Genomic DNA, 115,343 nt, shown 5'->3' on the forward strand with positions numbered 1-115,343 from the left:
CGCTGGAACAACTCCCACAACTCGTCCGGCACCAGCCGCTCAACGATCCCCACCATGACTCACAGAATACCTAGTCGCCCAAATGAGATGACTTCTAAGCAGGCAGGCGCCCCTAGCAGGGGTGCCTGCTCAGCCCAGCAGTCTGGTCTGCGGTCGGCAGACCTCGCACGTTTCGATGTCCGGCTGCGCGAGTGCGACCATCGCGTCTTCCTGGGAGATGAGCCCGATTTGGTCCGGGTAGGTGGCGCACCCTCCACGGTGCAGCAGCGCCACCGATGACGAGCGCTGCGGCTGGATCTTCCACGACATCTCCGCCCGCGCCCTCTCCCGCCGCTCCCGCTCTTGTGCTTCCTGGATCTCGATTTCGCGGATGTGGCGTTCGGTCTGTCCGACCTGCCAGCGCAGGAATCGCCGATCACACCCGCGCCCGCGATGACCGCGGCCAGGGCGAGCAGGCCCCATAAACGGGTCGAGCTGGAACTGCGCGGATCCCTATCGATGAACAGGGTCCCGGTCATCCGCCTGACGTCGGCGGCGTCCACCCGTGCCATGTCCCGTCCTCCTTCGTCGTCGGGTGTGCGCTTTCCGGTCCGGTCCCCACGGTCCGGTCACCACGTCTCGGATTCTGTCGCGGTCTCCGTCGGGTCCTTCACCCGGCCGGAGCCGCCCGCCGCCCGCAACCGCATCGCGAACAGCGGCAGCACGAGCACGGAGATCATCGCGGCGCCCACCAGGGCGGCGGCGGCGTCCGACCCGATGAGCTTCTGGTCGACCCCGATGGTGGTGATCGCCACGACGAGAGGCAGACATGTGGAGGCGAAAAGGGCCAGGGCGGTACGGTCGGCCCGCACGAAGTCGCGCGGTGCGAACAGGTACCCCGGCCCGCCGCGCACCACCAGGAAGAGCAGCAGGAAGACGGGCACCAGCCGCAGCGCTCCGAGGTCGTGCAGGAGGGCGTGCAGGTCGAACTCGATGCCGGTGACCACGTAGAACAGCGGCACGAGGAAGCCGAAGTCCAGGGACTCCACCCTTCCGAGGACTTCGTCGCTACTCCCGGGCGCCGCGCGCTTGAGGACGAGGCGGGTGAGCACCCCGGCGGCGAAGGCGCCGAGCAGCACGTCGAGGCCGAACACCTCGGCCAGCCCCAGCATGCAGGCCAGCAGCAGCATCACGAAGCGGACCGCGAACTGGCCGCTGCTGTGCAGGGTCCGCTCGGTGAGCTGCGCGAACCAGGGCGGCCTCGGGCGCATCGCCCAGAAGACCGCCGCGGCCGTGATCAGCCCGAACGCGATCAGCAGTGCGGCCGACTCGGCCGGCCGGCGTCCGCTGAGCAGCAACGCCACGGCGACCACCGGGCCGAACTCGCCGACCGCGCCGAACGCCGACATCACCGTGCCGAAGCGACCCTGCAGTTGACCACTATCCTTGAGCATCGGCAGGACGGTCCCCAGCGCCGTACTGGTCAACGCGGTCCCGATGACGAAGGCCTCGAACACGTCGCCGCCGCTGATCAGGAAGGCGAACCCGATGCCGACGGCGAGGGAGACAGGCCAGGCCCATAGGGAACGGCGCAGGGTGTCGCCGCGGACCGCCGCGAACTCGATCTCGTACCCGGCCAAGAAGATGAGCATCGACAGCCCCAGGTCGGCGAGCGTGTCGACGACCTCGTCGGGATGCGCCCAGCCGAGGACGTCCGGACCGATGAGGATGCCAAGGATGATCTCGAAGATGACCAGGGGGACGCGGAGACGGCGGCCGGTGGCGTGCACGAGGAGGGGCGCCAGGACGGCAGCTGCCATGATCAGGACGAGGGTCCCCGCATGGGTCATGAGCGGACGCCATCGCGCATCCGCGAGGCGGCGGCAACCTCGGCGCGCCCGGTGCCGCCGTCACAGGGCTTGGGGTGACGAAGACCTCGCGCGTCCGCACCCGGGAGCCGCGTCGGCGCCGCCCCGTCGCGGCCGGTGACCAGCCTTCGTACGGAATTCGCCCGCGTATTCTCCGGCATCGGCATCTCCCCTCGCGGCGGCCCGGCCGTGGCGCGAGGACGCACACGGCCACCCGCCACCTTTCCCTCGGCCGGGTGGTGGAGCCACCGGGCCTAGCCCGTCGGAGGCATGGGTGCCCGGACCCGTGCCGGCCCGCGCGGGCGCGGTGCGAGCGGGTGAGATCCTCTCGAATACTGAGCGCTTTTGCAGCAACCCCATCGCCGCCCTCATGCGTCGTGGCCCTCGGCGCGCACAGCCGCGTTCTCCGTGTTGGCGGCCGAGCAATCCGCAACGACCGGGGCGCCGGCCAGCCGGTCATCAGCGTGGACACCAAGAAGAAGGAACTCGTCGGCGACTTCAAGAACAGCGGCCGCCAGTGGCGTCCCGTCGGCGAGCCTGTCCCGGTCAGCGTCCACGATTTCGCCGACCCGCAGCTGGGCAAAGCCGTCCCCTACGGGATCTACGATCTGACCGCGAACACCGACTGGGTCAACGTCGGCACCGATCACGACACCGCCGCGTTCGCCGTGGAATCGATCCGCCGCTGGTGGCACGGCCAGGGCCAGGCTGCCTACCCGCGGGCGACACGCCTGCTGATCACGGCCGACGCCGGCGGATCCAACGGCTACCGCACCCGGGCCTGGAAGCTCGAACTCGCCCGGCTCGCAGCTGAAACCGGGCTGACGATCGCCGTGTGTCACCTACCGCCAGGCACATCGAAGTGGAACAAGATCGAGCACCGGCTCTTCTCGCACATCACCATGAACTGGAGCGGCCGACCGCTGACCAGCCACGAAGTCATCGTGCAGTCGATCGCCGCGATCACCACCCGCACCGGACTACGTGTGAGAGCCGAACTCGACACCAACACCTACCGGACCGGAGTCCGCATCAAAGACGCGGAGATGGCCGCCCTGCCGCTGACCCGGCACGCATTCCACGGCGACTGGAACTATGCCCTGCACCCCCACCCATCACCCGTAATTTTGGCGGCCCGGGCCCCGCAGACGCCGGATCCGGAGTGGGACCAGGCCCTGCTCTCCGATCCAGCACTGACCGGGATGACCCGCCAGCACCTGAACGACCTCACCGAAACCCTGGCCGTCGACGGGGATATCCGGCGCGGTCGGCCGCCTCGGCTGGGCTTCGCCGACCAGGTCCTGGCCACCGTGCTCCACCTGCGGGCCGCCCTGGCCGCGGAACCCCTCGCCGTCCTGTTCGGCACCAGCCGCACCGCTATGCACCGCACCCTCCTGAAGAACCGGCGACTGCTCGCGGCACACGGCATCACCATCCCACCGGCGACAGCCCCACCCACGACCCTCGCCGCCCTTCAGGACCGGGTCCAGACACTGACCCCTGAGGACAACAAGATCAAAACAACGTGTTAATGATCTGCAATCCCTTAGTTCAGAGAAGGCGCTTTCCAGCTGGATTCCGCGTGGCACCACGGTTGGGAAACGGTCGCCGCTCTCATCGCGACCACCAAGGCGACCACCCAGTGACCAGCCGCTCCCCTACCCGCCTGGCCCGCGTTCCCTCCGGGACCGGCATGGCCGCGCCCTCCAGCAGGTGCACGACGACTTCACCCCCGAGGGCACCGAACCCACCCCCGCCACCTACTTCACTCCCCCGGCCCCAGCCTGCCGCCGACGGGCTGCCTGATCAATCAGCCGACGCCGGTACAACCGACCCGCATCAACCAGTAGAAGGAACTCCCCATGCCACACCAGTCGTTACACACCCCTGAGCAGCAGCTCGTCGCCGCGAAGCGAGGCCTTGGCCTGCCGGTCGTGGTCGCGATCTGCGGCTCCACCCGCTTCATGGAGCAGATGGTCGAAGCTGACCTGGAGGAGACCGCCGCCAAACGGATCGTGGTCAAGCCGGGCTGCGACCTGAAGAAGCCGCACCTGCTGTGGGCGGACCCTGACCGGGCCGAGCGCCTCAAGGAGGACCTGGACGAGCTGCACCGGGCGAAGATCCGCCTGGCTGATGAGGTCCTGGTCGTCGGTGACTACATCGGGGATTCCACCCGTTCCGAGATCCGCTACGCCCGGGCCCTCGGACTGTGGGTCCGGTTCACCCACCCGGAGGTCGACCCGGATCCCGTGACCTTGCCCGAGTCCACATACGAACTGCGCACCGTCGGCTCCACCGCCACGATCCCCCTGCCGTCGGTCGTGCCGGCACCCGGTCTGCACGTCTACGAACTGCCGGAACACCTGCGCGAGGAAGGGGACGGCGTCGCGAACCCGTGGCGGCTGGGACACCACTCCGGCCTCGCCCTCGCCGCCTTCCCGTGCAAGGAAGACGCGCTGCGCGGCACCCGTGAGATCGCCGACCTGACCGACTGGACGCGCAGCGCCGAAGACATCAGGACCGATCCGTCCTTCGACGTGGAGGATTACGCCGACTCCCTGACGGGGCGCACCAACGCCCTGCTCGTGTCGGCGTCGATGGACCGGAGGGAGCCGGCATGACCATCCCGCTGACGGGCACGACGCCGCCTCTCCCGTCGGACTCGCCCGCGCCCGGGTGGGACGAGGCCGGCTTCCGGTGCGGCCGGTGCGGGGCCGATCGCACTGTCGCCAACGAGGACGACTACCTCAAGGTGGTCGGTGCGCACCGTGACGCCCACGCAGTGTGGGACCGTCTCAACTCCATCGAGCGCGACGGGATCGCTTCGATCCTGCGCACCGTCCTCTCCGCGCCGGATCTTGCTGCGGAGCTCCTGGCCCTCGCGGACGGAATCCGATGAGCTACCGCGAGCACACCAGCAAGGAAGGCTGGAGCGACTGGGCGCTCGCCCACCTGGCCGTCGACATCCGCAGCGGGGCCCGCTACGGCGGCATCCTGGAAGCGGAGGTGGAACCGCGGATGCGGGAGGAGTTCACCGCCGAGGAGGTACGCCGGATCGACGCGTACCTGGCCGCAAGCCTGCCTGACACCGACCGCCTGGCCGCGATCGAGAACTGCGCGGCGGACGACGACACGAGGTGGCTGGTCGAGCAGCTCACGATCGCCTGGGACCGGCTGGAGACACTGAGGGACCGGATCGACGACGGCGGCAGCCTGATGAGCAACAGTCATGTCGCCAGCGCCATCGGCTACGTCCGTCGGACCCGCGAAGCCACCGATGCCGGACCGACGTGCCTCTGACGCCGTAGGCAAGGGCAGCCCCAGCCGGCTCGGCCGGGGTTGCCCGCTCCCACAGAGAGACAGGAAGGTCGACCCGATGAGTTTCCCGCACCTCCCGGCCGGCGCCTTGTGTGTCCTGGTCGGGCCGCCTGGCTGCGGCAAGTCCGCTCTCGCCGCTCGTTGGCCGGACAGCTGATGTGTGTCTGGACCGATTCCGTGAGCTCGCCACGGACTCCTTCTCTGTCAAGTTCAGCGTGTTGAGCCGAACTGGGGCAGAGGGGTCAGTTGCCTCCGCCCTGAGCCTGCGCGAAAAGCCGCAGCCGCCAAGGGCGCGATACTCCAGTGCGCTTGGCGGCTCCATTGGCCGTATGACCGGTGGTCAGCGGTTGTCGTCGAGTTCTTGGTGCATCTGGGGCTGATCGTCCTGGTCGTGGGTGAGTGCGTACTGCTCGATCTCGTTGAACGCCTTGGAGGCGACTCCCAGGAGGTCCTTGTAGGGGTTGACGCCGACGGTCCGCTGGGCGGCTCCGCCGAAGAGGCCGCCGGCCGTATTGCTGACGAGGCCGTGGCCCGCGGCGAGCGGCTCGCCCGCGAGGTCGAGAGGGCTCTTGGGCAAGCCGGCCATGTCGGCGTACTTGTCGGTGAGCGCGACGCGGGTCAGCGCGATGTATGCGTCACTGGCGCCGGGCTTGAGGAGGTCGCGGTAGAACTTGATGGCCTGAGCGGTCATGAAGACACCGTCGTCGGTCTTCTTCCACTCCGTCTCCCGCTCCTGGTTCCACAGCCGCTCGGCCTCATCCGCGTCCTTGGGCAACTGCCACTTCTCCGGCGTGCCGAGGTAGTGGTTGACGTAGTGCCAGGCGCACATGAAGCCACGGGCGTCGTCGGCGGAGACATCGATGCCGAGGTTCCTCATGCCCTGGAGGATCTGGGTGCTGAAGACGCAGGCGGCGCCGGTGGTGTACTTCTGGGAGACCGGCTCGCCCCACTTGTCGTAGTCCCACTGGCCGCTCTGCTTGTGCAGTTGCCTGACCGAGGCGTGCACGAGGCGCACTTTTGTCACGGTGGCGGCCAGGGTCCCGTCGCGCATGGCGTTCTTGTTGCCCATGTCGATGAACAGGCGGGAGGACTGCGACAGCCTTCGGCCTGGTCCCTCGACACCTCCGAGGCGGCCGGTGGAGCGCAGGGTGAATGCCCCGGTGGGTGCGAGGTAGGTGCCGATGAGGCCGACGGTGCCCTGCAGCATCGAGGCGGTGCCGTGGTGGTGGCCGAAGAAGCCCTCGGCGGCCTTGACGTCTGCCTCGCTCCAGTCCGGCGGCGGGGTGGCTGCCTCCCGCAGGAACTGGGCCAGCCGATCGGGAAGCCGCGACATATCCGTGTCGGGCTTGAGCGTTCCGATCGTCCGGAACAGGGCGTTGATCCCGTCGACCTCCCTGTTCTTGAGGAGGTCGGTCACCAGCGCGTCAGCCGCAGGATCTCCGACCTTGCTCGCGGCTTCCAACTCAGTCGCAACCGTTGCCGATGTCAACGCCATAGCAATACTCCTCGGTATTCATCCAATTGACCATGCAATGGGTGACCTGCGCACAGACACGCTCCTCCCAGGGGGCGCCCCGTCGTGCTGCGCGAGAAGACCCTGGATTGCCGCTCTCGCAGAGGGAGGCCCATCGTGCGGGCTGCTCGATGGGCACGAATGCGAAGGAGGCGTGCGGCAAGATCACATCACTTCGATCTTGCCGCAATCGTCGCCTCGATTTGGTCACCCAATAGGAGTAAGGGGGCGTGCGCCCCGCGTGAATCAGAGAGTGCGCAGAAACTGTCGTTTCGGTCGGTGGCGTGTTGCGCTGCCCGTGTTTCCAGGCCGCAGCCGGGCGACCACCGGCTCTGGGGTCGACGAAGCCCCTTCAGCGGGTGGCATCCATATGTCTTCTTCCAGGCCGCGGTAGCACGGCCCGTACCAGCACTCCGTCCGCCGTGGAGAGCTCTGAGCCGGACAGCGGTACCGGTCCACCCCGGATAGCTGGCTCTCCTCGATCGGGTGGTCATCTCCCGAAAAAACGGTTTGGCACAAATCTGGCCCGTCAAGATCGCGCGTATGACTATCCGTCGCTGGGCCGCTGCCGCGGCCGCCATCATTTCCGTCGCAGTCCTGACAGGGTCCGCTCAAGCCGCACCCACCGCCGCCCCCGTCCCCTCCGGGCCTGTTGTCATCACCAATGACGCCCACACCAATTACCTGGTCCCTGACGACACGGTCGGCAACGCTGGCACCTTCCTGCAGGTCTACTACCGGCACGACCATCCCTTCCCGCGCACATTCCAGTTCGAGCAGGTGAACGGGCGTCCCGGAATCTTCCACTGGAAGAGCGCCCGAACCGGGAACTGCGCCGACGCCAGGGCCGGAGAGCCGGGGGGCTCGGTGTACCTGGCCGCGTGCACGACGAACAAGTCCCAATGGTGGATCCTCAGGTCCACCGACGAGAGCCCTGCACGGTGGGTTCTGTCGCCCTACCTGAACGAGGACGTTGTCGTCACCGGCCTGTTCGGGGACGACAACTACGCACCGCTGCGTGAACTGCCCAACCCCAACTCCCCGACTACTTCGCAGATGTGGCACTTCACCCGGCAGTGATTGCGTTGTCCTTCGATGCTGCTTCCCGCGCAGGGCTCCGCCCCGCCCTACGGCAGGGCCCTGCGCGGGAAGCCGTTGGCGGAGCGGCACGGTGATCAGCTGCCGGATGTGGGCCGCCGACGGCCCGTGGTAATGGGTCCTGACCTCGAAGCCTCGTGACGGTCCACCGACAGAGTCGGTGGACCGTCACGAGCTGTGGGCCGAGGCTGCACAGGCGGAGGGCCCGATTGCCGCCCTGAAGTGGCAAGCCCCTGCGTCAGCCGAGGCGGTCCCCCTTCGCCACGTAGCTGAGTCGCAGAAGCGACGAGGCCGCTGTTGCGGCATGCCCGTCGCACGGCCCGGAAGTTCGGGCAGAGCCGGCCTGGTCGCAGACACGCAGGTCGGTGCCGTACTGGTCGACGAGGTCGGCGGTGGGAACGGGGGTGAGGGGTTCGGACATCGGGGGTTCTCCTTCGCTGAGGGCTGCTGCGCTCGCTCTCTATCCGGCCGTCAGGGGGATGTGGGTGCGAGCGCAGCAGCCTGTTCGGGGGTGAGGGGACGGGGGGTGTGTCCCCTCAGGAGCAGGTGGAGTTTGGCGGTCTCTTCCAGTTCCTCTATGGCATCGGCTGCCTGTTCCAGGGTTGCGCCGGCGATGACGGGGCCGTGGTTGGCGAGGAGGACGGCGTGGTGGGTGCGGGCCGTCTGCTCGGCGAGGGGTTCCAGGGCGTTGTCGCCGGGGGCGTGGTAAGGCAGCAGTGGCAGAGTGCCGACGCGCATGGCGTAGTAGGCGGTGAGCGGGGGGAGGGCGTCAGCCGGGTTCACGTCGTCCAGGCAGGAGACTGCGGCGGCGTGGGTGGAGTGCAGGTGCACGACCGCGTGGGCGCCTGGCCGGGCCCGGTAGAAGGCAGCGTGCAGGAACGCCTCCTTGGTGGGCCGGGGGCCGTCGAGGTGGCGGCCGCTCAGGTCGGTGCGGGACAGCTGGGCTTCCTCGACGGTACCGAGACTGGACCCGGTGGAGGTGAGAAGGAGGCTGCCATCAGAAAGGCGGACGGAGAGATTGCCGGTCGATCCGTGAGTCAGACCCCGCATGAACAGGGAGCGGGCGGTGCGCACGATCAGCGCGCGAGCTGCTGACTCGTCAGCGTGCGTGGCGGTCACCTGGCCACCTCTGCCGGAGCGGCGAGGGTGCGGGTGAACAGGTCGGGGGCTCCGAAGTTGCCGGACTTGAGCATGAGGGCGAGGTCGCCGGTCTTGGTGGCCGCATATGTCCAGGGCACGCCGGGGTCGGCTTCCTGGCCGACGAGGACGGCGCGGACGCCGAGGGCGGTGGTGACGGCGCCGGAAGTCTCCCCGCCTGCGACGAGCAGGCGGCGTACGCCGCGCTCGACGAGGTGGGAAGCGAGGGTTCCCAGGAGTTCCTCGACCTGTGCGGCAGCCTCGGCGACCCCTAGCTGGGCCTGTACTGCCGCGAGTTCCTCGGGTGAGGCGGAGGCGTAGATGAGGACGGGCAGGCCGGCGTCCTGTCCGTCGTACCAGACCAGGGCTTCGCCGATGACATCACGTCCGGAGGCGGCGGCGAGTACGTCGAGATGGAGGGAGGGCAGACCGGAGGCGTAGAACTGGGCGATCTGTTCCAGGGTGCGGGCCGAGCAGCTGCCGGCCAGGACTGCGGCCCGGCCCTCGCGCGGCAGCGGTTCGGGGGCGGCCGGTCCGGTGGCCGGGTAGGCGTGTCCGAACCCTTCGGCCAGGCCCGCGGCCCCGGCGACGACCGGCAGTTCGAGCGCGGCGGCCCCGAGGACGGCGAGGTCGTCGTCGGTCAGAGCGTCGGCGACGATGTGCCGGACGCCGGACTGCTGGTGGGTGACGACGGCCTCCCGGACGGCCTCGACTCCACGGCGCACGGTCGCCCAGTCGATCAGGGCCACTTTGTGGCGGGTCTGCGCGGACAGCAGACGCACCAGAGCGGAGTCCGTCATGGGGTTGAGGGGGTGGTGGCGCAGGGGCGAGTCCGACAGCAGTTGGTCGTGGACGAACAGGTGCCCTTGGTAGACGGTGCGTCCGTTGGGCGGGGAGGCCGGGCAGTGCAGGGTGGTGGCGGTGCCCGCGGCGTCCATGAGGGCGTCGGTGACCGGGCCGATGTTGCCGTGCGGGGTGGAGTCGAAGGTCGAGCAGTATTTGAAGTAGATCTGTGCCGCACCCTTTGCCCACAGCCACCGCTGGGCTGTCAGGGAGTCGGCCACTGCCTCGTCGGCGGGCGTGGACCGGGATTTCAGGGCGATGACGGCGGCGTCGCAGTCCGCGGGAAGCACGGTGGCGTCGTCGGGGGTGCCGAAGACCAGGGCGGTGCGCAGGCCGGCACGCCGGAAGGCGGCGGCGACGTCAGTGCCGCCGGTGAAGTCGTCGGCTATGCAGCCGATGCGCAGGGTCATGGTCGGGGGTCTCTCCTCGGGCGTGCGGGCGGCAGAGGGTGGGGGTCCAGGGCGGGCGACCCTGACCGAGCGAAGTCGGGAGCTCAGGGGAGGCCCGCCCAGGAGCGCGGTGGTCAGCTCTGGCCGACGCCCATGCTGATCGCCTTGATGACGGCGGCGGTGAACTCGGTGGTGGAGGCGGAGCCGCCGAGGTCGCGGGTGGAGGTGCCGGCGGCGATCGCCTCGGCCACACCCTTCTCGATGGTCCTGGCGACGGTGGCCAGCTTCTCGTCGCCGTGCTTGGCGGCGAGCCACTCGAACAGCATCGCGCCGGAGAGGATCATGGCGACAGGGTTGGCGATGTTCTCCCCGGCGATGTCGGGGGCGGAGCCGTGGGACGCCTGGGCCATCGCGGCGGTGGCGGAGGAGTTGATGGACGGCGCGGTGCCCAGCGAGCCGGAGATCTCGCCGGCCAGGTCGGAGAGGATGTCGCCGAACATGTTCTCGGTGACGATGACGTCGAAGTCCTGCGCGCGGCGCACCAGGTGGACGGTCATGGCGTCGATGTGGAAGTCGTCCACCGCGACATCGGGGTACTCCTGGGCGACTTCCTGGCACACCGTGCGGAACAGGCCGGTGGTGAGCTTGAGGACGTTCGCCTTGTGCACGATCGTCAGCTTCTTGCGGCGCGAGCGGGCCAGGTCAAAAGCGACGCGCGCGACCCGCTCGGTGGCCTGCCGGGTGATGATGCCCAGCATGATCGCGGTGTCCGGGGTGGGCATGAACTCGCCGGTGCCGGCGTAGGTGTTGCGGTCGGCGTAGAAGCCTTCGGTGTTCTCGCGGACGATGACGAGGTCGGCATTGTCGCAGATGGCCTTCGCGCCGGGGAAGGACTTGGCGGGGCGGATGTTGGCGAAGAGCTGGAAGTGCTTGCGCAGAGTGCCCGAGGGGTTGAGGGCGGACTTGTGCGGCTCGGGGTAGCTGACGGAGTCGTGCGGGCCGAGGTACCAGCCGTCAAGTCCGGCCAGGGCGTCCTTGGTCTCCTCGGGGACGGGGGTGGCGTGGGACTCGATGGCAGTGGAGCCGAGCGGCAGGGTCACCCAGTCGACCGAGACGCCGGCGGCCTGGGCGGCGGCGGTGGCGATCTCCACGGAGGAGGGGACGATCTCGGGGCCGATGCCGTCGCCCTCAAGGACGCCGAGGCGGTAGGTCTTTGTGCTCATGGTGTGGGTTCCTCTCAGAACGGGCTGGTCGTGGACATGGGGGAGAGCGGGGAGTCGGGTCGTGCGAGTACGGCCGCGGCGTCGGTGAGCGCGGTCCAGGAGCGGGCGGCGGCTTTCGGGCTGTCCCCGTCCTGGGTGTGCTCCAGCGTGAGCCAGCCGGTGAAACCACCCGCGTGCAACGCCTGCAGGAGGGAAGGGAGCCGTGGATCACCGAGGGCCAGGGGGCCTCGTGTGGCGGGTGCCGCGAGCTGTAGACAACCGGTGACGCGGGCGTGCTGTGCGACGGCCTGCGTCACGTCGATGCCTTCGGCATCGAGGTGGTGGGTGTCCAACACCAGCCCTGCCGGAGTGCCGAGCAAGTCGATCACGGCGAGGGCCTGCGCAGGGGTGTGCCACAGCGAGGTACTGACACGCGACTGCGGCTCCAGCAGCAGCCGGCTGCCACGTGCGGACGCCTCCTCGGCCAGATGCTCCACGGCGCGTCCGGCCCAGATCCGCTGAAGGTCTTCCAGCCCGGGCAGGAAGGTGCCGCGTGTCTGGCCCAGCGTGACCGGCACGCCGAGCTCTCCGGCGAGGCGGGCGGCGCCCAGCAGACGGAACAGGGCGTGACGGCGTACGTCCGGCGAAGGGTCGGTCAGCGTCAGCCGGTCCTGGGCCGCGACCGGTCCGGTGCCGATGCCGAGGACCTTCAGGCCGGCAGCTTCGACGGTGCGCGCCAGGGCCTCGGCCGCGTGTGCACCCGTGTCACGGACCTGTACCTCCACGCCGTCGTAGCCGAGTTCACCGAGGTGGCCGACCGCTTCGGTCAGGGGCGCTTCGTAACCAAGGGGCATGGGCGTGGCGCAGTCGTCGCCGGTGACGGTGTATGCGAGTGGCCAGGGCAGGCGCGCTGTCACGGTGCGACCGTCCCGGCAGCAGCCGTCTGTTCTTGGCCGAGGACGAGCAAGTCGCGCAGTTCACGGGCTGCGGCTCCGGCGCCGTCCAGCACGGGCACACCCAACAGATCGGCCAGCGCCTCGCGGGCCGGCGTGAGTGAGTACTGCGCCAGCAGCACCACCTCGGCGTCGGCGCCTCCGGCGGTGCGCAGGGCGTCCGCAAGGTGACGGGCTGTGGCCTCGGCGTCGGCCGCGACGGCCGCCTCCTCACTCAGAGCTGTCACGATGTCCACCGGACGGTCCCGGCGCGCCGCCGGTATGAGGGCTTCGAGCTGGGCCACGGCGGCCGGCACTGCGGGCGGGGTGGAGGCGGCGACGGCGATGCGCCGGTACGGGCCGGCCAGTGCCGTCTCGAACATCGCCTCATCCGACTTCAGGACAGGCACGTCCCACAGCCCGCGGGCGGTGTCCACGACCTCGCCGTAGGAGGAACAGGTCAGCAGCAGGCCCTGGGCGCCCCCTTCCATGACGTGTGCGATGAGGCGGAGCATCCGCCGGCGTAGCGCGTCGGTGAGCCCACCGGCCGCGCGGGCGTCGTCCAGCAGGCGGTCGTCCAGCACGTTCCAGACCGTGGCCTGCGGGAATTCCTGCGCGAACGCGTGCCCGGCTATGCGGGTCGCGGCGGGCACGGCGTGGATCATGGCGACCAGAGGCCGGGAGGGATGGGGTTCGATCACCGGGGTTCTTACCTCTTCCGGAAGGCGGGGACCGGCAGGGGTGCCGACCGCGGGCCCGCTCCGCTCGGCGTGGGAACGCCTGTGGCAGCAGCAGGGAGAGAGCCCGGGATGGGAGAACAGCAACCTCTTGTCGAGATGCCGCGCCGCCACTGTAAACCGGTCAACCGGTTGTTTTCGTGCGGGGCCCGCGAGTCGCCGGCGGCTGTCCGGCGACTCGCGGGGCGGGCTACACCTCGCGCTGGTCGAGGGCTTCCATCAGGCGACGGGAAGCCCCGTCCATATGCCGGGCCATCGCGGTACGCGCGGCCTCGACGTCACCCTTTGCGACCGCCTCGAAGATCGGGACATGGTCGCCGTAGGCCACTTCGCGGGGCCGGACAGTGCCCGTGCGCTCCACCCAGCCCCGCTGGATCATCGCGCGCATGCTCTTGAGCATGTCCCGCAGCACCGTGTTGCCGGCCAGTTCACCCAGGGCGGCGTGGAAGGCGGTGTCCGCCTCGGGGAACTCCTCGTCCGGGCATTCGCGCATCGCTGCCAGCCGGGCCCGCAACAACTCGACGCCCGTCTCGTCGCGAGCCTGCGCGGCGAGACCGGCGACGGCCACCTCCAACTCCGCACGCGCCTGCACCATGTCCCGGGAGCCCTGCTCGCCCAGGACGAGGCCCAGCTCGAACAGGCGATAGAGCACGTCCGAATCGGTGCCGCGGAAGTACGTCCCGCTGGACTGCCGGATCTCCAGCAGGCCGAGGAAGCCGAGCGACTTGATCGCCTCACGTACCGTCGGCCGGTTCACCCCGAGCATCTCGGTCAGCCGCCGCTCCGAGGGGATGCGGTCGCCGGGCTCCACCTGGCCGGACATCAGGTAGTCGATCAGTCGGCGGGAGACCTCGGCAGCCAGCGGCTCGCGCGGCTCGACCGTGATTCTGGCGAGTTCGGCCATCGAATTCCTCACTTCGGTATTGACGTGATGGCTGGATTCTAGTTACCTACCGGCAATCCGGTAAACCGGTCGTCCGGATGTGCCGCGAGCCGCTCGCTTCCCCGCATCATCCATCCGCCACCGGGCACCCCAGCCATGCCCGGTGCACCGTACCCAGCCCCCTGCCGGGCCGATGCCCCATGACCGGGCGCCCCGAAAAGGCCGTACAGGAGCCGCACGTACCATGACCGACCCGACGCACGAGCCGAGCACGGCATCGCGCGTGCTTGCCAGTCCCCTCCCGACCTGACACGCACTGACCCGCGCGCCGTCCAGCGCCGCCGACCGACCGGCGGCCACTCAGCCCTGCACCTAGGAGCAACGATGCTCGCCGTCCTCGGCTTCGCCACACTGGGCAGCTTCATGCTGCTCGTGATGCGGAAGTACCTCTCCGCGTTCACCGCCATCATGCTCACGCCGATAGCCGCCGCACTGGTCGCCGGCGAGGGCGCCAAGCTGGGCGACATGATCATGAGCGGTCTGGAGACCGTCGCGCCCACCGCTGTTCTGCTGCTCTTCGCGGTCCTCTACTTCGGCCTCATGATGGAGGCCAGACTTTTCGACCCGATCAGCCGGCTGATCATCAAAGCCTCCAAGGGCGACCCCGTGCGCATCTGCGTGGGCACCGCCGTCCTCTCCCTCTGCGTCGCTCTCGACGGTGACGGCACCACCAGCTACATGATCGTGTGCTCCGCGTTCCTGCCGATCTACCGCCGTCTCGGCATGAACCCCCTGGTCATCGCCACCGTCTCCGCCATGGCGCTCGGCACCATCTCCGGCACCACCCCCTGGGGCGGCGCGGCCACACGCGGGATCAGCGTCCTCCACCTCGACGCCACCGAGTACTTCGTCCACATGCTCGCCCCCATGGCCCTGACCTCCCTGGCCATCATCGCCGTCGCCTACTGGCTAGGCCGACGCGAACGCCGCAACATCGACCAGGAAGCCCTCGCCGCCTACAAGCTGGAGATCGACTCCGGCGAGGCGCTCAGCACCGCCCGCGCCGACTGGCGCATGTGGTTCAACGCAGGTCTCACCGTCGTGCTGATGGTCCTGCTGATCCTCGAGGTCGCCGAACTCGTCGTGCTGTTCATGGTGGCCTTCGTCATCGCTCTCATCGTCAACATCCGCGTCATCAGCGACCAGCAAGACCTCATCAAACGCCAGTCGGCCAACGCCGTACCCGTCGTGATGCTCGTACTCGGCGCAGGCGTCTTCACCGGAGTGATGACCGACGCCGGAATGATCAAAGCCATGGCCGATGCGGCACTGGCCATCGTCCCCGACTCCATGGGCAACATCATCCCGCTGTTCACCGCGGTCCTGGCACTCCCGCTCGGCTTCTTCATGTCGAACGACGCCTACTGGTTCGGAGTCGTCCCCGTCCTGGCGGAATCCGCCGCCCACTACGGCATCGACGCCAACGAGATCGCCCGCGCCGGCGCCATCGGACAGATCCTCCACATGATGGGCCCCACCAGCGCCCCGCTCTGGGTCCTCTTGGGCCTGGTCAAGGCCGACCTCGGCGAATTCCAGAAGCACGCCCTGCGCTGGGGCATCCTCGTCTCCCTCGCCTACATCCTTTTCGCCCTCCTTACCGGAGCCATCAGCATCTGACCAGCCAGTCAGCACATGGGTTCGCCCCGGCCGCGTACGCCGGGGCGCATCCGTGATCGAGATGGTGCCCGGGGAGGTCGCCGCGGAGACCACGAGGGCCGCGGCGATTCCCACGGTCGGCATCGAGGCCGAGGAGGACGGCGACGCGCAGGTGCTGGTCTCGCAGGACCCTGATCGAGCCCGTGTCCGCCGACAGGCCGCGCGCGAAGAAGACAGCGGATGGCACTGAGGCCACCGGTGTCGGAGACTTCCGGCCCAAGCGGGCCCGCATCACCCGACGCTCATGAGGGCTACCGCCCCGTTCGAGGCCGACCCGCATGCGGTGATCTGCGAGCTCGTCGCTGCGGTCGAGCCGGAACAGTCGCCCGAGACCGTTCAGCAGGCGATCCAGCGTGCCGGGGCCTCGAAGTCAGCAGCTGTGCGTCTGGCCCAGGCGCTGGAAGGCGGCCTGCTGATCTCGGGCCGGGCCGGGCCGAAGGCCCGGCCTCGGTGGAGCGGTTCATCCGCATCCTGCAGGAGTTCGGGGCCGTCAACGTCGTCCGGCCACCCTGCTCGCGTTGCGCAAACTGCGCCCGCTGACGAACACCAACGGAGCCGGCCTGCGGTTGTGCGCCTCATGTGGCAGCAGCAACAAGACGAAAGGCTGGGCCTGCGCGGTCTGCGGCAACAACGCCATTCCGCGCTACGGGCTCGATCGCACGGGCCGCGAGGCATGCCGCTCGTGTTTCAAGGCCGAATGCACCGGAGACCCGGCCAGTGACCTGCTGCAGTTCCTGGCCGGTCGCCCGCTGAGAGTGAGCGAGGACACTCTACGGGCGGTCATTGCCGAGGTGACAGAAGGCAAGCTCACCGTCACGCGGCGCCTGCACTGGGACGTGCAGAACGACCCCGCCCTGCTCACCGGCCAGACCAACCACTGCTCACCGCGGACTGTGCTCCTGGCCGACCGGCTCCACCACGCCGGAGCCACGGGTGTCTCCGCTCCGAAGTGTCCGCACTGCCAGCGCACCGTCCTGCTCGGACACTCGATCAAAACGGCTCCGAGTCTGTGGCAACTGCTACAACCGCTCCCTCGCCGAACCCTGCAAGTGGTGCAGTCGCTCCCGCACCCCCCGCAGGCAGAGACGCCAGTGGGGCCCCGTTCTGCAACACCTGCCGCGATAAGGAGGCGACTTGCCATGAGACGTGCATCGTCTGCGGCAAATTCCTGGCTGTCTCCGCCCGCACTGGTCAGGGGCCGCTCTGCTCGGCCTGCCGAATGCCGCCCACGATGACGTGTACCTCATGCGGCAACGTCCGTCCCTGCTTCCACAGCACCACCAACTCCCCCCGCTGCCGGGCCTGCCTGACCACGCCAGAACCATGCACGGACTGCGGCCGGACGAAGCGGGTCGTTGCCAGGGTCGCCCGCGGCCCGTTCTGCGAAAACTGCTGGGAAGTGGCACCCGAGGCCCGAAAGCCGTGCGAGGACTGTGGCAAGGTCGAGCGGCTATTTCATTTCGGTCGGTGCCGTCGCTGCGCCGGTGAGCGGCATCTACGCAGGCTCCTGACGCCGCTGGACGGCAGGCCGCGTCCAGAGCTCGATCAGATCGCAGCCGCTTTGCTCGACCACAATCCCCGCAGGGCACTGCTCTACATGCGCGAGTCGAAAGAGGCCGCCAGCCTCCTGAACGACCTGGCGGAGTCGAGCTGATCGCCAGGGTGCCGTCCGAGGCACGCGCGGAAATCGAAGACCTCGCTCGCCGGGAGGGTGCTTCCGTGCGGGTGAACTGGAGCGGTGATCCTGAGATCGCGGCGTGGGGGGTATCCATGGGCACCACGCTGGAGTACGGGCTCTCCTCTGAGGGGCACCTGGAGCGAAAGGACAGGATGATCACCACGGCCCTGTTCGTCGGTGCCGAGCTGGCCGAAGCACCCTACGAAGCGGGGCCCGTCATGCACTGGTGCGATGTCCGGGAACGGGAGAAGAACAGTGGGTCCTGGCCGGTGAAGGCCTCGGTACCCGTAGTAGCCGTTGGTCGACCGGTCGGTATTCGGCCTGGTGACTGCTGCAGTTCCCGGCGGACAGGCAAGGCAGACCGGCCGGTCCTCGGTCCCTGGGTATCGGTGGACCTTTCGCCTCGCCTGCGGCGCACGCCCGTGGTGCGATGAAACAGGGGGTCGGGAAGGAGAGAGCCATGATCCCACCGGCAGGGGAGCGCAAGAGTGGCACGGGCCCTGTGTCGGTCCGCCCGCTGGGTGAGGCGGACCTGGATCGGGCCGACGAGATCTTCAGGGTCGCCTTCGGGACGTTCCTCGGGGCTCCAGAGCCGAAGACGTTCTTCGGGACCGCCGACTACGTCCGCACTCGCTGGGCGGCCGATCCACAGGCGGCCTTCACAGCGACGGTCGAGGGCGAAGTCGTTGCATCGAACTTCGCCGTCAACTGGGGCAGCGTCGGTTACTTCGGCCCGCTGACCGTACATCCGGACCTGTGGGACCAGGGCGTCGGCAGGCGCCTCATGGAGCCGGTCATGGACTGCTTCGACACCTGGGAGAACCGCCACCTGGGCCTGTTCACCTTCTCGCACAGTCCCAAGCACCTTGAGCTCTACCGCCGTTACGGTTTCTGGCCCCGATTCCTCACAGCCATCATGAAGAAGCAGGTCGGAGGCAGTGCCGCAGTCCCCGGCCGAGTGCTGTACGGCCGGCTGCCCGCCGCCGAGCAGCCCCACGCCCTGAGCCTCGGTCGCACACTGACGGGGGCCGTGTACGAGGGCCTGAGCCTGGAACGCGAGATCGTGGCCACGCACGCGCAGGGACTCGGTGACACCATCCTGCTCCAGGGGGCCGGCTCCGAGCTCGATGGCCTGGCCGTCTGCCACTGCGGAGCCGGGTCGGAGGCCGGAGAGGACGTGTGCTTCGTCAAATTCGGCGCCGTGCGCCCTGGCCCGGAGGCGGCTGACCGGTTCGAACGACTGCTCACCGCGTGTGAGCGGCTCGCCGCTGAACGCGGCCTGGGGCAACTGGACGCCGGAATGAACCTCGCCCGCCAGGATGCCTACCGGCGAATGGTCGACCGCGGTTTCCGCACCTGGTTGCAGGGCGTGGCCATGCACAGGCCCAACGAACCCGGCTACAGCCACCCAGCCGCCTACGTGATCGATGACTGGCGCTGAGACCCCGCCACACTCGGCCCGCTAGGTTCTGTCGTCAAATGTCACGCCCACATCAGGAGTGATGCGAGGGTGACGGCTGCTTCGTAGGACTGGGCGGTTTTGTCGTAGCGGGTGGCGATGCCGCGCCACTGTTTCAAGCGGCTGAAGCAGCGTTCCACGACGTTGCGGTGCTTGTAGACCTCACGGTCGAAGGCGGCCACCGTGGCTGCCTCGCCGGGCCCGGTGGCCGACCTGGTCGGTCCGCTCGGGAATCGTGTGCGGTAAGCCCCGACGGCGGAGCCAGGCGCGGATCGCCTTCGAGCTGCAGCCCTTGTCGCCCAGGACGTGATCGGGCCGGGTGCGGGGCCGCCCTGCCGGTCCGATCCGGGCACCCGGACCGCTTCCATCACGGCAGGGAGCCGGGTGCAGTCGTTGGTGTTGCCGTCCGTGACGACGAAGGCGAGCGGACGGCCCGGGCCGTCGCAGGCCAGGTGAATCTTGCTGGTCAGACCGCCTCTGGACCGGCCGATGGCCGGGTCGCGGAGCCCTCTTTTCGAGCCCTCGCCGCATGCTGATGGGCCCGGACGACCGTGGCATCGACGGACACCAGCCACTCGATGTCGCCCGCCGCGTCCGCCTTCGCCTGCGCGGCCCGCAGCATCCGGTCGAACGTGCCGTCCGCGGCCCACCTGCGAAAGCGCGTATGCCGCGTGACCCACGGACCGTAACGCTCGGGCACATCCCGCCAGGCCGTCCCGGTCCGGAACTTCCACACGATCCCGTTCAGGACCCGGCGGTCGTCCAGCCGCTTCCGCCCCCGTAACGACTCGGGCAGCAACGGCCGGACGAACTCCTGCTCGGCATCGGACAGTTCATGGCGACGTATCACGACACCATGATCCACCAGCGATGATCATTTGAAGACACTGCCTACCGGCTTCCGGCCTGGACTGAGCTGTCCCCAGCCCGGCCTATGTGCGGTCGCCTTGGCCGATTCGGCCAGGGCGGCCGCGCATGCGCGGGCGGCCACAGCATCGGCAACGAGGCCGGCCGCCCCGTTCCCTTCACCCGAGACTCGAGATCAGGAAAACCTCCGCATGCCCCCGTCTGCCCATCACCACCGAGCGCCTGGCCCTCTTCGGCACCCTGCTGGCGACCTTCGGAGAGCTGCATCCTGCCTGCGACCACTGGGTTCAGGGCAGTAAGACGGCCTCGCGAAAGCGGCTGTACGGCGAGGACCTGGTCCACGCCGACGGCTCCCCGGACACGCCGGACTCCACCCGCCCGACGATGACCACCAGCACACTCGGCAGGCGCGCGGTGGCCTGCCACTGCCTTTCTGTTGGGGTGGTGACCTAGGAGCTCCCTCGGTAGGCATCTGTGCTGGTCAAAGTCTCAAGGACCGGTGCAACGGTGATCGACAGATGTCGTGCATGGCATACGAGATCATGGGCGCGGACCGATCGGGGAAGACAAAGGAGGTAGAGGAATCATGGTGGCGTTCCACGCATCCGCGCTGGACGGAGTGGCCCGAAATCCGGCGCTGCCGACGCCGCTGCTGCTGCGCCTGCTCGCCTTCGGGGCAGACGGCGACCGTCCGCCCCGTGACGTTCTTCACCGGGCCGGACTCCCCCAGTCGGCCGTCGCGCTGATCCTGGCCCACCCGAACTCGGGGGCCCGGATCGATTTCGCTATGAGTGCCAGGGCGGAGCCTGCACAGCGGGCTCGGCTCGCGGACGATCCTTCTCCCAAGGTGCGGACAGCTCTCGCATATGGACCCGAGGTGTACGATCCGCGCGCAAAGGTCGCGCCGCTCCCGGATGCCGTGTGCGCCCGCCTGCTCGACGACCCCGATCATTCCGTGCGCGCGGCCCTGCTGGAGTCGCCCCATCTAGCGCCATCGTTCGTGGCATCGATAGCCACTCATCACCGTGCGGCAGCGCGCTGGGAATCGGTGCGTGCATGGGAGGCCCTATCGGCGGATGAGCGGTCGGCACTGCTGGCCGACCCCGACCCCAAGGTGCGGCGGGCCGCCGAGCTGCAGGAGTGCCGGCGGGATGCCCGCGTGACCGCCGAACTCCTCCGCGACCCGAAGTCCGCCGCCGAGGCGCTGCGCCGCGGACTCCTTGACCGTGCCGGCGCCGAGCGGTGCGTCGCCGAGCGGACGCACCTGACCTCCCTCGCCGAGAACCCGTCGCTGCCCGCCGACCTCGTAGAGCGGCTCGCCGTGGACCCCGAGGAGGCCGTACGACTCGCCGTCTCCCTTCGGCCCGAGCTGGACGAGACGCGGCGCATGGCCATCGACTTCACGACCGGGGACCTCGACAGGGGCGACGGCGTGCGGTGGGTACGGGACGGGCTCGCCGACCCCGAGGTAATGCGCCGGGCCGCGACCTCCGCTCACCCGCTGCTCCAGCGCGCCGCCGCCCGAAGCCCCCATCTGCCGCCTGACCTGCTGCGCCTGCTTGCACGCGTCGAGGACCCGGTGGTGGAGAACCTCCTGGGCATTCACCACCCCGACACTCCGGAGGAGGTCCTGATGCGGGTGTTTGCGCGGCTGGGTGGGACGTTCTCCGCCTGGATGGCGGAGACGCACCCTCGGTTCCCCCGCGAGGGCCTAGCCACCCGCTACGCGAACCACCCCGACGGGAGCTACCGCCGACTGGCCGTGCGGGATCCGGCCGCCACGCCGGAGCTGATCGAACGGCTCAGCCACGACCCCGTTCTCTGGACGCGTCAGGCGGCGGCTCGCGACCCGCGCCTCCCCTTCCACCGGCTCCGCGAGGCCCTCCTCGTCCCCGAATTGGCATCCAGCGCGGGTGCCAACCCGGCGCTCCCCGAGGACGAGATGGCCGCCGTCCTGGACCGGGCTGGCGTTCCCACCTGACCGCCGGGCGGAACCGACTTGCTCGCACCCCAAAGTGAAGGCTGCGATCCACCGACCAGCGGTTGGTATCTGGGTTCGCATGTCAACGGAGGCGGTGAGGGGTGCTGTTGAGTTGGGTCATCAACTCGCGGTTCGTGGCTCGGGATGCCTGGAGGTCTTCTTCGCGTTCGGAGAGCTGGTCGCGGAGCTCGGCGACTTGTTGTTCAAGGTGGTCGATCTTCCGCTGGAGAGTGTCGGTGTCGGTGGGAGCGCCGAGGCCAGTGGCGCGCCAGGCGTCTTGGCCAAGGGCTTCGGACAGGCATTGTTCGAGGCGGGCCACATGGCCCGCAAGGCGGGTGTTGCGTTCGGTGAGGTTGGCCAGATCGCTCAGCAGGGAGTTCCGGCTGACCTGCCGTCCGTTGGTGTTGTACGCCGGAACGCACGCCGCGACCGACCGCGGGGCCCTACTGCTGTGGCCGGCGAAGAAGACCAAGAAGACCGGGTACATCGACCACTGCCAGGCGGTCCGCCTCGACGAAGGTACGGTCACCAAGGAGCTCACGGGCCCGGCAGCGCGTGGATGGAGCTGGACGTTCTCTGCACCAACGGCGCGAGTCGACTGCGCTCGTTCTTATGTGGTGAGCGTGGTCGGGGGGCGCTGGACCTCCAGGACAACTGCCGTGCCTGCCACGGATTGGTCCTCATGCATGGTGATCATCTGGCCGGGCTGAAGGTGCTGCCACTGCGAAGGGTCCAGGGGCGCGAGTCGTACCGAAGCTTGTCCCCCGGGCTCCAGGGAGGGCATGAACTCCACCCAGAGCCGGGCAATGTTGAGAGCCGGCTTGCCGGTCGTGGTCCGGTTGCCGATGTTCCACATCGGTCGCAGGACGCCGGCGCCGGAGATGGGCGTCTTTCGTCGCGCTTCGGTGGCCGGGCGGAGGACGAGGTCGGCTCGGAGAATCCCGTGGCGGGTCTCGAAGCCGCGCCAGTGGCACCAGGCCGCGCTCCTCTCCAGTCTCATCTGTTCGGCGGATATGGCCAGGGTTTCCCAGAAGCTGAGCGGAAGCGGGTGGACGTCACCGAGTTCTTCCAGCAGGTCGAGGGCCACTTCCCACTCGTCGTGAACGAGATACTCCCAGACATCGCTCACCGTGATGTCGTTCTCAGTGGCGATCTTCTCAGGAACCAGCAGGGAAGCGGCTTCCAGCAGCTTGGGGACGTCCATGCGTTGATTCTGGACCACGGTGTCCTGCCCGCGGCAGGAGGCACCCGATGACGTCCATCGAGCAGGTCGCCACTCTCGCGACGTTCGGATCGGAGTGGGCTGTGCTCGCGGTCGGCCACAACCTCGCTGATCACGTGTTCGGTCAGAGCGACCACCAGGCTGCGAGCAAAGGGGCGCCGTCGGCGGCCGAGGTCGCCGACGGCGCAAGCCCGCGGCGGGACTGGAGGGCCTGCCTGGGACATGTCGCCCAGTACCACCTGGTCATGGCCGTGATGCTGGGCCTCGCCTGGGCCGTTCTCCCGATCCACATGTCCTGGGCCGGCCTGGAGGCCGGGCTCATCGTCTCAGCAGTAACGCACGCGCTCTTCGATCGCCGGTGGCCGGTGCGCTGGCTGTTGCAGCACACCGGTTCCCCGGACTTCGCGGAGCTGCGGGCCGCCGGGATGAACGGCATGTATGTGACCGATCAGGCCCTGCACCAGACCGCTCTGCTGGTGTCCGCGTTGCTGATCACAGTGTTGTGAGAGAGGGTCGGGGATGAGGAAGTCCCAGGTCAACGGTCCCGACTCGCTGGAAGCGGCTGGTCTGCTCGCGTTCTTCGGAGGAAGTTGAGCGTCAATTCGATTCCTTCGATTTCGCCCTGCCAGTCCTCGGCGACGGCCCGCCTGCGGCGGGCCAAGAGGTCCTCCTCGATCTCGTCGCGGCGGGGCAGCATCTTGGGGTTGGGGGCTGAGGAACATCCGTGTCAGATCGTGCGCTAGTACTGCAACGGCGTTTGGCGTGACTGGTGGCCAGGTTGGTCGTTGGGCTGGTTATGGGTGGGGTACTTGGTGATGTGAGGGTGTGGGCGGCGGGTCTGGGTGAGGTGCATGAGCGGTTCGTGCACCGGTTTGCCCGGTCGGAGCCGCGGGAGTCGGCGCTGGCGTATATGCGAGGGCTCATAGCGCCGTTGGAGCGGAAGAACGGCTGGACGCTCGCGGAGGAGGCTGGGCATGGCAGCCCTGACCGGATGCACCGGCTGCTGAACCGATGTGACTGGGACGCCGATGAGGTCCTGGACGACGTGCGTGACTACGTGGTCGAGCAACTGGGTGACCCCGGTGCGGTGCTGATCGTGGACGACACGGGCTTCCTGAAGAAGGGGGTCCGCTCGGCCGGGGTCCAGCGCCAATACTCGGGAACGGCGGGGCGGACAGAGAACTGCCAGGTGGGCGTCTTCCTCGCCTATGCCGGCGAACGTGGCCGCACGTGGATCGACCGGCGTCTGTATCTGCCCACATCATGGACCGATGACCGGCAACGCTGCCGGGCCGCGGGCATCGAGGACGCGGTCGCCTTCGAGACGAAGGTGGCCATCGCCAAGACGATGGTCCGCCGGGTGATCACGGAGAAGATCCCGTTCCGGTGGGTGACGGCGGACGCCGCCTACGGTTTCAGCAAGGGCTGGCGGACCGAACTCGAGCGGGCTGACGTCTTCCACGTCATGGCCACCACCCGGCACGACACGGTCGTGACCCGCTGGGCCATGGATCATCCCGTCCATGACCTGTTTCCCGGGCTGCCGAGGCAGGGGTGGAAGCGTCGTTCCTGCGGCAACGGAGCCCACGGGCCACGCGTCTACGACTGGGCCAGGGTCGAGGTCCGGCCCTGGCACCGTAAGGACCGCCGGCATTGGGTCATCGCTCGCCGCAGCGTGAGCCGACCCGATCAGGTCTCGTACTACATCGCCTACTGCCCAGCCGACACAACTCTCGACGAGCTGATCCATGTCGCGGGCAGTCGGTGGGCGGTCGAGGAATGCTTCCAGACCGCGAAGCAGGAGTGCGGCCTGGACGACTACCAGGTCCGCCGCTATCCCGGCTGGCACCGCCACATCACCCTGGCCATGGCCGCCCACGCCTGCCTCACCGTCCTGCGGGCCCGCGCGCTCGACACGGAGAAAGCAGAAACGGATCCTCCCAGCTCATCGCCCTGACCCTCCCCGAAATCCGGCGACTGACCACCCGCTTGGCCCGGCCCCGCGCGAACCTCATCGACCATGTCCTGCACTGGTCACACTGGCGCCGCCGACGACAGTTCCAAGCCCGGATCAGCCACTACAAACGACGCGGCCACACACCACCAGAAACTGCCCACACATCAGAACAAAGACCGTTGCAGTACTAGGCACTGTTTCTCGGATCATGTTCTGAGCCAGATGGCTAGGGCTGCGAGCGTGACGGTACCGAGGTAGATGTAGGCGCGTTTCTCGTAGCGGGTGGCGACGGCCCGGAAGCCTTTGAGCCGGTTGATGGTGCGTTCGACGGTGTTGCGTTTCTTGTAGCGCTCGCTGTCGAAGCCGGTGGGTCGACCGCCTCGGGAACCCCGGTTCTTGCGGTGTCTTTGTTGGTCGATCCGAGAAACAGTGCCTAAGCCTTCATCAGCCCTGATCAGCGGCTGACGGAGCGTCGACGGCGGGGCCGGTCGAAGTCGTCCCACAGATAACACCCCCATATCTGCGGTAGCTTGTTCCGTCACCTGCGGTGACGTTCTCCGGCCGCTGCGTGCAGCGGCCCTGTTATCTGCGGCAAGGGGGAAGCGGTGCCCACCGTCGTACAGCTGCCGGCCGGGTAGGCGTTGCCCGTCCGGGCGGCAGCGGACGTGTTTCTCGACTCGCTCGGCAATCCGAACACGGTCCGCAACTACGGGATCGGGGTGAGCAAGACCGCTGAACGGCTCGGCGAGGCCCGGCCACTGCCGTCGGTCGCGGACGACGAGATCGGCGAGGCCCTGGAACTGCTCTGGGGCACCGCGGCGGTCAACACCTGGAACTCCCGTGGAGCGGGGGTGCTGTCCTGGCTCGGCTGGTGCCGTGAACGCGGCTACGAGGTGCCGATGGTTCCAGCCTGGGCGAAGCGGCTGGCGGTGCCGGACTCCGAGACCCCGGCCCGCTCGAAGGTGGCGGTCGACCGGCTGATCGCGCGGCGCGAGGTGCACCTGCGGGAGAAGACGCTGTGCGGATGCTCTACGAGACCGCCGGGCGGTCCGAGGAGATCCTGGGCGTCAACATCGAGGAACTGGACCTCGCCGGGCGCCGTTGCCTGGTCAAGGCCAAGGGCGCCCGGACCAAGGCCCGCCGCCGGGGCCAGTCGCGCAAAGACTATGTGCTGGAGCCCGTGTACTGGGACGCCGGCACCGCCCGGCTCCTGCCCCGGCTACTCAAGGGCCGCACCCGCGGACCGGTGTTCGTCACCCACCGCCGTCCGGGGCCGGGCAAGGTCGTCCGCCCCCGCGACGTCTGCCCGGACACCGGGCTGGTCAGGCTGTCGTACGGGTAGGCCCGAGTACTGCTCGACGAGCACACTGCCTTCCGCGGTCCCGGTACGGGCTGGGACCTGCACGAATACAGCCGTTCCTCTCTGACACCTCGGCGAGCAGGGCTCGACGCTCCTGATGCTCATGGCGAAGTCCCGGCACAAGAAGCCGGAGAACGTCCGCCGCTACTTCAAGCCGTCCCCAGAGGCGATCGCCGAGCTCACGAGCCTGCTCGCTCCCGGCGATAACAGCCGATGAGCCTCGTTCCTTGATCGTTCTCAGCGTTAACTGTGCCGGCCCCATCTTCCTCGCGGGGCCGGTCCCTTGACACCGCGGCGGCTTTTTGGCCTTTTCGGCCCTCGGTCATAGTCGGCGCCATGGACTATGACGTAGTGGTGGCCGGAGGCGGCCCGGTCGGACTGATGCTGGCCTGCGAGCTCCGGCTCGGGGGCGTGCGGGTGGCCGTCCTGGAGCGCCTCACCGATGTGAACCCGACGATCAAGGGCGGGGCGATCACCACGCCCAGCGCCGAGGCGCTCTACCGCCGAGGCATGCTGCCCGCGCTGGCCGAGGTTCAGCGGCAGGCGATGGACCGCTTCCAGGCATTCATGCGCGAGCGGAAAGGCGGAGTCGGAGGCATTGCCGCGGGCCAAGGGCTCGGAATCGTCGGGCACTTCGCCGGAATCATGCTGCGCGCCGACCTGGTCGACCGTACGGAGCCGGGCCTCGGCGACGCCGGACCCGCCGCCGAAATCGCTTTCGTGGCGCAGCAGGACATCGAGCGGCTGCTCGGCGGGCGGGCGGACGCGCTCGGCGTCGACGTGCGTCGGGGAGTGGAGCTGACCGGCTTCGACGCGGACGACGGAGCCGTCACCGTGCGGACGAGCGACGGGGCGATACGCGCCGGCTGGCTCGTGGGCTGCGACGGAGGCCGCAGCACGGTCCGCAAGCTCGCGGGGTTCGATTTTCCCGGTACGGACCCGGAGATCACCTGTCACCAGGCGGTCGTGGAGATGACCGGCGCCGAGGACCTGACGGTCGGCTGGGCCGCCACGGACACCGGGGTGTACGCCCACGGGCCGATGCCGGGCCGCATCGTCACCGTGGAGTTCGACGGCCCGCCGGCTGACCGGGACGCGCCGGTCACCGCCGAGGACCTCCAGGCGCGGCTGCGCCGCGTATCCGGCGTGGACGTCACAATCACCGGGGTGCGGACCGCGACCCGCTTCACCGACCACGCCCGCCAGGTCACCGAGTACCGCAAGGGCCGGGTGCTGCTGGCGGGCGACGCGGCGCACGTGCACTCCGCGTTCGGCAGCCAGGGGCTGAGCCTGGGTATCGGGGACGCGATGAACCTCGGCTGGAAGCTCGCCGCGGCGATCGCCGGCCGGGCGCCGGAAACGCTGCTGGACACGTACACCTCCGAGCGCCACCCGGTCGGCGCGTGGGTCCTGGACTGGACCCGGTCCCAGGTCGCGGCCATGCGCCCGGACCCGCAGTCCCGGGCCCTGCGCGAGATCGTCAGCGACCTGGCGGAGACGGTAACGGGCACCACGTACCTCGCCGCGCGGCTCAACGGTGCCGGGGTGCGGTACGAGCTGCCGGGCGAACACCCGCTGACCGGCCGCAGCACCCCGGACCTCGAACTCACCGACGGCGGCCGCCTCGCTGACCACCTCCACGGCGGCCGGGCGCTCCTGCTCGACCTCACCGACGACCCGGAATTCCGGGCCCTCGCTGCGGGGTATGCCGACCGCGTCGACATCCTGACGGTCGGCTGTCCGTCCCGCCCGGAACTAGCGGCGGTCCTCGTCCGTCCGGACGGCTTCACGGCCTGGGCAGCCGACGCGGGGGCACATGCGCTGACGCCGACGGCCGGGCTGGCGGAGGCGCTGGAGGAGTGGTTCGGAGTGCCAGAGGGTGCGGTGACGCCGGGCTGATCCGTCGCTCTGCTGCCTGACTCGAACCACCCACGGCCGCCGCACCAGCCCGGTGTGGCGGCCGCCCGCACCCCAGTCCCGGCCCAGCGGCAGCCCGGAGCTCTCACTGGCGGCCTACCGCACCCGCCGCCACGCCCTCCGTCGGTGTTACGACTCCCGGCGCCCTACGAGCCGGTGACCAGTGCAAACGTCACCGCCCGGACGGCCGCGCCAAGCCTCCTCCGGTGCGTGAAGAGAGCAAGGTCACGGGTCACCGCCATGACCGCACATCAAGCAGCTGAGTGGGTGCGAAGCGGTATCCGCCACCGAACCGCTGTCCTCAGCATCGCGATGGCCCTCGGAAGCCATAACTTTGGTCAGTCACGCCGGAAAGGGCTGGCTCGCGTTGTTGTCGAGTTTGCCCTTTCCGGGGTGGTTGTGGGGAGAAGGTGTCACGCGAAGACGTCGGCGTAGCCGTGACCGGCGATCGGTTGTCCTTCGAGGGTGCCGGTCACGGTGCTTGGTCCGGCATAGAGGCCGTCGTGGGAGTCCGGCAGTCCGCGATGGGTAATGGTCAGGGATGCGTCGAGGCTGGGGGCGGTCAGCTGCCAGTGGCCGCTTGCCTGCTCGGTACGGTGAGCGCGGGTGAGGGTGTGTGCCGTCCGCTTTGAGTGCGGTGAGCCAGGAGGTGCCGTCTCCGATGGTGTCCCAGATGCTCGAGTACCGGCCCGCTCCGAGTCGAGGCCGAGCCAGGTGGTGCGCGAGGGCTCGCTGCGGGGGGGGTGCCCCATTGGCGGTCGAACCAGGTGCGCCCGCCGATCTGGTGAGTGGTTCCGTCGACGGTGATGCTGCCCGAGGTGGTCAGTCCGGGCAGTGCGTACTGTCCGTTCATGCCGCCGAACAGGGGGAAGAGGCCGGATCCGCTGTTGTAGAGGACGGGTTCCTCGCGCTGGAGGGTGAGCTGGACCGAGGCGGTGTCCGTGGCGCCGGAGATCTGGAGGTCGTCAAGGTCCCCGCTGATCGTCAGGATGGAGGTCCGCGCGTCGAGGGGTGCGCCGGGCAGGGTCACCGCGTCGAGACTTTCGGTGATCTGCTTCGTACTGCTGTGCCCCTCGGGTTCCTGGAGCAGGGAGACCGTGCTGTGGCAGGTGCCCTGCATCCCCATCGTGTGGATCTTCACCCAGTAAACGGTTTCGTCGGTGTGGAGCTTGGTGGTGAACCACCAGGAGTCCACGGTAGCGGTCGGGTCCGCGGCGAGTTTGTCGGCAGCGTCGATCAGTGTGGGGTGGGACCAGGTCATTACATCTCCTGTCGTTGGTGCACTGGTGCTGTCGTCCGTGGTAAGGCGCCGGGGTCTGCGGGCTTCGGCAGGGGCGCCTGCGAACTCAGGGGGCTGCGATGTCGAGGGACTTGCTCTTGAACTGGCCGGCGATGACGGTCTTCATGACGCGCTTGCCGACCGGGTTGCCGGTCAGCTTCTGGATGAGGCTGCGAACGGTGATGTCCCGGCGGGTCTGCGGGACGAACATCGGCAGTCCCTCCTTGCGGCCGAGGTGTTGCTGGGTGGCGATGAAGGGCCGCAGCCTCTGGTCGTACTCGCGCAGGGCCCGAGGGATGTTGTCGGGGTTGCGCTGCAGGGTGGTTCCGAGGAAGTCGGCGCCGGCCAGGGAACTGGAAGCGCCCATGCCGGAGTAGGGGGTCAGGCACCAGGCGGAGTCGCCGAGGAGGACGACGCGGTCGGTGTGCCAGGTCGGCATCACCACCTGGTGGGTGGAGTCGAAGAGGACGTCGTCGAAGCGCACACCCGAGCTGCCGCGACACGGCGTCGCCTGACCAGCGCCTCCGGCCGCCTCATGGCCGCGCTGGGCCGGGTGAGGTCACGCCGTGGCGATAGGCCCGGGCGGCAGGTGCACGGTCATGATCAGGTGACAGGTCCCGGCCCCGCCGCGGTAGGTACGGGGGCATCGCCAAAGCGTGCTCGGTGGCGTCGACAACCAGGACCATCCAGCCAGTGGTGACGCTGACGGTCTCGACGACACCCGCCTGGTGGGGATGGGGGCGGGGTCCGACGTCGACAGCATGAGGCGGCACAGCTCCGCTCGAGCCCCTCCGAAGCCGTACGGGCGCTTCGACAGCGCCCCTCAGATGAGTGACAAATGGTGCCCGGCTGGCCGTACTCGGTGGTGGCCGCGCTGGAGACCGAACGCACGTCCTGGACGGTGGTGCTGGACGCGGTCCGCCTGGAGCCCGGCGCCGACGTTGCCGCAGTCACCACGGTCCAGATCTGCGAGGTCGTCGAACGGCTCGTCGCCGCCGGCCAGTGGAAGCCGAGCGACCCTGAGGTCCTGGTCGTGAATACGACGCCCCACGCATCGCCCACCTGCTGTCCGGACTGCCCGTCGAGATCCTCGGCCGGCTCCGTTCCGATCGGGTGATGCGTCGGCCGACACCGCTGCGGGTGGCCCGAGCGGGATCCGGTCCCGCGGCCCGGCGTCGAGGCCAAAGCTGAGCAACGCGCTGTTCGCAGTGCTTAAGGAGGAGCTGGCCAAGGGCCCGATCGCGCACGGCTGGCCCGACCAGCGATGGACGCTGTCCAGGATCAAGACTCCGATAGGCCGCAGGTTCCACAAGTCGATGGCTCCGTCGGGAATCTCTCAGATGCTACGCGGACACGGCTGGAGCCATCAGGTTCCGGCCCGTCGTGCGGTCGAGCGTGACGAGGCGGCGGTGGCCGGCTGAGCGAAGGAGGTGTGGCCGGGGGTGGGAAAACGCGGCGGCGCTCGGGGCCTGGATCGTCTGCGAGGACGAAGCCGGCTCCTCGATGACGCACCGGCCGCACGCACGTGGAGTCGACGCGGGACCACGCCGGTCATCCGGGTCCGCGGACGCTCCCAGCGCCGCCCTGTGCTGCTACAAAGCCGGGAAACACTCCCGCCTGATCTACCGGCCCAAACGACACACGGACCACAAGGCCGGGGGCGCAAGATCCTCGCCTGGACCGAGTACCGCGACCTCCTCATCGCTGCGGCAACTCGGCGCACCTATCGTCTGGGTCTGGAACAACCTGAACGTCCACAAAGACCGCCCGCATGTGGGCCTTCATCGACGCTCTGGGCCTGGACAGTCTCCTGGCGGGGGTGAACAAGCTCCAGCGGGTGTGCGCGCCGAAGCTGTTCTGGGACGTGTCGGAGAAGCTGGTGGCGGGCGCGGGCGTCGAAGGAGCACCCCTCGGACCTGCGAGCGGTGGCCAGGTGAACTCGCTCTTTCGGAAGCGGGTCAGTTCCCGCAGGGCGGGGTGACGGCAACGGCCCGAAGGAAGTTCTGGGTGAAGGTCTCCAGGGTCTCGCCGGTGTCCGGCATGTCGGCACCGGCGACCGGGCCGATGGCGGGCCGCATCAGGAAATGGAAGACAACCGGGCTGGTCAACTGCTGGATGAGCAGGATCGGAGGCAGATCGCGGATGCGTCCGGCAGCGGTCTCCTCGGACAGCCATGTCCCGATCCCGGTGATCAGACGTGGATAGTTGCGCCGGAACATCGCCTGGACGCTGTCGTCACCCGGACGGGCCAGCGCCTGGGCGAACAGGGCGGGCATGACACGGGGTTCGCGGCTGAGCGCCTCGGCCAGGAGCCGGTGGATGCGGCGGACGGTGGCGTCGAACTCCTCACGCGGGCCGGCCAGGACGTCCTCCACAGCCAGGACCGGGCTGTAACGCTCGAAGACGGTGTCCAGCAGCTCGTCGCGTGAGCCGAAGACGGCGTACAGGCTGTGCACCGAACACCGGGCCGAGCCCGCCACCAGCTCGAACGTCACCGCGTCCAGACCGCGTTCACTGATGAGGGCGGCCGCGGCTTCGACCGCACGCTCTCGTACGGGCTTGCGGCCGCCAGGGTCCACGCCCGCCCCTCGCACGGCCTCGTCCAGCGTGCGGCGGGTGCCTCCCAGGCGGCGCATCAGCGTGCTGCGGGAGACACCGGCCTCCTGGGCGATGGCGAGGACCGGGACGTCGGCCACGGGAGCGCCCCGGATCTCGGCCGCCCGCAGTGCGGCGTCCACGATCTCCTGGGGGACCGGATGGGACCGGGGTTGAACTTCACCGTTTGACATACGGATAAAGGTACCCTGTACTCGTTACTCGGTCCACTTGGCGGGGTTCTCCGCACGGCCGCTGCCCTCGCGCCCACCTCACTGCCTGCGACTCCGGACCGTCCCGCAGGTCTGGTCCCACGGTTCCCGCCCACCCCTCCGACAGAAACAGGCACTTCATGTCCAGCCCTCGCGCCTCCGGCGCAGAAGCCGCGACCGCACCAGGCGGCACGGCACGGAAACTGATCGTCGTCATCCTCGGCCTCGCCGCCCTGGTCACCCTGATGCTGTGCGCCTTCGCACTCCCCAGCGTCAACGGCGGCCCCCACCAGGACCCCGTCGGTGTCAGCGGCCCCGCTCAGGCCACCGCGGCCGCCGAGAAGAAGCTCGACGGCGACGCATGGACCGTCACCGTGTACGACTCGCCGGACGCCCTGGAAAAAGCGATCCACGACCGCGACATCATGGGCGGCATAGCCCTCAGCGCCGAGGGCGTCGACGTCTACACCGCAACCGCCGCCGGCCCCTCCACCGCCGGCGCCCTCACCGCGCTGGGCAACACGCTGGCCGAACAGCAGCAGGCCCAGGCCACCGTCCACGACGTGGTGCCCTTCCCCGAGGACGACCCCCGAGGGGCAGGCTTCACCTCCGCCGCCCTGCCGATGATCTTCGGCGGAATGATCCCCGCCATCGCCCTCACCCGCCTCTTCCCCGGCCATTCCGGACTGCGCACCCGCCTTGTCGGCGTCCTCGCCTTCTCGCTCGTCGCGGGCGCCGCCGTGGCCACCTTCCTCCAGTTCGGCACCGGCTCCCTGGACGGCAACTACTGGCTCACCTCCCTCGGCCTCTCCCTGGGCATGGCCGCCCTGTCCACCACCTTCATCGGCCTCGAAGCCCTCCTCGGCTTCGGCGGCCTCGGCGCCGGCTCCGCCGCCATGATGCTCCTGGGCAACCCCCTGTCCGGCCTCGCCACCGGCCCCCACTGGCTGCCCGCCGGCTGGGCCGCTCTCGGCCAGATCCTCCCGCCGGGCGCCTCCGGCAGCCTGATGCGCGCCAACGCCTTCTTCGACGGCACCGGCGCCCTGGTGCCCGCCCTGACCCTCACGGCCTGGGTCGCCCTTGGTCTCGCCCTCGCACTGATCGCCGACCGTCGCGGCAGGAGCCCGCGGCCGGCCGCCGCCCAGCCCGAGATGTCCGCGGCCTGAACCGGCCTCGACAGCGCCTCGGCGTTGCCCCGGGATTTCCCGGGGCAACGCCGAGCAAGCTCACACGCCGCCCTTCGTCCGGCCTGCCCGGACCCTCGGCCAGGAACTCGCCTCCCAGCTCGACGCGCTCGCGGAACACGGCATCCCCCAGGACAAGATCTTCAGCGAGAAGATCGGCACTCGCGTCCGGGTCCGGCTCCGGTTCGAGGGCTGAGCACGCCAGTACACGCTGACGCACCCTACGAGGCTCGGCGGGGGCGGCGGACGGCACCGAGATGTTGAAACGAGCGGCCGCCGATCCTTCGACACGTGTTTCGCGACCGCTATCCCGCGACCCGTAGCGCTCGTGTGCGACAGCCGCCGTCATCCTGCAACGCCAGCCCACCTCGCGCCGAGACCTCACCACAGCCCTCGTCTCCCCCATCGCCCGACGATGCCCTGGCGCACCAGCAAGTCCTCGCGTGTCGCTGTCCTTCACGGACCCGCCACGGACGCACCCCGTCGCCCGCGACCGCCTCTCGGTCATCGAGAGACACCTGCGCCTGCCAGTTCCGGGAAAGGGCCGAGGGCGGCCACCGGCCATCACGCCATCCTCGCGAAAACGGCGACACCACGCCCGCCGATTCTTCGGCTCCGCCGATCAATAGCACCTGCATTTCTCGTTGATGAGCCCTCAGCAACGCACGAGGATGGTGTGACCGCCACCGCCTGTCGCGACAGCGCCGGCCGCGTGACCGAGTACCCGAGGCTGCGGGCCACGTCACCTGAGACATCCGCGCGCGGCGAGAGGTGCGGCCATGCCGCACGTCGTCATGCCCTCGAGAGGAAATCATGTCCACCGCAGCTAATGCCCTGGCCAAGGCCAACTGGGTCGCACCTGGGGGGACCCGTCGCTCGCCACACGCCCGAGACCTTGAAGCCGATCCGCAACCAGACTCTGCGCCACCGGGTCGAGGCCAGCATCGATGGCGAGGCGGTGCGCATCTTCATCTCCGACGAGTACGGCACCCGACCGCTCTCCATCGGAAGTGCGTCGGTGGCGACGTCGACCGCCGACGAGGTCGAGAGCACGCCGGTGCCACTTCTGTTCGGCGGTCAGGCGGGCATCAACATCGCGATCGGTGCCACAGCGCTCAGCAACGAGGTCGACCTGCCGGTCAGCCCCGGACAGTTCCTGCTCGTCAAGGTGTACCTGCCGGGAGAGTGCCAGCCGAAGGTCGCCCTCTGCTGTCCTCCGGGCTGCCGACGGATCACCCGCTGTACTACCCCGAGTGGTGGCGGGCCGACCTGTCGTCCGAGGGCGACTTCACCGACGCCGTCGGCCTGCCGGACGCAACGCGATCCCACCACATGCCCTTTCTGTCGCGCGTCGACGTGCTCGCTCACGAACACGTCACGACGGTCGCAGTGCACGGCACGTCCTTCACCGACGGCCTGGACTTCCGTGGAGTGCCGGCTCCTGGCTACTACAGCGAGCAGAAGGAAGCCATGCGGGTCGAGCTGAACGACTGGATCCGCGACTCTGGCGACCTGCCCATGCGCGACCCCGAGGACCCCGGTCAGTTCACCGACGAATACCGGCACAGCAGCAAGTAGCAAGTACGGCCCCAACCAGGCCGGGCACCGGGCGATCGCCGCAGCGATCGATCCGGCGATCTTCGAGGAGGAAACCACCTCATGACCACCGATGCATCCATGCGCCGCTCGCCCGATGCACATTCGACGCCCGCGGCAGACGCTCTCAGTGGCCTGTCGGCGGAGGAGTTCAAGCTCGCCTTCCGCAACCACGCGGCCGGCGTCTCGGTGATCACGGCCGAGGGAGCAGTCGGGCCGGTGGGTCTGACGGCCACCTCCGTGTTCTCGGTCAGCGCCAACCCCCCACTCCTGGTCTTCTCCATCTCCTCGATCTCGTCCTCGGCGCCGACCATCCTGGCGGCTGACACTCTCGTGGTGCACCTGCTCGGCGAGGGTCAGCTCGACATCGCCCAGCTCTGCGCCACAAGCGGCATCGACCGTTTCGCGGACACCAGCCGGTGGAGTCGCCTGATGACTGGCGAGCCCTTCTTCCCGTCGGCGCACGCCTGGGTGCGCGGGAAGGTCATCAACCGCATGGAGGCCGGCGACTCGACGGTGATCGCCGTCCACGTGGTGCAGGCCAAGGTGCCGACCACGCCTGAGGCGCCGCTCGTCTACCACAACCGCACCTGGCACTCGCTGGGTCCGCACTCGCAGCTGCTCTGACAGGGACGACCCCCGCACGACCATCATTCACACCATCGAAGGAGAACCTTATGACCGACGTGCTTGCCCCGGTCGAGACGCCCACCTCGCTGCTCGACACCATCCCCACCCTCGAGCCGGTCATCCGAGCCGGCCTCGACGACCTGGAGCGGGGCATCCTCCCCGCCGAGATCATGCGCGCTGTCGAGGAGGCCGGCATCCTCGACGTCTGGATCCCCTCGAAGGTCAGCGGCAAGGAAGCAGACCCCGTCGACTGGTTGAAGGCCGTCGAGGCGATTGCCCGCATCGACGCGTCGGTTGGTTGGGCCGTCATCGTCCTGTCGGGGCACGTCCGGCTGCTGACCGTCGACCACTACACGCGCTTCAGCGAGCTCACGGACGGGCGAGTGCTCCCGGCATTCGCCTCCGCTCCGCGCGGCCGCGCCGTGGCTGTGGAGGGCGGGTACCGCGTGACCGGACGCTGGCCGTTCGCCAGCGGTTCCACCTACGCGACCTGGCACGGTGGCGTCGCCACGGTGGTCGCCGAGGACGGAACGCCCCAGATGGCGCCCAACGGCCTCCACCCGATGATGATCCAGGTCATGTGGCCCGCGGACCAGGGCAAGATCGTCGAGACCTGGGACGGGCTCGGCCTGCGCGGGACGGCCAGCCACGACATCGAGGTCGAAGACCTGTTTGTGCCGGACGGCCAGGCCCTCCTCGAGCCGTTCCCGCTCCGGGCCGAGCACGCGACGGAGCGTGTCCGTGAGCTGGGCGTGCTGGCCCACGGGACGCACGCGCTGGGGCTAGCCCGCGGCGCGCTCGACGAGTTCCAGCGCATCGTCGCCTCGAAGCCGATCCCCGGATCGCGCAGTGCGGCCGTGATGGGTCACACGGAAAGCCACCGCATCGCCTTCGCCAAGGCGGACGCGCTGCTGCGTGCCGCCCGCAGCCTGCTGTACGGGGCGGTCGAGGACGCCCTGGTGGCGGCCGCGCACGACGAGCTCCCCATGGACCACCGCGTCGCGGTCCGGCAGGCGAACATCTTCGCCGTCCGGTCCTGCCGCGAGGTCGTCGACGAGATCTTCAAGATCGCCGGTACCAGCGCGGTGTACCGGGGCCGTGTCATCGAGCGGGCCTTCCGCGACATGAGCACCGCCGCCAACCACAACCTGCCGCTGGAGTCCAGCTACGAGTCGGTCGGCGCCTACATGCTCACGAAGAACTCCAGTGAAGGACCCGTCTCGGTTGGGACCCCGTTCTTCTGATCCTGTACCGCCATAGACGCGCCCGCCGGACCTCTGGTCCGGCGGGCGCGTCTGTCTTTGCCGACCGCGTGACGCCCGACGCTCGGTCCGCCGAGACGTCGAGCGACCTGCCCGGCCCCGGTTGGACCGTGCAGACGTCGAGAATCAGCGGCGATCCGCTGCAGACTTCGCGCCGTGTCGGCGTACTTGCGAATGTGCTCAACGAAGTACAGATAAACGTGCTCAGTTGGAGCTCGCCCATGACGGCGTTCAGTGCACGTGCGTCGACTGCCGACCACCCTGGGGCTCGGCTGACCTTGTCTCGGACTTCAAGGAAGCTGCCGCCTGAGCTGGCCTGCAGGCCCGGTCGTAATTCCCGGCGCGGGCGTTGACCGTGCCCATAGAGTCCTGCCTTGATGAAGAGACGAGTGCAGTTCACCGAGCAGGTCGCGCGGTTCCGTGACTACATGCCGGCAGAAGATCGAGAAACGTTCCTGCGTCTGGTCGGCAGGATCGCAGCCGAGCCAGAGGGCGCTGGCAGCCATCTCACCTATACGACCGATACAGTGACCCGCTCGGTCTGGGAGGACCACGTCATGGTCCAGTACGTCGTAACGAGCTTCTACGTGGTCTTCATCGAACTCGACATCTACGACGCGTCGCGTGGCTTCAACGAGGTGTAGTCGGCACGAGACGGCACCGATCGCCGATCGGTGCCGTCTCGTGGGTCAGGTGTCGCCGGGCGAGGCACTGGCCTCAGCACATCACCAGCTGAGCACGTTCACCCGTACACAGTTGGGTACGTTCACGTGTACGCGGACACGCCGTCCCGGAAGCGCGCGAAGTAGCGCAGGGCCTCCACGTCGTCCACGGTGTCCGAGCCCACGATCCGGTTCAGGTCGGCACCCTGCACGATGCGCTTGACGGGGATCTCCACCTTCTTGCCGGTCCGCGTCCGAGGAATGGCCGGGACCTGGATGATGTCGTCCGGTACATGACGCGGTGAGGCTTGGGTCCGGATGGCCCCGTTGATACGACCCCGCAGGTCGTCATCGAGCTCCGCACCGGCGGCGAGGACGACGAACAGCGGCATCCAGTACCCGCCGTCGTCCAGCTCGGCCCCGATGACCATGGCGTCGTCGATCTCGGGCATGTCCTCGACGACCTGGTAGATGTCGGCGCTCCCCAGACGTACGCCCTGACGATTCAGTGTGGCGTCCGAGCGGCCGGAGATGGTGACCGAACCACGCTCGGTCACCGTGACCCAGTCGCCATGACGCCAGACGCCGGCGAAGGTGTCGAAGTAGGCGTCGTGGTACCGGGAGCCGTCCGGGTCGCTCCAGAAGAAGACCGGCATCGACGGCATGGGCTTCGTGACGACCAACTCGCCGACCTCGCCGACGACGGACTCCCCCCGCCCGTCCCACGCCTCCATCGCAACTCCGAGCAGCGGTGCCGACAGCTCGCCCGCCCAGACGGGCGTGTTCGGGGCACTGCCGGCGAATCCGCTCACCACGTCCGTCCCGCCGCTGACCGATGCCACCTGCACGTCGGCGCGGACGTGGTCGCGCACCCAGAGGTACGAGGCCTCCGGCAGTGGCGCGCCGGTGGACCCGAGCATGCGCAGCATCGACAGATCACGGTCGCGACCCGGCTCCAGACCTGCCTTCGCGCATCCGAGCAGGTAGCCCGGGCTCACCCCCAGGACGGCCACGTCGTGATCGGCGGCGATGTCCCACAGGCGTTGAGGTCCGGGATGCGCGGGGCTGCCGTCGTAGAGCACGATCGTCGCACCCACCATCAGGCCCGACACGACCATGTTCCACATCATCCAGTTCGTCGTGGTGTACCAGAAGAACCGGTCCCCGGGTCCGAGGTCGTGGTGAAGGCCCAGGAGCTTGTGGTGGTCGAGGACGACACCGCCGTGCCCGTGGACGATCCCCTTCGGCACGCCGGTGGTGCCCGAGGAGTAGAGGACCCAGAGGGGGGCGTCGAAGGCGACCCGAGTGAACTCCAGCGGCGCCTCCTCGCTGAGGATGGTGTCCCACTGGTGGCTGTCGGTCGGGACTTCCGACGTGCCGAGGACCGGCACGTGGACCGTGGCCTCGAGGGTCGGAAGAAGCTCCCGAAGCGCCGCGGTCTCGTCCGACCGGTCGTGCGTCTCCCCGTTCCAGGTGTATCCGTCGGCGGCGAAAAGGACCACCGGGGCCAGCTGGGCGAATCGAGCGGCGGCGCCGGCCGCGCCGTAGTCCTGGCCGCAGGTCGACCACAACGCGCCGAGGCTCGCCGTGGCCAGGGACGCCACGACGGCAGGCTGGCCGTTCGGCAGGTAACCGACGACCCTGTCGCCCTGCTGCACACCATGGTCCCGGAGCCAGCGCGCGACGCTCGCCACCTGGAGGCGCAGCTCGTCCCAGCTGGTCGTCTCCGTGGACCCGTTCTCGGAGATGGCCACGATCGCCGGCCCGGCGCCGGCGTGGCGCAGGGCGTGCTCGGCGTAGTTGAGCCGGGTCCCGGGGAACCACTCGGCCCCGGGCATCTCCGAGGCGCCGAGGGACAGCCCCCGCTCTCCCTCGGAGACGATGTCGAAGAAGTCCCACACCGCAGCCCAGAACTCGCCTATGTGGTCGACCGAGTACCGCCAGAGGTCGCCGTAGTCGGGGTAGGTGGACCCCGTACGGCTGCTCAGGAACTCTGAGAACTGCGTGATCCGTGACTGGTCCACGTCGGCCGGCCGCGGAGACCAGATCGGGTCTCGCGCACGGCCGGGACCGACGGGTGTGGTGCTGCTGCTCATGACGTCCTTCGGTGTCGATGGGGCGACGCGGAGCCGACCGGTCGGACTGCTACTGCAAGACCGCGGGATCGATCGACGCCGCGATGGCGGCGTGTCCCTGGGGGTTCGGACCGTAGAAGTTGGCGCTGCGGTACTGCTCGCGGTACTGGCGCGTGTCCTCGGGGTCGCGCATGAGGGCGTCGATGTCGATGACGCCGTCGAACTCACCGGACTCGAGGATCCAGGCGTTGATCTCCTCGCGCAGGTCGTCCTTCTCGTCGCTGTAGTAGCCCGGCGCCGGAACCCCGCGGAACGGGGGCATCGTCGCGGCCAGCACCTTGACCCCGCGGACGTGTGCCTTCGCGATCAGCTGGCGGTAGGCCGCCTTGAGGGACTCGGCCGTGACCGGGAGCTCCTCGCCGTCCGAGGACTCCGAGCGCGAACCGTCGGCATTCAGCGAGCGGGCTCCCGCCGTCGTGATGTCCTGACGTGCCTCTGACACGATGACGTGGGAGATGCCCGGCAGTGACAGCACCTCCCGGTCGAAGAGCGTCACCACGCCCTCGCGCCCGGAGGGGGCATGTCCGCGAGACATGCTGCCCCCACGCGCGGACAGGTTCACGATGGAGAACCGCTCCTGTCCGGGCTCGGTGTTCCACAGGCGGGACAGGTGGTCGGGCCACACGTCGAGACCGTCGGTGTAGGTGGTCCCCAGCACGGCGACGGTGCTCACGTCGGCCAGCGCCAGGACGTCGACGCGGGACAGGAAGGGCAGGTGGACACCGGGGGTGGCGCCGGGGAGCCCGGTCACGTCGGTGAAGTCGCCCTCGGACGAGAGCTCGACCCGCTCGAAGTCCGGCAGGGCCACCGCGAGTGGGTGGCTGAGGGGTAGCTCGGGCCCCTGGACCAGCACCGCGCTCTCCGGCTTGGTCTCCACCGGCAGGTACAGCTTCACGAAGAGGTGCTGCCCGGGATCGACACTGAGCTCCACGTCGTTGCTGAGGGCGACCGCACCGACGGCCACGTCGATGGAGCTCTGCCCTCCGAAGGTGAGCGGAGCGGGCTGCCCCTCGTCGCCGTCCTGGTCGACCGTGGCGATCGACGCGGCACCGATCCGCAGCGGCGAGGTGCCGTACTCGTTCGTCAGCACGACCCGGACGGCCCGTCCGCCCACGCTCGCCTCGATGCGGAGGCGGAGCGTCTTCTGCGCGATGGGCTCCATGGCGGCCGGGTGACGTGCCACGGGGCCGGCCCAGGTGGCGACCCAGTTGTTCGAATCGAGAGTGTTGGCAAAGGTGGACATGATGTCCTTCAACTTTCGCGTGGAGGTGGTGGTGACGGTCAGTGCTGCGTGGCGAGTCGGTCGCCGAGGACCCACCCGTGGGAGGTCAGGGCGTCCTTCAACGTGTCGAGCAGGTCCGGGACGTCCTCGATGGTGGCCGCTGCGCCGAAAACGTAGTGATCCGGCCGGACGAGGAAGGCCCGTCGGCCCGTGGCCTGGAACCAGGTGTCGTAGTCACCGTCGATGTCCACGTAGTGGTTCGGGCCGGCGGCGCGGGAGACGTGCACGCGCTGCAGGCCGAGCTCTTCGATCAAGAACCGCTGGTCCTGATCGAGCATGCTGTCGGGCACCGGGTGGCGGGTGATGAGCTTCCACCCGGGCTGCAGGAACTCCTCCAGCAGGTCGACCCGCCCTTCCCGACCGACTCGCGCTTGCAGTGCCGGGCGGCCCTCGGCCGGGATTGCCGCTGGGTCGTCACCATTTCGCACCACCCCGGCACCGATGCGCGGGAACGCAGCACCGGGATCCGGCATGTCGGAGCCCTGGAGCTGGCCGTGCTGGAGGTCAGCCGCTGCCGCTGCTGCCGGGATGACCATGGATCCCATGGCCATGGCCATCCGGATGATGCCGACGGCGTGCGAGGAACGCTCGCTCTCGTAGGTGTCGAGCAGCGTCTGGTCTGCTTGGCCGCGCAGGACGGCATCGAGCTTCCAGGAGAGGTTGGCCGCGTCGCGGATGCCGGCACACACCCCTTGACCCATGAAAGGGACAGTGGTGTGCGCCGCGTCCCCGATCAGCAGGACACGGCCGTCGCGCCACCGCTCGGCGACAGTGCACTCGAACGTGTAGATCGAGTTGCGCACGATGCGGCCCATGACCGGCTTCAGGCCGAACTTGGCGAGGAACGTCCAGGCGGTGCCCTCGTCCTCGAGGTAGGCCCGAGTCCCTTCGTCCCCCAGCTTGCAGACCTCCACTCGCGAGATACGTCCACCGGTCCAGCGTCCGAAGGTGACGATGACGTCGTCCTCGATCAGGTGCCCCGACTCGCCGAGCGGGACCTCCACGTCGGGGTCGTCGTACTCGAAGTCGATGGCGAGGTCCGCGAGCGCGGGGAATCCGAGATCCTGCTTGGCGATTCCTGCGTTCTGACGGACGAAGCTGTTGGAACCGTCGGCGCCGAGCACGAACTGCGCCTCGATCGTGCAGTCGGCTCCGTCGAGGCCGTCGCTGTCGCGGACCACGAGGCGAACCCCGTCACCCGACTGCGCGATGTCGACGGCCGTGGCGTTCATGATCACCTCGACGCCGAGGTCGCGGCCGCGCGCGTCGATCACGTCCTCGACCTCAGGCTGGTGGAACAGGTAGCTCTTGTGCCACCCGGAACCGGCGTCGCCGTCCTTGAGTGCCGCGAGGACCTCGTTCGTCGAGGAGACGGCCTCGTACGAGTTCATCCTCCGGACCAACAGCTCGACCTCGCGCGCGATGCCCAGCTGTTGGAACGTGCGCATGGTCTCGCCGTCGAAGTGGCCGGCCCGCGGCTTGTCGTAGCGCTGGGGGAAGCGTTCGACCACGACGACGCGGTGCCCCGCCGCGGCGAGCAGCGCAGCGGCGGTCATCCCGACCGGGCCGTACCCCACGATGGCGACGTCGCACTGCACGTTCTCCGGAAGCACGCGCGCGCCGGCGCCTGCAAGAGTGTGTTGATGGGACATTCAGATCCTCCTGGATGGATGTCGCGCCCCGAGGACGACCGGGGCGGAAGGGTTGGACCGGTCAGCCGTTGGCGAGCCGGGGAAACAGCTGAAGCGCGGTCTCGCTGTCGATGGACGCGCGCTGGGCGTCGTCCAGCGCGTCGGACTTCACCAGGTGCTCGATGTTGCGCGCGATGAAAGCTTCCGGCGCAGCCCCGTAGTCAGTGCCGAACACGAGGTGGTTGGCATCGGCGACCTCGAGGGTCGGCAGGAGCGAGTGCGGGCTGGCAGCCAGCGCGACCTCGTAGTAGAGCCCGCGCAGCACCTCCTCGACGTGCTGTGCGTCGATGTCGGCGTCGCCGGGGCCCTGCCCCATGCCGAGGTGCTCGGAGATGCGCCATGCAAGGGTCGGGAGGACTCCGCCGTTGTGGGCCAAGATCAGCTTGAGACCGGGGTGGCGCTGGAAGACGCCTGTGAGGATCGCGTTCGTGACATTGCGCGCCGTGTCCATCGGGAACTCGATGAAGGATCCGACCCGGCCCAGGTTGAGGTCCGCAGCGTGGATGCAGTCGTTCGGGTGCATGAAGACCGGGACCTCACGCCGAGCCAGCTCCTCGATGACGGGCTCCAGGAACGTGTGCCCCAGGTAGGTCCCGCCGACGTTCGACGACTGCGCGATGCCGTCGAGGTGCAGGACGTCCAGGGCGTACTCGATCTCCTCGAGCGCGGCGTCCGTGCTGTTGAAGGGCAGCGTCGCGAAGGCGCCGAAGCGACCGGGGTGCGCGCTGACGACTTCGGCGAGCGTCTCGTTGAGCTCTCGGATCAAGGGGGCCGGGAACTGTGGGTCTGCGGCGTTGCCACGGAGGCTGAACGGCAGGGAGAGCATCTGCGTCTCGATGTCGTGGCGGTCCATGAAGTCGATGGCGTCCTCCGCCGACCAGAACTTGATCGGGAAGTTCTCCGGGATGAGCCCGGCCTCCTTCAGCAGCCTGAAGCTGACCTCGCCCATGTAGTGGCTGTGTACATCGATACGACTGGCCATGTTCGGCTCCCTTCCTCGCTCTGGTTCGTTGATCGTTTCTGCGCGGGTACGCAGTGAGTTCATGTGCCCGCTACCGGGCGTTCGGTCTCGTCGCGCACGGCATGCACCAGGGCGCGGGCGGATGCTCCGAGAAGGGAGGCATCATTGCTCGCGAGCACGAGGCCGAAGCCTCGTTCCGCCAGTCGCGCCGCCGTGGCGGCGTGTGCGCCGGTCGCGACGGCGCAGGGGACGCCGTGCGTCAGACACTGCTCGAGGGCGGTGTGCATGTACGCCGCCACCTGCGGGTCGTCCATCGCCACACCGAGTGACATCGACAGGTCGGCGGCACCCAGGAGCACACCGTCTGCCGCCTCGTGCTCGAGGATCTCCGGTAGTGCGGCAAGCCCTGCTGCGGACTCGATCTGGATCACGACGCAGGCGTCGTCGCCGCCGTCGAGATACTCCTGCGGGCCGCGCAGGTTCCACGCGCCCGCCCTGGTGGTCGGGCCCATCCCCCGACGTCCGCGAGGTTCAAATCGCGATGCGCGTTGCACCGCGACCGCCTCCTCCAGCGAGTCGACGTGCGGGACCACGATGCCGAGAGCCCCGAGGTCGAGGCACCGTTGGATCCACGACGGCGAGTGATCGGGCACCCGCACGAAGGGGATCAGGCCCCGGCCCAGCGCGACGCTCACGAGCGCGGACGCCGTCTCGATCGACAGCGGCGAATGCTCAAGGTCGATCACGACCAGGTCCAGGCCTGCCTCCGCCATGAGCTCGACGGACTCCAGAGCAGGGAGCTTGACCCACGTGCCCAGGGCGGCACGATCGCCGGGCAGGCGGGGGAACCCGTTCATGACACCGTGACGGAGTAGTTGCCGGCGTTCAGCACCCACCCCCTGTCGATGAAGTCGCGTCGCACAGGGCAAAAGATGTCGACCAGGCGGTTCATGCCCTGGCCTACGGCCTCACTCGTGTGGACCATCGGGGGCGGGATGATCGTCACCGACGGGCTCCCGATGCTGCGGTGCTCGTCCTCTCGCCACTGGTTGCGGTTCGGACCCCAGGGCGTGCGGAGGTGGTGCACCCACTCGCCGTCGAGCGCGAGGGAGCACTGCTCGAAGTCGTCGTGGTGGTGCGGCGACAGGGCCTCCGGGTCGCGCGGTCCCTCCTGGAGGGGCAACAGGTTCACCAGGAACGTCTCGGACTGGAACATCGTGCCGAACCGGCCCTCTTCGGGCGGGTGGTCCGACAGGAGGAACACCTCGGGACCGTTCGCTGCCTTGACCCGCTCGGCGACGACGACGCCGGCCACGCGAGGATCCGCGCGCTGGTAGCTCGCGTTGTTGACGGCGCGGGCGGCACCGCGCGCGTCCCGGATGTCGGCCAACCTGATGAATCGCATCGATCGGCGGGTCGCCACCTCGGCCGTCCCCCGGGGAAGAACAATGACCGCTGCCTCGGTGACACGGACCTTCTGGCCGTCGAATGTGATGGAGAGGTCACCGCCATCGTCCGGCACGATCAGCACGTGCTCGACGTCCGAGTCGTAGACCATGAGGTCCGCGGCCTTCGCCTCGACGTAGTCGAGCACGTAGTTCTGACCGCGCGACGACCACGACCTGCCGCCCCCCTCGGTCGGCGTCGGAGGCTCGCTGTGGAACTCGACGTACTGGGGCGCCGAGATCGCTGTGGTCACGTCAGTCACGCTTCGATACGGAGCGTCGTGGGGGAGCTCACGTCGACACGCTGCGCCATCCAGGCGTCAGGGACGCTGGAGCCCCACTCGTCCACGCCTCGCGGGTCGTCGAGAGGCCAGACCTGTGGGCCGTTCCAGCGCCGGTCCTGGCCGATCCGGATCATCCCGGTGCCCAGCTCGACCATCACGCCGGAGACGTCGTTCATATACGCGAAAATGCTGCCGCCGGTGCCGTGGCGTCCCATCCCCCACACCAGGAAGTGCGTGTCGTCGACGAAGTTGTCGACCCGGTCCACGATCTGCTCGGTGGTGTCGTACTCGTAGGAGATGTGGTGCAGACGGGTGTCCGGGGACTGCAGAACGGCGACCCCGTGGTGCAGGGCGCCGTCGACGGGACAGTGCAACCAGCCGATCAGCGGCTCTTCGACGCTGCCGATCCAGTCGGAGTTGCGCATGCCCAGGTCGACGAAGAAGCGGATCAGCGAGGCCGGATCGGGCGTTCCGATGTTGAAGTGCGAGAAGTGCGCCGGCTGCGCGAGGCGCAAGGCGGGAGCGGCGTCGACGGTCTGCAGGGTCGAGTGGATCAACAGACCGATCTCGCCCGGCGCCTCAAGGAGGTGGGCGGTGTCGACACCTGCGTGGTCGATCGGCCCGTGGTCCTTAGCCCCTGCCGCAACGGCGCGCGCGACGTCGCTGGCCACGTCGTCGGACTCGAAGTTCAGCGTGTGGAGCGAGGTGGCTCCGCTCTGCGACGCGACGAGCACCAGATCATGGTGCACGGAGCGCGCTCGCAGGTAGGCCCTGTCCCCGGTGCGCTCCGTCACGGTGAGACCGATGTGTTCTTCGAAGAACCCGATCGAACTCTCGATGTCGGGCACTTCCAACGTGATGGATGAGACGCGCGTGATCATGGTGATTACCTTTCGTCGGCGCTCAACGAGGCGCGAGCCTAAGGCTGGGTAGGAACGGCGAGCTCGGCGTCCGAGCTCAGGAACTGAGTGGTGAGAATGCGACTGACAATCAGCAAGCCGTCAGGGGTCGAGACCACGTGGTCGCGCACGTCGGCGACCGAGACCGGCACCGTTCGCGATCGCGGCGCGTAACCGTCCTCGGCGAAAAGGCACAGGGACGACATCACCTCGGCGTAGTCGCCCGTGCTGCTCAGCACGTGAACGTTGCTGGCGACGTGCCGGCTGACTCGCGGGCCCCGAGCACGCCGCGCGGCGTACATGGCCTCGATCTCAGCGGGTCCGTGGAATCGCGCGGCATCGAACCCCAGCACACCGTCCGCCGTGAAGAACCGGTGCGCGTTCGCGGCGCCGCGGTGGTCCACGTCGAACCAGTACGCCGCCGAGAGGTCGGTCACCGCCTGACTCGAGATCATGATCAACCGCCTGAGTGATGTGATGTTCGACCCACGGGTGCGGGCCTTCATCCATCCTCAGGTGTGCTCAAGGACACATCAACGAGCATCTTGACCGTGATTGATCGGCGGCGCCGAACAATGCCTCCGCGCTCGTCAGGCTGCGGCGATGACCTCGGCGCAGACGGCTCGAAGTGAGTCGAGCAGCGTGCTGACCTGCGGTGTTCTCCGCGAGGACATGACGATCGCGCACACGTTGAGGTCAAGGCCCTCACCAGTGATCCGACGGAAGACGAGGCCGGGCACACGGTTCAGGTGGGCGGCGAAGACGGGGTGGATGCCGATCCCGTACCCCTGGGCGACGTACACCGAGACGATGTCGTAGTGGGAGACCTCGATGACGGTGTCAGGGTCGAAGCCTGCTCGCGTAAAACCATGCTTGAGGCGGGCGAAGGCGGTCGGATTGTCCGCGCGAGGACTCACCAGCATCTGGCGGTCGGCCATGTCGGCCAGATCGATGGGTGAGGAGTCCTGCGCCAACGGATCGTCCTCACGCATGATGGCCACCAGCGGCGAGGCGACGAGCGCGACCTTGCTCATCTGGTCGCTGACGGAAGGCTCCCAGCAGAGACCGACGTCAATCGCCCCCGACTGCAGCGCCACGATCTGCTCGCGGGTGTGCATCGTGATCGGTCGCCAGGGCGCTGGAGCAACCGGGCCAGGCGCGGCCGAGAGCTGGACCAGACCCGGCAGGAGTGCCTGACCGAGCTCGGGGGTGTGTCCAAGCCGGATCTCTCCTCGGTGATGCCCGTCCGCGACGGCCTTGCCGTACGCCTCGTAGAGAGCCGAATAGGCAGGCCGCGTGGTCTCGAGGACGCGATAGCCGAACTCGGTGATCGACACCCGGCGTGTCGTGCGGAAGAAGAGGCGCTCCCCCATAACCCGCTCCAAGCGAGCCACAGCCTCACTGACACTTGCCTGGTTCAACCGCAGAGAGGCGGCCGCTCGACCGAAGTGAAGCTCGTCCGCAACCGCGAAGAAGATCTCCATGTCGCGCAGATTCATGGGGCCATCCTGTCGCACCAGTGCCTCGTGGCGATCATCGTACCGTGGTGGTGGCAGCCCACCCGATCACGACATCTGCCGCCGATCGTTCCTCCACTTCACACAATCCCAACACCGACCAGCGCCGGTGTGGCACATCCCAGGCTGCCTTTGGCTCGAGCGTGTCGTCCGCCTGACCGCGGTCGAGGCACAGATGGGGCGCGCCGACCTGGCCAAGTTGCCGCTGCCGCGGCTCCTTCAGTTCCTCGGGCACGGCGACTTCGTATACCGATGGGGCCCGAGACACGACGGTCGCGATGCCGTCCCAGTAGAGCAACGCCTGATGGAGAACCTCCGTCGGAGGCTTCACCAACGGGTAGTACAACAAGAACGCCAACACTCCCCCTTTTTTGAACTCACACCTGGTCAGCGGCAGTTCACGCTGACGGGACGGCCCGCTCGGAGCCCGCAGCTTCGCCAGCGCGGCCGCGACCTCGACACGGCACACTCAAGCGGCCGGCTCACGCGCTGACTGGCCAACTGAAACGCTCAGTCACACCGGCCCAACAACCCGTCAGGTTGGAAGAGGTGCACTATCAACAGTTGTTGATCATGTGTCTGTCGGTCCGCTGGATCGTTGGTGTGGTCGTGGGGAAGAGACAGTCACGGCCGGATCGTCTCGGATGAACTGTGGTCGCTGATCGAGCCGTCGCTGCCCGAACCGGGGCCGAAACAGGTCGAGGGGCCGGCCGAGGGTGCCGGACCGACAGGCGTTGGGCGAGATCCTGTTCGTGCTGCACACCGGCATCCAATGGGAGTACCTGCCCCAGGAACTGGGCTTTGGCTCCGGCATGACCTGCTGGCGACGCCTGGCCGCCTGGAACGAGGCCGGAATCTGGGACCAGCTGCACGCGCTTCTGCCGAAGAAGCTGCGGTCGAAGAACCAGCTCGACTGGTAGCGGGCGGTGATCGACTCCTCCCACATCAGGGCGCCCGCAGGGGCCCAAAAGCGGACCCAGCCCGGGTCGACCGCGCACGGCCGGGCAGCAAGCACCACGTCATCACCGACAGCCAAGGCATTCCGCTCGCGGTGTCGTTGACCGGCGGGAACCGCAATGACGTCACCCAGCTCCTGCCCCTGCTCGACAAGATACCGGCAGTCGCCGGAGTGGTCGGCCGGCCCCGACGCCGCCCGGACGTGCTCTTCGCCGACCGCGGCTACGACCACGACAAGTACCGTCGGCTCCTACGCGAGCGAGGCATATGCCCGTGATCGCCGAACGCGGCCAGCCCCACGGCACCGGCCTGGGCACCTTCCGCTGGGTCGTCGAGCGGACCATATCCTGGCTGCACGGCTTCCGCCGCCTGCGCTCTCCGCTGGGCACGACGCCGACGACATCCACGAAGCCTTCCTCGGACTCGCCGTCTGCCACGTCCAGAGGCTTTGTTAGGGCCAATAGGACGAGCGCGGTCAGCCACCCGGGTCTTCTCATGGACGTCCCCAATCAAGTCGACTGCGTAGAAGTGGCTTACAAGCGACCGCATGCCGTACGGACCCGAGCCGACCAACCACGAGCGTCCAGCAACCATGACAGCGCCTTCCGGTCAGGGTCTCGGTTTATGCGATCCTCGTCGTCGATGGCATGACACCACCGGCGACGCACGGCCGTTCCTGCCCGCCGTCCCGGAAAGGGCCGCCGTAGCCCCACGCTAGTGTCGGGGTACCTCGATTCCTTGGAGCATCCGTGCAAAACGATGGAAGGGCTCGTGGGGACCAGCGCTCGACGCGTAATTCCGGTCCGGCGGTGGTGAGCCGAGAAGCCGAAACCGCAGAAATCATCCGGCGTGTGGGCACTGACCGGTTCCACAGCGACGTTTTGGTCGTCACGGGTGACCCCGGTGCCGGAAAAAGCACGCTGCTCGACCTCGCGGCCGATCGCGCACGGGGCGCGGGCGGCCGAGTGCTGCGGGCGGTGGGGAGCGGATCCGAGGCGCACCTCGGATTCGCCGGTCTTCATCAGTTGCTGCGCCCGGTACTCGCTGAAACGCAGGGACTGCCGTCGCGGCAGCGCTCCGCGCTCCGAGCCGTCCTTGGGCTCGAAGAGTGTGCGGAGGCTCCCGACGCAATGCTCGTCGGTCTGGCGGTCCTGACCTTGTTGTCGGACCTGGCGGAAACCGCCCCGCTGCTGGTGGTGGTCGACGACGCTCAGTGGATCGACCGCGCATCACTGGACGTTCTCGCGTTCGTGGCGCGACGCATGGACAGCGAGCCTGTCACGTTGCTGGTCGGAGTCCGCACCGCGGCCGCCCTGCCTGGATTCGACAAGGGATACGAGCGCCTCGAACTCGGTCCGCTGGACGCTGAGGCGGCCAACCTACTGCTGGACCGGCAACCCACGCCGCCCACCGGCCGAGCCCGGGTGCGGATCCTCCAGGAGGCGGCCGGCAATCCGCTGGCTCTGGTGGAACTGGCCCACGCCACCGCGATCCGGCGCCCCGAGGGCAGTGGGGTGCAGGGCCCGCTGCCGGTCACCGACCGACTGGAGCGGATCTTCGCGGGGCACGCGGCGGACCTGCCGGAACCGACCCGCCGCATCCTGCTGCTGCTCGCGGCCGCCGACGCGGCGGACGCTCCGGCGGCGGCCGTGGGACTTCCCGAGGCGGACGACGAGGTATGGGTCCCCGCGGACCGGGCCGGTCTCGTACGCCAGGACGGAGCCCGGATCTCCTTCCGTCACCCGCTCATTCGCTCCGCCGTCTACCATGCCGCGTCGTTCGAGGAACGCCGCCGGGCCCACCTCGCTCTCGCGGAGTTGCTGCGCGAGGAGCCCGACCGCCGCGCCTGGCACCTCGCCGCCGCGACCATACGCCCCGACCAGGAGGTGTCGGCCGCACTGCAGCAGACGGCCGACCGCGCCCGGCGCCGGGGTGGCTTCGCGGCCGCGGCTGCGGCCCAGGAGCGCGCCGCGGAACTCAGCCCGCGCCGCGAGGACCGGGCGCGTCTTCTGACCGAAGCCGCCACCACCGCCGTCTTCACCGGTCAACTCGGCTGGGTGGAACAACTGGCCGCCGCAGTCCACCAGTGCACCGACGACCAGGCACTGCTGGGCAAAGTCGCGCTGGCCACCGGACAGCTCATGTCCCTGGGCTCCCATCACACAGCAGCCTTCGCTCTGCTCATGCGTGTTGCCGACGAAGCGACGGACGCTCGGTCGCCCCTCGTTCTCGACGCGCTGGCCGCGGCGGCGGTGGTCCGTTACTACTCGGGCGAGGAGTCCCAACAGCGACAGATCCAGAGCCTGCTCTCCCGCATGCCCGGCGATGCCACCGCAGGGGCGCTGCACGCCTGGGTCCTGGCCGTCTCCGACCCCAGCAGCGCAGGAGCCTTCCTCACACCGGCCCTGCCCGGGCTCATCGCCAAGGCCAAGGGCGACGCCAGTCGCCTGACCGCGCTGGCCATCGTCGCCTGGCTGCTCGACCAGACCACCCTCGCCGCCAGGACCTTCGACGAGGCGTTCGACCAGTGGCAGGCCCGTGGATGGCTCCCGGACGGATTGGGATGCGCGGCCGGCTGGACCCGCTTGGAGCAGGGCCGATGGGCCGAGGCCCGCTCGGTGGCGACTGACATCGCGGCCATGGCATCGTCGGCCGGACTCGACCATGCCGAGGCGTGTGCTCACGCGCTCGATGCCACGGTGGTCGCTCTGCTGGGCGACCCGGCCACCGCACGCCGGCTCGTCGAACGAGCCCTGGCTCTCGTCGATCCACTGGAGAGCCGCTCCGTCGCGGTCTTCGCACGTCGGGCCCTGGGGATGGCGGCCGTGGCCGAGGGCGACTACGACACCGCGTACACGCAGTTCCGCTCCGCGTTCACCGATGCCGGCGATCCGGTCCACTACCACGTCTCCTACACCCTCCTGGCCGAACTGGCGGCGGCGGCCGTCCGCCGAGGGCGACAGGAGCACGCCGCAGAGCTGCTGGAACGGTCGGCGCGGCGCCTCGGTACAGGCATGTCGGCACGGGTGAGGACACTGATCGACCGAGGCCGCGCCCTGCTGGCGGAACCCGAGCACGCGGAGCTGTTCTTCCGCGCAGCGCTCAAGGAACCCGCAGGTGAGCAGTGGCCGTTCGAACGGGCGCAGACACAGCTCGACTACGGGGAATGGCTTCGGCGGCAGCGCCGTATCGCCGAGGCCCGTCCGCTGCTGAGCGCCGCTCTTGAAACCTTTAAGCGGCTGGGCGCGCGGCCGTGGGGCGAACGGGCACAGGTAGAACTTCGCGCCGCCGGCATCGAGGCGGGCGACGTCGTACCCACTGCCTTCACCGAACTCAGCCCTCAGCAGCAGCAGATCGTCCAGCTGGCGGCCCGTGGCCTGACGAATCGTGAGATCGGGGGCAAGCTGTTCCTCTCACCGCGCACGGTCGGTTCTCACCTCTACCGGGTGTTCCCCAAGCTCGGCATCACCGCCCGCTCACAGCTCCGCGACGTGGTCGAAGGCATCCTGTCGGGGACTGGCGTCCAGGGCTGAGTGCAGTTTTCCCGTAATAGTGAACACTCGACGCTTACGCTGCGAGGGCGTGTTCTTGCTCGTGTCGCTGCCGGGTCTCCAGCGGGGTGAGGTAGCCCCACACTGGATGCCTCCGCAGCCGCTTGCGGTGGTAGAAGGTCTCGATGAAGGTGAGAATCTCAGCGCGGGCCGTGGTTCGGTCGGGTCGGCGGCAGGTGCACATCTCGCTTCAGCAGCGCGAAGACGCTCCCGCCGGCGAGGCGAGCGCCTGGCCGGGATACTCCCGGGCCACCGACAAGTCTGAGGAAGGACAGCACGGTCGATCGAAGTGCGGGTCAGGAGGCCGCGGGAGCATCCCGGCACCCGCATCCTGGCCGTCCATCGCTGTGCTGGTCAAGAAACCCGGGATATCCGGTACTTCACATTTTCACTGTCCGAGCGCGCGATGCAGCCGGGCTGGAGGCCTCTGCGGCCGGTGCCATCGTCAGTGCGTCGACCACGGGGGATGCACGGTGAGGGCTGGCCATCAAGCAGCCGACGATCTCGCGGGTCGCCAGGTCTTGCCACGTCGCTAGATACAGCCAGTCCTCGTCGGTGGGGATGTCGGTGAGGACACTGACCAGATTCCGCCCCGGGGCGGCGGCCGTGAAGTCACGGCCAATCAGCGAAACCTGTTTTCGCGGGTGTTGACCGCGCTGGGCATGGCCGATCCAGAGTCGGCCCACGAGGCAGCTCTTGAACGGGCGAACGGCCCAGCGCACGCGCAGGGCGCGGAAACTTGAGGCCTGACGAAGACGCTCCGGGTGTCGAGTGCCCCTCGGCCACCTGGCAATTGTCCGTCCCAAGTCCGTGCACTGCCTGGCCCCCTGAACCGTAAGCCATTGTCCACGGGTACAGACCCGTCCGGCGTTGCGGGGTCGCCAATGCCGACAATGGACGCCTTGACTCGTTTCACCGTCCAGACCACTGCGAACTACCTCACGCTCCTCCACCTGCGTGCTGCAAAACCTCCGAGAGCAGTCACCTGACGCATACCGGACGGGATCCCCGCGTACCGAGACCGGCGAAGCGGGCGGTGGCCGGCCAGAACCTCGAGACACCCCTGGCGGTCGTGCACCCGCGAACGGACCTACGGAGCACCATGGTGGCAAACCAACGGCAGCACTGTGGAACCGCTTTGCCGCCTTTGACCCCGGGCTCACGCGTCTGACCTCCGCGATGCGCGCCGTGCTCGGCACAGCCGCGGCACTTGCCGTGCTGACAGCGCTGCGAGCGCCCGAAACTGTGCTGGTAGTCGGCGGTTTCACCGCGATGACGACGTCACTGGCGATGAGCGACCTGTATCCGCGCAACCAGCTCATCACCCTCGGGCTGGGCGCTCCGCTCTCTCTCGCGTCCCTGGCCACCGGAGCTGTGCTGACGCCGTACCCGACGGCAGCCAGCTGATCTTTTTGGTGATCTACCTCGTCGTTCAGGCCCACCAGTTCGGCTCACGAGGGCTGGGAATCGACCGGGATTCTCCTCGCACACGGCACGCCCCAGAGTCGTCAGGGCACTGTCCCTGCTCCCGGAGGAGCCGCGCGTCAGCCGCAGTCGGCCGTCGCTGGAGCGTCGCCTGCACCAGCACGTCAGTCGCCTCGACGCGACCTTGAACGCGCTGGTACGAGCTGCGAACCCGCTCGTCCCAGACCCCGGCCGCACCACCATGATCCCGCCCGAGAGCGTTGACATCCCGTCGCCGCACAGGCCGGCCCCGGTTGTCGCGGTGCGCTGCGTCGATCTCGAGGACCAATGCAACGACCAAGCCGTCTGACACCCGCCAGAACGCGTCACGGGGTGACCGCACACCCTTGCATTTTGCTGATTTGCACGCATAAAGGCCGTCGGCGTGAAAGGCAGTAACAGTCACCGCACACGACACGGCCGACAAGCAGTCATACGGGTCCGGCTGCCGTCTCGTGAACGCGGCGGGGTAGCCACGCGCTCATCCACAAGGCATCCGGGAACGGAACTGGAAATGGGGAGTCACCCCGCCTTTCACCTGACTTAAAGAGGAAAAGTCCCTGTTCAGAGCCGTACACACCGGTGCAGTCACATGACGGATACCGCGCCCGCTGTAGCCGCTCGTACGGTGGGTAAACCCTACGAACTCCAAGGAAATCACATGGAACAGATCACGCTCGGCAACGTCTCCATCACCCGCGTCTGGGAATATTACGGGTCCGTCGAAATGGAGCCCCACGCCTTCTTCCCGGAAAGCTCGCAGGAAGTCTGGAAGGACGGCGTCCACTGGCTGGCCCCGCATTTCCTGGACACCGAGACCAACATCGTGAATTCCGCGATCCAGACCTGGCTGCTGCGCAGCGGAGGCAAGACCATCCTCGTCGACACCGGTGTGGGCAACCACAAGGAGCGCCCGTACGCGCCGGTCTGGAGCCACCTGGAGACGGACTTCCTGGCCAACCTCGCCCGGGCAGGTGTCCAGCCCGAGGACGTGGACATCGTGATCAACACGCATCTGCACATCGATCACGTCGGCTGGAACACGTACCTGGACGGGCGGAGTTGGGTTCCCACCTTTACCAACGCCACCTATCTGATGCCGAAGGACGACTTCGACTTCTGGAACCCGGCAAACGGCCACGAGCCGCTGCCCGGCCGCGGCAACCAGAACGTCTTCGAGGACAGCGTGGCCCCGGTGCACCAGGCCGGCCAGACGCTGCTGTGGGAGAACAGCCATCAAATCGACGCCGACCTGCGCCTGGACGCGGCTCCCGGGCACACCCCCGGCTCCTCCGTGCTGACCCTCAGCTCCGGGACGGACCGCGCGGTGTTCGTCGGTGACCTGCTGCACAACCCGGTGCAGATCGTCGAGCCGGATGCCAACAGCTGTTTCTGCGAGGACCCGGCGGGCGCCCGCGCCACCCGCCGCAAGGTGCTGGGCTGGGCGGCCGACAACAACGCGCTCCTGATCCCCGCGCACCTGGGTGGTCACGGTGCCGCCGAAATCGCGCGTAACGGCAACACGTTCGACATCAAGGGCTGGGCGCCCTTCGCCCCGTACTCCGAGCAGGGCTGACGCCCCGGAAAGGCATAACTGTGAGCCACGAACCTGAGCCCGTCGTCACCACCGCACAGGGAGCCGTCCGCGGTCTCCGTCAGGACGACGGCACCGCCGCCTTCCTGAACATCCCCTACGCCGCTCCTTCGATGGGCGCCGGCCGGTTCGCCCCGCCGCAGCCGCACGAGCCCTGGGACGGCATACGGGACGCCACCGTGCCCGGCCCCAACGCCCCGCAGTCCGAGCGGAAGCTCGGCAGCATCGACATGGCCCCCTACTTCGGCGCCGGCTGGAGCCGTGGCAAGGACTACCTCACCGTCAACGTCTTCCAGCCCACCACCGCGGACAGCGGCCTGCCCGTGATGGTGTTCGTCCACGGCGGCGGGTTCGTCGCCGGATCGACGCGGTCCGCGCTGTACGACGGTTCCGCCTTCGCCCGCGACGGCGTCGTCCTGGTCACACTCAACTACCGGCTGGGCATCGCCGGGTTCCTCGACATCCCCGGGGCGCCCGCCAACCGCGGCCTGCTCGATGTCGTCGCGGCGCTGCGCTGGGTGCGGGAGAACATCGCCGCCTTCGGCGGTGACCCGCACCACGTCACCCTCTTCGGCCAGTCAGCCGGCGCGACCGTCGTCGGCGGCATCCTCGCCACCCCTGAGGCCGCGGGCCTGTTCCGCCGCGCGATCGTGCAGAGCGGCAGCGGTCTGGGGGCGTTCACCTCCGAGCAGGCCGCCCGTGTCACCAAGGCCGCGGCCGAGGAACTGGGCATCGAGCCACACGCCGACGCCTTCGCGGACATCTCCGACGAGCGCCTGGTGGAGGCCGCCTCCCGGCTCGCGGGCATCGACCTGCAGACCGAGACACACCACGATCCGCTGATCGGCCTCAGCCCTTTCAGCCTGGTGCTCGACACACAGCCTGCCGTCTCCGTCGGCGCCGGCCTGAGCGCTGATGTCGACCTGCTCATCGGGACCAACACCGAGGAGGGAAACCTCTACCTGGTCCCGGTGGACAAGTACGCCACCTCGACCGCCGACGATGTCGACGATACGGCGGCGCGCTCGCACCCGAAGCCCGCGCAGCTCGTGGAGACGTACCGCACCACCCGCCCCGAGGCGTCCTTCGGTGAGCTGCGGTCGGCCATCATGGGCGACGCGCTGTTCGGAGCGGGCAGCTGGGCCCTGGTCGGCGCACATGCCGCCCACCCCCAGTCCGCCACGTACAGCTACGAGTTCGCCTGGCGCTCCCAGGCCCTGAGCGGAGACCTCGGCGCCACCCACACGATGGAACTCCCCTTCGTCTTCGGCATCGCCGAACTTCCGCAGTTGGCGGGTGAGGGCGCCCTGCTCGGCCCCGACAAGCCCCCCGCGGACCTCGCCACCCGCACGCACGAGGCCTGGATCCGCTTCGCCAGAACCGGCAACCCCGGCTGGGACCAGTACGACACCACACGCCGGACCACGATGCACATCGAGGCCGAGTGGACCCAGGTCGACGACCCCCGCAGCCAGGAACGACAGGCCTGGGCCTGACCCCGTCGCACAGATCGCTCCGTGCGCCCTCCGTCGAGGACACACCATGAAAACCGTCGTCACCACCGACAACGCACCCACTCCGGCAGCCCCGCTGTCCCAGGGCATCCGCAAGGGCCCGATCCTTCAGGTCTCCGGGCAACTCCCGTTCGACCCGGCCACCGGCGCGGTCGTCGGCACCACGGTCGCCGAGCAGACCACGCAGACCCTGCGCAACGTCACCGCCGTACTCGAGGCGGCCGGCGCCGGACCGAAGGACGTCGTGATGCTCCGCGCTTACCTCACCGACGCCGCCCACCTGCCCGAGCTGAACGAGGCGTACGCGGCGGCCGTTGGCGAACCGTTCCCCGCCCACACCACCGTCTACATGCAGCTCCTTCCGGGACTGCTCGGGGAGATCGACGAACTGGCAGTCCTGGACGACTGACTCGGCTACCCGGTAAGGGCCATGTTGCGTTCTGCCGTAGGGCCGGGATGGGGCTCGGACCTCGTCGCACCCCAGGCGCGCCAAGGGAAAACCGCGATTGCGCAGATTGCGCAATCGCGGTCAGGGCACTTCAGGCAGCAAGATTCGCGGCTCAGGTCCGGGCGCGCGCGGCGACCTTGGTGGCCAGCCGCTCAGCCTCCGGGAGGAACTTGTCCGCTGCCTCACGAGTCTCTCCCTTGGCGAGGGTGATCTTCGCCTGAGCGAGAGCCTTGTACGCTGCGGTGAGCTGGTCACCGCCTTGTGCATTTCCGCGACGGCGGGATGCGCAGAATCGGTACTGGTGGCAGGGGAGGGTTCCGACTGCTTGGCCGCGATCTCGCGGGCGAAGGCGGTCAGCTCGTCGGGAGTGAGCTTGTCGTCTGCCTCGCCGGCCGCGTCCTTGATCGTCTCGTCTACGCTCACGAGATCGGTTTCTGGCACACCGTCCGTGAAGCGTGCACCGTGCGTGACGGTCAAGGGCCGCTCTGACCGTCCGAAGAGCTGGTGCTCCGACTGGAGGATCTGCTGTTCCTCGCGCTCGTGGCGGGAGGGCTCAGGGCTGCTCGGGCGCCGTGTCCGCCCCTCGGTGCCCGCAGTGCGGGCAGCGCTCGCGGCCGTCCCACGCGGACCAGCCGAAGTCGGTCGGAGTGAGGGCGGGGCCCTCCAACTCATTGCGGACGGCCTCACGGTAGGCCCATACGGCGTCCAGGTAGGGGTGGTAGATGTCGTGGAATGCGGGGGTCGAGATGCCGGCACCCGCGGCGACAGTCTTCCGCAGTGCGCGAAGGTGTTCGAACATGGTCTGGCCCGTGCCCGCGATCTGGGCGCTGGCGTCGAGGAAAAGACGCTCGCGCACCTCGTAAATGCGGGCGTCCGTCAGAGCCAGGCGGCTTGCTTCCTCCAAGTCGGTCGCCTCGGTGCCGCTTTGCGCAAGGCGGCGCAGTTCGGTGTGGGCCGCGCCCGCCGCCGCGATGAACTCCGTGTAGACGTCCCGGCGGCGCGCCTGAAGGCCGCGGCGGTGTTCCTGACGGGTGCGCAGGCGGTCGGCCAGCACCGTGCCCGCTATCGCGATCAGACCGCCGCCCAGTGTGGCGATCAGCGTCCCCCACTCCATGACGTGTCCCCCAGTCGTTGTTCCGGAAGGGCGTGCCCCCGCGCCACCCCATCCACCAGATCATGCCCGACGGCCAGGGACGACCGAGTACGCTTCGGCTGTTCGGCCGGGCCAGCTCCGTCACTGACTTCACACTCAGTCAGCCCTCCACGGGCAGTGAGCCGGAACCGAAACCGAACAAAATCGCCACGCGGCTCTTCCGGACGAGCACAAGGCGTACCAGGAGCGGAGCGTGCGGGCCGCGGAGAGCGGCGGCGTCCCTGCGACCACGAGGTTCGGACGAGCGTGGGGCAGGGGTGGCAGACCGCCGTCACCTGGCTGAACCGACGAGCAGAAGCGGCTGTCCACCGACTCCGCCGGGAGTGCCTGGCCCTGTCGAAGACCGTGGCGATGCGTACGTTCTGGCATTGGCTCTCCGGGGAGAGTCTGGTGCGCCGCATAGAGCTCAGGGGCGGCAACTCGCTCTGAGACCGTTTCCGCGGATGAGGTCACGGCTACCACCTGACCTGGCGCTGCACATCTTCGATCTCCATCCAGCTGCCGTGCCTGCACGATCGGGAAGGGCTGCCCAGACTGTCGCCGAGCCGGTGCCGACTCCTGCGTCGCGGAATGAGTCCCTGGTGGTCTTACGTTCACAAATGCGGTCGCTCACCCCCCAGGGGTGCTCAAGCGGGATACCCCGGTGCCAAGTTCGGGAGAAGTCTGCGGTCACGGAGGGGGTGGCACACCCATGGCGGCAGTGTGCGCGGGCGCACTACAGCCCAGCACATTCGAATGCGTGTGCCCGTCAGCGGTCCACTCCCCGCAGCCGTCACCGTCGCACCGTCGGGCCAGGTTGGCCTCCTCGTCCAGCCGAGCGTGGAGGAACGTCACGAGGGCTTGACTCATGGGGTCATCCGCAATTTGTCAGTCGGCCCGGGAGGGCCGGGTGTGGCTGATGGGGTCTTGCCTTCAGTGGCTTGCCAGGAGTGGCCGCCCGGCTCTCCTGGGCGCCCTGGCTGCTGATTGAGATGTGCGCTTCGGTCGCCTCGGTCTTGCCGGAAATTGGGGCTGAACAACACTTGCCGGCCCACGCCGCCGCCGTCACTGCCGCCCTGGCACGGGCACTGGGCCTGGCGCCCACACAACGGCCAGCTTCCTGACCCACCGAGCGCACGTGCACGACGCCCGTCTCCCCCTCCGCCGTCGGCACAGGGCGCTGCGGACCTGCATCGCCCTCTTTGCTCCGTACGGCTTCCGGGCGACGTACCACCACCTCACGGCTCAGCGCCGCGATCCCACGGCGGCTGGAGGCGGGCCCGGACGCGCTGGTGCGGACGGTGGAGGAACTGCATGAGGCGCGGGTGCTGTGGCTCGCGCGAGCGGAGGAGTACGCCGCGCAACGCCGGGCGGAGAAGCGGGCGGGGCGGCGGGCTGTAGTGAAAACCCGCGACCGTGGTGGCTGCGGAGCTGGTGGGAGGGCCCGAACCGCGCCTGGTACGAAGACCCGTTTCGCCATCCATCGCTGCGGCTGCCTGAGTACGTCCGGCGACAGAATGCGATTCCGGACGGCGCCGGCCTCCTCGGCTGCCCCGCCTGCGGGGACGAAAGACCACTGGTGTCGGACTCGACCGGGCACGGCTGGGTGGAGCTGTGCCGTGGGTGCGCGTGGGTGCTGGCGCCATGTCCGTGCGGGCAGCGGCGCCGGTTCGTCCCGGAGACGCCGTTCAACTCTCGGCCGTTGATGGGAGGGCCGCGGCGATGCAGTCGAGGACGCGCTGGAGCCCGTGCCGGAACTCGTCTTCGCGGCTCAAGTGCGGCTGGCGCGCCTCCATCACGATCTTGGTGAAGATCGGGTACTCCCCGCTCTTCACCAGCCGGTCAACGTACGGGTGGCTCCGCTCCATCCATTCCGACTCGCTGAGCCCGCTGCGGCGGACTTCCATGGCCGCGCTGATCTCCTCACGGACGGTGCCCTCGACGTAGCTGTTCAGCAGGGCCACGAGGCCGAGGTTCTCGTCGATGGGGACGAAGGCGTCGAGCACCCCCATCAGCCGTTCGACCAAAAGCAGTTGGTTGGGGCCGAAGCTGGGGAGGGAGCGCTGCACGGTGGCGATCCATGGGTGCCTGATCCACATGTTCCGCAGCCCGTCGGCGTAGCGGGTCAGGTCGGCGCGCCAGTCGCCCGAGGGCAGGTCAGTGACGTCGATCTCGCCCATCACCTGGTCGGCCATGAGTTCAATCAGGTTCTCGCGGCTCGGGACGTACCGGTAGAGGGACATCACGCCGGCACCGATCTCAGCGGCGATACGCCGCATGGTGGCGGCCTCCAGCCCCTCGGCGTCGGCGATCCGGACGGCCGCCTCGGTGATCTTCGCGCGGCTGTGGACCGGCGTCGGCCCGTAGGCCGCGCGCTCGGGCCGCATCCAGATGTTCACGTACTCGGCGTCGGTCACCGTTCCACCTCCTTGGTTGCGTACATAGTACCCAGTCATTTAGCGTGTCCATCAAGACCGCGTACAAGGTACCCAGTGGAGGGGTTATGCCTGATCCGATCGTGGTCACCGAAGGGCTGCACAAGTCCTTCGGCGACACCCACGCCCTGCGAGGTCTGGACCTGAGCGTCCCGAGAGGAACGGTCTGTGGCGTGCTGGGGCCGAACGGCGCGGGCAAGACGACCGCAGTGCGCATCCTGGCGACCTTGTCCGTTCCCGATGCCGGGCACGCCCGCATCGCCGGACACGACGTCGTCCGCGAGGCCGGCAAGGTGCGCGCCAGGATCGGGCTCGCGGGACAGCACGCCGCCGTGGACGAGAAGCTCACCGGCCGCGGCAACCTGCGCATGTTCGGGCGCCTCTCCCACCTGTCCCGGCGCGACGCGCGCCGGCGGGCCGACGAGCTGCTCGAACGCTTCGACCTGATGGACGCTGCCGACCGGCAGGTCGTCGGCTACTCCGGCGGCATGCGCCGCCGCCTTGACCTGATCACCAGTCTCATCCTGCGCCCCAAGGTGCTCTTCCTGGACGAGCCGACCACCGGCCTGGATCCGCGCAGCCGCGGCGAGATCTGGGACAGCATCCGCGAGCTGGTGGCGGACGGCACCACGGTGCTGCTCACCACCCAGTACCTGGACGAGGCCGACCAGCTGGCCGACGACATCGCCGTCGTCGACCACGGACAGGTGATCGCCACGGGCACCCCCGACGAGCTGAAGGCCACGATTGGCGACCACCTCGACGTAGAACTCGAAGACCCCGCCGCCCTGGACACGGCGGCGACCGTGCTGAAAACCCTGGCCGGGACCGATCCCACGGTGACCGCGGACCGGCTGAGCGTCGCCCTGCCGGGCGGCGGCTTTCGGCTCTTCGACGTCATGCGCGTGCTCGACCGGGCCGGGATAGCCGCAGCTGACGTGCGGCTGCGCCGCCCCACCCTCGACGAGGTGTTCCTGCGCCTCACCGACCGGAAGGAACTGGTCCGATGACCGACCTCGCCCCGTCGCTGGGTCACCGCCTGCGGTGGACGTTCACCGACGGGCTGACTCTGGTCGGCCGTGAGCTGGGACGGCTGCGGCACGCTCCCGGTGAACTCGTTGCGGCGCTGATCTTCCCGGCCGTCATGGTCGTGCTGTTCGGGTACGTATTCGGCAGCGCGATCCAGGTGCCGGACGGCGGCGACTACCGCGAGTACCTCATGCCCGGCCTGTTCGCGATGGTGACCTTCTCCGCGTGGTTGGGGGTCATGACGCGGATGGCTGCCGACGCCTCCCGCGGTGTGATGGACCGGTTGCGCTCCATGCCGATGGCACGTCTGGCGGTGCCGTTCGGGCAGACCGGCGCCGACCTGCTGACCGGCCTGCTGATGCTGGCGATGATGGTGGGCACAGGCCTGCTGGTGGGCTGGCAGCCGCATCGCGGCCTGATCCCCACCGCCCAGGCGTTCCTGCTGATGATCGTGCTGCGGTACGCGCTGAGCTGGGTGGGCGTCTATGTGGGCCTGACGGTGAAAAACGACCAGGTCGCTGACGCGCTGGTGCCGCTGGGCCTACCGTTCACGATGCTGTCGAACGCGTTCGTCCCGACGGACGGTATGCCGGGCTGGCTGCGCTTTCTGGCCGACTGGAACCCGGTGAGCGCGCTCACCGCAGCCTCACGGGAGCTGTTCGGCAACCCGGGCGCCCTGTCCGGAGACGTGGCCTGGCCACTGGCGCATCCGGTGACCACCGTCCTGCTCTGGTCGGCCGCGCTGCTGGTGATCTTCGTCCCACTGTCACTCCGCGCCTACATGCGCCGAGAACGCTGAACGCTCCAGGCATCTGCCCCGCAGACCGATCGCCGCTCACCGCGCCAGAGCGGCGATCGACGACGCCGACACCCCCGATCGATGAGAGACCGCGCACCTCATACCGCATCGAAGGACGCGGACCACCGGAATCGCGCTGCCACCGACACCAACACCAACACCATGGAGACGCTATGAGCCTGTTCCGACTCGACGCCAGCATCCTTCCCGGCACATCCGACAGCGCCGAACTCGCCGACCTCGTGGAATCGGAGTGGACCGCAGTCCACCCCGACGCGCCGGTGGTACGCCGCCATCTGGGCACCGACCCGCTGCCCGCCGATGCCTGGGCACGCGCCAACACTGGCAACTTGACGCCAGAACCCGACCGCACTCCCGCCCAGCGTGACGCGCTTACCCTCGCTGGGTCGCTCACTGCGGAACTCGAGGCCGCCGAGGCGGTGGTGCTCGCCGTGCCGCTCGCCTCCGCGGGCAGAACTGACGCCTTCGGCGACTGCGGACGACCCCGGCACCGTCTTCGACGATGCCCGTGTCGGCTTCACCACCTGAACGCCCCTCCTCTGGATCACGACGGGCGCTGCGACCGACACCGCCGCGGGTATCCGGCCCGACGAACGCGTACTGGACGGTCCGCTGCGGCAATGGCGCGGCGGACCGTCCAGGTAGGACATGCGGTGGACCGGGCGGAGGGTCGACGGCTTGGACCTATCCGTGCAACTTCTTAGCCGGTCACCCGATCAGTGGCCACCCTGAAAGAGCTCAGTGGGCCTTGACCCCTGATGGTGGACCCACGAGACGCTGGATCCTGAGGATCAGAGAACGGGCATCTCGTGTTCATGAGGAACTACCCGCCGGAGGTCAAGGCGGACGCGGTCGCGCTGTACGAGTCGCGGCCCGATGCGACGGTCAGATCGGTCACCGCCGATCTGGGGATCATTTCGGAGACCTTGCGGATCTGGGGTGAGGGCTGCGGGGGCAAGCCGTCCTCGGGGGGGGAGCCGGACGCAGGAACCGGCTCCGCCGCCGGCCCCGCTGGAGGCGGTGAACGCGGCTCTGCGGAAGAAGGTCCGCGAGCTGGAGGAGGAACACGAGATCCTGCGGAAGGCCGCCCAGTATTTCGCCGGGGAGACGCGCCGGTGAAGGTCTTCCGCTGGGAGCCGGCCCGGCAGGTGTGCTGCTGCTCGCCGCGACGTCCGTCGGCGGCGTCATCGGCGGCCTCGTCGCCCAAAAGCAGTTCACCACCGCGCTCACCGTCCTCACCGGCTGCGCCGCCTTCGGCATACTGACCGCCGTGCTCCTCCCCACTCCCGCAGCACCCGCCAAGACGCGCACACCCACCGAAACCAGCGCGTCCGTTGACCAGACCGGCGAGGTACAGGCCCGCACATGACGCTCCCCCCAGCCACGGCATCAGCCTCTCTTCCCCAGGCCCGCCGCCTCGCCGTCGCCGCCAGCGGCATCCATCCCGCCGCCCTCCCCCAGCCAACCGTGGCAAGTGTCCTCAGCCGGCTGCGGATCATCCAGCTCGACTCCCTCAACGTCCTGGCCAGGGCCCACCAACCCACCTTCACCAGCCGGCTACCCGCCAGCACGTCCGATGACGTCGACGCGGCACTGCGCGAGCCCCCCACCCTTGGCCTTCGAGTACCCGGCCCACGCACAGGCCCTGATCCCGCTCGAGGACCGGCCCTTGTGGGCCTTCCGCCGCCGCGCCACCCGCCGCCGCCCCGAATACCCCCCACCAGCCGAACGCGACCGCCTTCTCAACTTGATCCGCCCACACGGCCCCCTCGCCCAGCAAGAACTACGCCCGATCGGCGAGAAGGCAAGTAACGGCTGATCCTGGGGCCCGACCAAACAAGCCGCCGAGTTCATGCTGTGGGCCGGCGACCTCATCTGCGTCAACCGCACCACACGCTGGCAACGCCTCCTCGACCTCCCCGAACGCCACCTCCCCGCCCGCCTGAACACCGACGCGACAGCCCGACAACGACTGCCTCACCACCCTCCTCACCACCGCCGGGCGCGCCCTCGGCGTCGCCACCACCAGCGACCTCGCCGACTACCTACGCATCTCCACCCGCACCGCCACCCAGCTCCTCCCGAGCACCCTCTTGCTCCCCGCCACAGTCCCCGGCTGGAACGAAGCAACCTGGACACACCCCGACGCCCTCGCCGATCCCGGCAAGCCGGATAGCCAAGCTGTCTTCGTCGGACCCTTCGACAACCTGATCTGGCACAGACCCCGCACCCAACGCCTCTCCGGCTTCACCCACACCCTCGAGGCGTACAAACCCACGCACCGGCGCATCAACGGCTACTACGTCTGCCCACTTCTCGCCCACGATCAACTGATCGCCCGCGCAGACCTCGCCCGAACCGGCCGCACCCTCACCATTCACCACACCACAACCGAACCCCATGCCCCACCCGAAGCCCCCGGCCTCTTCCACCAGGCGTGCACCCGAATGATCACCAAGACCGGCCTCAACGCATCACAGGGCCCACACAACCCACGAGCTGGGCATTGTTGACGCGCGGCTCTCAGTACTGATCGTCTACGCAGGGAGCCGGTCAGGGCGCCCCTTTGAACCCCCACACAGCCTGAAAGCGAGGACTTCGCGATGCCCGCGCCGGTGAGGTCCCGCTCGACCGCCGCGGTGTACGTGGCCGGAGGGGCGGACGGAAGCACCACGCGGGCGCACGGCAACCGCAACGCGCCCCCGCCTTCGAGTTCGGTCACTGGTCCGATCGTCACGCCCGTCCCGCCCTCCCGGAACTGCCGCAGTAAATGCGTACACCTCGCCCCTGCGGCCGGAATGGCCCGCCGCAGGTCGCGATGATCACGGTGCAGGCTCAGCCACAGTAAATCCGGTATTCACTGCGGCAGGAGTGTGCTCCGCTCTCGGCGGCCTGAAGGAATCCTCACCCCGCGCCGACCTCCTGCGAAAAGCAGTTGCGCTTGTTGGCTTCTGGTCGTCAGGGTGCAGTGGTGATCGGAACGGAGATCGAACTCCCCGTCGTGGACGGGGTCCTTTCGGGTGTGGACTTCGGCGGCCACGGTGAGGGGGTTCTGCTTGTCCACGGCAGCGGACACAACGCTGCCGCCTGGGCGGATGTGGCGTCCCGTCTGGTGAGCGAGTGTCATCCGATCGCCATCGACCTGCGTGGCCATGGGCAGACCCGGCTCGACTCCAACGGCCCCGAGCAATACTGGCGAGACATCGGTGGCGTCGTCACCGCGCTGGGTTGGGACCGCCCCGTGCTGGTGGGCCATTCCACCGGCGGGTACGCGGTGACGGCTGCCACTGCCAGTGGCATCGTGGAACCGGCCGCCCTCTGCATCGTGGACGGCATGGTGCTCGATGACCGTAACGCGTCACTCGCCGAGCATGCCGCTGCGCGGACCACCGAGGCGGCGGACCGTTTGCGGACGATGTTCCGCTACGGCTGGGAAACGAACGACGACCAGATGCATGCCTATGTCGAGCAGTGCGCGCGGGAGGCCGAAGGGGACTGGCTCAACGCCGGAGCACGGCACGAACTCGTCGAAGAGGTCACGCGGCGCTCATTCCTGCACCGCGACCATCGGTGGGTACGGCGTCCGGACATCGAGGAGATCGCGACTGTCATCGCCGTGGACCCCGACGCAGAAGTCTTCCCGAGCATCGAGGTGTACGACCGCCTCACCTGTCCGATGACGATCGTGCTGGCCGAGCATGGTTTTTACGCCTCGCGGCGCGACGAAGTGCGTACCGTCGTCGATGCCGTCCCTGGCCGCCGACTGACCGACATCAGCTCGAACCACAACGTCCCCATGACCCGGCCGGCTGACCTCGCCGCGATCATTCTCGACCTGGTGCGAGACCGAGCTGCGGCACCGGTCGGGACCCTCGATTGATCCCCTCTCCAAGGAGTTGCTGTGGCCGTAAGCGAGATGTCCGTGGCAGACAAGGGCGCTGGGCCGTACGGCATCGCGGCCGGACCTGACGGCGCACTGTGGCTCACCTTCGTGCACAGCGGCCGCATCGCGCGCCTCACCCTCGACGGCGAACTCAACGAATACCCCCTGGAATCGCCCGAGTGCCGCCCTACGGTCATCACCCCCGGGCCCGACGGAGCACTGTGGTTCACCCGGTCCCAGGACCACCGGATCGGCCGCATCACCGCCGACGGTGAAACGGACTCCTTCCCCGTGCCTACGCCCGACAGTGGGCCCTTCGGGATCACCGCCGGTCCGGACGATGCGATGTGGTTCACGGAGATGAACACCGACCGGATCGGCCGCATCACCAGCACGGGAGAGATCACCGAGTTCGTCCTTCCCTGTACGGGCGCCTATCCCTCAACGATCACCGCAGGCCCTGATGGGGCCCTGTGGTTCACCCTCAACCAGGCGAACGCGATCGGCCGCATCACTGTCCACGGAGACACCGTTATCCACCCGCTCCCCACCCCGAGCGCTGCACCCGTGGGCATCACCAGTGACGGCGCCGCCTTGTGGTTCGTCGAGATCGCAGCTGGCCAGATCGGCAGAATCTCGGTGGACGGCGCGATCAAGGAGTTCCCGCTCCCTGACCGTACGGCCAAACCCCACGCCATCGTCGCGGCCTCCACCGGTGACTGCTGGTTCACCGAATGGGGAGCCAACAGCATTGGCCACATCACCGGTAGCGGCAAGATCGCCGAGTACAGCTTGCCGTCACCGTCGTCCGAGCCGCACGGCATCACCCTGGGTCCCGACGGCGCTCTGTGGGCCGCCCTTGAAACGGGAGGGGTCGCGCGACTTGAACCGTAGCCTCGGGACGAAGAACCTCCCACGCCGGAGCACCGCGCACACGTTTCGAGCACGCTCAGGAAACCGGCGACGCCCAGGTGCCCTTGGACGCGTCCGTGGAGCTGGGCGAGGACGGCATCACGTATGCGCTCTATCACCGCGGTGCACGGCAGCCTCGCCAGCCCGAAGAACGCCGTGATGGACGGGGTGGCGGTCGGTCAGTGGCTCGCCAATCGTCACAAGGCCGACGGGCTCGGCAAGGATCAGGAGCGGGCCACGCAGCGGCGGGCCGCGCTGGAGGCCATCGCCCCGGACGGTGCCCGGAGTGGTCCGTCGAGTGACAGCGCCACTACGCCACCGCACGCGCCTTGCTCTCCGAGGAACGAGGGCTGACCGAGGTGCTGCCGGGGGCCGTCGTCCACGGCTGCGACGTCGGCGCACGGATCAACCGGCAGCGCGAACACACCGTGTGCGAGAACCTGCTCCCCGAACAGCGGCAGCGGCTTCAGGGTCTCGGGCTGACACCTCTGCCCGCCGCGCCGGCCAGGGAGAAGGCCGGGCCTTCGAGCGAGGCGTCCTCGCGCTGGAGCAGTACAAGAACCGCACCGGGACCGTGGCGGTGCCGCGAGCCCACATCGAAACCGTGGTCGTCAACGGCGAGAAACACCCCCGTGAAACGGGGGGTATTTCTCACGAACAGCAAGACCCGCAGGGCCAAGCTCGCCGCCGACAAACTCGCCCATCTCGCCGCCCTCGGACTCGAGTGGACGGCCTGACAGATCAGCGCGACGCCCGCCCTTGAAACTGCTTCGGGGCGGGCGTCGCGCCGCTTCCGGTGTCGGTGTCGGGCTCGGCGGCACGGGCCAGGAAGCGGGCGTTTCCGTGGTCTGCGCGGGCCAGCAGCGCCGCAGAGGGCGCACCGAAAGGATGCCGGCCGGAACGGTCGGGCTCGGCTTTCGTGGCTGCGGATTCACTCATCGACGCTCCCCCGCTCGCGTGTCCTCGCGGCCCCGCTGTGAAGGGCCGGTCGGCCCCGGCCGTACTGCGTCCCGTCATGGGGACCGGGGCCTGTCCCGCACACTCCATACCGGCACGGACTGAGCGAAAGCGCAGCCCGGCTGGACAGGGACGTTCCGCGCATCGTGGGCACTGCCCACAACCGCCCAGAGCGACGCTGTTCGATGTTCACAAGAATGAACAGCGCTTTGTCTGCAAGCGACCACGGCCCGTAAGCGTGCTTGTGTCCGGGAGGGGCGCCGTCATGCCAGTCTCCGAACCGAAGGCACAGGGGTGCACCGCCCCGAAGGAGGGCGGCGCAGGCCGATTGCAGTGACGGACGTGACTGACTGTCAGGCGCGGCTCGAGGCCGGCTTCGATGCAGCTGCGGAGCGGGGGTGGCCCGTGGTCGAGAGCAGGTAGCTGGCTGCCACTGTCACCACGGCTCTCGTACTTCTCTCGGGTCCGCGCCTCAGCTCGTCCTGTTCCATCTCTGGCGGTCAGCCGCGCACGTGCAGCCCGAAACCCGTGCGGCCCGCCGGTTCCAGTCCCTCCTTCAGGTGCAGCGAGGGGATCTCGTAGTCGCCGAAGTTCTGCTGCCGGAACGCGATCGGCTCGGTCGACTCCAGGGTGAGCAGGCGCTGTTCCCAGGCCTTGGCGATGTCCGGGTAGTCCTCGGTGGTCGTCCGGTCGGCGCCGTACAGCACGAACGGCGGCAGCACCTCGATGCCTGGGTAGTAGAGGATTCCGTGGTGGATCGGGAACAGCAGATCGTCGATGGGCCCGCTGATCCCGCGAGCGGCGTAGTGCGGCTCCAGGCCGCCGACGGTCACCGACAGCACGGCCTTCCGGCCCGCGAGGGTGCCTTCGCCGAAGCGCTCGCCGTACCTGGTGTCGCTGTGCTCGCCGACGCCGTACGCGAAGTGGAAGGTGAACACCCGGTCCACCCAGCCCTTGAGGATCGCGGGCATCGTGTACCACCACAGCGGGAACTGAAAGATGATCATGTCGGCCCACAGCAGCTTCTCCTGCTCGGCGCGGACGTCCGGCGTGAGCGTCCCGGCGTCGAAAGACCGGCCCGAGTCCCGGGCGATCTTCAACGGGCTCGATGCGTCGGGCCGTAGTCCGTGGCGTCCACGACCGCCTTCCAGTTCATCGCGTACAGATCACTCACCCGTACCTCGTGCCCGGCGTTCAACAGCGTGGACACCGCGAGGTCCTTCAGCGAGCCGTTGAGCGACTTCGGCTCCGGGTGGGCGTAGACGATGAGCGTCTTCATGGGAACTCCTTCGGATCGGATGCCTCCGATCCTGGACGCCCCGCCGTCCGGTATTCAGAGGCTCCTCATCCATCGGACGGGACTTCCTGGTAACGGCAGGACCACCCTCACGGCCCCCGCCGAAGCCATACTGGGCACATGGACGATCTCGCGGGCTTCCTGCGGACCCGGCGTTCCCGGGTCGACCCGGCGGCCGCCGGCATCCCCACCGACAGCCGCCGCCGGGTCGAAGGGTTGCGCCGCGAAGAGGTCGCGCACCTCTCCGGAGTCAGCGTCGACTACTACGTACGCCTGGAGCAGGGCCGCGCGACCCAGCCCTCCGAGCAGGTCCTCGACGCCCTCGCCCGCGTCCTCAACCTCGACGAGACCGAACGTGGACACCTCTCCCGGCTTGTCCGACAGCGCCGCCACCACGCGAAGGCACCGAGCGGGCGGGTCCGGCCTGAGCTGCTGCGCGTCCTGGACCTGGTAGGCGACGCACCCGCGCTGATCATGAACCACCGCATGGACGTACTCGCCGGGAACCGCCTCGCCGGGCTCCTCTACGGCCGCCCGATGCCGGGCCTGAACACCGCCCGGCACATCTTCCTCGAGGAAGCCGAGCGCGGCCTGTACGCGGGCTGGGAGAACTGCACCCTCGACGCGGTCGGGCACCTGCGCCTGGCCGCTGGTAAATACCCCGAAGACCCCCGCCTGGCCTCACTCATCGGCGAACTGGCGATGGGCAGTGAACGCTTCCGTCGCCTCTGGGCCCGCGCGGACGTGCGCGCCCGCACCCATGGACGCAAGGCGTACCGGCACCCTCTGGTCGGACTGCTGGAACTGCACCATGAAAACTTCACACTGCCGAACGAATCAGGCATCGAGCTACTGGTGCTGTACGCGGCCCCTGCCAGCCCCGCCGAGGACGGACTACGCCTGCTCGCCAACTTGGGCGCTGACAACGGCAATGCACATCCCCCAGTGAACGCCCAGATCCGCGAGTAACTCAACGCCCCCCACCGCCGGAAACCCTCACCACGCAAGAAGCCGGGATGGTGTAGGCCGCTGCCGAGTCTTCTGGACAGTTCAATTCCTGTGTGCGGCAGGGTGCCTCCCAAAGTGCTGTCCCTCTGCTGTCCATTTTCAGGTTCTGGTCCAACTTCTGTGAGCTCTTACGCTCTGTAACCTGTCGGGACCGGGTGGCCCTTCGTGGCTGGTTGACAGATCCGTTTGGGATCATGCCCGTATGGACTTCGACCTCGTCCCACCGACCGGCGTTGGCCCGTTGCGAATCGGTATGACTCGACACGCGGCCGATGCGGCGCTGGACTCTCTCCGCGATCTCTTCGCGATCTCGGAGTCTGATCGGCCGGGGCAGCACATCTTCCGTCCCAGTGGGCTGATGATCAGCATCCACTGCGTGCGCGACATGCTTGAAGCCACCGAGCTGGGAAGGCCGTCGTCCCAGACGGACCGAGTGTTGTTCCAGGGCGTGGACGTATTCGCGCTTCCGGCCCGCGAGGTTGTCCGGCGCGTCGGGGAGTTCACCTCGATCGAGGAAGATCCTGACGACGATGCTTCATTTGTCGCCCCGGGCTTGCTGTTGAGCTTCTGGCGTCCGTTCGCAGCCGACGATGAGCCGGAGGAAGCGCAGGGCTACTACTTCAGCTCGGTCCTGCTGGCTCGGCCTGGCTACTACGACACCCCCGCTCAGGCTGCCGAGCGACTCCAGCAGAGATCGTGACAGTTCCGTCAGGATGCCAGCAGGACTCGCTTCCGCAAGATGCCGAAGCCGGCCCGGCCGTACATCTGGCGCTTGATCATTTGGTCCGGTTTACGTGGCCTTCGACGATGCCGGAGCTCCACGGCAGCGTCAGGCCGGAAAGGCGGAACAGATAGTGGAATGGTCCCCTGGCCTGCCCCTCCAGAATCCGTTTGCTGCATTACGTTCCGATGGGTTGTCAGGGACACATTAACGCTCCTACAGTCCCTACGAACCGCGGGTGGGAGCGCTCCCAGGTCACGACGGCTGGGCGCTCCCGAATCCCTGATCGCCCCACCCGGTCATCCCTCCTGGAGAGGCCCCGCATGCGAGCGTCACCGCACAGCCCCAGAACCTCGCGCAGCCTGCTCGGCGCGCTGCTCCTCGCTCTCGCCACCGTGGCGGCCGTCCTGGCCGCTGCTCCGGCGGCCCACGCGGACACCCTGATCTGCGAACAGTACGGTTCGACGACGATCCAGGGCCGCTACGTGGTCCAGAACAACCGCTGGGGTACCAGCGCCCCCCAGTGCGTCACCGCTACCGACAGCGGCTTCAGGGTGACCCAGGCCGACGGCTCCGCCCCCACGAACGGCGCCCCGAAGTCCTATCCATCGGTCTTCAACGGCTGTCACTACACCAACTGTTCGCCCGGGACGAATCTCCCGGCGCAGGTCAGCGGTATCGCCAGCGCCCCCAGCAGCATCTCCTACGGCTATGTCGGCGACGCCGTGTACAACGCGTCGTACGACATCTGGCTGGACCCCACGCCCAAGAAGGACGGGGTGAGCCGCACCGAGATCATGATCTGGTTCAACAAGGTCGGCCCGATCCAGCCGATCGGCTCGCAGGTCGGCACCGCCTCCGTGGGCGGGCGCACCTGGCAGGTGTGGACGGGCAGCAACGGCTCCAACGACGTCATCTCCTTCGTCGCCCCGTCGGCCGTCGCCAGCTGGAGCTTCGACGTCATGGACTTCGTCCGGAACACCGTCTCCCGCGGCATGGCCCAGAACAACTGGTATCTCACCAGTGTCCAGGCCGGCTTCGAGCCATGGCAGAACGGTGCCGGGCTCGCGGTGAACTCCTTCTCCTCGGCCGTGAACCTCGGGACTCCGGGCACCGGCGATCCGGGTGGGCCCGGGGACCCCGTGACGGCCTGCAAGGTGACCTACGCGACGAACGTCTGGACCGGCGGTTTCACCGCCGACGTCACGGTCGCCAACACCGGTTCGACGCCCGTCGACTCCTGGAAGCTGTCCTTCACCCTGCCCTCCGGGCAACGCCTCACCAACGCGTGGAACGCCACCGTCAGCGGGGCGTCCGGAGCGGTGACGGCGACCGGCCTCGCGCACAGCGCCCGGATAGCGGCCGGCGCCAGCCAGACGTTCGGTTTCCAGGGGACCTACAGCGGCACGTTCTCGCAGCCGTCCGGATTCAGCCTCAACGGCGCCCGCTGCGCCTGAGTCCGTCACGCGGCCACGGCCCGCCCCCTCACCTCCCCGCAGTACGGGGCGGGCCCCGCGCTCCCTGCTCGCCTCGCCGCCGAGCTGCCCCGGCCCACCGCCTCCCCGGTCCGCGCACGGCACCCCAGATCCCTCGCCCAACAAGGCGGGCGCCTTCCCCGCAGAGCGAGGGTTCCCTCATTGGACGGTGACAGAAGCAGACAGGCGCCATCGGAAGAAGTCCCCACACAGACACAGGAGACACCATGGCTCGACGCAAGAGACAACTTGTTTCCCTGGCGGCGGTGTTCGCGACCCTGCTCGGCGGAATCGCCCTGACCCTGCTCGGCCAGGGCAACGCGCAGGCTCACGGCGTGGCGATGACTCCGGGCTCGCGTACCTACCTCTGCTGGCTGGACGCCAAGACCAGCACCGGCTCCCTGGACCCGACCAACCCGGCGTGCAAGGCCGCGCTCAGCGAGAGCGGCTCGACGGCGCTGTACAACTGGTTCGCCGTGCTCGACTCCAACGCGGGTGGACGAGGGGCCGGTTACGTCCCGGACGGAAAGCTGTGCAGCGCCGGCGACCGGTCGCCGTACAACTTCACCGGATACAACGCCGCCCGCTCCGACTGGCCCCGGACGCACCTGACGGCCGGCCGGACGATCCAGGTCAAGCACAGCAACTGGGCCGCGCACCCAGGCTCCTTCCGGGTGTACCTGTCCAAGCCCGGCTACTCGCCCAGCACCGAGCTGGGCTGGGACGACCTGGACTTGATCGAGACCGTGACCAACCCGCCCCAGACGGGCTCCCCGGGCACGGACGGCGGCCACTACTACTGGGATCTGGACCTGCCCTCGGGCCGCTCGGGTGACGCGGTGATGTTCATCCAGTGGGTGCGCTCCGACAGTCAGGAGAACTTCTTCTCCTGCTCCGACGTCGTCTTCGACGGCGGCAACGGCGAGGTCACCGGCATCCGGGGCTCGGGCGGCACCCCGAACCCGACGCCCACGCCGGACCCCACGCCGACCCCGGACCCGACCCCCACGCCGACCGACCCGCACAGCGGGTGCATGGCCGTCTACCGCGTGACCAACTCCTGGAGCGGTGGGTTCCAGGGGTCCGTCGAGGTCATGAACCACGGCGCGACGGCGCGTGACGGCTGGGCGGTGAGGTGGACACCCGGCGCCGGAGCCAAGGTCAGCAGCGTGTGGAACGGCGCGCTGACCACTGGGTCCGACGGCACGGTCACGGTCAGGAGTCTCGACTACAACCGGTCCATCCCACCGGACGGCAGCGTCACCTTCGGATTCACAGCGACATCGACCGGCAACAACCTCCCGGTCGGCTCGATCGGCTGCGTCACCCCGTAGCCACTGACAGAGGCAGCGCCGGCTCCCGCATCCCGGGGAGCCGGCGCTGTCGTGCTTCCCTGCGGACAGGGCCACCGCGGCGGCGTGCGGCGGGCGACACCGCCGCCAATGTGCGTGAAGATCCTGGTGGACCCCGTACGTGCCTTCCCCAGGGGTGAGGTCGCCGGCCGTGATACCGCACACGACCTTCAGGTCGCCCGCGGTGAGACTGCCGGGGTGCGCGCGTTGGCCTTCTCCCGGAGTCGGCCGACTCCGTCCGGTCCGAGGTCCTCGAGCGCTACGAGGAATTTCTCGGACGGTGTTGTGGCGAACTCGTCCGCGTCCCTGATGGTGCAGGAACTCCTGCCGCTGGCGGTGTACTGCCGGGCCGTACGTGACAGCAGCAGCAAGGTGTGTCCCGCTGCGGGCCGCGCGGCGACCGGCGTGGTGACGTAAGGCGAACCGGGAAGGTGGAGAGTTCGTGCCCAGAAGAACCGAGAAGGCCCTGGCTCCAGGAAACTGGAGCAGGGCCGTTCGACGTCTGATAACTCCTAACGAAATGATCTTCAATTGGTTGAATCACTCCCGGGCGTTGATCCGGGGGTGCGGGGGGGGCTCGGCCGAAGCCGCCGCGCCGATGTGTGGCGCTCTGGCAGAGCAGCCGAGCGCGCGTCGCGATCAGTACGTAGGTCGCGGCGCGCGCTCGGTCATACCCCGCGCGCTCGGCCGTGACGCTGTGCCGTGCCAGGCGAATTCGCGAAACCGGTTGCGCGCGTGAGGGGATTTCAGGCGGTGGAGCGGTGGCCCCGGCGTGCCACGAGCGCGGCATCGGTGCTGGGGTAGGCGGGCAGGAAGGTGTCCATCCCGGTGACGCTGAGCAGGCGGCCCAGCCGTTCGGGAATGGCCGCCAGGGTGAGGGAGCCTTCGGCGTCCTTGGCGCAGCGCCAGATACCGATGAGGGCTCCCAGCCCAGAGGAGTCACAGAAGGTGACGCCCGTCAGGTCGGCGACCAGGTCGGGATGTCCCGCCGCGATGAGGTCCAGGGCGCGGGACCGTACGGCGGGTGCGGTGGTGATGTCGAATTCGCCGGACAGTGCGATCACCGCCAAGGGGCCGTCGGTGTACGGGACGTCGATGTGGAATACGTCGGTCATGGGCGTCGGTTCTCCTGCCCGGCGGCGACGTCGGCGGTAGGGGCGGCGGCGCTGTGAGCGGTGGTGGTGATGCCTGCGGGAGCGGCACCGGGGGTGGGAACGGACAGGGCCAGTAGGGCCACGTCGTCGCGTTCGGTGTCAGGGAGTGTGTCCAGCAGTGCGACGGTGTCGTCGATCAGGACGCCGGCGCTCACCGGTCCCCGCCGTCGGGCCAGGAAGTCGGTCAGGCCCGTATCGGCGAGCATGTGGCCTTCAGAGGTTCGGGCCTCGGTCAGCCCGTCGGTGTACAGCAGCAGTCCCTCGCCGGGTGCCAGGTGCAGGGTGCGTGAGGCGAAGACGGCTTCGGCGAACGCGCCGACCAGCATGCCGCCCTTGGCGCGGGCCGCTTCGACTCGCACACCGCCGTCCTCGGTGGGGCGCAGGTGGTAGGCGGGCGGGTGACCGCCGGTGGCCAGCGTGACCGTGAAACCGCCGTCCCCGGCGGGGTCCAGCAGGCCGAAGACGGCGGTGCAGAAGCGGGTGCCAACCGCCGCGTCCAGCAGCAGCGCCGTGTTAAGTGCCTTCAGCGCGGCTGTGGGATCCGCGTCGACGAGGGCTGCAGCCCGCAGCGTGTAGCGGGTCAGTGAGGTGACCGAGGCGGCTTCAGCGCCTTTCCCGCACACATCGCCCAGGAAGAAAGCCCACCGGCCTCCGCCGACGGGGAAGACGTCGTAGAAGTCGCCGCCCACCTCCTGCGGGGATGCGGTCTTGTAATGGCAGGCCAGTTCCAGCCCTGGTACCGCGGGCAGTGCGGGAGGCACCAGGGTGCGCTGCAGGGTCGAGGCGAACGCGGCGATGGCCGCCCTGTCCCGCTCCGCACGCTGCCTGGCCTCTTCCTCCGCCTGGCGTTTGTCCTGCTCGACCTTGCGGCGCTCCTGCTCGACGCGCACCACGTGCAACGCCGAGAGCCTCAACTCCAGTTGGTCACACACCACGGCGGCCAGGTCCCCGAGGGCGGAGGCGTCGACCTCACTGATCTCGCGGGGGCGGGTGTCGAGGATGTTGACCGTGCCCAGCCGGTAACCGTCCGCGGTGATGATGGGAGCGGCGGCGTAGAACCGCACCCCCATCGGGCCGGCGACCAGCGGGTTGGAGCAGGCGACCGGGTCCAGCAACGTGTCAGGGATGACGGTGGTGTCATCGGCCAGCACTGCCGAGGCGCACAGCCCGGGATCGCGGCCGATCTCGGTGACGCCTTCCAGGCCGTGCGTGGCCTTGAACCAGATGCGGTCCTCGTCCACGATCGTCACCGTGGCCACCGGCACCTCGAACAGCCGCGCGGCCAGAGCCGCGACCCGGTCGTATGCGCCGTCCGGTGGGGTGTCGAGGATGTCGTAACGGCGCACCGCCGCCATCCGCGCCGCCTCGACCGATGCGACCAGGGGATCGTCCAGTGCTATCGCAGGCACGCTCGCTTGTTCCGGCATGTTCCTCGTCTCGCTCATCCCCCCAAAAGGCACCGACCAGACAGCCAGCACCCCGGGCACTCTACCGACCGCCTCCTCGTCACCCGATTTCGCGACGATCTGGCGGGGAAACAGTGACCGAAGCACCGAACGACGAGGCGGTACACATCGAGGCCCGAAGCACGGCGGCTGTGGCCATCTGTCCCGGATGCGGGAGCTGGTCGCGGCGGATCCACCGCCCTCGCCTGCCATACCTCGCAGCGCGCCGACTGAGGGCCTCCCAGAACCGTTGTCGGCTTCGACGAGGGCAGCAGCGGTGCCTGTCTTCTTGCAGGCTGGTCACCGGGTGAGTATGTGGCCGTCGTGGGGGCGGTGGTCGCGGGAGCGGCGCAGGTCGGTGGTGACGTAGGTGCGTTGCAGCCAGCGGTCCGCTCCGTCGTATCGGGGGTGGAAGGCGGTGCGGCCGTGGACGGTGACGCGGTTGTCGAGGACGACGAGGTCGCCGGGTGTCAGGCGCAGGGTGCGGGAGGTCGCCTCGCAGGCGCGGCCGAACTCGGCCAGGGCGGTGGAAGCCCGAGGGGTGAGCGGGGTGGTGACGAGCTGGGCCATGCGTATGTCGGGATCCTCAGCTGCCCCGGACAGCACCGGTCGGGGCTTGGCATCTGCCTGGCTCGCGTCGGCCTCGGAGGCGAAGGAGGGAGGTGGTGTGGTGAGGAACTCAGGTGCGAACAGGGCCTGGCGGCTGGCTGGAGTGAGGTGCGGCAGGACTTGCCGGAGGCCGGCGACCCGCATCCCGGCGATCTGGTCGTGGTCGGCGCGCAGGCACAGAAAGGCCACGTAGTCGGGTGGGTGGGGATGGAAGCCGTTCTCGGTGTGGAAGGACAGCGGCACCGATCCGGCGTTGCCGTGGAAGGTTTCCTGCCCAGGCACGGGCACGACGTCCTGTACGAGGGCGCCGGATTTCTCAGCCAGGTAGGCGAGAGGCTCTCCGAGTCCGCAGGCCACCATGGTGAGCATGGCGGCCGGGATGGTGGCCTGGCGCTGGACCGAGCCGGGTACGGCCGGTGTCGGGGGCAGGGCCGCCTGGTCGACGGGCAGGCCGCTGATCACCAAGGTGCCGTTCGGGCCGGAATGCCTGCGAAACCGGCGTATCTCGCGGCGTAGTAGCAGCGGAAGCTCCTCCCAGGAGTCCCGGGCGTGTGCCACCCATTCGGGGCTGTCGACCTGGGTGCGCCCGTCGCTGCACAGAGTGCGGGCCAGCCGTTCGCACGCCTCTGTATCTGCCGGACCCAGGTCCCGGTCGGCGACGACGGTGCTCTGGGTGGTGTGGGGCGGCGTCTCGGGCATCAGGGTCTCCTGCCGGGGTGGTGTGGGCGGCGGTGGCGCAGATCACAAGTGGCGCAGGCCGTCCACGGCGTCGGCGATGTAGGGGTCCCCGAAGCGGATCAGGGAGGCGTACTGGGCAGCGCGTCAATGGCGCATGAGGCGTAGTTCGGCGACGGCGTTGTCGGGCCCCTCGGGTTTCTGGGCGATGGAACGGTGCAGATGCACCATCGAGTACGCGAGGGTGACGTGCCGTTCACCGTCGATGATGTCGGCTTCCAGGAGAGCTCCCCGCGCCTCGGCCAGCTCCGGTGACCGGGCCGCCAAATGCTCGTAGGAGTCGGGAAGCACCGACAGCAGGTCCTTCATCGCCGCCCGGAACAGCTTGTATCCGCGGTGTTGGCGCCCGCTCAGCGGGACCTCCACAGACGGAGGCGCCATGGTCTGGCGTATCGCCGCCATGTAGTAGTCGGCCGGGATCGTACTGGCATGAGTCATGGCCGCAGGGAAACCCCGCACGTACACCGTCGCATCTGCCAGCCGCGCCAGTGCGGCGTCATTGTTGCCGTGCCGCACATGACCAGCGGCGTCGGCCACGGCGACCGCAGCGCAGACGTTGAACAGGACATGGGCCTGGTGGCCGATGAGCCATCGAGCGTGCCACACGTCCTTCAAGGACGCTCCCGTACCAGGCTCTGGAACGTTCTCCGGCGGGGCAGAGGCGAGGTCGGGGCGCGGCGTCGCGCCGGTGAGGTCAACCACCGCCTGACGCATCCCGGCTAGCTCCAGAGCAAGGTCCCCACCCGACAGCGGAGCTTCACACAGGTCTTCCAGAGCGCGGTGGACGACCAGGACGCCGTGGAGGGCGGCTTGCTGATCGGACAGCTCTCCTTCACGGACTCGGAAGAAGGACTGGCTGATCGATTCGGCGGGCAGTTCCTCACCGACCACAGCCGGAGCCTGGTCCGACAGCACGGCTACCAATTCGCTGGCAGTAGAGGCGGCGCGCCGCACTGCGAAGGTCCGCTCGACAGCTCTGGCGTGCGTCGGCACCCTCTCCAGCACGCGCACGGCCTGTTGCGCCGCAGCATCGACTCGTGGTCCTAACACCGGAGCGGGTTGCCCGCCTCGGGGCTCGCGGAAGACAGCGACAGCGGGATGACCGACAACCGGTGATAAGCCCATAGTCACAGTATTTCGCCATGGACACTTCACCTGAACCCTGATCTACGCCATTTCTGGACGGCGCAAAAAGGCCGGGTCAAGCGTTGCTCCGGCCGAAGGCACCCTGGATGGCCGAGCAGCTGGCACCCCAGCCCGCGACGGCGGCCTGACCTGCAGAAATTGCACTGTGAGGAAGGACGCACCCAGTGCCCTGAGTGCCCCAGTCGAATACTTCGGCCTCACCGTCCCGAGAACGCCGGTACGACCCGCGGTGGCCGTCGCCCAGGCCAATCCCCTCAACAGGCTCCGACGGCGTCCCCTCGGTCGATTGCTTGTCCCCGCCGGTTGCCCAGGTGACCGGCGGTCCCGGTGTATGGAAGGGCGCCAGCGGTCAGTGGGATCAGCGGGTGGTGGGGGCGGCGTTGAGGAGGTAGGACGGCCGGGCTGTCTCGCGACGGGCGGACATGCCGGGCCAGGGCAGCGCCGCCCGCTTCCCCTCGACGGCGCCCACCACCAGCCAGCCCCACCACCCCGCAGCAGGCGTCAGCGCGGCAACGATGTCGGGGGCTCCTCGGGAGGGGGTGCCGAGTACGCCGTCACGTAGCTCCGCGGCGCCCATGAGGTAGAAGTTGCGCCACGGGCCGCACTCCGCCCGTTGCCCAGCCGTTCGAAGGCCGAGGCCTGCAGGGTGCGGGCGTCCGCGTGCTCGGGCTGGCCGAGCACCTCCGCGGTCCAGCGCAGGTCACCGGCTTCGAACGACGCGCGGGCCTTGTCGACCACGGCGTTCGCCCCGCCCATGAACGTGGCGTACCGCTCCGCCGCCTCACACGGAGGGTGCTGCCACAGGTGGGCGGGGTTGCCGTCGAACCAGCCCATGTATCTCTGGTAGACCGCCTTCGCGTTCTGGCTGAGTGAGCCGTAATAGCCGTGGACGCGCCAGGCACGCTCCAGGGCGGGCGGGAAGCGCAGTTCCTCCGCGAGGGGCGTGGACCGCCTGGCTCGAAGCTGCGGGCGCCGTCCACTCCGCGCCGGTGTCGGAGGACGCCGGCGCCGAGGCCGACGAGTGCGGGACCTCGTCAGCCGCGACGCGGAGCCAGGTCCTCCGGCAGGGTAGGAATCCGCCCCCGAGCACGCGCGAGCAGAACGGCCGGCTCCGGCTCCGCCTGCAAAGACTTGAGCATGAGCAGCCACCACTGATCCAGCCGCACCGTCCAGTTCGGACCGCCCGGCATCTCCTCGTTCAGCGTGCAGAGGCCGAAGAAGGAGTACACGAGCGCCACCGCCGCGGACGACGGTGCGACCCCGTCCGCCAACTCACCTCGTGTGCGGGCCTGGGCGAGAAGCCGGGTGACGGCCAGGGCCCATCCGCCGAACGGCGTGGGTACGGGGGACTTCATGGTGCGGCGCTCCGCCCACAGGCGCGCGCCCGCGCGCGCCACGACGTCCTCACTGAGGGACCGTGCGACACCGAAGCTGAGTACGACCAACTTCTCCAGCGGAGGGATGTCGGGCGCGGAGTAGGGAGCCGCGAGTTGTGGCCAGGTAGCGAACTGCTCATGGATCACCGCAAGCGCCAGCTTCTCCTTGCTGGAGTAATGGAAATAGATCGCTCCACTCGTTTTTCCGGAGTGATCACTTATGTCATTGACACTCGTTCCCGCATATCCTCGTTCGATAAATAGATGTGCTGCTGATTCGAGCAGCTCTTTACGGGTGGCGCGGGCCCTGTCCTGCACTTCAGTTCCACTTTCGTTCGTATGTTCCAAAAGTTGCGATGAGGGCGCTAGCACCTCCGCCTGGAGAGCTCGACCACAGCGCGAGGAAGATCCTATTATTCTTCGACCGCGCACGCTTGGGGCCGACTTCCGTGAATTCGCTGCCTGCTGTGCAGAATCGTTTCGCAGGGAGTCTGAACGTCACCCCGGCCGGTACGGCGTCGCCCCTGGAGGCCGTCGCTCATCAGGCCAATTGCCTGTTCTCCGTGGAGCAGTCCGCACCGCGCGCGAAGGAGGCGGCCATATTCTCTGGAATATTCGCGTCACTCGAAATGGTGATTGCGGAGTTCGGAGGGCCAAATTAACGTAATGACTACGATGTTTCGGAGTCGGTCAAAAGGGACGGTCGCGTCTCCCTGACGCGCACGAAAACGTCACGTCGCGCATGAGTGGTGCGGCCACGCACACTTCCGCTTCATTTCCCCGAATGGATGACCCATCCAGGCACCCGTCTGCGCCTGTGCCGCCGGTCGGCGCAGCCTCTGAGAACGGCAGTCACATGACAGTTCATCCCATCCTTTCCTGGTCCCCGTCCGCCATCGTCTTCGACTGCGACGGGACCCTGATGGACACCGAGCGACACTGGCAGGAGGCCCGGAATGTCACTTTCCGGGTGTTCGGCGTCAAACCGCCGGCCGGCTTCGCAGACCGGGCCAAGGGCGTGCACTTCACCCAGTGCGGAACGCTCATGGCCGAGGAGGCCGGGAAGCCGGACCTCGTGGACGACTTCACGGACACGCTCCTCAGCACCTTCACCGCGCTGGTCGACCAGGACCCGGTCACCATGCCCGGAGCCGCCGCCCTGGTCCGGCTGGCCGTCGGCCGTGTCCCTCTCGCCGTGGCGAGCAACTGTCCCCGGACGATGGTGGAGTCGTGCCTCGAGCGGGCGGGGCTCCTCCGTTGCTTCGACCACGTCGTGGTCGCCGGCGAGGTGCTACGGCCGAAGCCGGAGCCCGATGTCTACAGGGAGGCCGCGCGTCTCTGCGGCGTACCGCCCGAGCAGACCCTGGCCGTGGAGGATTCGTTCACCGGCATGCAGTCCGCACGGCGGGCAGGTCTCCGCGTCATCGGGATCGGACCGTGCCCACCGGGGCTGGAGGCGGAGCAGGCCGATCTGTGGGTCAAGAGTCTTGCCGAGGACGAACTAGTGTCATGGGCCAGACACCGGATCGGCGCGTAGAGCGGCTCGGCTCAGCCGCGGACGCCGGGCCCTGGCCTGAGAAAGCGGTCAGCCGATGATCACATGGTGCGCCAGAGTGTCCACGGTTCCGCCGGCGGAGGCGAAGAGCAGAGCGACGCCGACCGCCCCCGGGTCCGGGATGCCCGTCGCCCTTTGACCCAGGTAGCTCGCCCGGCCCATGCGTGCCGTCAGGGACGCCGTGTCCCGCACCCCCTCCCAGGCAGCCTCCGCCGCCCCGGCCAGGGCCTCCGCGGGAGGCGAGTCCTTCGTCGCCAGCAACGCGGCGGCAGCCGGAGCGAGTGCGTCGACCAGTGTCTTGTCCCCTGGTGAGGCATCCCCCACACGACGGATGGCGGCCAAGCCCCGGGCGGCGCCTTCGGCAAGCGAGGCCGTGGTCAGGTCGGGCCCGGAGCCGGCGGCGGCCCTGCTCAACGCCTGGAACAGCAGGCCGAACAGGGGACCGCTGGTCCCCCCGATCTCGTCGAGGAAGGCATCTGCCATGGCGCCCAAGGTCTCCGCGGGACCGGTCGGTCCTTCCATGCGGTCGCACCGCAGACCGGAAGCCCTGACCCCGGCGGCGAGGTTCGCGCCGAAGTCACCGTCTCCCGCCCGCTGGTCGAGCGCGGTCAGCTCGGCTTCGGTGGCGTACACGGACTGCGTGAAGTCACGCATCCAGGCAAGGGTCTGTATGCCGTCGAAAGCGGCGTGCGCCATGGTCTCGTCCTCCTGCTCCTGTGGTGACACTGCGGGATCCGGCATGTACGGACCTCACCAGGACAGCGCCGGCGTGCGGACCGGCGCATCGTAGAAGTCCAGCACGACCCGGTCGGCGACCATAAGGGTCAGGGAGAAGCCCCGCATGTCGAGAGCCGTAACGTAGTTGCCGACGAGGTGCCGGACCAGACGCACCCGCCGTGCCTCAAGAACCCGGTCGAGTTCACCGAATATGCCGTAGAGCTCGAGTGACGTGACCGCCCCCAGGCCGTTGACCAGAGCGACCACCGGCTCTTCGGGGCCAGGGCGCAGTGCGTCCAGCAGAGCGCCGACCATGTCCTCCACCAGTGCACCCAACGGCTGCCAGCTCCTGGTCCGGTCGGCACGCTCTCCGTGGATTCCCACGCCGTACTCGAGTTCACCGGGCGGCAGAGCGAACGCGGGCTCGCCGTCGGCCGGTGCGTGGTGAGCGGCGGAAGCGACTGCGAGAGTCCGGCACCGGGCCGCCACGCTGGTGCCGAGATCGACCAGTCCGCCGAGTCCCATTCCCCTGTCCGCAGCACCGCCCAGGACCTTCTCCACCAGGAGAGTGGCACCTGTGCCACGGCGTCCGGCGGCTATCTCCTCGGAGTCGGAAGCGAGGTCGTCGTCGACCAGGACGCGCCCGCAGGCGACCCCCGCATCGGCGAGCCGTTCGGCGGCGATACCGAAATTGATCCGGTCCCCCGTGTAGTTCTTGACCACGTGCAGCACGCCTTCCGGCCTGGCCACAGCGAGGGACGCCCGGAAGATCTGCCGGTTGTGCGGAGAGGCGAAGATCCTCCCGGGGCAGGCGGCGTCGAGCATTCCCGCCCCGACGTATCCGGCGTGCAGAGGCTCGTGCCCCGCCCCTCCACCCGAGAGCAGACCCACCGTCCGCGCCGGTGCGGTGTGCAGGGCCGTGACGAATCCGTCGGCGGCGTCGTACCCCACGAGATCCGCGTGGGCGCGCGCGAAGCCGGACAGCGCGTCGGAGGCCAGTTCGCCCGCGCAGTTTTCAAAGTACCTGGCCATGAGCGGCACGCCTTTCGTCCCCGGCAAAAGACCGGATGAGCCGGATGGGTCAGCGTCCGGACGAGAACTCCATGGTGAGGGTGACGGTGTGCTTACGGCAACTCGCCCGGGGTGTTCGACGCGTCGAAGGCAGGGGCCGGCCGGACCCCGCAGACCTCCTGACCACTCGACCGCTGAACAGCACCAATCCCCTGGCCGACGGCACACGAGCAGCCCCCGACCACTCCAGCGGAAAGGGCTGCTCCTTGCTGTACTCTCTGCCGGTCCAGTGCGTGAGACCCGGCCGGGCGGACGTCCGCGCCACTGAGCTCGGTCACGCGAGGGCTCCCGTCGAGGTGGTGGTGCCGAGGAATGCGGCCCTGTCGGATGCGGCAGCAGCATCGGTGAGGTCGTCCAGGCTCTGCTCGGTCTGCCGGGCGGAATAGGCGGCCATACCGGCGGCAAGTCGGTCCAGGACGCTGCGGACCAGGTCTTGGCTGGGAGAGCGGAGCCCCGTGCCTGGATCCGCTGCGCCGGGTTCCTCCCAGGACCTCCCGTCTCGTTTAGAACCCACCGGTTCGCACCAGATCGACAACGCACGCCCCGGTGCACACGGCACCCCCGCACACGCCCTGCCCAGTCCGACTGCCGCCGCGTACGCAGGCATCATGCAGCCCTCACGGTCTTATCCCAGCGACCTGTCCGACGCCCGCCGGGAACTCATCCACCCCACCCTCGAAGCCTGGCGCCAGGCCCGCAACGGCTAGGACAAATAGAACAGACAAGCGAGAATCAAGCGCTCACTGAGTCGCGGAAGCGGCGAGGCCGCTGTTGGTGCAGACCCGCCACACCCTGGGACCCGGAAGTCGGGCCCGCGAGGCCCGGCTCTCGTCGGAACGGGGTGATGCCGGAGTTGATCCAGAGCTGTTGCAGCCGGTCCTTCGGGGCGTGAGCGGTCTCGTCGTCGAGGGCGGTGCTGTCGAGGGCGACGAGCCCGGCTTCGCTGAGGTGCCGAGGGCGACTGGGGAGACGAAGGGCAGATTCTCGCCCACGTCGGCATCCCGAAGGCCTACTCGTTCCACATGGCCTTGTCCTACTCGCGAGATTCGTTTCGTAGTGCCCGGCGGATCCGACCGCTTCGGGTGCAGCGGAACGGCCTCGCCCGGCGCGACGTGGCGTCGGACGACGGTCTTGGTTCGGTCGTTGTCGGCGTACGGGTCAATCTACTTCGACGTGCTGGCCGCCTACCCGGAAGCTGCTGATCGCCCTCGTCGGCATCCATGCGCTCTACCCGCACCAGGCCCGAGCGCTGCCCCTGACCGCCATCGACTTCACCCGCGGCCGGCTCACGCTCAGCGACATCGATCACCCCCTCGACGCCTTCACCCGGCAAGGCCGCCGTCGACTACATCCGCCTCCGGCACCAGAGCTGGCCACATACCCGCAACCCTCACGTGTTCATCAGCTCGCAGACCGCGCACACCCGGGCCCCGGTCACAACCGGCTGGATGCAGCCTCTGCTGCGCGGCCTACCGGTCACCGCCCAGCAACTTCGCGAGGACCGAATCCTCGAAGAGGCCGCCGTCACCGGCGCTGACCCGCAGCACCTATACGCGGTGTTCAACATCACTCCGGAGACCGGACTCCGCTACACCCACTTCTTCCACCCCGACCCCACGGACAGCGACGACGTATTCGGCTGCAACATGGAGACATCGTGACCGACCCCCACGCTCACCTGCTCGCCGCCATGATCGACCTCGGCGGCGAGCTGGAGCTCCCAGCTACCCGTAACGGGCGCTTCAGAGGCGCGGTCATCCCGGAAGGCGGCGCGGTCAGCGACGCCGGCCGCCGCCGATGCGGCGGTCGTCGGCCAGTGCGGTAAGCGGGCCGAACTCGCAGGCAAGCTGGTTCCACGTCAGAACCTCGCCGCAGCGGGCTGGGAACTCCTTCGGGTTGAACTCGGGCATGGTCCAGGTGCCAGTGCCCCGGTCCCGCAGCCACAGGTCCCCGTCACCGTCGACCACAGTCGGCGGAACCGGCACGGGCTCGGCCTGATCGGTGGGCTCCCAGGTGACCCGGCCCGGGTGGGAAACGCGGCGCAGCTCGGTGGTGGCCAGCCGCGCGGCCAAGTCACGGGTGGACTCTTCGGCGTCCTTGACCGACGCGAGTCGGAATGCGTCGTCAAGTACGGGCAGGGCTGGATTCTTGCTGCGCTTTGAACTCATACGCTGACTACCTCCGGTGGCGGGCGTCACATCCGTTATGGCACCCCGTAGAGGAACACGGTATCCGAGGCGGGAGCCGGGCCGACTACGACCACTGTCCAGGTGGAGGCGCTGGCACACTGGGCGGTGGGGCTACTGTCGGTTCTCGGCGAACGTGCAGGTCATCATCGATGCGGACAGCCGCCTGGTGATCGCCTCAGCCGGCCCCGTCCCCGGGAACAAGGCCGACGCCCACGCCTGGCGAGAATCGGACCTGCCCGCCATCGCGGCCGGGACAACGGTCATCGCAGACGGCGCCTACCTGAACCGGCTTGATCGTCCCGCACCGCAGAAGAGCCGGACGCCCACTCCTGCGCGGCCAGGAGGAGGACAACGCCGAACACCGACGCGTCCACGCCCGCGTCGAGCACACCTTCGCCCGCATGAAGAACTGGAAAATCCTCCGCGACTGCCGTCAGAAAGGAGACGGACTCCACCACGCCGTCCAGGCCGTCGCAACCATGCACAACCTCGCCATGACAGGCTGAACCAGCAGGTCAAACATCCATACCGGCCTGCCCACACCCACCCTTCTGCAACAACTTTTAGAGAGCGTTCGCTTCGCGGTGGCCATACGCGCTGACATCACCGAGGAACAGCGGGCGGGCATCCCCATCAAGTTCGACCCGCGCATGCACTACTACCCGCTCGACTGGGTCATGGGACTGCACGAGGATCCCAGCGCCATGCGCCGCCTGGCCTCCTCCTCCCACCCCCTGATCCGCAGAAGCGTCGCCCGGGCCCGGCACCTCCCCACGGACGTCGTCGAACGGCTCGCCCGCGACGACGACCGCGTCGTCCAGCTCTTCCTCGCGGAATCCTGCGACGACGCGCCCACCGACATGCTTCTGCGGGTATGGCAGTGGTGGACCGGCAGCCTCAGTGCCCCCGACCGCCCCCACGGCCACCCCAACTTCCCCCGCCGCGACCTACTCCGCCATGCCGACGACCCGAACGCCAGAATGCGCCAACTGGCCTTGGACGACACCGCATCCACGGCGAAGCTGGTCGAGGAGTTCAGCCAGGACAGCAACGAGGAAGTACGGCACCGGGCCGCGTCCGACCCGCGCCTCTCCCCCGCATCCGCGGTCCGGCTTCTCGACGACCCGCACGAACACGTGCGCTACGCCGCCGCCCTCCATCCCAGGCTGCCCGCCCGCGTGCTGGTCCGGTTGCTGCGGGACGCCGACACCGGACAAACCGCGGAACGACACCCGGCACTGCCCGTCCCCGTCATGGAACAGATGCTCCAGCGGATCCAGCACCCGGCCCCGGCCACACCAGGACCGTAAGAAGCCGTCATGCCTCCGGGATCGAGAAGGTCGGGCTGCCGTGCGGCCTCGCAGACGGGCCGGCTTTGAACAGCGACCACCGTCAAAGTCCACGAGGGATGGCTGGGCGCCGAGCCCGGAGGTGCCTCCCCTCCTCGGCTCGACAGGCGCAATGCCGAGACGGAATGCGGGTACCGGGCCGGTGAGGCTGCGGCCACGTTGCCTGACTTGTGACTGACGGAGGAGGCCTCGGCATGGACGGTTCGTTCTTGTCGGCGGACAACCCAACGCCCTTCTGGCCCATCGGCGCGATCATGATCGTCGTCATTACAGTCATCACATTGTCGATCGGAATCTGGCGCAACCGGCGAATGAAGCAAGGCAAGGAACTTTGAGTGAGCGTCACTCTCTGAGCCCCGCTCGCTCCCAGGAGAACAGTCCGAGGCCGCGGGGCGAGCCCCGGGCAGCAGCGAACTCCCGGAGCGAGCGGCTGGGCGCCCCGTGCGTGAGTGATCCTGGATCAGGCGATGTTCCTCGGATCTCCTGACGTGCGTGGGGTGTTGGGGTCAGGCTGTCTGTATGGGCCGTGGGGGCCGACGAATGCGGAGTGGGACCGGCTGGAGTCGTTCTTGCCTCCTGGTGGGGCCTGCGGGGGCCGGTGGAGTGACCACCGTCGGGTGATCAACGGGGTGCTCTACAACGTGGTCATCGACGGCCGGGAACAACCCCGTGCATCCAGTGGAGTTCCTCATTGATTCCAAGACCCGCCCGGCCGGAATCGCCACCGACAACTCCCCGTGCTCGCCGCCCTCGGACTGGAATGGGCAGCGGCGTAGCCGGGCATCGAGGACGGCGTGAGGGGCCACGCCTGAGGCGGCAACGGCCCCTCACGTGGTATCAGGGGTTTTGGCTGCCCTGCGGGAGTGGTCAGCGCCTCACACGGGGACGTCAGGCGTACGAGCCAGATGTGGTGCTACTTCTTACGGGTCGCGCCCGTCGTCGGCCTCGTCGAAAGGGGGCGAACCTCCCAGCCATCCCTCGCACCAGGACCTCACCGACGTCCACGCCACCGTCGGCCTCTTCCGTGTGACCTGGCACCTCCCCGCAGGGAACATCAGAACGAAACACCCACCTGCACAAAATGATTATTCGAACAAAAACGTTCACATGTGCTCATCGGGCGGATAGACTGGCCCTCAGCCACGCACGGAAGAGGGAGTGCTGAAGCATGCATGCCGAAGAGAGGCATCAGGCGATTCTTCACCGGCTGCGCGAGCGGGGCACGCTCCGGGTCACCGAGTTCGCCGAGGAGCTGCAGGTCTCGCCCGTCACGATTCGCCGGGACATCGAGACGCTCGCGGACCGGGGGCTGGTCGCCCGCGTGCACGGCGGCGCCGTCCTTCCGACGGTCCGCGCCGGGACTACGGGTACGGAGCCTGCCGACAGGCCCCCGTCAGGCCGCGGGCAGTTGTCCTTCGGTCTGATCGTGCCGGCCGCCGACTACTACTACCCGGAAGTGATCAAGGGTGCCCAGGAAGCCGCAGGCGAGCGCGGCATCCGGCTGGTTCTGGGCATCTCGCAGTACAGCCCGGAGGAGGAGCGCGCGCAGGTCGGGCGCATGCTGGCCGACGGGCTCGACGGGCTCCTGATCGCGACCTGCGACGTCGCGGCGGCCGCCGCCTGGCTCGACGAGCTGACCATTCCGCACGTATGGGTGGAGCGCCGTCCGGGGGACGAGATCTCCCCCGCCGAGCGGGTCGTCACCGACCACGTGTACGGCGCCCGGCTCGCCGTTCACCATCTCGCGTCGACGCGCCGGCGGATCGGGCTCATGGTGCGTGAGGACAGCCCGCACAGCGAACCCCTCGTGGACGGATACCGCAAGGGCCTGGTCGCGGCCGGGCTGGACGTGCCCGCGGACGGCATCTTCCGCATGCCGCCGCCGGCCGGTGACGCCGTCCGCCGCGAGGAGGTACTCGGCGAGTTCGCCGGCGCGGTCACCGACGGCCGGCTGGACGGCGCCCTGATCCACAACGACCACGACGCCCTCGTGCTGCTCCAGCGCCTCCGGGCTCGCGGCATCGGCGTCCCCGGTGACCTGGCCATCGTGGCGTACGACGACGAGGTCGCCTCCCTCGCCGACATCCCGCTGACCGCCGTCGCCCCGCCGAAGCTCGCGGTGGGTGTCTCCGCCGTCGACCTGCTGGCCAAGCGCGTCGCGGACCCGAGCCGTCCCCGCCATCTGCTCTCGATCCTGCCGGAATTGCACGTCCGCGCCTCCACCTGATCCCCCGTTCACGCGGTACGCCCACCCGGAGAACCCCTCATGTTTCGTATATCGCCCGAGGGGTTCTCCCTCGACGGCCGCCCCCTGCGCCTGTTGTCGGGGGCCCTGCACTACTTCCGCGTCCTGCCCGAGCAGTGGCCGCAGCGGCTGCGGATGATGCGCGCCCTGGGACTCGACACCGTGGAAACGTACGTTCCGTGGAACCTCCACGAGCCGCGTCCGCAGGAGTACGACTTCGCCGGGATCGCGGACCTGGACCGCTTCCTGCACGCCACACGCGAGGCCGGGCTGCGCGCGATCGTCCGGCCGTCGCCCTACATATGCGCCGAATGGGAGAACGGCGGTCTGCCCTGGTGGCTTCTCGCCGACCCGGAGGTACGGGCGCTGCGCTGCCAGGACCCGGGGTATCTGGCCCGTGTCGACCGCTGGTACGACCGCCTGATCCCCTTGCTGGCGCCGCACCAGGTCACCCGGGGCGGCAACGTCCTGATGGTGCAGGTGGAGAACGAGTACGGGTCCTACGGCACGGACACCGGATACCTGGAGCACCTGGCCGCCGGGCTGCGCGGGCGCGGCATCGACGTACCGCTGTTCACGTCGGACGGACCGGACGACTTCTTTCTCACCGGGGGCACGCTCCCGGGGCGTCTGGCCACGGTGAACTTCGGTAGCCGCGCTACGGAGGCCTTCGCCGGTCTGAGACGGCTGCGGCCGGACGATCCGGCCATGTGCATGGAGTTCTGGTGCGGCTGGTTCGATCACTGGGGCGCCGAGCACGTCACACGCGATCCGAACGACGCCGCGGATTCTCTGGCGGAGATCCTGGCGGCGGGGGCGTCGGTCAACCTCTACATGGCACACGGCGGGACGAACTTCTCCACCTGGGCCGGCGCCAACACGGAGGACCCGGCAACCGGTGCGCGCTATCTGCCGACCGTGACGTCGTACGACTACGACGCGCCGATCGACGAGCGGGGCGGTGTGACGGAGAAGTTCCTCGCCTTCCGGGACGTGCTCCGGCGGTACACCGACGGGCCGCTGCCCGAACCGGAGTCTCCGGCTCCGCTGCTGCCAGCCGGCCCCGTGGAACTCACGCAGTCGGTCCGGCTGTTCGACGTCCTCGGCCAGCTGACGCACACGGAAATGCAGGCCGCCGAGCCGCCGTCGTTCGAGGAGCTCGGGATCGGGCACGGTCTCGTGCTCTACACCTCCCGCATCCCCGGCCCGCGCGGGCCCTACCCGCTGTCCGTGCACGGACTCGCCGACCGCGCACACGTCTTCGTGGACGGCATGCCCGTCGGCGTGCTGGAGCGCGACGGGATCGAAGCGGTCGACGGCGTCCGCGTCGCCGGGACGCATGCGCGCGTGGAGCTGCTGGTGGAGTCGATGGGCCGGGTCAACTACGGCGCTGGGCTCGGGGAACGCAAGGGAGTGAGCCGGGTCCTGCACACCCAGCAGATCCTGCACGGCTGGAACGCACGTGCGGTGGAGCTGGGCCACGGAACGCCGGACGGGCTGCCGTGGGTGACCTCGTCCGGTGCCGCCGGTAACACGCCCGATGCACGTTCGGGACCCGTCTTCCACCGGGGCTTCCTCGATGTGACGGAACCGGGTGACACCTATCTGGCGCTGCCCGGATGGGGCAAGGGTTACGCGTGGGTCAACGGCTTCTGCCTGGGACGGTACTGGGAAGCGAAGGGCCCGCAACGGGCACTGTACGTACCGTGGCCGCTCCTGCGCGCCGGACGCAACGACCTCGTGATCCTGGAGCTCGACGGCGTCGCGCATCCCGTCGTGGAGCTGCGCGACGTCCCTGATCTCGGCTGAACCCCTTACGCGGCGACCCCGAACCCATCAGCGCGGCACCCCGGATCGGGCGGCCGCCCCCGTGAACGCCTCCTGCCGGACCCGGCAGGAGGCGTTCTCCGTTACCCCGGCGCCGCACGGTGCGGTGGATCGCCTGCGCGCATGATCACGGAAGCCGATCGATATCGCTTCTTAATGTTCGTTTGTTCATTTCCTATTGACTCTGATCGTTCCTGGCCGAAAGATGTCGTCAACTCGCCGCCATCCGTTGGCCTCTCGTAGGAGTACCGCCATGCCGCCCGTCACCCGTTCGTCCTCCACCACTGTCGCCGCCGCGATGGCCTCCCTGGCCCTGCTCGTCACCGCCTGCGGAGGCGAGGACACCACCGCATCGGACGCCGGTACCGGCACCGCCGGGAAGCCCGTGGAGATCACCTACTGGTCCTGGATGCCCGGCACCGCCGACATGACCGAGGCGTTCAACGCGTCACACCCGGACATCAAGGTCACACACGCCGAGATCCCGGCCGGCCTCAACGGCGGCTACGACAAGATCTCCAAAGCGGTCAAGGCGGGCAACGCCCCGGACGTCGTCAACCTGGAGTACCAGGCCGTGCCCGACTTCGTGACCCAGGGGCTCCTCCGCGACTCCAGCGCCGAGCTCGGCGAGTCGGTCAAGGAGTACGCCCCCGAATCGGTGCAGAGCCTGGTCACGCTCGGGGACAGAACGTGGGCCGCCCCCTACGACGTCGGCCCGCAGACGCTCTACTACCGCACCGACCTCTTCGAGCAGTACGGCATCGAGGTACCCACCACCTGGGCCGAGTTCAAGACCGCCGCCGAGAAGGTCAAGACCGCGTCCAAGGGCGAGGCGCGGCTGCTCGACTTCTGGGGCGACGACACCGCCACCTGGGCCGGTCTCTCCCAGCAGGCGGGCGCCCGGTGGTACAGCGCGACGGACGAGGCCTGGAAGGTGAACATCACCGACCCCGCCACCAGGAAGGTCGCCGACTACTGGAAGGACCTGGTCCAGGACGACTTGGTCCTCAACCACAAGGGGTGGAGTCCCGAGGCCACGAAGGCGGTCACCGATTCCAAGGCCATCGCGCTGATCGGCGCTTCGTGGAGCGCGGGTTCCATCAAGACCACGTATCCCGGACAGGCCGGCAAGTGGGCCGAGGCCCCGCTGCCGCACTGGGGCAAGCCGGTCACGGGGGCAGTCGGCGGTTCGGCCTTCGCCATTACCAAGGACAGCAAGAAGGCCAAGGCTGCCGCCGAGTTCATCTCCTGGGCCACCACCGACGGCGAGGCGGTCAAGGCCCGACTCGCGGCCGGCACTTCCAGCGGACTGCCCGCCGCCGAGGACCTGCGCGCCGCCGCCAGGTCCACGTTCGACACCGCGTTCTTCGCCGGCCAGGACGTCTACGCCGTCGCCGGGGCCCAGGTGCCGAACATCGCCAAGGACTGGACCTGGAGCCCTGTGCACAACTCCACGACGATGACCATGCAGGCGGAATTCGGCAAGGCCCAGAAGACCGGCGAGTTCTGGCCGGCGTTCGAGGCCGGTCAAGCGGCGGCCCGGAAGGCGATCACCGACCGCGGCCTGAAGCTCGCCCGTTGACCCTCGAGTCCCGAGCCGTCGGGGCGGGGACCGGTCCCCGCCCCGACGCTCCGCCCCCTCCAAGGAGCTAACGCCGATGAACACACGGCTCGGCCGCGGTCAGCGCACCACACCCGTCCTCTTCGTCGCCCCCTTCTTCATCCTCTTCATCGCCACGCTCGTCGCCCCCATCGGGTACTCCCTGTGGATGAGCCTGTTCCGCGAACAGGCCACGAGCGGTCTCGGATTCGGCGGGACGGAGACCGTCTTCGTCGGTGCCGACAACTATCTGCGCGCCCTCGGCGACGCGTCGTTCCACCGCGGCTTCCTCCACATCGCGCTCTACTGTCTGATCTACATCCCGGTGATGGTGGGAGGGGCGCTGGCCCTGGCCCTGCTGGTGGATTCCGCGATGGCCAGGGCGAAGAAGTTCTTCCAGCTGGCGTATTTCCTGCCCCACGCCGTGCCCGGACTGATCGCCGCGATCATCTGGGGGTTCCTCTACACGCCGGGGCTCAGCCCCGTGATCGATCTCCTGCGGACCGTCGGCGTGGAGTGGGACTTCCTCGGCCCGGACGGGGTCGTCCTCTCCATGGCCAACGCCGCCGCCTGGCAGTGGATCGGCTACAACATGGTGATCTTCTACGCCGCGTTGCAGGCCGTGCCGAAGGAGACCCTCGAGGCGGCCACGGTGGACGGTGCGGGACAACTGCGTACGGCACTGGCGGTGAAGCTGCCGATGATCCGGTCCTCCGTCGTCCTCACCATGCTCTTCACCGCCGTCGGCGCTATCCAGTTGTTCAACGAGCCGGAGGTGCTGCGCAGCCGGTCGTCCGCCATCTCACAGGACTGGAGCCCGGTGATGTACATCTACCAGGCCGCCTTCACCGAGCACGACTACGGACTGGCGGCCGCGGCCTCGCTGCTGCTGGCGCTCCTGGGTGCCGCCCTCTCCTTCGTGATCACCAAGCTCGGCACCCGCTGGAAGGAAGTGTGACCATGGCCGCCACCGCGCCCCCTCGCCCACCGGCCCCGGGCAGGTCCCCGGGCGGTGCCGGCACCGCCGGCCCGTCACGGCGGGCACGGACCTCCGGACCGGCCCGGTCGTCGAAAGCAGCCGTCAACACCCTGCTCGCCGTCGTGGCCGTCTACACACTGATGCCGCTGAGCTGGCTGCTGGTCAACGCGACCAAGAACAACGGTGACCTGTTCGCCAGCCCTGGCTTCGAGCCGGCCGAGTTCAACCTGCTGACCAACCTCACCGGACTCTTCACCTACCAGGACGGGATGTTCGGCCGCTGGCTCGCCAACAGCCTGCTGTACTCGGTGGTCGGCGCCCTCGCCTCCACCTTCGTCTCCCTGCTCGCCGGCTACGCCTTCCACACGTACGACTGGTGGGGCAAGGAGAAGCTGTACGGCCTGGTGCTGCTGGGCATCCTCGTCCCCCACACCGTCATCTCGCTGCCTATGTACCTGATGGCGTCCGAGGTCGGGCTCGTCAACTCGTACTGGTCCGTGCTGATCCCGGGCCTGGTGAATCCCTTCGGCGTCTACCTGGCTCGGGTCTTCTCGGAGAGTTACGTCCCCGGGGAGACGCTGGAAGCAGCCCGCATCGACGGCGCGAGCGAACTGCGCACCTTCCGTTCCGTCGCCCTTCCGATGCTGTCCCCCGCCTTCGTCACGGTCTTCCTCTTCTCCTTCACCGGCAGCTGGAACAACTTCTTCCTGCCGCTGGTGATGCTGAACGACTCCACGCTCTATCCGGTCGGCCTCGGCCTGTTCAACTGGAACGCCACACTCCCCCAGGAACCGCAGCTCTACTCGTTCGTCATCACCGGATCCCTGGTGTCCGTCGTCCCGCTCGCCGTCGCCTTCGTAGCGCTGCAGCGCTACTGGCGCTCGGGCCTTACCTCAGGAGCCGTCAAGTGACGTCCCCGTCCTCCACGCCATACCGTCGCCCCCGCACGGTCCTCGCGATGGATCCGTCAGTCAGGGACGCGCTGTTCGACCAGGAATCGTTCACCCGGCTCGCCGTCATCGCCGACACCGACCACTCCCTCGTGGTCGAGGACTTCAACGACCCTGCCTCCGCCGCCGCGCTCGCCGAGGCGGAGGTTCTCTTCACCGGCTGGGGCTGCCCGCCTCTCACGGCGGACGCCCTGGCGCGGATGCCCCGGCTCCGCACCGTGGTCCACGCTGCGGGATCGGTGAAACATCACATCACCGACGCCTGCTGGGAGCGGGAGCTGACCGTGACCTCGGCCGCGGGGGCGAACGCCCTGCCGGTCGCGGAGTACACCCTGGCGGCCATCCTGTTCGCCGGTAAACGAGTCCTGGCCGCCCAGCGGACCTACCGGCGCAAGCGCGCCCGGGTGAGCGCCATCGACGTGATCGGGACGGGCGGCAATTACGGCCGCACGGTGGGTGTCGTCGGTGCGTCCCGCATCGGACGACGGGTCATCGAGCTGCTGCGCCCGCACGACCTCCGGGTGCTCCTGTACGACCCGTACGTCGACGAGGCGGAAGCCACCCGACTGGGCGTGACCCCGGTGTCCCTGGACACGCTCGTCCGCTCCAGCGACGTGGTGACCATTCACGCCCCCGAGCTCCCGGAGACTCGTCATCTCTTCGACCGGGAACGACTGGCGCTGTTGCCGGACGGCGCGACGCTCATCAATACGGCGCGCGGTTCGCTGGTCGACACCGAGGCGCTGACCGAGGAGCTGGTGTCCGGCCGGGTCGACGCGGTGCTCGACGTCACCGAGCCCGAGGTCCTGCCCGCCGCGTCCCCCCTGTACGACCTGCCCAACGTCCTTCTGACCCCGCACGTAGCCGGTTCGGCCGGTAACGAACTGGCCCGGATGACACACGCCGCGCTGGACGAACTGGAGCGGTACGGCCATGGCCTCCCGTACGCCACTCCCGTACGGGGCGAGGCGCTGACCCGGACAGCGTGAGGGAGAAGCGGGGGCCCGGGCCCGGGCGGGCATCGGCCCTGAGTGACGTCAGGGCCGATGCTTCCCGTCAGGTGACGTCGGCGTACGACGTCCCCATCTTCAGGCTGTCGACGCGGTTGATGAGGGTGGTGGAACCGTCATCGCGGTCGTACACACCCCACTTCGGCTCGTTCGCGCTGTCCCAGGTGCGACAGGCGTACCGGGTGCTGCCGTCGGCGAGGGTCTGCTTGGTGCCGTTGAAGTACAGCTCCACCCACCCCGAGGAGGCCGTGCCGGACGTGCGGATCCCAACGGCGAACGCGTTCCAGTCGCCGGCGGTGACGGGCTCGGACCAGAGCATCTGCCAGTCTCCACCGGTGGTGACATGGAAGAGACGTGCCGAGCCGTCCTTGATCGTCATGATGAGCGGGTAGTTCTGCTGGGCGTTGGGGTAGGACTTCCACTGCCAGACGACGAAGTCTCCGCTCACGGAGGAGAGCTGGCTCTCCCACCCGAGGTAGTAGGTGGAGCCGGCGGCGAAGGCGTAGCGCGAGGAGCCGTTCACGGAGACGCCGCGCGATTCGCAGCGGATGTCCCCGCCCGGCTTGGTGTAGCGGAAGACCGTACCGTGCGGGGTCCCACTGGCAGCCGTGATCAGGCTGCCGGGGGCGGGACACTCGACGCTTCCGAAGACGTTGGTGCCCTTGGCGGCGTCGCCGTCCCAGATGCCTGCCGCCTGCGCGGAGGCGGTGGAGAGCAAGGGCCAGGCCACGGCTGCGACAAGGGCTGCAGCGGTGGCTGCGCGTGCTGCCGGTGTGCGTGTGCGTGCGTGGATTCCCATGTGGAGGGTCCTCTTCGTCTTCGAGGGGCGGCCGAGAATGCGCCGTACGGTGGGCGCTGAGACACGTATGAAGGGCCTTCGGGGGGCACTTTCGTTCCGGGACGACCCTCCCCGCCAGGCGCCCGGCAGGGGCCACGGCAGTGAGGGCAGCGGCCGCCGGAGCGAGTGAAAGGTTCGACAAAGCCGTTGCAGGTGGCCGGAGTTGGTCCAGGCGGCCGTCTGTTGGTCCGCAATCCTGAAGAAGCGAACGTGGGAAGTCAACGGGCTGATCGAACAATCCACTTGTGTTCGGATCCAGTCCGTTTTCCGGTGATGACGACACCGGGCACGCCGAACCCGGTCGGCGCCGTGCGCCCACCCACAGGCACGAATGGCCCGGTCGACCCCGTTCGTCGGTCGTCGCAACGACGAAATCGGGGCAGCCTTACCCCATGCTCGATCGATCAATAATGTTCATACCATTGTTCGTTCGATCGAAGCGTGCTAAAAAACCGCCTACCCAGTCTCTGTCCGTCTTCGATCTCGGAGTACTCATGACGACTTTCTGGTCACGCCGCGGAGCCCTCGCCGCGTCCGGCGCCGGAGCGTTGGCTCTGGCCCTGCCTGCCCCGGGCGCTGCCGCACTTCCGGGCGCTGCCGCACTGCGGAGCGCGCCCGTGGAAGAGACACTCGCCGACGAGTACGCCGCCCTTCGAGCGAAGTGGCGTGCCCTGCTGCTCGGTGAGGGCTTCAGTCCCACCGCCGAGCCCTTCAGGACCAAGCTCGCCACGCTGGGTTCGACAGCGCGTGGGTACCTGGCCGCCATGGCACCCGCCGAGGGTTCGCTGTGGCCCGACAACGTCTATGCGGACCCTGAACCCGACAAGGACACCGAGTCCTACACATACTCGGCGCAGATCCAGAATTCGTACGGCAAGCTGAGGACGATGGCCGAGGCGTACGCACAGCCCGGCACCGGCCTGACCGGTGACCCCGCACTGCTCGCCGCCGTCCTCACGGGCATCGGCCACCTCGGCACCCAGGTCTACAACGAGTCCCAGGCGCCGTACGGCAACTGGTACAACTGGCAGATCGGCGCTCCGCAGGCCCTCCTGGACATCTGCCTCATACTCGACGACCAGCTCCCCGACGAACTGCGGTCGGCGACTGCCGGTGCCATCGACCACTTCGTGCCCGACTCCTCCGTAGCGGCGTACTACGGGACCAGCACCGGTGCCAACCGGATCGACCTCTGCCGGGTTCTGGCCCTGCGCGGCGCCCTGGACGGCACGGCCGCCAAGGTGGCTCTCGCCAGGGATGCCGTCTCGCCGGTCTTCCCGTACGTCACCTCAGGCGACGGCCTGTACGCCGACGGCTCACTGGTCCAGCACACATGGGTCCCGTACACGGGTTCGTACGGCGCTGTGCTCATCGACGGGCTGAGCAAGCTGTTCGCGCTGCTCGGCGACTCGGCCTGGGCCATCACCGACCCGCAACGGCAGATCTTCCTTGATTCCGTGGAGCACGCCTATGCCCCCTTCCTCCACGACGGGCTCATGATGGACGGCGTCTCGGGCCGGGCGATCAGCCGCGGACTCGTGGCCGGTGACCCGGCGAAGGTCCAGCAGGACGACCATCTGCGCGGTCATGCCATCATCGCGTCGATCCTGCTCCTGGGGCAGGGCGCCGGAGCCGACGAGAACGCCCGCTGGCGCGCTATGGCCAAGGGCTGGTTCGGCCGGGACCGGTACAGCGACGTCACCACCGGCCGCACCCTCGGGGTGGCACCGCTGTCCCGGGTCATCGCGCTGCTCGGCGACTCCTCGGTACGGCCCGCCCCGGAGACGAGCGGTCACAGGGTGTTCCCCGGCATGGACCGCGCGGTGCACCGGACCCCGGACTTCACCGCCTCCGTCTCGATGTCCTCCAGCCGGATCACCTACTACGAGAACGGGAACGGCGAGAACCTGCGGGCCTGGCACACCGGTTCGGGGATGCTCTACTGGTGGGGGGCGGAGGGAGAGGGACAGTACAGCGACGGTTACTGGCCGACCGTGGATCCCTACCGGCTGCCGGGCACCACCGCCTCCGCCAAACCACTCGCGGACGGCGAGGGCGGCATCTGGGGCGCGGCAAGGCCCGACGTTGTGTGGGCCGGTGGAGCCTCGGACGGTACCCACGCCAGCCTGGGCCAGCACCTGAAGGGGCTCTCCTCGACCCTGGAGGCGAAGAAGTCCTGGTTCTTCCTCGGCGACTCCGTCGTCTGTCTCGGGGCCGGCATCACCGGTGGCGACGGCACCAGGGTCGAGACCGTGGTCGACAACCGCAGCCTGGGCGCTGACGGGACGGCCGGGCTCACGGTCGACGGCCGCACCCAGCCCGGCGGCTCCTGGTCCGCGACGCTCAACCGGGTGCGGTGGGCGCACGTGGCGGGACACGCCGGCTACGTCTTCCCCGGCGGAACGACGCTGACCGGCCTGCGCGAGGAGCGTACCGGCACCTGGAAGGCCATCAACGGCGGTGGCTCCGCCGATCCGGTCACCCGGCGCTATCTCACTCTCCTCGCCGACCACGGCGTGGATCCGAAGGACGCGGAGTACGCCTACATCCTGATCCCGGGAGCGAGCCGTGCCCGCACGGCCGCACGTGCGGCCGATTCGCGATGGCTGGACATCCTCGCCAACTCGGCTGCCCAGCAGGGCGTCCGGGTGCCCTCGTCCGGCTTCACCGGGATCAACTTCTTCGAAGCGGGGACTGTGGGACCGGTGACGGCCGACGCGCCGGTCAGCGTGCAGATCCACGAGAAGCATGACGGCACGGCGGTTGTCTGCGTCGCAGACCCCGGCCGTACCGTCAAAGGCCTCACTCTCACCTGGAGGCGTCGGGCGCGTTCGGTGCTGACCCGGCCGGGCACGCTCACCGGGGTCGGCACGGGCTCCGCCCTGACACTACGGTTCGGTGACCTCAGCGCCACGAACGGCGTCACCCAGACCGTAAGGGTGCGCACGGCCTGACCACACCGGCAGGCTCGTTCCCCCTGATGTGTCGTGCAGGCGTCCTCGGGCGCTGTCGCCCGGACCGTTGTGTGCGCCAGGCTCAGCACGAAGACGGGCGGGCCTCTTACCAAGCGGTGCGCAGAGCGTCGAGGAGGCTGTAGCTGTCCCGGGCTCCGGAGATTGCGGAGCGTCCGTCGACGACGGTGAACGGGGCGCCGGTGACGAGGGGCTGGGGACGATCTCGCGGCAGCATCGGGTGGGCATGCAGACGCTGGTGAAAGCGAGGAAGTGGACACTGCGACCGGTAGGCACGGGGCGCTGTGTCACGAGCCCCGACGGAGGGTCGTGAGGCCAGGGGTGGCGACACTTCTGGCAACTCAACGGCTCATGGGACGGCTGCCTTGGGTCCGGCAAGCGTCAGACGACTACGATCAAGGTCATGGACATCGGGGGGGGTGGCCGGAAGTGGGCCGCAGTCGAGATAGTGGTCGCTGTGGTGTGTGCACTTGGGGCAGCGGGTCTACTGCTGTGGCTGGGTTGGAACGTGTCCGGGGCCCTGGCACCCCTGCTGGCGTCCAAAGGGGCGGCCAACGGGGCGGTTCTGGGGTTGGCTGGCCTGGCCGCAGGGCTGGTGTGCTGCGGCAGCGCCGCAACCGGTCGGAGGACCTGAAGGAATAGTCACCACACGGCCGCCCTCCCCTACTTCTCCGAAAGCGCGCTCAACGTGTGAGCCTGCGGGAGCAGATGAGGGTGCAGGCGATGCTCGTGAAGGCCAGGAAGTTCTCAGCCATGCGCTCGTGACGCCAGTGGAGTCGACGGCAGCCGGCGAGCCAGGACATGGTCCGTTCGCCCGTCCAGACTCCGCAGAATCAGCTTCGCCGTCCTGGACGCCTGCTTGGTGCCGGGCGGGCGGGCTGGCGCCGTGGCGGGCAGGATCTCCCTGCCCGCCACGTAGGTTCACTGCGCCGTGATGCGCAGTATCCCGGTCACGGTGCCCTGGAGATACGCGCCGTCCGGTGCCACGGTGCCCGCCATCTGCAGCGTGTCGTACAGCGATCCCGTCCCGACCTTCGCGGAGCGCGTGATCTGTCCGCTGTCTGGGTCGATCTGTACGTAGCGGTAGGGGTCGAGCAAACTCGTCCCCTTGGTGCCGGGGATCAGCGGGTCGCGCACCACGGTGTGGAGGAGCCCGTCGGCCGTCGACAGCTTTGGTACGGCTGCCGATCGCAGGCTGTTGTCCCACACGAGTGAGCAGCCCGAACCGTCCGCCCGGACATCCACCCGGGACAGTCCGCCGGCGAAGTCCGCCGAAGCTGGAACGCTGTCGCCTGCCCCTTCGGGGACGGCGGGGTACGGGTAGCCGTAGGTGCCCGCGACGAAGACACTGCGGCCGACGCCCACCGGGGAGTTCTCGCTGCCAGGGCCGTTCGCGGCCTTGAGTACCGGGACGGAGCAGACGTCCGAGCCGTCGGCGGTCCGGTACACCTTGAGGTTGGCCGCCGTGTCGGCGTTGTCGACGATCGCGACGTACTCCGTGCCCTTGGACGGGCCGAGGAACGTGGGGGTCGAGCCGCTGCCCCAGCTCAGCAGTCCGGGCTTACGGGCGGAGCCGCGGTCATACGCCTTGCGCCAGAGAACCTTCGGCGTGCCGCCCTGGGCGGTCAGCAGGTAGGTGGCATGGGTGGTGGTGACCGCGGTGCCCTCCGGGGCCGTGGAGATGCTGTTGGCCACCCGCTCACCCGAGGGCAGGGTGAGGGCCTTCACTGCGCCCGTGGTGTCGTCCGCCGTGCCGACCACACCGCTGCCGGTGGCGAACCAGACGCGGCCGTCCCAGTCGGGTGCCAGGCCGGTGACCGCGTCATCCCCGGGTATGACGGAGGCCAGCGACAGACTTCGGTCGACCGTCAGCCTCCACTCACCTGCACCGTTCCGGTGGTGTCCGACCCGGAGCAGGCTGCGGCTGCCGTCCGCGACGACCAGCCTGTCCTGGTGGTCGATGTAGGCGTACACACCGCCGAGCAGCGATCCCTTGGTCAGCTTCAGCGTGGCCAGTGACGACCCGTCGTCCGGATCGAGAAGATGGACCGTTGGCACCTGGCCGAAGATCGGGGTGCACAACGCAACCGGGTAGCCGTCGGCACCGACCAGGACCGTGGGGCAGGCCGAGGCGAGAGCGGTCCGTGAGGAGGACAGAGTACCTGCCCCCGGCCCGGCCAGCGGCGTGGTGTCGGAAGAACCCGTGTCCCCGTGCATGGTGGCGGTGCCGTCGGGACCCGCGTAGGGGTTGTGCGGAGGCGTCGGGCCGAAGGCCGCGGGAGAGACGGCCGAGGCGGAGGAGCCGGCGCAGCCGAGGGCGAAGGCCGCCAGCAGTGCGCCGAGGGGCCTCCAACGAGTGGTTCGGCGTGGAGCGAGGGAGAGAGACACGACGGTGCGGTCCTTTCCGGTGCGGAGTACCAAGAGATCACGGCAGGAGGCGAGAACCGCGCCCTGATTCGTGTGTGTTGAATGAGCTGCGAAAGAGGTGCCGGCGACAGGAACGAGAAGGCGGGCGGGCAGACTCGAGGGGCCGGCGGCTCGTGCCGGCGTGCTCGCGGACGGCTTTGGCCGGCTAAGACGCCCGCGCGTTCACCTGTGGACGAACGGCGGCGAAGCCGCTGCGGAGAACCGGGCGAGGAGCCGCCCGTGCGCTGTCAGCCCACGCGGAGACAGATGGCGCCCGCGGTACGCACGAGATCGACGTGGCGTCGTCGCGTGAACTCCTGGCAGCGCTTCATGCGGGTGATCTAAACAGCCTGGCTGACACCTGGTCAAGAGCAGTCAGTGGCTGTTCGGGAAGAAGGCCTTCGACAAGCGGTTACCCGACACCGAACCCAAGCTCCGCGAGCTATTCGCCAAGCTGCAGGCCAAGCACGGAACGGTCCTGGTCGTGGTCGACCGGGTTCGATCGGCGCCCTGCCGCTGGCGGTCGCAAGGGACATGGGCTGCCCGGTCGCCTACCTTCCGGGACTGACGATGCGGCGGATCGCCGACCTCTATCCGGGCGAGGCCAAGACGGACGCGAAGGACGCGTTCATCATCGCGGACGCCGCCCGCGCGATGCCCCACGCACTGCGGGCGATCGACGGCGAGGACGAGACCATCGCCGAGCTGGAGATGATCGTCGGCTTCGACGACCACCTGGCCGGCGAGGCTACTCGGGTCGCGAACCGGTTTTCATGGCCTGCTCACCCAGATCCATCCGTCGCTGGAGCGGGTGCTGGGGCCGCGGTTGCAGCACCCGGCCGTCCTCACGCTGCTGGAGCGCTTCGGGTCTCCGGCCCAGATCCGCAAGGCCGGCCGACCCCCTCTGCTGACGCTGTTACGGCCGAAGGCGCCGAGGATGGCCGAGCGGCCGGTCGAGGAGATCTTCGCTGCCCTGGACGAACAGACGGTCACCGTTCCCGGGACCGAGGCGGCCGCGTTGATCGTCCCGAGCCTGGCCGGATCCCTGACCGCCGTCCTTGACCAGCGCAAGTTGTTGGCCGGGTGGATCGAGGGACTCCTGGAGGCTCACCCTCTTTCGAAGGTCCTGAGGTCGATGCCGGGAGTCGGCGTCAGGACCGGAGCCCACATCCTGATCGAGGTCGGCGACGGCAGCACCTTCCCGACCGCCGGCCACCCCGCCGCCTCCGCAGGGCTCGCACCCGCGACCCGCAGTTCCGGGTCCTCAATCCGCGGGGAACAGCCCTCCCGAAGGGGAAACAAGCAGCTCGAACGAGCCTTCTTCCTCTCCGCGTTCGCAGCCCTGGCCGACCCCGCATCGCGGACCTACTACGACAAGAAGATCGTTCAGGGCGAGCACCACACCCAGGCCCTGCTCTGCCTCGCCAGACGCCGGACCGACGTCCTCTTCGCCATGCTCCGCGACGGCACCTTCTACGAACCCCGGCCAGCCTCAGCCGGCTGATCGTCAGAGGCCTCACCGCACACGGGACAGTCCCGCTCGTCGACCGAGTCCAACACAACCGGATGACCGCAAAAGTCACACGGCCGCCTGCTCTCGCCCGCCGAATCCCGAGCAGGCACGTCATCACTCATGACAGCCACACTGCCACCCGACCACCTTGACCAAAGACATAGGGGCACCCCCCGTTGCTCGGCACTCGTCATGGCCTGGGAGAACACCTGGGCCCGCCGGCTCGCGGCCGCGGTACGGACTCCGGAAGGTGGCGACGCTCGAACCCATCCCCCGGGAGACCGTGATCGAAGCCATCGCCGCCTCGACGGCAACTGACCCACAGACGAAGGAGACGGCCAGTAGGGATTCAGTGCTTCGGACGCCCCGGCCTGCTGGTCACCATCGCCCGTACCGCGGTGATCTCGGGAACCGCCACCGCGGTCTCCAACCTGGTACAGCGGCACGACATGCAGCGTCAGAGGGAGGCCGAGCGTCAGTGGGCCGCCCCGCCGCCCGCGCCGCCACCCGCTCCGCTGCAGGCAGCCGCACCGGCGGCCGGTACAGACCGGGTCACCCAGCTCGCCGAGCTCAATGCGCAAGGGGTGGTCAGCGAGGAGGAACTCGACGCCGAGAAGGCCCGCATCCTGAACTCCTGACACCGGGCCCCGGCGGCCGGTGCCCTCTGTCCCGCCGCCCCGGGTCCCGCTCGAACCACGCCCGCCGAGCTCCGGCCAAGGGCGCCTTGCCCCCGCAATTCCACTCTCTTCCTACGCGCCCCGTTGACAAGGCGGGCCCGCGCTGGCTTCATGAGCACGTCCGTGGAAGCGCTCCCACGCCCCTCGCGCCGGACGTCGCTCCGGGCCGCCGACGCTTCCGCGTGGGCCGGTGTCACCCCACACCGGCCCCGTCGCACGAGCCGCACATACGCACCGTTCAACACCCGCACGCCGCACTTCCGCACGAGCCGCACCACCGCCCCGTCGGCCTGGTCCGGCATGTCATCCGCCGGTCCGGTACGACCACGGGCACCACACGCCGCCCGCCGCACCGAAGGACGATCCGTTGCGACTGCTCTCCCTTCCCCGCGCCTTCCACAGATCGCTATCCCGCCACTCTCCGCCGAGCACCACCGGCCGCTCCCGCCTGGGAGTCACCCTCGCCGGCGTGGCCGCGCTGCTCGCCGCCGGACTCATGCCCCTGGCCGCCACCCCGGCCCAAGCAGCCCCGGCGTTCGCCTACGGCGAGGCCCTGCAGAAATCGCTCTTCTTCTACGACGCCCAGCGCTCGGGCGAACTTCCCGAGGACAACCGTGTCTCCTGGCGTGGCGACTCCGGCATGGACGACGGCAAGGACGTCGGGCTCGATCTGACCGGCGGCTGGTACGACGCCGGCGACCACGTGAAGTTCGGCCTGCCGATGGCCTACAGCGCCACGGTGCTGGCCTGGGGCGGTATCGAGCAGAAGGACGCCTACGCCGCGTCCGGGCAGATGGCTCGCCTGAAGGACAGCCTGCGCTTCGTCAACGACTACTTCGTCAAGGCCCACCCCTCCGCCAACGTGCTCTACGGGCAGGTCGGCAACGGCGGCAACGACCACAAGTGGTGGGGCCCCGCCGAAGTGATGTCCATGCCTCGGCCCGCTTACAAGATCGACGCGTCCTGCCCCGGCACCGACCTCGCCGGGCAGACCGCCGCCGCGATGGCGTCCTCCTCAATGCTCTTCGCCGACGACGACCCGGCGTACGCGGCGAAGCTCCTCACCCACGCGAAACAGCTCTACTCGTTCGCCGACACCTACCGCGGCAAGTACAGCGACTGCATCACAGACGCGAAGTCGTACTACAACTCCTGGAGCGGCTACCAGGACGAGCTGGTGTGGGGCGCGATCTGGCTCCACAAGGCCACCGGTGACGCCACCTACCTGGCCAAGGCCGAGACCTACTACGACAGCCTGTCGACGGAGCCGCAGACCTCCACCCGCTCATACCGGTGGACGCTCTCCTGGGACGACACCTCGTACGGCTCGTACGTGATGCTCGCCAAGCTCACCGGGAAGCAGAGGTACATCGACGACTCCAACCGCTGGCTCGACTGGTGGACGACCGGCGTGAACGGCGCCAAGGTGGCGTACTCACCCGGCGGCCAGGCCGTGCTGGACTCCTGGGGATCCCTGCGCTACGCGGCGAACACGGCCTTCGCCGCGCTCTCCTACAGCGACTGGCTCTCCGGTGACAAGACCCGCAAGGCCCGCTACCACGACTTCGCGGTACGCCAGATCAACTACGCCCTCGGGGACAACCCGCGCAAGGCCAGCTATGTCGTCGGCTTCGGCGCCACCCCGCCCACCAAGCCGCACCACCGGACCGCGCACGGATCGTGGACCGACCAGATGACCAACCCCATCGAGACCCGCCACGTCCTGTACGGCGCACTCGTCGGCGGGCCGGGCGCGGCGGACGACTCCTACACCGACGACCGGCAGAACTACGTCAACAACGAGGTCGCCACCGACTACAACGCCGCCTTCACCGGTGCCCTCGCCCGACTGTACGCCGAGTACGGCGGTGCCCCGCTCACCTCGTTCCCCCGGGCCGAGACACCAGACGGGCCCGAGCTGCTGGCCCAGGCGTCGGTGAACGCGTCCGGGGCGAACTTCACCGAGATCAAGGCCTACCTGGTCAACAAGTCGGCCTGGCCGGCCAGGCCGCTGGCCAAGGCCTCGCTGCGCTACTACTTCACCCTGGAGCCTGGGGTCTCGCCGGCAGACATCACGGTGACCACCAACTACAACCAGTGCGGCGCGGCCTCCGGCGCCGAACAGTACGAGGGAGACGTCCACTACATCAGTGTGGACTGCTCGAACACCGTGATCGCCCCGGCCGGGCAGTCGGCCTACCGCAAGGAGGTGCAGTTCCGGATCGCCTCCTCGGGCACCTGGGACCCGTCGAACGACTGGTCGTACGCAGGCCTGCCGACGACACCGGGCTCCACCCCGGTGGACGCGCCGAGGCTGGTGCTGCTGGACGGAACGTCACATCAGTGGGGTGAGCTGCCTGACGGTGATCCCGGTGAGTCCCCCTCCCCGACCCCGACTCCCACGCCGACCCCGCCCCCCACTCCGACGCCCACGCCGACTTCGACTCCGTCCGCCGGTGCCGGCTGCTCGGTGACCTACAAGGTCGGCTCGTCGTGGGGCAGCGGGTTCACCGCCGACGTGACCGTTAAGAACACCGGCAGCACAGCTGTGGACGGCTGGCGCCTCAACTGGACCTTCAGCGGTTCCGAGAAGGTGACCGGCGCCTGGAACGCCACCGCCACCCAGTCCGGAGCTGTTGTGACCGCCACCGACGCCGGTCACAACGGGAAGATCCCGCCCGGCGGTTCGGCCTCGTTCGGCTTCCAGGGAACGGGGGCACCCGGTTCCGCGCCCACCGGGTTCACCCTGAACGGCGTCGGCTGCTCCTGACGACCTGAACCACGCGGGGCGGAGGCCGTTCCGTCGGCCTCCGCCCCGCACGATCGCGGTCTCAGAGCATGCGGTGCACCGAGCCCGCGTAGTCCCGCCCGTGAATGGGCTCCGCTCCCGGGTCGCGTAGCGTGCCTCCGGGAGGAGTCCGGCCGTCGCCCACGCGGCGAGCCTCGGCGAGGCTGCTCCCACTCGGCCCGGGTAAGTTCGTACTCGACTTCACCGTGCTCGGAGCCCTCGATCGCCTCCGGCCAGTCCCCGGTGAAGTTCCGGACGAAGGACAGGCCCGATTTCTCCATGAGGCGACGGGAGCGGGTGCTGACGGCCATGGTGTTTGCGGTGACCCGCTCGCCCCCCAGTTCCGCGAACCCCTTGTGGACCAGGGCCCGGGATCCCTCGGTGGCATAGCCGCGCCCCCATGCCGTGGTCGATGTCGGTCGCCGTGAACGCGCGCAGCACGAGTCGGTCGGGCAGATCCACAGTGCTGGAACGGTCCCGGGCGGACAGCTCGTCGACGCGAGGGCCGACCTCCACGGAGCGGCGTGTCTACTACGTGTTCCTCGGGGAGTCGCTGCGCGGACGATACCGACTTCGAGACCGAGACCCTCGCCGCCCGCATCATCGACACCCAGCTGCGGGGCGGGCCCCCGCAGGTGAGTCGGCCGCCGACCCGAGCGGCCGATGCCAGACGCGGAAAGGCGGGTTTTCGCCACGTCGGGCCGCGAGACGCATGGAGACGATGTGGGGGGAGTGTCGAGAAGAGGTGACTCAGGCCCGGCAGCGGCCTGAGCCGCTGATCCGCACTGTGGCAACGAGCGAGCGGAGTGGAGCCTGGTGCCCCTGCGCCGGATGGGAAGGAGCTAGGAACGGCTGGCCGAGAACGCCCCAGTAGACCGTGCTTCTGGAACAGTGAGCGCGCCGAGTCCTCTCGCACGAGGCACGGGGTACGGCGCACGGCCACCGCGCGGGAGCATCTGCCTCACGCTGTCGCGGTTGTGCGGTACCGCGCAGCGGAGGGGAGCCGGAACAGCCGCCCCGCACCGCAGGCATGGAACGTCCGCACCACAGCACCGGATCGCGCTGCCAGCACCCACCTCGTCTACTGGAGGCACGCCCATGCACGTCCACACCCCAGACTCGTCGAGCAGACCCGTACGGGCCGTGCTGCTCGCCCTCAGCATGCTGGCCGCGCTCCTGGCCGCGGCCCTTCCCGCCGCAGGATCCGCCCAAGCCGCGGTTCCCGACCGCTGGGGCTTCGCGTATCTGGACGACCCGACCCCTCCGCCCGGTTACGCACCCGATCCCTCACGCCAGTGGGGCAGTTGGGCCTCTCCGTCCACCAACCCCGTCAAGGTGGACCAGATCGGCCTCGGGTCGTACGTCGTGCACTTCCCGATGATCGGCGGGTCAGACGGAATCGCTCACGCCACCGCGGTCGACAGCACAGGCCGCTCGTGCCAGATCGTCGCCTGGAAGGACGTGGGCTCCGGCGAGGACGTCTATGTGAACTGTTACCGACCCGGTGGCGCGCCCGACAACTCCACCTTCACCGTCGTCTACACCAGCAGCAGCGGCACCCCCGCCACGCCTTCCGGCTCGTACGGCTACCTCTACTCGGACACCAGCGGGATCGCTCTCACCCAGTACAACTCCACGGGAGCGGTCAACTCGGTGAGTCACGGCGCGACCGGCGTCTGGAAGGCGTGGCTTCCCGGCCTCGGCCTGTCCAGCCATGCCGGAAACCTTCAGGTCACCGCCGTCGACGCCCGGCAGGGCGCACGTTGCAAGGTGTCCGACTGGGCGCCGGGCACAGCCGGACAGACCGTCCTGGTGGCCTGCTACGACGCGTTCGGCGCTCCGTACGACACCAGGTGGACGCTGAGCTACTCCCACCTGCGGGCGGTCCACGGCCCGGCCTTCCCGCCCAAGGCATTCGGTTACCTCTGGTACAACGGATCACTGCCCACGCTGACCAACTACAACTCCAGCGGGGCCGCCAACACCCTCGGCGGTTCGGGAGCACCCTTCGTGGTCACGATGCCGTCAATCGCGGTCCCGTCCGACACCGCTCAGACCACCGCCTACGGCCGCGGGGCCGACTACTGCGGCCTACACGCGCCATGGGACCGGAGCAGCGGTACCGTCCGGCTCTACGTCAGCTGCTTCGGCCCCGGCGGGGCACCGGTGAAGGTTCCCTTCTTCACCGCCTACACTTCTGCCCGCTGACCCCTGTCGCTCGGCTCGCCGAGCACTCCGCGCCCGGTGGCCGGGGTGGACACACTCTCCCCGGCCACCGGCCGCCGTACCGAGGTCGCCGCACCCGGGGCCCGCCCTGGACCACCCGCTTCCTAGGCGGCCCTGTCAACCGGCGAGGTGCCGTGGGATCAGGACGGCAGTAACCACTGCTGGGCCCCGGTGCTGTTGCAGTCGAATATCTGGAGCTGGGCGCCGTCCCGGTCACTGGATTCGGGGATATCCAGGCAGCCGCCGGACTGCGGGTTCACCAGTGCCTTGGTGGAGGCGTCGTAGGTCCACTTCTGGTTGGGTCCCCCGTGGCAGGACCAGAGCACCAGAGTAGGTGCCGTACTGGGCCTTCTGGTTGCCGCTGACGGTGTGCACTTTCTTGTCGAAGCCCCAGTACTCCCCGTCGCTGTCGCTCAGCAGGTTCGGATGCAGCAACGAGTGGTACAGCGCGGTGTAGAACACCTCCTGCTGGGCCGTGGTTCCTCCGGTGACCGCGACCGTGCCCAGCAGGTCGTTCCACGATGTGTGGGTGGCGTCGAAGTTCCAGCCGGGGTTCTCGTTCGTCCGGTTCCCCTCGGCCCCGCCGACGGAGACGTACGACAGGCCGACCTTCGCATGGACCACTCGGTTGCCCGTCGTGTCGAACGTGACCGAGTTGCCGCCGTCGAACGTTCCGTTGCTGGTCATCGGCCGGTCGAAGACCATGATGAAGTGGACGGTGTAGGTCGGGCTCGAGGCGCAGAAGAAGCCGTTGGTGAGCGACCCGCTGGCCTCGGTGCTGCTCACCCGGTCGAAGCGGATGTTGCTGCCCTTGCCCGACCCCATCTTGAACAGCAGGTTCGCTCGAGTGGTCGCGGGGAACGTGAAACGCGCCATTCCGGAGCGGAGCGTGGCTGTCAACTCGGTCTTGACACCGTTGTCGAGCGCGACCGAGCACGCCCCCGCGTCCGCCGACTCGTTGGCGTGCGAGAAGCCCACGGTCGCGTTGCCGTCGACTACGGCCCCATGTGTTGACGTGGCCATGATGCATGGCTACTTTCGGAGAGCGCTCTCCCCCAATTGGCAGGGCGCTCCCCCTCGGGACCAGACGTTTTGGGAGCCTTCCCCATGAAGCCAGCGCGTTCCATGTCTGCCACCCTCTGCGCCGCTCTGACAACGTTGTCCACCCTTGCTGTCGGCGGGCTGTCATCAGCCCCCGCCTCGGCGGCGCCCGCGGTCGTGTGCAACAAGTACTGTGACGCGCGGGACCCGGCGCTGAGTACCCATGATCGTGTCCCCGCCACGGCCACGGTCTCCGCGCGGTCGATCGCGCTGCACTTCAACGACGCTGACGCGATGGGTTGGGCATCCATCGACAACGGCGGACCCAACGACCGCGTCTGGCTGGACCGGTCAATGGACGGCGGCGTGACCTGGGCGTCGGGAAGCGCTCTCGGCGACACCTCGGTGCCCGCCGGAGGGCGGGGCTGGCGCACACAGATGTACAACGTCGACGACTGGAACACCCAGGGTGTCGGAGCCCTTCGGGCCTGCGGGCAGCCGGCCGGAGGCCCCATCGCGTGCACGCCCTGGGCGCGTACCACCTGGAACGCGGGCAGCAGGAGCACGGCTGCGGCAACCGCCCTGATGATGTCGTTCGACCGGGGCAGCAAACTCTTCGGCGGCAACGGATGGTGGACCGGCGCCAACGCGCTCACCGCGATCATCGACAACATCCGGATCACCGGCATGAACAGCTATGCCTACGCTATGGCCGACACGTACGAGAAGAACATCAACGCGCAAGGAGGGCAGTTCCGCAACGAGTACCTCGACGACACCGGGTGGTGGGGACTGGCCTGGATCGCCGCTTACGACCTGACCGGCGACCGCCGGTACCTCGACACCGCGCGGGCCGACGCGGACCACATGTACGCCAACTGGAACAGCACCTGCGGCGGCGGGGTCCGGTGGAGCACCAACGGCAACTACAAGAACGCCATCACCAACGAGCTCTTCCTCCATCTCGCCTCGGCCCTGCACAACCGGATACCGGGTGACACCGTCTACCTGGAGCGGGCGAAGAGCGAATGGAACTGGTTCCAGCGCAGCGGCATGATCAACGGTGACCGCATGATCAACGACGGTCTCACAGACTCCTGCGCCAACAACGGCCAACCAACCTGGACTTACAACCAGGGCGTCATCCTGGGCGCGCTGACCGAGTTCTACAAAGCCACCGGTGACGCCGGCCTCCTGACGACGGCGCGCGGCCTGGCCGACGCCTCCACCGTCCGGCTCGAGACGGGTGGCGTCCTACGCGAACCAGGGGAGGGCGACAACTGCACGGGAGACGGCCCGAGCTTCAAGGGCGCCTACGTACGCGGCGTCGGCGTCCTCAACCGCCAGCTGCCCGACCGCCCCTACGCCGCAGCCCTCACTCGTTGGGCGAACAGCGCCTACGACCGCAACCGCAACCCGCTCGACCAATACGGCCCGCACTGGGCCGGGGGTAACAGCACCACCGGCTACGGCTGCCAGCAGAGCGTTCTGGACCTCCTCAACGCCGCCACGCGCTGAGGACACGCGGACCGGACTCACGGAGCCGCCGGCTTCGCAGGGGGCAGTCCCCGGCCGGAGCCAGCCTGCGTGGCCGAGCGTGTGGCGAGCGGGGTGTCTGCGATGTCGCCGACGGTGTTGATCCCGTAGCGGGTGAGCACGCGCGGTAGCCGGCCCCACGCCGGGAAGTGCGAAAGCACATCGGGGGCCGCGGAAAGCGGCGACATCGATAGGGGTGTTGCCGACGATGGTGGCGGCGCCGGGTGGGGTGACGGCGGCTGCCATGCCCGCGATCACCCGTGACGGCCCGACTCCGGCGCTGCTCTGAACCCCATACAGCGCGAGGACGCGGAGCCTGATGACAGCGGCGGCTCCCTCGGGGTCGCGGTCCCAACACCTCAAGGCACCGGTGAGGTCGAGGTCGCGGGAAATTCTGTGGGGTGCGCCTGAGTCCGCGGGCTGATGCCTTCCAGGACGGTGAGGAGCTGTTCGTACAGGTTTGCGTTCTGGAAATGGAAGTAGATGCGCATCATGGTGCGTGGGCTGGTGGTCATCCCGCACTTTCCTGGCTGGTGTGGCCGAGTCGGTTGAGGTCGGCGGAGCGGGTGCCGGCGGGCTGGCGGTCGGCGTACGGGTGGAGTTTCGCTCCGGCGGTTCCGTTAGTGAGCGTCCGGACCGGTGCGCTGGGCGGGTGTGGGGGCTGGTTCGCGGCGCTGAGGAGGTCGAGGACGGCTTGTGGGCCCATGGGCGCGGCGGGCCGCAGCGAGCTCCTCGAGGTCCACACGCTCTGCCCGACGACGGTCCGGCGCGGGTCTCGGGCCTCGACGGTGCCGCGGACGAGCAGCAGGCCGCTGTGGAAGATCGTGTGCGCGCAGGCCTCTCGGGAGTCGTCGAAGAAAGCGCAGTCGACCAGGCCGAAGCCGTCTTCAAGGGTGCCGAGATTGACGCGTTTGCCGGATGGGATGGGCGGGGTTTGCGTGGACGCGCGTACTCCGGCGACCGAGACCTGCTGCCCGGGTTGCATCGCTCACAACTGCGCGCCTCGTCCCCGGTCAGTGGCCGCATCATGGCAAAGCTGTCTCCGGACTCACCGGCGACGAGCGCGTAGGCGACGCTCAATTACACGAGCACCCAGATGCGTCGGCAGATGTTCTGCGCCAAAGTGGAGTGGAGATCGAAAGGGCCCATATCGATACGCTTCGAGCCCTCTGCGCACTTCTTCCATGGCGACGATTTGTCGCCTATCCGTGTGTGCATCGGCGAACGTCGGGCCATCCCTTGCCTGGCCCGGGACGGTATTGATCGACTCGCCTCCCCCTGACCGTTCCGTCCTCGGCAAGGGTCTTCCGCAATCCTGGCGTGCCTGCGTGCTGCTCACACTCTTCGCCGACACCAGGAAGGTCAAAGAATGAACTCTTTCCCGAAGCCGGTGATCGATTCGATGGCCGATCGCGCCATGCGCCTGCACCACATGCTGTGGCACACCGCACGTGACGACTGGATGATTTATACCCCGGAGCAGCAGGAGGTGTTCCGCCACCACGGGTGGGAGCCGCCGCGCCCATCCTGGACGGCGCGGGACCCTGTTACGGGGAAGCGTTCCCTCGAAAGGAACAATGGTTCGGGCGAGGACTTTCTTTTCATGCATAGGCAGATGATCGTCGCCGTTGACGAGATCCTTGCCGGTCTGGGCAATCCTCAGCACCCTCGCGTGGCGGGGTGGCCGGTGATCCCTTCTCCGGAGGACACCGAGTACCCGGTCCCACCCTCGTTCGACATCCCGGGTGACAGCCAATTCACCAACGCCATCCTGGAGCCAAGACTCGGGAGTCGTTCAACCTGATTCGCACTGACGAAGCGACGTACACCAATCCGGCACAGTTGCGTGAGAGGACACTCAGCCGCCTCGGCGCCGAGATCGAGTTCGGCATCCACAACAGGATGCATCTGCGCTGGGCAGCCCAGATGCCCGAGTACCGGCCAGGTGGGGACGAATTCAGCGTCGACCCCGTGTGGGACGACGCCGGCTACAACTGGCTCGCCGACACCTACTCCGCCCACGTAAACCCCATTTTCTGGAAACTTCACGGCTGGGTGGACGCCCGGATCGACGACTGGATGGCGGCCAACGAACTGACAGGGCCGGTGCCGTGGAGTTTCGACCCCCCGTGGAGCGGCCCCACGGGTCACGACCCTCACCATCATCCTGTGGCCCGGCTCGTCTCGCAGGCTCGTTCGGGCAACGGCGAGGCCGAAGCTCTCCGGTCGAGTCTTGGCGACATGGAAACCACCGTCGAGCACCTGAAGCGGGCAGGCGTTGGTGAAGCCACCCGCTTCCCCGTTTCCGACGACGTCTGAGCGCCCCGGCACGCAGCCTGGTCGACGGGCGCCCCCTCACGTCAGGCATCCCGCTTCACCACGAGGAAATTGCTGTCCGGCCCACCCAGGCCGGCACCACTTCCGTGGCTTTCGCGCAATCGTGTGGACGACGGCGTGGCCCTTGCCCCGGCCGATCATCCACTTGTTGACCGGCGTCGTGATCACGATAGCCACGGCGACCGCCCAGCAGCGCCGTCCAGAACAGCGCGTCCGACAGATGGGCGTCCATCGCCCCGGGCGTCAGGGCGATGATGCCGTTGTCGACGAATTCCATCACCGCGATCGAGACGGTGTCCGCGGCCACGGCGCCGAATGCGAGCGGGATCAGGAAGACCGCCAGGGTCGCGAGAACCATGCCGAGGCTGTAGCGCTGCTCGACCTTCTCGATGAACAGCTGGGTAGGCACCTTGGTTTCGGAGGCTTCCTCTACCGTGGCCACGATCCGGGCGATCACCGAGTCGGAGGCATCCCGCTCGACCTTGGTCCGAAGGGCGCCGGTCCCGTTCAGTGTGCCGTCGAAGACCTCGTCACCCGGTCTCCTTCGCGACCGGCAGCGGCTCCCCGGTGATGGTGGCCACCAGGTCCTCGGTCGGGACGCTCTCCTCGATCCCGTTATCGGCCAGCAGGGACACGGTGGTGGGGGCGAGGTCGAGCAGCCCGCGGACCGCGTCCCGGGTGCGGGCCGTGGCCAGGGCTTCCAGGGCGCCGGACGTAGCGAAGATGACGATCAGCAGCGCGCCGTCCATCACCTGCCCGATCGATGCCGCGCCGATCGCGGCCACGATCACCAGCAGATCGACATCAGGCTCA

At 68.7% G+C, this 115,343-nt stretch carries 94 protein-coding genes and 19 pseudogenes; 60 read left to right on the forward strand and 53 right to left on the reverse strand.

The genetic code is table 11. From position 1 onward, the window contains the following. Positions 1-129: 129 nt before the first annotated feature. Together OO67_RS39705 and OO67_RS14715 are read right to left on the reverse strand one after the other, a co-directional pair. Positions 130-309 carry a DUF6233 domain-containing protein gene (locus OO67_RS39705; RefSeq protein ID WP_167748646.1) on the reverse strand — a complete coding sequence of 60 codons (180 nt, stop codon included), beginning with the start codon at positions 307-309 and terminating at the stop codon, positions 130-132. A gap of 299 nt (positions 310-608) precedes the next feature. Beyond that, positions 609-1,829, reverse strand: a complete 1,221-nt coding sequence (locus tag OO67_RS14715; protein WP_033300455.1) for a cation:proton antiporter — start codon at positions 1,827-1,829, stop codon at positions 609-611. A gap of 446 nt (positions 1,830-2,275) precedes the next feature. Between OO67_RS14715 and OO67_RS14720 the strand changes: the two are divergent. From OO67_RS14720 to OO67_RS14740, 4 genes and pseudogenes are all read left to right on the forward strand, one after another. Continuing rightward, a pseudogene (locus tag OO67_RS14720) lies at positions 2,276-3,379 on the forward strand (ISAzo13 family transposase); the annotation flags it as partial. Positions 3,380-3,709: 330 nt separating this feature from the next. Further along, positions 3,710-4,093: pseudogene (locus OO67_RS14730) on the forward strand (hypothetical protein); the annotation flags it as partial. 371 nt (positions 4,094-4,464) lie between these two features. Then, on the forward strand, positions 4,465-4,746 hold the full coding sequence (locus OO67_RS14735; RefSeq protein WP_051709387.1) for a hypothetical protein: 282 nt from the start codon (positions 4,465-4,467) through the stop codon (positions 4,744-4,746). Then, on the forward strand, positions 4,743-5,147 hold the full coding sequence (locus tag OO67_RS14740) for a hypothetical protein (RefSeq protein ID WP_033300462.1): 405 nt from the start codon (positions 4,743-4,745) through the stop codon (positions 5,145-5,147). The genes OO67_RS14735 and OO67_RS14740 overlap by 4 nt, the downstream gene beginning before the upstream one ends. A 358-nt stretch (positions 5,148-5,505) precedes the next feature. Here OO67_RS14740 and OO67_RS14745 read toward each other — a convergent pair whose 3' ends face one another. Continuing rightward, complete coding sequence (locus OO67_RS14745) at positions 5,506-6,660, reverse strand: oxygenase MpaB family protein (protein WP_244300185.1); 1,155 nt, start codon at positions 6,658-6,660, stop codon at positions 5,506-5,508. Between the two features lie 561 nt (positions 6,661-7,221). On the opposite strand from OO67_RS14745, the gene OO67_RS14750 reads away from it, so the two are divergent. After that, a complete protein-coding gene (locus OO67_RS14750; RefSeq protein WP_033300464.1) occupies positions 7,222-7,758 on the forward strand; it encodes an RICIN domain-containing protein in 537 nt (178 codons plus the stop codon). Between the two features lie 256 nt (positions 7,759-8,014). Here the strand turns inward: OO67_RS14750 and OO67_RS14755 are convergent, their stop codons facing one another. The 7 genes from OO67_RS14755 to OO67_RS14785 all read right to left on the reverse strand — a co-directional run bounded on the left by OO67_RS14755 (position 8,015) and on the right by OO67_RS14785 (position 13,920). Next, entirely contained in the window at positions 8,015-8,197 is a 183-nt protein-coding gene (locus OO67_RS14755) for a hypothetical protein (protein ID WP_033300466.1), read from the reverse strand. Positions 8,198-8,247: 50 nt separating this feature from the next. Next, positions 8,248-8,895 (reverse strand): 3-oxo-tetronate 4-phosphate decarboxylase, encoded by a 648-nt coding sequence (otnC, locus tag OO67_RS14760; RefSeq protein WP_033300467.1) that lies wholly within the window; start codon positions 8,893-8,895, stop codon positions 8,248-8,250. Next, a complete protein-coding gene (gene otnK, locus OO67_RS14765; protein ID WP_033300469.1) occupies positions 8,892-10,166 on the reverse strand; it encodes a 3-oxo-tetronate kinase in 1,275 nt (424 codons plus the stop codon). Before otnK ends, otnC begins: the two co-directional genes overlap by 4 nt. Positions 10,167-10,279: 113 nt before the next feature. Continuing rightward, a complete protein-coding gene (locus OO67_RS14770) occupies positions 10,280-11,368 on the reverse strand; it encodes an isocitrate/isopropylmalate dehydrogenase family protein (RefSeq protein ID WP_033300470.1) in 1,089 nt (362 codons plus the stop codon). A 14-nt stretch (positions 11,369-11,382) separates the two neighbouring features. Beyond that, positions 11,383-12,264, reverse strand: coding sequence for a sugar phosphate isomerase/epimerase family protein (locus OO67_RS14775; RefSeq protein ID WP_051709389.1), 882 nt, complete (start codon positions 12,262-12,264; stop codon positions 11,383-11,385). After that, the gene (locus OO67_RS14780) at positions 12,261-12,980 is read right to left on the reverse strand and encodes an aspartate/glutamate racemase family protein (protein ID WP_244300187.1); all 720 of its coding nucleotides are present in this window, start codon (positions 12,978-12,980) and stop codon (positions 12,261-12,263) included. The genes OO67_RS14775 and OO67_RS14780 overlap by 4 nt, the downstream gene beginning before the upstream one ends. A 226-nt stretch (positions 12,981-13,206) precedes the next feature. After that, positions 13,207-13,920: a FadR/GntR family transcriptional regulator gene (locus tag OO67_RS14785; protein ID WP_033300471.1), complete on the reverse strand. Its 714-nt coding sequence runs from the start codon at positions 13,918-13,920 to the stop codon at positions 13,207-13,209. 363 nt (positions 13,921-14,283) lie between these two features. Here OO67_RS14785 and OO67_RS14790 point away from each other — a divergent pair, with 363 nt between their 5' ends. From OO67_RS14790 to OO67_RS14800, 3 genes are all read left to right on the forward strand, one after another. Continuing rightward, positions 14,284-15,576: a CitMHS family transporter gene (locus tag OO67_RS14790; RefSeq protein WP_033300473.1), complete on the forward strand. Its 1,293-nt coding sequence runs from the start codon at positions 14,284-14,286 to the stop codon at positions 15,574-15,576. A 61-nt stretch (positions 15,577-15,637) separates the two neighbouring features. Further along, positions 15,638-15,805 carry a hypothetical protein gene (locus OO67_RS40795; protein WP_078597972.1) on the forward strand — a complete coding sequence of 56 codons (168 nt, stop codon included), beginning with the start codon at positions 15,638-15,640 and terminating at the stop codon, positions 15,803-15,805. 1,948 nt (positions 15,806-17,753) lie between these two features. After that, positions 17,754-18,734, forward strand: a complete 981-nt coding sequence (locus OO67_RS14800; RefSeq protein WP_051709392.1) for a GNAT family N-acetyltransferase — start codon at positions 17,754-17,756, stop codon at positions 18,732-18,734. A gap of 41 nt (positions 18,735-18,775) precedes the next feature. On the opposite strand, the pseudogene OO67_RS37955 reads toward OO67_RS14800, so the two are convergent. Beyond that, positions 18,776-19,617: pseudogene (locus OO67_RS37955) on the reverse strand (IS5 family transposase). A gap of 588 nt (positions 19,618-20,205) precedes the next feature. On the opposite strand from OO67_RS37955, the gene OO67_RS14815 reads away from it, so the two are divergent. Continuing rightward, positions 20,206-21,600, forward strand: coding sequence for a hypothetical protein (locus tag OO67_RS14815; protein ID WP_033300477.1), 1,395 nt, complete (start codon positions 20,206-20,208; stop codon positions 21,598-21,600). An 82-nt stretch (positions 21,601-21,682) separates the two neighbouring features. On the opposite strand, the gene OO67_RS14820 is transcribed toward OO67_RS14815, so the two are convergent. After that, positions 21,683-22,072: a hypothetical protein gene (locus OO67_RS14820; RefSeq protein ID WP_157841673.1), complete on the reverse strand. Its 390-nt coding sequence runs from the start codon at positions 22,070-22,072 to the stop codon at positions 21,683-21,685. 138 nt (positions 22,073-22,210) lie between these two features. Then, a complete protein-coding gene (locus tag OO67_RS14825; RefSeq protein ID WP_033300478.1) occupies positions 22,211-22,804 on the reverse strand; it encodes a hypothetical protein in 594 nt (197 codons plus the stop codon). Between the two features lie 47 nt (positions 22,805-22,851). Between OO67_RS14825 and OO67_RS14830 the strand changes: the two genes are divergently transcribed. Together OO67_RS14830 and OO67_RS14835 are read left to right on the forward strand one after the other, a co-directional pair. Beyond that, a complete protein-coding gene (locus OO67_RS14830; protein WP_051709395.1) occupies positions 22,852-23,328 on the forward strand; it encodes a hypothetical protein in 477 nt (158 codons plus the stop codon). Between the two features lie 290 nt (positions 23,329-23,618). After that, complete coding sequence (locus OO67_RS14835) at positions 23,619-24,779, forward strand: IS701 family transposase (protein WP_033300480.1); 1,161 nt, start codon at positions 23,619-23,621, stop codon at positions 24,777-24,779. A 206-nt stretch (positions 24,780-24,985) separates the two neighbouring features. Here OO67_RS14835 and OO67_RS39720 read toward each other — a convergent pair. Next, positions 24,986-25,195, reverse strand: a pseudogene (locus OO67_RS39720) (IS5/IS1182 family transposase); the annotation flags it as partial. Between the two features lie 225 nt (positions 25,196-25,420). Between OO67_RS39720 and OO67_RS39285 the strand changes: the two are divergent. Both OO67_RS39285 and OO67_RS14845 read left to right on the forward strand, forming a co-directional pair. Continuing rightward, a pseudogene (locus OO67_RS39285) lies at positions 25,421-26,356 on the forward strand (site-specific integrase). A gap of 119 nt (positions 26,357-26,475) precedes the next feature. Next, the gene (locus OO67_RS14845; protein ID WP_033300482.1) at positions 26,476-28,038 is read left to right on the forward strand and encodes an FAD-dependent oxidoreductase; all 1,563 of its coding nucleotides are present in this window, start codon (positions 26,476-26,478) and stop codon (positions 28,036-28,038) included. Positions 28,039-28,618: 580 nt separating this feature from the next. Here the strand turns inward: OO67_RS14845 and OO67_RS14850 are convergent. The 3 genes and pseudogenes from OO67_RS14850 to OO67_RS39725 form a co-directional block, all read right to left on the reverse strand. After that, positions 28,619-29,317, reverse strand: a complete 699-nt coding sequence (locus OO67_RS14850; RefSeq protein ID WP_033300484.1) for a lipocalin-like domain-containing protein — start codon at positions 29,315-29,317, stop codon at positions 28,619-28,621. A gap of 85 nt (positions 29,318-29,402) precedes the next feature. Next, complete coding sequence (locus tag OO67_RS14855) at positions 29,403-29,819, reverse strand: Rossmann-fold NAD(P)-binding domain-containing protein (RefSeq protein WP_051709397.1); 417 nt, start codon at positions 29,817-29,819, stop codon at positions 29,403-29,405. Between the two features lie 75 nt (positions 29,820-29,894). Further along, positions 29,895-30,072: pseudogene (locus tag OO67_RS39725) on the reverse strand (XRE family transcriptional regulator); the annotation flags it as partial. Positions 30,073-30,170: 98 nt separating this feature from the next. On the opposite strand from OO67_RS39725, the pseudogene OO67_RS14860 reads away from it, so the two are divergent. The 3 genes and pseudogenes from OO67_RS14860 to OO67_RS39290 form a co-directional block, all read left to right on the forward strand. Beyond that, positions 30,171-30,475: pseudogene (locus OO67_RS14860) on the forward strand (transposase); the annotation flags it as partial. A 68-nt stretch (positions 30,476-30,543) separates the two neighbouring features. Then, positions 30,544-30,756 (forward strand): helix-turn-helix domain-containing protein, encoded by a 213-nt coding sequence (locus OO67_RS40800; RefSeq protein ID WP_244300189.1) that lies wholly within the window; start codon positions 30,544-30,546, stop codon positions 30,754-30,756. A 350-nt stretch (positions 30,757-31,106) separates the two neighbouring features. Next, positions 31,107-31,316: a hypothetical protein gene (locus OO67_RS39290; RefSeq protein WP_033300487.1), complete on the forward strand. Its 210-nt coding sequence runs from the start codon at positions 31,107-31,109 to the stop codon at positions 31,314-31,316. Here OO67_RS39290 and OO67_RS14870 read toward each other — a convergent pair. After that, a complete protein-coding gene (locus OO67_RS14870) occupies positions 31,294-32,124 on the reverse strand; it encodes a TetR/AcrR family transcriptional regulator (protein WP_051709399.1) in 831 nt (276 codons plus the stop codon). The genes OO67_RS39290 and OO67_RS14870 overlap by 23 nt on opposite strands. Before the next feature lie 158 nt (positions 32,125-32,282). On the opposite strand from OO67_RS14870, the gene OO67_RS14875 reads away from it, so the two are divergent. The 5 genes from OO67_RS14875 to OO67_RS14895 all read left to right on the forward strand — a co-directional run bounded on the left by OO67_RS14875 (position 32,283) and on the right by OO67_RS14895 (position 37,458). Then, on the forward strand, positions 32,283-33,308 hold the full coding sequence (locus tag OO67_RS14875) for a hypothetical protein (RefSeq protein WP_033300491.1): 1,026 nt from the start codon (positions 32,283-32,285) through the stop codon (positions 33,306-33,308). 1,203 nt (positions 33,309-34,511) lie between these two features. Next, on the forward strand, positions 34,512-34,904 hold the full coding sequence (locus tag OO67_RS14880; RefSeq protein WP_033300493.1) for an SGNH/GDSL hydrolase family protein: 393 nt from the start codon (positions 34,512-34,514) through the stop codon (positions 34,902-34,904). An 81-nt stretch (positions 34,905-34,985) separates the two neighbouring features. Further along, entirely contained in the window at positions 34,986-35,549 is a 564-nt protein-coding gene (locus OO67_RS14885) for a flavin reductase family protein (RefSeq protein ID WP_208861018.1), read from the forward strand. A 50-nt stretch (positions 35,550-35,599) separates the two neighbouring features. Beyond that, positions 35,600-36,796, forward strand: coding sequence for an acyl-CoA dehydrogenase family protein (locus OO67_RS35675; protein WP_051709400.1), 1,197 nt, complete (start codon positions 35,600-35,602; stop codon positions 36,794-36,796). A 407-nt stretch (positions 36,797-37,203) separates the two neighbouring features. Further along, the gene (locus OO67_RS14895; RefSeq protein ID WP_033300494.1) at positions 37,204-37,458 is read left to right on the forward strand and encodes a hypothetical protein; all 255 of its coding nucleotides are present in this window, start codon (positions 37,204-37,206) and stop codon (positions 37,456-37,458) included. Between the two features lie 122 nt (positions 37,459-37,580). On the opposite strand, the gene OO67_RS14900 is transcribed toward OO67_RS14895, so the two are convergent. The 10 genes from OO67_RS14900 to OO67_RS38560 form a co-directional block, all read right to left on the reverse strand. Beyond that, a complete protein-coding gene (locus OO67_RS14900) occupies positions 37,581-39,572 on the reverse strand; it encodes an acetoacetate--CoA ligase (protein ID WP_051709402.1) in 1,992 nt (663 codons plus the stop codon). A 49-nt stretch (positions 39,573-39,621) separates the two neighbouring features. Next, positions 39,622-40,854, reverse strand: a complete 1,233-nt coding sequence (locus OO67_RS14905; protein ID WP_033300496.1) for a GDSL-type esterase/lipase family protein — start codon at positions 40,852-40,854, stop codon at positions 39,622-39,624. A gap of 38 nt (positions 40,855-40,892) precedes the next feature. After that, the gene (locus tag OO67_RS14910; RefSeq protein ID WP_033300498.1) at positions 40,893-42,545 is read right to left on the reverse strand and encodes a bifunctional 3-(3-hydroxy-phenyl)propionate/3-hydroxycinnamic acid hydroxylase; all 1,653 of its coding nucleotides are present in this window, start codon (positions 42,543-42,545) and stop codon (positions 40,893-40,895) included. Between the two features lie 61 nt (positions 42,546-42,606). Beyond that, positions 42,607-43,566, reverse strand: a complete 960-nt coding sequence (locus OO67_RS14915) for an amidohydrolase family protein (protein ID WP_051709404.1) — start codon at positions 43,564-43,566, stop codon at positions 42,607-42,609. 59 nt (positions 43,567-43,625) lie between these two features. Next, a complete protein-coding gene (locus OO67_RS14920) occupies positions 43,626-44,402 on the reverse strand; it encodes an HpcH/HpaI aldolase family protein (RefSeq protein ID WP_033300500.1) in 777 nt (258 codons plus the stop codon). After that, complete coding sequence (locus tag OO67_RS14925) at positions 44,399-45,244, reverse strand: cupin domain-containing protein (protein ID WP_051709407.1); 846 nt, start codon at positions 45,242-45,244, stop codon at positions 44,399-44,401. Before OO67_RS14925 ends, OO67_RS14920 begins: the two co-directional genes overlap by 4 nt. A 5-nt stretch (positions 45,245-45,249) precedes the next feature. Further along, entirely contained in the window at positions 45,250-46,155 is a 906-nt protein-coding gene (locus tag OO67_RS14930) for a VOC family protein (RefSeq protein ID WP_033300501.1), read from the reverse strand. Positions 46,156-46,193: 38 nt separating this feature from the next. Continuing rightward, positions 46,194-46,679: a nuclear transport factor 2 family protein gene (locus OO67_RS35680; protein ID WP_051709408.1), complete on the reverse strand. Its 486-nt coding sequence runs from the start codon at positions 46,677-46,679 to the stop codon at positions 46,194-46,196. Between the two features lie 84 nt (positions 46,680-46,763). Continuing rightward, the gene (locus tag OO67_RS14940; RefSeq protein WP_033300502.1) at positions 46,764-47,672 is read right to left on the reverse strand and encodes a LysR family transcriptional regulator; all 909 of its coding nucleotides are present in this window, start codon (positions 47,670-47,672) and stop codon (positions 46,764-46,766) included. A gap of 34 nt (positions 47,673-47,706) precedes the next feature. Then, entirely contained in the window at positions 47,707-47,925 is a 219-nt protein-coding gene (locus OO67_RS38560; RefSeq protein ID WP_157841675.1) for a hypothetical protein, read from the reverse strand. A gap of 399 nt (positions 47,926-48,324) precedes the next feature. Here OO67_RS38560 and OO67_RS36580 point away from each other — a divergent pair. Together OO67_RS36580 and OO67_RS14960 are read left to right on the forward strand one after the other, a co-directional pair. Beyond that, positions 48,325-49,102 (forward strand): annotated as a pseudogene (locus OO67_RS36580) (IS5 family transposase). 294 nt (positions 49,103-49,396) lie between these two features. Then, a complete protein-coding gene (locus tag OO67_RS14960) occupies positions 49,397-52,180 on the forward strand; it encodes a helix-turn-helix transcriptional regulator (RefSeq protein WP_033300504.1) in 2,784 nt (927 codons plus the stop codon). Positions 52,181-52,578: 398 nt separating this feature from the next. Here OO67_RS14960 and OO67_RS38565 read toward each other — a convergent pair whose 3' ends face one another. Further along, on the reverse strand, positions 52,579-52,884 hold the full coding sequence (locus OO67_RS38565; protein ID WP_157841676.1) for a hypothetical protein: 306 nt from the start codon (positions 52,882-52,884) through the stop codon (positions 52,579-52,581). A gap of 502 nt (positions 52,885-53,386) precedes the next feature. Between OO67_RS38565 and OO67_RS39740 the strand changes: the two genes are divergently transcribed. From OO67_RS39740 to OO67_RS14980, 4 genes are all read left to right on the forward strand, one after another. Continuing rightward, a complete protein-coding gene (locus tag OO67_RS39740) occupies positions 53,387-53,605 on the forward strand; it encodes a hypothetical protein (RefSeq protein WP_244300190.1) in 219 nt (72 codons plus the stop codon). A 718-nt stretch (positions 53,606-54,323) separates the two neighbouring features. Then, on the forward strand, positions 54,324-55,238 hold the full coding sequence (locus OO67_RS14970; protein WP_033300508.1) for an MBL fold metallo-hydrolase: 915 nt from the start codon (positions 54,324-54,326) through the stop codon (positions 55,236-55,238). A 20-nt stretch (positions 55,239-55,258) separates the two neighbouring features. Next, the gene (locus tag OO67_RS14975; RefSeq protein WP_033300509.1) at positions 55,259-56,752 is read left to right on the forward strand and encodes a carboxylesterase/lipase family protein; all 1,494 of its coding nucleotides are present in this window, start codon (positions 55,259-55,261) and stop codon (positions 56,750-56,752) included. A 46-nt stretch (positions 56,753-56,798) separates the two neighbouring features. Beyond that, on the forward strand, positions 56,799-57,179 hold the full coding sequence (locus OO67_RS14980) for a RidA family protein (protein WP_033300511.1): 381 nt from the start codon (positions 56,799-56,801) through the stop codon (positions 57,177-57,179). 592 nt (positions 57,180-57,771) lie between these two features. On the opposite strand, the gene OO67_RS14985 is transcribed toward OO67_RS14980, so the two are convergent. Beyond that, positions 57,772-58,332 (reverse strand): hypothetical protein, encoded by a 561-nt coding sequence (locus OO67_RS14985; protein WP_033300512.1) that lies wholly within the window; start codon positions 58,330-58,332, stop codon positions 57,772-57,774. Positions 58,333-58,617: 285 nt separating this feature from the next. Here OO67_RS14985 and OO67_RS38570 point away from each other — a divergent pair, with 285 nt between their 5' ends. Further along, positions 58,618-58,800 carry a hypothetical protein gene (locus tag OO67_RS38570; RefSeq protein ID WP_157841677.1) on the forward strand — a complete coding sequence of 61 codons (183 nt, stop codon included), beginning with the start codon at positions 58,618-58,620 and terminating at the stop codon, positions 58,798-58,800. Positions 58,801-60,038: 1,238 nt separating this feature from the next. Here the strand turns inward: OO67_RS38570 and OO67_RS14990 are convergent. Continuing rightward, positions 60,039-60,767, reverse strand: a complete 729-nt coding sequence (locus OO67_RS14990) for a TetR/AcrR family transcriptional regulator (RefSeq protein WP_033300513.1) — start codon at positions 60,765-60,767, stop codon at positions 60,039-60,041. An 86-nt stretch (positions 60,768-60,853) separates the two neighbouring features. Here OO67_RS14990 and OO67_RS14995 point away from each other — a divergent pair, with 86 nt between their 5' ends. The 7 genes and pseudogenes from OO67_RS14995 (at position 60,854) to OO67_RS15030 (ending at position 67,783) form a co-directional block, all read left to right on the forward strand. Then, positions 60,854-61,795 (forward strand): daunorubicin resistance protein DrrA family ABC transporter ATP-binding protein, encoded by a 942-nt coding sequence (locus OO67_RS14995; protein ID WP_033300514.1) that lies wholly within the window; start codon positions 60,854-60,856, stop codon positions 61,793-61,795. Then, positions 61,792-62,613, forward strand: a complete 822-nt coding sequence (locus OO67_RS15000) for an ABC transporter permease (protein ID WP_051709409.1) — start codon at positions 61,792-61,794, stop codon at positions 62,611-62,613. Before OO67_RS14995 ends, OO67_RS15000 begins: the two co-directional genes overlap by 4 nt. A gap of 1,171 nt (positions 62,614-63,784) precedes the next feature. Further along, entirely contained in the window at positions 63,785-64,003 is a 219-nt protein-coding gene (locus OO67_RS15015; protein WP_033300517.1) for a hypothetical protein, read from the forward strand. Between the two features lie 655 nt (positions 64,004-64,658). Further along, a pseudogene (locus OO67_RS40805) lies at positions 64,659-65,147 on the forward strand (DNA glycosylase AlkZ-like family protein); the annotation flags it as partial. Between the two features lie 458 nt (positions 65,148-65,605). Then, on the forward strand, positions 65,606-66,514 hold the full coding sequence (locus OO67_RS15020) for an alpha/beta fold hydrolase (protein WP_033300518.1): 909 nt from the start codon (positions 65,606-65,608) through the stop codon (positions 66,512-66,514). Between the two features lie 21 nt (positions 66,515-66,535). Beyond that, on the forward strand, positions 66,536-67,411 hold the full coding sequence (locus OO67_RS15025; protein WP_033300520.1) for a Vgb family protein: 876 nt from the start codon (positions 66,536-66,538) through the stop codon (positions 67,409-67,411). Positions 67,412-67,534: 123 nt separating this feature from the next. Then, positions 67,535-67,783 (forward strand): helicase associated domain-containing protein, encoded by a 249-nt coding sequence (locus OO67_RS15030; protein ID WP_033300522.1) that lies wholly within the window; start codon positions 67,535-67,537, stop codon positions 67,781-67,783. Positions 67,784-68,170: 387 nt separating this feature from the next. Here the strand turns inward: OO67_RS15030 and OO67_RS38575 are convergent, their stop codons facing one another. After that, positions 68,171-68,368 carry a hypothetical protein gene (locus OO67_RS38575; RefSeq protein ID WP_157841678.1) on the reverse strand — a complete coding sequence of 66 codons (198 nt, stop codon included), beginning with the start codon at positions 68,366-68,368 and terminating at the stop codon, positions 68,171-68,173. A gap of 518 nt (positions 68,369-68,886) precedes the next feature. Next, a pseudogene (locus OO67_RS15040) lies at positions 68,887-69,665 on the reverse strand (NAD(P)H-dependent oxidoreductase). A 138-nt stretch (positions 69,666-69,803) separates the two neighbouring features. Here OO67_RS15040 and OO67_RS15045 point away from each other — a divergent pair. Together OO67_RS15045 and OO67_RS15050 are read left to right on the forward strand one after the other, a co-directional pair. After that, positions 69,804-70,652, forward strand: coding sequence for a helix-turn-helix transcriptional regulator (locus tag OO67_RS15045; RefSeq protein ID WP_033300526.1), 849 nt, complete (start codon positions 69,804-69,806; stop codon positions 70,650-70,652). Between the two features lie 241 nt (positions 70,653-70,893). Beyond that, positions 70,894-71,391 (forward strand): hypothetical protein, encoded by a 498-nt coding sequence (locus OO67_RS15050; protein ID WP_033300528.1) that lies wholly within the window; start codon positions 70,894-70,896, stop codon positions 71,389-71,391. 8 nt (positions 71,392-71,399) lie between these two features. On the opposite strand, the pseudogene OO67_RS40810 reads toward OO67_RS15050, so the two are convergent. Beyond that, positions 71,400-71,581, reverse strand: a pseudogene (locus tag OO67_RS40810) (ISL3-like element ISAzba9 family transposase); the annotation flags it as partial. A 154-nt stretch (positions 71,582-71,735) separates the two neighbouring features. Between OO67_RS40810 and OO67_RS15055 the strand changes: the two are divergent. The 3 genes from OO67_RS15055 to OO67_RS40465 all read left to right on the forward strand — a co-directional run bounded on the left by OO67_RS15055 (position 71,736) and on the right by OO67_RS40465 (position 74,656). Then, a complete protein-coding gene (locus OO67_RS15055; protein WP_033300529.1) occupies positions 71,736-72,869 on the forward strand; it encodes a glycoside hydrolase family 12 protein in 1,134 nt (377 codons plus the stop codon). Between the two features lie 245 nt (positions 72,870-73,114). Then, positions 73,115-74,221 (forward strand): lytic polysaccharide monooxygenase auxiliary activity family 9 protein, encoded by a 1,107-nt coding sequence (locus OO67_RS15060; RefSeq protein WP_033300530.1) that lies wholly within the window; start codon positions 73,115-73,117, stop codon positions 74,219-74,221. A gap of 303 nt (positions 74,222-74,524) precedes the next feature. Next, the gene (locus tag OO67_RS40465) at positions 74,525-74,656 is read left to right on the forward strand and encodes a hypothetical protein (protein ID WP_279626899.1); all 132 of its coding nucleotides are present in this window, start codon (positions 74,525-74,527) and stop codon (positions 74,654-74,656) included. A gap of 329 nt (positions 74,657-74,985) precedes the next feature. Here the strand turns inward: OO67_RS40465 and OO67_RS15065 are convergent, their stop codons facing one another. The 6 genes and pseudogenes from OO67_RS15065 to OO67_RS15090 form a co-directional block, all read right to left on the reverse strand. Continuing rightward, positions 74,986-75,354 (reverse strand): STAS domain-containing protein, encoded by a 369-nt coding sequence (locus OO67_RS15065; protein ID WP_033300531.1) that lies wholly within the window; start codon positions 75,352-75,354, stop codon positions 74,986-74,988. After that, positions 75,351-76,802 carry a PP2C family protein-serine/threonine phosphatase gene (locus OO67_RS15070; protein WP_244300191.1) on the reverse strand — a complete coding sequence of 484 codons (1,452 nt, stop codon included), beginning with the start codon at positions 76,800-76,802 and terminating at the stop codon, positions 75,351-75,353. Before OO67_RS15070 ends, OO67_RS15065 begins: the two co-directional genes overlap by 4 nt. Positions 76,803-77,138: 336 nt before the next feature. Then, complete coding sequence (locus OO67_RS15075; protein ID WP_033300532.1) at positions 77,139-78,146, reverse strand: TauD/TfdA family dioxygenase; 1,008 nt, start codon at positions 78,144-78,146, stop codon at positions 77,139-77,141. A gap of 123 nt (positions 78,147-78,269) precedes the next feature. Further along, a complete protein-coding gene (locus OO67_RS15080) occupies positions 78,270-79,187 on the reverse strand; it encodes a hypothetical protein (protein ID WP_244300192.1) in 918 nt (305 codons plus the stop codon). A 640-nt stretch (positions 79,188-79,827) separates the two neighbouring features. Then, positions 79,828-80,267: pseudogene (locus OO67_RS39755) on the reverse strand (alkyl sulfatase dimerization domain-containing protein); the annotation flags it as partial. Between the two features lie 95 nt (positions 80,268-80,362). After that, a complete protein-coding gene (locus OO67_RS15090) occupies positions 80,363-81,022 on the reverse strand; it encodes a ScbR family autoregulator-binding transcription factor (RefSeq protein ID WP_051709411.1) in 660 nt (219 codons plus the stop codon). A gap of 538 nt (positions 81,023-81,560) precedes the next feature. Here OO67_RS15090 and OO67_RS15095 point away from each other — a divergent pair. Continuing rightward, a complete protein-coding gene (locus OO67_RS15095) occupies positions 81,561-82,241 on the forward strand; it encodes an HAD family hydrolase (protein WP_033300535.1) in 681 nt (226 codons plus the stop codon). A gap of 48 nt (positions 82,242-82,289) precedes the next feature. Here OO67_RS15095 and dhaL read toward each other — a convergent pair whose 3' ends face one another. Further along, positions 82,290-82,955: a dihydroxyacetone kinase subunit DhaL gene (gene dhaL / locus OO67_RS15100; RefSeq protein ID WP_033300537.1), complete on the reverse strand. Its 666-nt coding sequence runs from the start codon at positions 82,953-82,955 to the stop codon at positions 82,290-82,292. Between the two features lie 54 nt (positions 82,956-83,009). After that, entirely contained in the window at positions 83,010-84,008 is a 999-nt protein-coding gene (locus OO67_RS15105; protein WP_033300779.1) for a dihydroxyacetone kinase subunit DhaK, read from the reverse strand. A gap of 647 nt (positions 84,009-84,655) precedes the next feature. Here OO67_RS15105 and OO67_RS37985 point away from each other — a divergent pair. Next, positions 84,656-84,751: pseudogene (locus OO67_RS37985) on the forward strand (IS5 family transposase); the annotation flags it as partial. Positions 84,752-84,779: 28 nt separating this feature from the next. Here OO67_RS37985 and OO67_RS39760 read toward each other — a convergent pair. Then, positions 84,780-84,944 (reverse strand): annotated as a pseudogene (locus OO67_RS39760) (hypothetical protein); the annotation flags it as partial. A gap of 551 nt (positions 84,945-85,495) precedes the next feature. Between OO67_RS39760 and OO67_RS38580 the strand changes: the two are divergent. After that, positions 85,496-85,708: a hypothetical protein gene (locus OO67_RS38580; RefSeq protein ID WP_157841679.1), complete on the forward strand. Its 213-nt coding sequence runs from the start codon at positions 85,496-85,498 to the stop codon at positions 85,706-85,708. A gap of 114 nt (positions 85,709-85,822) precedes the next feature. Here the strand turns inward: OO67_RS38580 and OO67_RS15115 are convergent, their stop codons facing one another. Then, positions 85,823-86,215, reverse strand: coding sequence for a hypothetical protein (locus OO67_RS15115; RefSeq protein WP_033300540.1), 393 nt, complete (start codon positions 86,213-86,215; stop codon positions 85,823-85,825). A gap of 139 nt (positions 86,216-86,354) precedes the next feature. Here OO67_RS15115 and OO67_RS15120 point away from each other — a divergent pair. The 9 genes and pseudogenes from OO67_RS15120 to OO67_RS15155 form a co-directional block, all read left to right on the forward strand. Further along, positions 86,355-86,742 (forward strand): annotated as a pseudogene (locus tag OO67_RS15120) (transposase family protein); the annotation flags it as partial. 78 nt (positions 86,743-86,820) lie between these two features. Continuing rightward, positions 86,821-87,546: a HEAT repeat domain-containing protein gene (locus OO67_RS15125; protein WP_341864642.1), complete on the forward strand. Its 726-nt coding sequence runs from the start codon at positions 86,821-86,823 to the stop codon at positions 87,544-87,546. Positions 87,547-87,779: 233 nt separating this feature from the next. Further along, on the forward strand, positions 87,780-87,920 hold the full coding sequence (locus OO67_RS38585; RefSeq protein ID WP_157841680.1) for a hypothetical protein: 141 nt from the start codon (positions 87,780-87,782) through the stop codon (positions 87,918-87,920). Positions 87,921-88,753: 833 nt separating this feature from the next. After that, positions 88,754-89,812 (forward strand): substrate-binding domain-containing protein, encoded by a 1,059-nt coding sequence (locus tag OO67_RS15130; RefSeq protein WP_033300541.1) that lies wholly within the window; start codon positions 88,754-88,756, stop codon positions 89,810-89,812. Between the two features lie 39 nt (positions 89,813-89,851). Beyond that, the gene (locus OO67_RS15135) at positions 89,852-91,639 is read left to right on the forward strand and encodes a glycoside hydrolase family 35 protein (RefSeq protein WP_033300542.1); all 1,788 of its coding nucleotides are present in this window, start codon (positions 89,852-89,854) and stop codon (positions 91,637-91,639) included. 271 nt (positions 91,640-91,910) lie between these two features. Then, positions 91,911-93,239 carry an ABC transporter substrate-binding protein gene (locus OO67_RS15140; protein ID WP_033300544.1) on the forward strand — a complete coding sequence of 443 codons (1,329 nt, stop codon included), beginning with the start codon at positions 91,911-91,913 and terminating at the stop codon, positions 93,237-93,239. Positions 93,240-93,315: 76 nt separating this feature from the next. Beyond that, positions 93,316-94,215, forward strand: coding sequence for a carbohydrate ABC transporter permease (locus OO67_RS15145; RefSeq protein ID WP_051709413.1), 900 nt, complete (start codon positions 93,316-93,318; stop codon positions 94,213-94,215). Between the two features lie 2 nt (positions 94,216-94,217). Further along, positions 94,218-95,147, forward strand: coding sequence for a carbohydrate ABC transporter permease (locus tag OO67_RS15150; RefSeq protein ID WP_078597916.1), 930 nt, complete (start codon positions 94,218-94,220; stop codon positions 95,145-95,147). Between the two features lie 47 nt (positions 95,148-95,194). Further along, a complete protein-coding gene (locus OO67_RS15155) occupies positions 95,195-96,175 on the forward strand; it encodes a hydroxyacid dehydrogenase (protein ID WP_106972749.1) in 981 nt (326 codons plus the stop codon). 67 nt (positions 96,176-96,242) lie between these two features. On the opposite strand, the gene OO67_RS15160 is transcribed toward OO67_RS15155, so the two are convergent. Next, positions 96,243-96,995, reverse strand: a complete 753-nt coding sequence (locus tag OO67_RS15160) for a heparin lyase I family protein (protein ID WP_051709416.1) — start codon at positions 96,993-96,995, stop codon at positions 96,243-96,245. Positions 96,996-97,528: 533 nt separating this feature from the next. Here OO67_RS15160 and OO67_RS15165 point away from each other — a divergent pair. Then, entirely contained in the window at positions 97,529-99,988 is a 2,460-nt protein-coding gene (locus tag OO67_RS15165) for a polysaccharide lyase 8 family protein (protein ID WP_033300546.1), read from the forward strand. A gap of 939 nt (positions 99,989-100,927) precedes the next feature. Here OO67_RS15165 and OO67_RS15175 read toward each other — a convergent pair. Both OO67_RS15175 and OO67_RS40815 read right to left on the reverse strand, forming a co-directional pair. Continuing rightward, on the reverse strand, positions 100,928-102,394 hold the full coding sequence (locus OO67_RS15175; RefSeq protein WP_033300786.1) for a hypothetical protein: 1,467 nt from the start codon (positions 102,392-102,394) through the stop codon (positions 100,928-100,930). A gap of 266 nt (positions 102,395-102,660) precedes the next feature. After that, the gene (locus OO67_RS40815) at positions 102,661-102,744 is read right to left on the reverse strand and encodes a putative leader peptide (RefSeq protein WP_359414863.1); all 84 of its coding nucleotides are present in this window, start codon (positions 102,742-102,744) and stop codon (positions 102,661-102,663) included. 56 nt (positions 102,745-102,800) lie between these two features. Between OO67_RS40815 and OO67_RS15180 the strand changes: the two are divergent. The 3 genes and pseudogenes from OO67_RS15180 to OO67_RS15190 form a co-directional block, all read left to right on the forward strand. Next, positions 102,801-103,916 (forward strand): annotated as a pseudogene (locus OO67_RS15180) (IS110 family RNA-guided transposase); the annotation flags it as partial. A 407-nt stretch (positions 103,917-104,323) separates the two neighbouring features. Beyond that, complete coding sequence (locus tag OO67_RS15185; RefSeq protein WP_244300193.1) at positions 104,324-104,563, forward strand: SHOCT domain-containing protein; 240 nt, start codon at positions 104,324-104,326, stop codon at positions 104,561-104,563. Positions 104,564-104,969: 406 nt separating this feature from the next. Next, complete coding sequence (locus OO67_RS15190; RefSeq protein WP_244300194.1) at positions 104,970-107,372, forward strand: glycoside hydrolase family 9 protein; 2,403 nt, start codon at positions 104,970-104,972, stop codon at positions 107,370-107,372. 176 nt (positions 107,373-107,548) lie between these two features. Here OO67_RS15190 and OO67_RS37995 read toward each other — a convergent pair. Then, a pseudogene (locus OO67_RS37995) lies at positions 107,549-107,794 on the reverse strand (GNAT family N-acetyltransferase); the annotation flags it as partial. A 694-nt stretch (positions 107,795-108,488) separates the two neighbouring features. Here OO67_RS37995 and OO67_RS15195 point away from each other — a divergent pair. Further along, the gene (locus tag OO67_RS15195; protein ID WP_033300548.1) at positions 108,489-109,598 is read left to right on the forward strand and encodes a hypothetical protein; all 1,110 of its coding nucleotides are present in this window, start codon (positions 108,489-108,491) and stop codon (positions 109,596-109,598) included. Between the two features lie 158 nt (positions 109,599-109,756). On the opposite strand, the gene OO67_RS40820 is transcribed toward OO67_RS15195, so the two are convergent. Beyond that, positions 109,757-109,942: a ricin-type beta-trefoil lectin domain protein gene (locus tag OO67_RS40820; RefSeq protein ID WP_106972750.1), complete on the reverse strand. Its 186-nt coding sequence runs from the start codon at positions 109,940-109,942 to the stop codon at positions 109,757-109,759. Between the two features lie 13 nt (positions 109,943-109,955). Next, positions 109,956-110,639: pseudogene (locus tag OO67_RS15200) on the reverse strand (glycoside hydrolase domain-containing protein); the annotation flags it as partial. Between the two features lie 102 nt (positions 110,640-110,741). Here OO67_RS15200 and OO67_RS15205 point away from each other — a divergent pair. After that, on the forward strand, positions 110,742-112,175 hold the full coding sequence (locus OO67_RS15205) for a glycoside hydrolase family 76 protein (RefSeq protein WP_033300550.1): 1,434 nt from the start codon (positions 110,742-110,744) through the stop codon (positions 112,173-112,175). Positions 112,176-112,552: 377 nt separating this feature from the next. On the opposite strand, the gene OO67_RS38590 is transcribed toward OO67_RS15205, so the two are convergent. Beyond that, positions 112,553-112,708, reverse strand: a complete 156-nt coding sequence (locus OO67_RS38590; protein ID WP_157841681.1) for a hypothetical protein — start codon at positions 112,706-112,708, stop codon at positions 112,553-112,555. Then, positions 112,705-113,178: a hypothetical protein gene (locus OO67_RS15210; RefSeq protein ID WP_033300551.1), complete on the reverse strand. Its 474-nt coding sequence runs from the start codon at positions 113,176-113,178 to the stop codon at positions 112,705-112,707. Before OO67_RS15210 ends, OO67_RS38590 begins: the two co-directional genes overlap by 4 nt. A gap of 384 nt (positions 113,179-113,562) precedes the next feature. On the opposite strand from OO67_RS15210, the gene OO67_RS35685 reads away from it, so the two are divergent. Both OO67_RS35685 and OO67_RS35690 read left to right on the forward strand, forming a co-directional pair. Further along, the gene (locus OO67_RS35685) at positions 113,563-113,997 is read left to right on the forward strand and encodes a hypothetical protein (RefSeq protein WP_051709418.1); all 435 of its coding nucleotides are present in this window, start codon (positions 113,563-113,565) and stop codon (positions 113,995-113,997) included. Positions 113,998-114,035: 38 nt separating this feature from the next. Continuing rightward, positions 114,036-114,512 (forward strand): hypothetical protein, encoded by a 477-nt coding sequence (locus tag OO67_RS35690; RefSeq protein ID WP_051709420.1) that lies wholly within the window; start codon positions 114,036-114,038, stop codon positions 114,510-114,512. Between the two features lie 190 nt (positions 114,513-114,702). Here the strand turns inward: OO67_RS35690 and OO67_RS39295 are convergent. Next, positions 114,703-115,336: pseudogene (locus tag OO67_RS39295) on the reverse strand (P-type ATPase actuator domain-containing protein); the annotation flags it as partial. Between the last annotated feature and the right edge of the window lie 7 nt (positions 115,337-115,343).

It is taken from the genome of Streptomyces atroolivaceus (assembly GCF_000717025.1).
Classification (GTDB): Bacteria; Actinomycetota; Actinomycetes; order Streptomycetales; family Streptomycetaceae; genus Streptomyces; species Streptomyces atroolivaceus.

What these genes read in the sequence shown, in the direction of transcription:
- OO67_RS39705 (WP_167748646.1), bottom strand. Translation starts at nt 309, where the DNA reads ATGTCGTGGAAGATCCAGCCGCAGCGCTCGTCATCGGTGGCGCTGCTG.
- OO67_RS14715 (WP_033300455.1), bottom strand. Translation starts at nt 1,829, where the DNA reads ATGACCCATGCGGGGACCCTCGTCCTGATCATGGCAGCTGCCGTCCTG.
- OO67_RS14735 (WP_051709387.1), top strand. Translation starts at nt 4,465, where the DNA reads ATGACCATCCCGCTGACGGGCACGACGCCGCCTCTCCCGTCGGACTCG.
- OO67_RS14740 (WP_033300462.1), top strand. Translation starts at nt 4,743, where the DNA reads ATGAGCTACCGCGAGCACACCAGCAAGGAAGGCTGGAGCGACTGGGCG.
- OO67_RS14745 (WP_244300185.1), bottom strand. Translation starts at nt 6,660, where the DNA reads ATGGCGTTGACATCGGCAACGGTTGCGACTGAGTTGGAAGCCGCGAGC.
- OO67_RS14750 (WP_033300464.1), top strand. Translation starts at nt 7,222, where the DNA reads ATGACTATCCGTCGCTGGGCCGCTGCCGCGGCCGCCATCATTTCCGTC.
- OO67_RS14755 (WP_033300466.1), bottom strand. Translation starts at nt 8,197, where the DNA reads ATGTCCGAACCCCTCACCCCCGTTCCCACCGCCGACCTCGTCGACCAG.
- otnK (WP_033300469.1), bottom strand. Translation starts at nt 10,166, where the DNA reads ATGACCCTGCGCATCGGCTGCATAGCCGACGACTTCACCGGCGGCACT.
- OO67_RS14770 (WP_033300470.1), bottom strand. Translation starts at nt 11,368, where the DNA reads ATGAGCACAAAGACCTACCGCCTCGGCGTCCTTGAGGGCGACGGCATC.
- OO67_RS14785 (WP_033300471.1), bottom strand. Translation starts at nt 13,920, where the DNA reads ATGGCCGAACTCGCCAGAATCACGGTCGAGCCGCGCGAGCCGCTGGCT.
- OO67_RS14790 (WP_033300473.1), top strand. Translation starts at nt 14,284, where the DNA reads ATGCTCGCCGTCCTCGGCTTCGCCACACTGGGCAGCTTCATGCTGCTC.
- OO67_RS40795 (WP_078597972.1), top strand. Translation starts at nt 15,638, where the DNA reads ATGGTGCCCGGGGAGGTCGCCGCGGAGACCACGAGGGCCGCGGCGATT.
- OO67_RS14800 (WP_051709392.1), top strand. Translation starts at nt 17,754, where the DNA reads ATGATCCCACCGGCAGGGGAGCGCAAGAGTGGCACGGGCCCTGTGTCG.
- OO67_RS14815 (WP_033300477.1), top strand. Translation starts at nt 20,206, where the DNA reads ATGGTGGCGTTCCACGCATCCGCGCTGGACGGAGTGGCCCGAAATCCG.
- OO67_RS14825 (WP_033300478.1), bottom strand. Translation starts at nt 22,804, where the DNA reads ATGGACGTCCCCAAGCTGCTGGAAGCCGCTTCCCTGCTGGTTCCTGAG.
- OO67_RS14830 (WP_051709395.1), top strand. Translation starts at nt 22,852, where the DNA reads ATGACGTCCATCGAGCAGGTCGCCACTCTCGCGACGTTCGGATCGGAG.
- OO67_RS14835 (WP_033300480.1), top strand. Translation starts at nt 23,619, where the DNA reads ATGGGTGGGGTACTTGGTGATGTGAGGGTGTGGGCGGCGGGTCTGGGT.
- OO67_RS14845 (WP_033300482.1), top strand. Translation starts at nt 26,476, where the DNA reads ATGGACTATGACGTAGTGGTGGCCGGAGGCGGCCCGGTCGGACTGATG.
- OO67_RS14850 (WP_033300484.1), bottom strand. Translation starts at nt 29,317, where the DNA reads ATGACCTGGTCCCACCCCACACTGATCGACGCTGCCGACAAACTCGCC.
- OO67_RS39290 (WP_033300487.1), top strand. Translation starts at nt 31,107, where the DNA reads ATGTGGGCCTTCATCGACGCTCTGGGCCTGGACAGTCTCCTGGCGGGG.
- OO67_RS14870 (WP_051709399.1), bottom strand. Translation starts at nt 32,124, where the DNA reads ATGTCAAACGGTGAAGTTCAACCCCGGTCCCATCCGGTCCCCCAGGAG.
- OO67_RS14875 (WP_033300491.1), top strand. Translation starts at nt 32,283, where the DNA reads ATGTCCAGCCCTCGCGCCTCCGGCGCAGAAGCCGCGACCGCACCAGGC.
- OO67_RS14885 (WP_208861018.1), top strand. Translation starts at nt 34,986, where the DNA reads ATGACCACCGATGCATCCATGCGCCGCTCGCCCGATGCACATTCGACG.
- OO67_RS35675 (WP_051709400.1), top strand. Translation starts at nt 35,600, where the DNA reads ATGACCGACGTGCTTGCCCCGGTCGAGACGCCCACCTCGCTGCTCGAC.
- OO67_RS14900 (WP_051709402.1), bottom strand. Translation starts at nt 39,572, where the DNA reads ATGAGCAGCAGCACCACACCCGTCGGTCCCGGCCGTGCGCGAGACCCG.
- OO67_RS14905 (WP_033300496.1), bottom strand. Translation starts at nt 40,854, where the DNA reads ATGTCCACCTTTGCCAACACTCTCGATTCGAACAACTGGGTCGCCACC.
- OO67_RS14910 (WP_033300498.1), bottom strand. Translation starts at nt 42,545, where the DNA reads ATGTCCCATCAACACACTCTTGCAGGCGCCGGCGCGCGCGTGCTTCCG.
- OO67_RS14915 (WP_051709404.1), bottom strand. Translation starts at nt 43,566, where the DNA reads ATGGCCAGTCGTATCGATGTACACAGCCACTACATGGGCGAGGTCAGC.
- OO67_RS14920 (WP_033300500.1), bottom strand. Translation starts at nt 44,402, where the DNA reads ATGAACGGGTTCCCCCGCCTGCCCGGCGATCGTGCCGCCCTGGGCACG.
- OO67_RS14930 (WP_033300501.1), bottom strand. Translation starts at nt 46,155, where the DNA reads ATGATCACGCGCGTCTCATCCATCACGTTGGAAGTGCCCGACATCGAG.
- OO67_RS35680 (WP_051709408.1), bottom strand. Translation starts at nt 46,679, where the DNA reads ATGAAGGCCCGCACCCGTGGGTCGAACATCACATCACTCAGGCGGTTG.
- OO67_RS14940 (WP_033300502.1), bottom strand. Translation starts at nt 47,672, where the DNA reads ATGAATCTGCGCGACATGGAGATCTTCTTCGCGGTTGCGGACGAGCTT.
- OO67_RS14970 (WP_033300508.1), top strand. Translation starts at nt 54,324, where the DNA reads ATGGAACAGATCACGCTCGGCAACGTCTCCATCACCCGCGTCTGGGAA.
- OO67_RS14980 (WP_033300511.1), top strand. Translation starts at nt 56,799, where the DNA reads ATGAAAACCGTCGTCACCACCGACAACGCACCCACTCCGGCAGCCCCG.
- OO67_RS14985 (WP_033300512.1), bottom strand. Translation starts at nt 58,332, where the DNA reads ATGGAGTGGGGGACGCTGATCGCCACACTGGGCGGCGGTCTGATCGCG.
- OO67_RS14995 (WP_033300514.1), top strand. Translation starts at nt 60,854, where the DNA reads ATGCCTGATCCGATCGTGGTCACCGAAGGGCTGCACAAGTCCTTCGGC.
- OO67_RS15000 (WP_051709409.1), top strand. Translation starts at nt 61,792, where the DNA reads ATGACCGACCTCGCCCCGTCGCTGGGTCACCGCCTGCGGTGGACGTTC.
- OO67_RS15030 (WP_033300522.1), top strand. Translation starts at nt 67,535, where the DNA reads ATGCGCTCTATCACCGCGGTGCACGGCAGCCTCGCCAGCCCGAAGAAC.
- OO67_RS38575 (WP_157841678.1), bottom strand. Translation starts at nt 68,368, where the DNA reads ATGAGTGAATCCGCAGCCACGAAAGCCGAGCCCGACCGTTCCGGCCGG.
- OO67_RS15045 (WP_033300526.1), top strand. Translation starts at nt 69,804, where the DNA reads ATGGACGATCTCGCGGGCTTCCTGCGGACCCGGCGTTCCCGGGTCGAC.
- OO67_RS15050 (WP_033300528.1), top strand. Translation starts at nt 70,894, where the DNA reads ATGGACTTCGACCTCGTCCCACCGACCGGCGTTGGCCCGTTGCGAATC.
- OO67_RS15055 (WP_033300529.1), top strand. Translation starts at nt 71,736, where the DNA reads ATGCGAGCGTCACCGCACAGCCCCAGAACCTCGCGCAGCCTGCTCGGC.
- OO67_RS15060 (WP_033300530.1), top strand. Translation starts at nt 73,115, where the DNA reads ATGGCTCGACGCAAGAGACAACTTGTTTCCCTGGCGGCGGTGTTCGCG.
- OO67_RS15065 (WP_033300531.1), bottom strand. Translation starts at nt 75,354, where the DNA reads ATGACCGACGTATTCCACATCGACGTCCCGTACACCGACGGCCCCTTG.
- OO67_RS15075 (WP_033300532.1), bottom strand. Translation starts at nt 78,146, where the DNA reads ATGCCCGAGACGCCGCCCCACACCACCCAGAGCACCGTCGTCGCCGAC.
- OO67_RS15095 (WP_033300535.1), top strand. Translation starts at nt 81,561, where the DNA reads ATGACAGTTCATCCCATCCTTTCCTGGTCCCCGTCCGCCATCGTCTTC.
- dhaL (WP_033300537.1), bottom strand. Translation starts at nt 82,955, where the DNA reads ATGGCGCACGCCGCTTTCGACGGCATACAGACCCTTGCCTGGATGCGT.
- OO67_RS15105 (WP_033300779.1), bottom strand. Translation starts at nt 84,008, where the DNA reads ATGGCCAGGTACTTTGAAAACTGCGCGGGCGAACTGGCCTCCGACGCG.
- OO67_RS38580 (WP_157841679.1), top strand. Translation starts at nt 85,496, where the DNA reads ATGCAGCCTCTGCTGCGCGGCCTACCGGTCACCGCCCAGCAACTTCGC.
- OO67_RS15115 (WP_033300540.1), bottom strand. Translation starts at nt 86,215, where the DNA reads ATGAGTTCAAAGCGCAGCAAGAATCCAGCCCTGCCCGTACTTGACGAC.
- OO67_RS38585 (WP_157841680.1), top strand. Translation starts at nt 87,780, where the DNA reads ATGGACGGTTCGTTCTTGTCGGCGGACAACCCAACGCCCTTCTGGCCC.
- OO67_RS15130 (WP_033300541.1), top strand. Translation starts at nt 88,754, where the DNA reads ATGCATGCCGAAGAGAGGCATCAGGCGATTCTTCACCGGCTGCGCGAG.
- OO67_RS15135 (WP_033300542.1), top strand. Translation starts at nt 89,852, where the DNA reads ATGTTTCGTATATCGCCCGAGGGGTTCTCCCTCGACGGCCGCCCCCTG.
- OO67_RS15140 (WP_033300544.1), top strand. Translation starts at nt 91,911, where the DNA reads ATGCCGCCCGTCACCCGTTCGTCCTCCACCACTGTCGCCGCCGCGATG.
- OO67_RS15145 (WP_051709413.1), top strand. Translation starts at nt 93,316, where the DNA reads ATGAACACACGGCTCGGCCGCGGTCAGCGCACCACACCCGTCCTCTTC.
- OO67_RS15150 (WP_078597916.1), top strand. Translation starts at nt 94,218, where the DNA reads ATGGCCGCCACCGCGCCCCCTCGCCCACCGGCCCCGGGCAGGTCCCCG.
- OO67_RS15155 (WP_106972749.1), top strand. Translation starts at nt 95,195, where the DNA reads ATGGATCCGTCAGTCAGGGACGCGCTGTTCGACCAGGAATCGTTCACC.
- OO67_RS15160 (WP_051709416.1), bottom strand. Translation starts at nt 96,995, where the DNA reads ATGGGAATCCACGCACGCACACGCACACCGGCAGCACGCGCAGCCACC.
- OO67_RS15165 (WP_033300546.1), top strand. Translation starts at nt 97,529, where the DNA reads ATGACGACTTTCTGGTCACGCCGCGGAGCCCTCGCCGCGTCCGGCGCC.
- OO67_RS40815 (WP_359414863.1), bottom strand. Translation starts at nt 102,744, where the DNA reads ATGAAGCGCTGCCAGGAGTTCACGCGACGACGCCACGTCGATCTCGTG.
- OO67_RS15195 (WP_033300548.1), top strand. Translation starts at nt 108,489, where the DNA reads ATGCACGTCCACACCCCAGACTCGTCGAGCAGACCCGTACGGGCCGTG.
- OO67_RS15205 (WP_033300550.1), top strand. Translation starts at nt 110,742, where the DNA reads ATGTCTGCCACCCTCTGCGCCGCTCTGACAACGTTGTCCACCCTTGCT.
- OO67_RS38590 (WP_157841681.1), bottom strand. Translation starts at nt 112,708, where the DNA reads ATGACCACCAGCCCACGCACCATGATGCGCATCTACTTCCATTTCCAG.
- OO67_RS15210 (WP_033300551.1), bottom strand. Translation starts at nt 113,178, where the DNA reads ATGCAACCCGGGCAGCAGGTCTCGGTCGCCGGAGTACGCGCGTCCACG.
- OO67_RS35685 (WP_051709418.1), top strand. Translation starts at nt 113,563, where the DNA reads ATGAACTCTTTCCCGAAGCCGGTGATCGATTCGATGGCCGATCGCGCC.